The following is a 115,343-nucleotide window of genomic DNA, read 5'->3' as shown; positions in this document are numbered from 1 at the left end:
CGGTGGTGGCTGCGGGTGCTGCGGTGGCGGGTGCGGTGACGGCGGGGACGGCGGGTGCTGCGACCGAGGTCAGCGTGCGGGTGGCGGCGGCTGTGGCAGTTACCTGTCCGGCGCCCATGGCAGCGGCAGTGGTCGAGCGGCGGACGGAGGGGGTCTTGCCGTGCGCCTCGGCGCGGATCCGCTGCTTGATGGTCGGCGGGAGCGAACCGCCCCGCATCATCGCCCGCCACGTCCGGCGGGCCGCGACGGCCGGCCGACGGACGGAGGCGGTCGTGGGAACCGTACGGGCGGGGGCCGGGACGGAGGCGGCGGCAGCGGCCGGAGCCACCTTCCCACCGAGGCCGAGGGAGGAGAGGAGGGCGACCAGGGCGGCGAGGACGGAGGTCCAGATCGACGTGAGGATGCTGCGGTGGGCCATGACGAGGTGCCTCGATTCACGATGTTCCGACGGGCGGATCTGAATACATTCGTCATGATGTGGTCGCAACCGCACCGCTCCCACCACGCGCGCCGATCTTCCGACAAACACCACTCGGAAGGCCCAAGACCGGTGATCGGACCCCCGGCTTCCGTGACCACGGGGGTCGGCAGCGGACGCCTGGAGGCCGGGCCAGGCCTGCGTCGCACCCGCCCGCACGCCCCGGGCCGACCCGCAACCCGGGAATCCCTCCACACGCCTTACCCCGACGGAGAACTCCCGGGCGGGGGCGTGCTACTCCGGCGCCGTGGGCACCGGGGCGGGCCAGAGGTGGTCGGGGGTCACGATGGAGGTGACCGCGTTCCCGACGAGCGAGGACAGGTTCTTGCCGTTGTGGTCGACGTCGGAAGTGACGAGCACGACGAGAGAGGCCTCCTCGGCGGGGAGCTGGGCGGCGATGGACTCGTAGCCGGGGATCTCCCCGTTGTGGCCGAGCCAGCCGTTGGTGTTGAGGATGCCGAGGCCGTAGGAGATCTCGGGGAACCCGGTCGGGAGCGTCCGCAATCGCTCGGCCTGCGTCTTCTTGCTCAGCAGCCGGCCGTCGACCAGGGCCGGGGCCCAGGTGCGCAGGTCGTCGAGGTTGGAGATGATCGCGCCGGCGGCCCAGCCCCAGGACGGGTTCCAGTTGGTGGCATCGGTGACGGAGCCGTCGGGCGTGAAGCTGGAGTACCCGTGGGCGTGGGGGTCCGGTACGACGCTGTCCGTCGGCAGGGACGTGCTGTTCAGCTTGAGCGGCGTGAACACGTGCTCCGGGAGGAAGTCGCCGAGGCTCTGCCCGCTGACCTTCTCGACCAGCAGGCCGAGGAGGATGGTGTTGGTGTTGCTGTACTGCCACTTGGCGTCGGGCTTGAAGTTCGGGGGGTGGCTGAAGGCGGGTTCGCACCCTCTCGGTGAGGCGGCGACCACGACGAAGGGGCGCCCCTGGTGTGGGGCGCCCCTTCTGATCAGCGCGTTCGCTGAGCTGGCGGTGGGTGTGGGATTTGAACCCACGGTGACTCGCGCCACGACGGTTTTCAAGACCGTTCCCTTAGGCCGCTCGGGCAACCCACCTGGCCGGTACAGAGTACCGGCCAGGTGGGGGTGGCGGAGGCGAGTATGGGGTCAGGCCGTCTGGGCCTTGTCGTAGGCCGCCTTCGCCTCGTTGCCGAAGTACGGGCCGTACATCCGGTTCGGCAGGAACGTGTAGCCGAAGCTGTTCACCGAGACCTGGGTGCCCAGGCCCGTGGCCTCGTTGAAGTCCTGGAACCAGGGGCCGCCGCTGGAGCCGCCGGTCATGTTGCAGGCCAGGCTGTGGTCCTTGGTCAGCAGGAAGTCCTTGCCGCTGTTGCCGCTGCAGTAGACCAGCTTCGTGCCGTCGTACGGGGCCGCCGCGGGGAAGCCGAAGGAGTACATCCGCTTGTTGTATCCGCCGTTGAAGAGGAGGCCCTGGGCGCCGACGGCCTGGCTGAGGGTCTGCCCGTTCAGCGGGGCGACGACGGCGAGGCCGACGTCCATGTTCATGTCCTCGCTGGCGGCCCACTGGTCGGTGGCGAAGGTCTTGGTGGCCGACCACTGGCCGTAGGGCGCGGAGCCGTTGTTGTAGGCCGGGACGAAGACCCAGTTCGTGTGCCAGGCCCCCTGGTACTTCACGCAGTGGCCGGCCGTCATGACCGTGCTGCCGTTGGCGCTGGTCACCGAGTCGCCTGAGCAGGAGGCGGTCCGGCCGCCCATCGTGAAGAAGACCCGGCCCGAGGTCTTCACGACCGCGCCGCCGCCCGTCCAGGCGCCGCCTGCCTGCGGGAACGCCGTGGGGGCCGCCATGGCAGACACCGCGGGCGTCGGGGCGACGGTGGTGGGGGCCGTGGAGGCGGCGACCGGGGTGCGGGCCGCGCCGGGGACCGCCGTCACGTCGAGCGGGGTGGCGCTCCGCATCCGTTCGGCTGTCCAGAAGCCCTGGGTGTGCTGCTGCCGGAAGGACGCGGGGGCGTCGGCCGCGACCGAGGGCGTGGCCGCCGTCAGGACGCCCGCGACCAGGGCGCCCGCCGAGAGCAGGACGGATAAGGCCGTGCGATGACGATTCACGCATGACTCCTTCTGCCGTGCCCGGTCCGGATGAAGCCGGGCAGGGTGGGGGTGAAGAGCGGTCGGTGCGGATCGGCTGTGCGCGGTGCATGTGCGTGGGCCGTGGGCCGTGGGCCGTGGGCCGTGGTGCGTGGTGCGTGGTGCGTGGGCCGTGGTGCGGATTACCGGGGCAGAGTGGCACGGGCGCGTCGCAATGTCAGCGGGCAGTCAGAACGTTCGGTCGGTTCCGGCCAGGAAATGGCCAACTCCTGGCCGTTGCGCCGTCATACGGTGAGCATCACACCCGCGTACGAGACTCCCGCCACCACCACCCAGGCCCCGAGTCCCAGCGCCGCGGCCCGCCCGCCGGTGCGGGCCAGCGTCGGCAGGTGCACCGCGCTCCCCAGGCCGAACAGGGCCGCCGCCAGCAGTGCCTCCTGTGCGGTGTGCGCCCACTCCAGCGCCACGTCGGGCAACACCCCGGTGGCGCGCAGCGCGGCCGCGGCCAGGAACCCGGCCACGAACAGCGGCACCGGAGCCGGCCGGCGCCCCGAGGCCGTGCGCACCCCGCGCCGCCGGGCCCGTACCGAGAAGGCCACGGCCGCCACCAGCGGGGCGAGCAGCGCGACCCGCATCAGCTTGACGAGCACCGCCTCGCCCAGTGCGTCGGGGCCCGCGGTCTGGGCGGTCGCCACCACCTGGCCGACGTCGTGGACACCTGCGCCGACCCACCGTCCGAAGGCCGGGTCGGAGAGGGCCAACGGGTCCTGGAGGAGGGGGAGTACCGCTATGGCGAGCGTTCCGCACAGGGTGACCAGGGCCACCGAGGCGGCCACGTCCTCCTCGTCGCTGCCGGACACCTGGCTCACCGCACCGATCGCCGAGGCCCCGCAGATCGAGTACCCCGTGGCGATCAACAGCGGCTGATCGCCCGGGAGCCCCAGTCGGCGGCCCAGCCAGAGGGTGCCGAGGAAGGTGGCGGCGACCACTCCGACCACCATGGCCACCGTCGCCCAGCCCAGCCGGAGCACCTGGTCCAGCCCCAGGCCGAGGCCCAGCAGGACGATGCCCATCCGCATCAGCCGTCGGCCGGCCAGGGACAGACCCGGGCGGGCGGAGCCGCGGACGAACGTCCGCAGGCCCGGGAGGTGCGCCGCCGCGATGCCCAGCACCACCGATGCGGTCAGCAGGGGAACGGCGGGCATGAGGCGGTGGATGCACCACGCCGTAAGCGCTCCACCCACGGCCATCGCCAACCCCGGCCAGGGAGTGGATGTTTCACGTGAAACATGCCGGACCGCCGCCGCCCCCTGAGGGCGGTGGAGGAGGGCCATCAGTCGACGGGGAGCGTGTAGACACGACGGATGCTGGTGCCCAGCCGGGACACGTCGGCGCCGTACACGTGCACGGATATCGCCTTCGTGTGACAGGAGTTGCGCACCTTGTGGATGTCACCGGGCGGGGCGAACCCACAGACGGCGCCCTGGGCGTTGACCACGTCCTCGGTGGCCACCAGCCGGGCCGGGCCGGCCCCGGGCGCGAGGCGGAAGCGACGTTCGCTCTCCTCGCCCTGGTGTACGCCGGCCACGCACCACGACACGTGGTCGTGGATGCAGGTCTCCTGTCCGGGCAGCCACACCAGCGCCACCACCGAGAAGCTGCCGTCGGACTCGGCGTGCAGGATGTGCTGCCGGTACCGCTGCGGATCGCCCTCCTGCTGCGCCGGGGTCAGGAGCTCGGGTGCCCCCAGGTGTGGGGCGAGCCGTTCGCCCACCAGGTAGGCGGTGAGGTCGGGAGCCAGCCCCCGCTCCACGACGGTGCGGATCTCACTGACGAGGGCGGCCATCCTCGTGGTGGTTCGGGCCGGCGTGGTGGTGGTCATATCGGCAGCGTGCGGCCACCGTTCCATCACGTCCAACGACAGTTGTCATCTGAAATCCCAAGCACCGCTTATGGGTTGGGTTCGGCAGTGGACCTGGCCGGCAGCCGACCCGGTCAGCAGCCGACCCTGTTCGCCGCCACCCGCTTGAGTGCGTCGAGCACCACGGCCGTCGCCGGGATCCGCAGGTGGTCCTGGTAGACGTAGGCGGCGATGTGCCGGCGCGCAGCCGGCTGGAGCGCCCGCCCGCAGACCCGGTTCAGCGAGAGGGAGGGCAGCACCAGCGCGGGCATCATCGCCACGCCCAGCCCCTGGCCGACCAGGCTCTGCACCACCAGGTTGTCGTCGGTGGCGAACCGGATGTCGGGGACGAAGCCCAGCTCCGCGCACTCGTGCAGCAGGTTCGCCCGGCAGCGCGGGCAGCCGGCGATCCACCGTTCCTCGGCGAGGTCGGCCAGGTGCACGGCGCGGCGCCGGGCCAGCGGATGCCCGGTCGGGAGCAGCACCGTCAGCTGGTCCTCCAGCAGCCTGACCTCGGTGACCTCCTCCGGTACCTCCTCGTGCAGGCCGGGATAGGTGAAGGCCAGGGTGATGTCGCACTCCCCGCGCTCCAGCCGGCGCAGCGACTCCGGGGGCTCCCCCTCCAGCAGCTCCACCTGGATGCCCGGATGGTCCTTGGCCAGGCTGCTCAGGGCCTCCGGGACGAGGGTGACGTTGGCGCTGGGGAAACCGCACAGCCTGACCCGCCCGGTGCGCAGGCGTGCGTACGCCCTCAGCTGGGCCTCGGCGGCGGAGAGGTTGCCGAGGATGGTCTCGGCGTGCCGGGAGAGGGATTCCCCGGCCTCGGTGAGCTGCATCTTGCGGCCCACGCGGGTGAACAGCGGGGTGCCGACGGCGCGTTCGAGCGCCTTCATCTGCTGGGTGATGGCGGGCTGGGTGTACCCCAGTACGCGGGCGGCGGCCGAGTACGACCCGGAGGCGACCACCGCGTGAAACGTCCGTATGTGCCGAGAATCGAACACCACCGAAGCATAAGCGGACGTTGGAGGGGCCGTAGGCGCAATCCCGCCTACGGCCCCTCGCCGTCACGCCACCGCCGCGGCCGGTGGCTCTGCTTCTCGCCCTGCTTCTCGACCTACTTGTCGCCCTACTTGTCGCCGATCCGCGAGCCGAGCGTGATGTCGACCGTGGTCGGCTTGCCGCCGCGCAGGTAGGTCAGCTTGACCGTGTCGCCGGGCTTGTACGTCCAGATCATGCTGATCAGCGTCGGGCCGCTGTCGACCGGCTTGCCGCCGAACTCGGTGATGATGTCGCCCGGCTTGAGGCCCGCCTTGCCGGCCGGACCGTTGGGGTCGACCAGCTCGCTGGCGGCCGCGCCCTGCTCGGAGATCTTGGCGCCCTCGGCCTTGGCCTGGAGGTCCACGGAGACCGAGATCACCGGGTAGACCGGCTTGCCCGTCTTGATCAGCGATTCGGCGACGTTCTTCGCCTGGTTGATCGGGATGGCGAAGCCGAGGCCGATGGAGCCGGCCTGGCCGCCGCCGAAGCCGCCGTTGCCGGCCGACTGGATCGCGGAGTTGATGCCGATGACCGCGCCGCGTCCGTCGAGCAGCGGACCGCCGGAGTTGCCCGGGTTGATCGAGGCGTCCGTCTGGAGCGCGCTCATGTACGAGTTCTTGGCTCCTGTGCCGTCTCCGGAGGCGACCGGGCGGTTCTTGGCGCTGACGATGCCGGTGGTGACCGTGTTGGACAGGCCGAAGGGGGCGCCGATCGCGATGGTCGAGTCGCCGACCGCGACCTTGTCGGAGTCACCGAGCGGCAGCGGCTTGAGGCCGGCCGGCGGGGTCTTCAGCTTGAGGACGGCGACGTCGTAGCCCTGGGCGCGGCCCACCACCTCAGCGTCGTACTTCTTGCCGTCGGAGAAGATCGCGAAGAGCTTGCCGCCGTTCGCGGCGGAGGCCACCACGTGGTTGTTGGTGAGGATGTGGCCCTGCTGGTCGTAGACGAACCCGGTGCCGGTACCGCCCTCGCCGTCGCCGGCCGAGGCCTCGATGGTGACCACGCTGGGCAGCGCGCCCGCGGCCAGGCCGGCGATCGAGCCGGCCTCGCGCTTGAGGTCCTTCGGGGTGGCGGCGCTGATCGTGGTCGAGCCGGTGCCGTTGTTGCTGCGTTCGGCGGCCCAGTAGCCCACGCCGCCGCCGATGCCGCCCGCGAGGAGGGCCGCCACCAGGACGCCCGCGATCAGGCCGCCCTTGCCCTTCGGCTTGGGCGCGGGGGCGCCGTCGGCCGTCAGCGGAGCACCCCAGACCGGGCCTCCGTGTCCGCCGCCCGCCTCGTACGCGGGCACGGTGGGCGGCGGGGGCGGCCAGCCCTCGGCTCCGTGCGCGGCCGGGGCGGGAGCCTGCCCGTACGCGGGAGCCTGGCCGTACGCCGGGGCCTGGCCGTACGCGGGGGCCTCAGGCGCCGGGGTGGGCGGGAACTGCTGGGTCTGCTCGGTGCCGGGAGTGGGCGTCGGCGGCAGCTGCTGGGTCACCGGCTCGGCGGCGGGCGCGAACGCCGGAGCGGCCGGCGGTGCGACCGGAGCAGGGCCGGGAGCCGCGGGCGGCGCCGGAGCCCCGGCCGGCGGTGCGTCGGCCGGCTGCGGAGCAGACGCCGGTACCCCGGCCTGCGTCTCGGAGGCCGGAGCAGGGGGTACGGACGGGGCCGCGGGGGGTGTGGGGGCCGCGGTGCCCTCGTTCTCGGTGCTCACAGCGCTCTCTCCTCGTCACACACGGCTTCAATAATTCTCTGGCGATCGGTCCGACTGAACGTTCGACGTGCCGCACAAGTTCCTGGGCAAAGCCTTTCCCATGACCCGTCAGAGCACTGTAAGCCGGACCTGTGTATCTCCCCCATTCTTTACATCCGACATTATGGACACATCCGCGCGGCCGGACCTCGACGTACAGTGCCCACTCGGTGGCACCATGACCCGGTGACCCACGCCATGCCGCGCAGCATCCAGGTCGTCGCCCACCGCGGCGCCTCGGAGGATGCCCCCGAGCACACCCTGGCCGCCTACCGAAAGGCCATCGAGGACGGCGCCGACGCCCTCGAATGTGATGTCCGGCTCACCGCGGACGGCCATCTGGTCCTGGTCCACGACCGCCGGGTGAACCGCACCTCGAACGGCCGCGGAGCCGTCTCCGCCCTGGAGCTGGCCGATCTCGCGGCCCTGGACTTCGGCTCCTGGAAGGACCGCGAGGAGTCCCCCGACTGGGACGCGGACCCCGCGCTCACCTCCGTCCTCACCCTGGAGCGCCTGCTGGAGTTGGTCTCCGACGCCGGGCGGCCGGTGCAGCTCGCGATCGAGACGAAGCACCCGACCCGCTGGGCCGGACAGGTGGAGGAGCGCCTCCTCTTCCTCCTCAAGCGCTTCGGCCTGGACGCCCCGCCCGTCGAGGGCCCACGCCCCGTACGGGTCATGAGCTTCTCCGCGCGCTCCCTGCACCGGGTGCGGGCGGCGGCTCCGGCGATCCCGACCGTGTACCTGATGCAGTTCATCTCGCCCCGGATGCGGGACGGGCGGCTGCCGGCCGGGGTGTCGATCGCCGGTCCCGGGATGCGGATCGTGCGCAACCACCCCGGCTTCGTCCGCAAGCTTCAAGCCGCGGGCCACTCCGTGCACGTATGGACAGTGAACGAGCCGGAAGACGTTCAGCTCTGCGCTGATCTGGGTGTGGAAGCAATCATCACGAACAGACCCCGTCAGGTTCTGTCCCAACTCGGGCGCTGACGTCCCCTTTTGCGCACCCGTCACTTTCGACCCTCGCGTAACAGGGTGTGCTCCGGCGCATCCGCTCCGCATTCGTTCGGCATGAATGCGTCAGAGCGGTCCGCTTCGGCGGTTTCCGGTCCAGGCCATTGGGGCATCCAGACCATGCGTGGGGCTAAGGAGGTTCCGGGGGTGGCGTTGGTGGTGGCACAGGAAGTGCCCACGTCGTCGTGCATGGACGTACGCCATGGTCCTGCGGGCGTGGGCGAGGCGAGACAGCGGATGCGCGAACAACTGCGTATCAGCGGTGTGCCCGAATCGGTCGTGGACGATGCCGTACTGATCCTTTCCGAACTGCTCAGCAACGCCTGCCGACACGGCAGGCCCCTGGGCAGACGGGAAGTCGGGGACGGGGAGATACGCGCCGCATGGCGCATCGACAGAGCGGGGCGGCTGACGGTCGAGGTAACGGACGGGGGCGGGCCCACCCGCCCTGTTCCTGCCACGCCCTCGGTCACCGCGCGCGGCGGCCGGGGGCTGAACATCATCAGCGCCCTTGCCCAGGACTGGGGTGTCCGGGACGGAGCGGCGGGTGAGGTCACCGTGTGGGTGATCGTTGCCTGTGGGCCCCGGCACGACGATTTCGCTACGCGCGTTGCGCCCCCGGCGATCGACTTCAGCACGGCGTTCGACGATCTGGATCCCTGACCCGGGATCCCTGACAGAACAGCCTCAGGGCAGTACCGCAGAACAGTCCGCACAGCGGTACCGCAGCAGCACCGCAGCACCGCAGCACCGCAGCACCGCACAAACTCACCACAACAGCACAGCAGTACCGGTCATCCGCACAGGCGGCCGTCCGGGAGCGCACGCCGACCGTGCTCCCGGCCGCACCCCACCGGTTCCGGCGGTACGAACGGCTAGGCTCGCGCCCAGACACGACGCCGTACCGCCGCAACCGGGAGACACCCACGATGGCCAAGAAGCGCCCCGCAGCCAAGACCGCAAAGCCGCAGCTCACCAACGGTGAAATCCCCGTTGTGGGCGCCCGCGAGCCCTGCCCCTGCGGATCCGGGCGCCGCTACAAAGCCTGCCACGGCGCAGCCGCCGCGCACGCCGTCACCGAACACGTGCAGCGCCCCTTCGAGGGCCTGCCGGGCGAGTGCGACTGGGTCGCGCTGCGCGAGCTGGTGCCCGCGGCCACCGTCCCGCTGTCCCTCAAGGGCGGGCTGCCCGAGGGCGTCCCCTCGGTCACGCTGGTGACCGTACTTCCCATGGCCTGGCCGGCGCTGCGCCGCGAGGACGGGTCCGTCCTGCTCGGCCTGCAGAACGACTCGTCCACCGGGGACCTCGGCCGCGACATGGCCGACACCCTGGAGCGTGCGCTCGTAGCGGACCCGGGTACGCCGGTTGCCGCGCGCCGGGTTCCCGCCGAGGGGCCGCGACTTCAGGATCTCCTGGGCCTCGACGGCGGTTTCGAGCCGGTTGTGCACAGCGGCTTCGAATTCTGGATTCCGGAATCCGAGAGCGCCCAGAGCTCCTCCCCGGAGATCGCCGCCTCGCTGGAGCGCGCCAACGCGGCCGCCATTCCCACCGTCAAGCTGACCGGCGTCGACGCCGCCTACTGGTGCGAGACCCCGGACAAGAACCACCTGCGCTGGGTCATGCCGCACCCCGAGGAGAAGCTGCTCGACGCCCTCGCGCGGCTGCACGCGGCCGGCACGTCCTCGCTCGGCGAGGGCACGAAGCTCGTCGGATCCTTCCGCGCCCACGGCCTGATGGTCCCCGTCTGGGACCTGCCCACTGGGGTCACGGCCGACGACGTCGAGAAGCCCGCGGCGGAGTTCGCCGAGCGGCTGGCCGGGGCCCTGGCCACGGACGCCCCGCTGACCACGGAGGAGCGCCGGGCACGCGGCGGGCTCACCAACCGCCAGGTGACCCTCAGCTGACCGTGCGCACGCGCGGAGCCGGTGACCGGAGTCACAACTCCCGCTAATCGTCTGCAAATCGGTGTCTGAATATCAGAGATCGAATTTGCGAACAGGCGATCTCTTGTTACCGTTCTTGTAGCCCGGTCGCTGGTGCATCCCCCGTCGCCAGCGACCGGGCCCTTCCATTTTCGGCGGTACTCAACCGTCACCCGGTGCCGGTGAGTTGCTCCCGGACCGCAAGAGCAGCGCGCCTTCATCATCCGGAACTGCAAATTCCGCTACGGCCGAGTAACTGTCCGGCTCCCCGGCTGAAGCCTCCTTCGGCGTCTCGCACAGACCAGGCTCGTCGCCCGCGCCGACCGCGCACCGGATCTGGACGGTGCGCCCGGCCGGACCCATCACCGCCAACACGGCATCGAGCGCGCGGCCGCTGGTGTTCCTGTAGTAACTCCGGCCCCACGTATGGCCTTCGGACACCAGCACGCAGGTCTGCGCCTCCACCCCGTGCGGCGAGGACAGTTCGGGGCCGCAGCGGGAATCCGTACGGGGCTGCTCGGCCTGGCCCGGCCGCTCGGGCCCGGACGCCACCTCCGAGTGCCCGGGCGACGCCGGAGCGGTGCGGGAGGAGTCCGAAAGCCCGAGGGTCGAGAACAGGCCGCCACCCTTTCCGTCGTCCTGACCGGCGAAATCCGGCCCGGCGATCGCTCCGGCAAGCGGGAGCGACAAGATGATCAACACACCGGCGCCGATACCGATCAGGCGGAGATTCATTCGCCGAAGATAGCGATGCGGGAATGGGGCACGGAGATCCCCGCGCCCAATTCCCGTGGAAACCGGTCCCGCTGGCACCCGTACGAGTGATCCCCGGGGCCCTGCAGGTCAGTACGCGAGCCGGCTGCCGCCGCCGGGTGCGCCGCTGCTCGCCTCGACCAGCGCGTCCACGACCGCTTCGACCTCGGGCAGCCAGAGGTTCCCGGCAGCGTGCGGACGCAGCTTGGGCGACCGTGCCTGCGGCGGCGCGCCCGGCTCCCGTTCCCAGCGCACCTGGCCGCCACTGGACGCGGCGGAAGGCGGCAGCAGCAGGTAGCCGCCCTCACCATGGAAGCGCAGCGAGGAGGGCACGTGGTCCTTCGCGTAGAGGAGTTCGCCGAGCCGCTCCAGCGAATACGGCGCCACCAGCAGCGACCAGCGCGTGGGCGTGGCCACGATCGGCCCGAGCCGCAGGCCCTGCGCGTCCAGTCGTACGAGGGCCTGCGCGGCCGCGGCGGCAGGCAGGCTCACCGCGCACGGGGCGGTCCCGCCGGTGGCCATCAGGACGGGTGCGGTGGGCCGGTTGGTCCACCACCAGGCCACCATCCGGGGGTCGGTGGTGGCGGCGAGCAGCCCCGGGTCGAAGGGGTGTGCGCCGGGGACGACGCAGTCGGGGTCGGGGCAGGCGCAGCGCGAGCCGTCGGTGCCGGACCGGCCGACGCCGGGCAGGACGGGCCACTGCCATCTGGTGGCGCAGGTGAGCGCCGCGTCGAGGAGAGCGGACGCGGTGCCGCTCTGTCCCGGGTCGGGGCGCAGGGATTGAAAGCGATCGCGGAGCCGCTGGAGACGCCTTCCGAGGATCTCGCGCATGAGCGCTCGTTCCTTTCCGTTGAACGCCGAGGGCCACATCACACCATGTAACCGGTGTCTCACCACACGTACAGGTTTCGCGTCACTGTCCGCCAGAAGCAGGTTCACACGGTTCGTGCAGTTTTCTTACGGGTCCATCAAACGTCCGGCGGGGGCGGAGCGCGACCCGCGCCGACTGCCGAGAGCGGCTGCCGCCGCTAAGGACGGCGGCCCGTCCCGGGTGGTTCCCGGCGGCGCCAACTGGCCGCGGACACCAACGAGTAGCTACCCGACCGCCCTGTGGAGCCCGTCCAGTCGACCGCAAAAACCGACTGCTTCCAGCTTTTTCCGGCCAAGTTCTAGCCTTGGCTCGACAGTGAGTTGCCGTCTCACGGACACCAGGATTCCCACCTGGGCAATGCTGGACATGCATCCACGTGTGCGTGTAGATGTGGATTCCTTGATGGCGGCGCAGCACGATCTGGGGGTTTGCGATGCTATTTAGCGAATCGCACCAGGTGGAAAGGCGGACGCCATGAGCGCCCCGCATCTGCCGAAAGTGGCTGGAATCGATCCGGCAGTTACCGCGTCACCGCACACTGCGGCGCCCACGCCCGCCCGGACCACCCCCGCACCGGCCCCTCCGACCGGCCCGGGCAGTCTCATCCAGGACCGGCTGGCGGGCATGGTCTCGGACCTCACCACCCTGCACGAGCTCACCGAGCGGCTGGCCCGCGCCGGCGACCTCGACACCTCCCTCCACGAGTTCCTGCGCGCCGGGGCCTCACTCGTCGGTGCCCGCCGCGGACTGATCGTCCTGGAGCCCTCCGACGGACTCGGCCCCGGCAGCACGATCGGCCTGGGCCTCGGCCATGCCGAACTCGGCCACATCGAGACCGTGCCGCGCAGCGCCACCTCCTACGGGCGGATCCTCGACGGTCTGCCCGACGCCCAGGGCGGCTCCGAGATCCTGCCCGAACCGGGCGCACCCCCCGGGACCGGTGGCTTCGCCGCCCCCGTCGACCCCCGGCACCGCGAGGTCGCCGCGCGCCTCGGCTACGCGGCCAGCTACGCACTCCCGCTGACCGCCGAGGCCACCGGCCGGCTCGGCGCGGCCGTCTGGCTCTACGACGAGCAGGCCGAGCCGAGCGACCGCCAGCGCGACCTCGCCGGGCTGTACGTACGGCACGCTTCCGAGCACCTGGCCCGGATGCTGGAGGTGGAGCGCTCCCGCGCGCGGCTGGCCACCGTCGCCGAGGAGCTGCTGCCCAGCCGGCTCCCCCGGATCCCCGGGGTGCAGCTCGCGGCCCGCCACCACACGGGGCCGCTCGGCGGGGGCGACTGGTACGACGCCCTGCCGCTGCCCGAGGGCGCCCTGGGGCTGGCCGTCGGCTCCGTCACCGGATCCGGGCCGAGCGCCGTCGCCGCCATGGGGCGGCTGCGCGCGTCGCTGCGGGCCTACGCCGTCATGGAGGGCGAGGACCCCGTGGCGGTCCTGTCCGACCTGGAGCTTCTGCTGCGCCTGACCGAGCCCGCCCGCTCGGCCACCGCGCTCTTCGCCTACTGCGAGACCGCCGGGGGCCCGCACGGCGACGGCCAGGGCAGCAAGATCATCCTGGCGGGCGCCGGTCACACCCCGCCGCTCCTCATCGGCGAGCACCGCACCGAGTACGTGGAGACCTCGCTCTCCGCTCCCCTCGGCATGCTGTCCTGCTGGGAGGCGCCGAGCGTGGAGATCGAGCCCGCATCCGGAGAAACGGTGCTGCTGTACACCGACGGGCTGCTGCACCACACCGGCGACCCGATGGACCGCGCCTACGCCCGGCTGCACGCGGCGGCCGCGGGGGCGCCCCGGAGCGTCCGGGACGATCCGGGGGCCCTGTGCGAGCACATCCTGCGGACCGTGCTGCCCGACGGGGAGCCGACCGACGCCCCGGAGGACATCGTGCTGCTCGCCGCCCGGTTCGAATGAGCCGCGGGGCATGTTCCGAATCGTGACGGACGGCACGATTCGGACCACGCTCACTCCGTACACGCATACGATGGATGCGGTCCACACCCAGGTCCGTACCGTCGTAGCTGAGGAGATGACGTGGCTGACGAGCTCACCCCGGAGACCCCGGAAGAAGAGCAGCCCAAGAAGACGCACAAGCAGCGCAAGAACGGTCTGTACCCGGGCGTCAGCGACGAACTCGCCGAGAGCATGCGCACCGGCTGGGCCGACACGGAGCTGCACGGACTGGAGCCGATCGCCCAGGCCGAGCACACCGCCGCCCGCCGCGCCGCGCTGTCCGCGCGCTTCCCGGGCGAGCGCCTGGTCGTCCCCGCGGGCCGTCTGAAGACCCGCTCGAACGACACCGAGTACCCGTTCCGCGCCTCGACCGAGTACGCGTACCTCACGGGCGACCAGACCGAGAACGGCGTGCTGGTCCTGGAGCCCACCGGGCCGACCGGCCACACCGCCACCGTCTATCTGCTGCCGCGTTCCGACCGGGAGAACGGCGAGTTCTGGCTGTCCGGCCAGGGCGAGCTGTGGGTGGGCCGCCGCCACTCCCTCACGGAGGCCGAGCAGCTCCTGGGCATCCCCGCCCAGGACGTCCGCAAGCTCGCCGAGGCCCTCACCGAGGCCGAGGGCCCGGTCCGCAACGTGCGCGGCCACGACGCGCTGATCGAGTCCGCCCTCACCGACAAGGTGACCAAGGAGCGCGACGAGGAACTGCGCGTCTACCTCTCCGAGGCCCGCGCCGTGAAGGACGCGTTCGAGATCGGCGAGCTGCAGAAGGCCGTCGACTCCACCGTCCGCGGCTTCGAGGACGTCGTGAAGGTCCTGGACAAGGCCGAGGCCACGTCCGAGCGCTACATCGAGGGCACCTTCTTCCTGCGCGCCCGCGTCGAGGGCAACGACGTCGGCTACGGCTCCATCTGCGCCGCCGGCCCGCACGCGTGCACCCTCCACTGGGTCCGCAACGACGGCGACGTCCGCTCCGGCGACCTCCTGCTGCTCGACGCCGGCGTGGAGACCCACTCCCTCTACACCGCCGACGTCACGCGCACGCTGCCGATCAACGGCGCGTACACCGACATCCAGCGCAAGATCTACGACGCGGTCTACGCGTCCCAGGAAGCCGGGATCGCCGCGGTGAAGCCGGGTGCGAAGTTCCGCGACTTCCACGACGCCTCCCAGCACGTGCTGGCCGAGAAGCTCGTCGAGTGGGGTCTGCTGGACGGCCCGGTCGAGCGCGTCCTGGAGCTCGGCCTGCAGCGCCGCTGGACCCTGCACGGCACCGGCCACATGCTCGGCATGGACGTCCACGACTGCGCCGCCGCGCGCACCGAGGCGTACGTCGACGGCACGCTGGAGCCGGGCATGTGCCTCACCGTCGAGCCCGGCCTGTACTTCCAGGCCGACGACCTGACCGTGCCCGAGGAGTACCGCGGCATCGGCGTCCGGATCGAGGACGACATCCTCGTCACCGAGGACGGCAACCGGAACCTGTCCGCCGGGCTGCCCCGCACCTCGACCGAGGTCGAGGCCTGGATGGCGCGCCTGAAGGGCTGACGCCTCCGCGATGCGTGGCGGTGGGCGGGATCCCGTACGGGGTCCCGCCCACCGGCGTTTCTACGAGACCTTCAGCAGGGCGCCGTCGCGCCACTTCAGCGTCTTGTCGAAGCTCACCACCGCGCCGCGGCCCGGCCGGTTGCGGAAGCGGACGTGGTCGGCGAGCTCGGCGATCAGGTCCAGGCCCCGGCCGTGTTCGGCCAGGGCGGGTCTGCGGCGGGCCACCGTGGCGGGTGGGAACCCAGGACCGGAATCGGTCACCTCGATGCGGCAGCAGTCCCCGTCCAGATAGGCCGTGACGTGGTACGCCTCGGTCTCGTCCGGGATCGCGCCGTCCCCGCCGTGCTCCACGGCGTTCGCACACGCTTCGCTCAGCGCCACCGAGAGATCGAAGGAGATGTCCGGGTCCACCCCCGCGGTCTCCATCGTCCCCAGCAGCAGTCGCCTGGCGAGCGGCACGCTCGCGGCTTCGCGCCTCAAGTGGAGAGACCACCAGATGCTCATACGGTTACGTATTGCCGCCCGCGAGGGGCCGTAAGCGCCCTGCGGCCGTCCGGGACCTCATTACGCCCGTCCGGCCGATGCGGCTCTCCCGGGATGCGGTGTATGCGGCGGTGCACGTCACCTGGGCACGACCGGCCGCAGCGGGTCCGACCGCCTTCGCAGAACCGGCCGCAGCGGGTGCGACCGCCTTCGCAGAGGGGACTCATACGGACCTTCCGGACCTGCCGTATGGAGGGCCTAAGCGCAGTGCGATGATGGCCCGGCCATGTCTGACCCCCACGCGACGCACGCCGGAGCCGGCCTCCGGCTGATCCGGGCCGCGGTGTTCACCGCGGTCTGCGTCGTGCTGTCCGCGGCCGGACACGCCCTGGCGTCCTGCGCCACCGTGCCCTGGTGGGCCCTCTGCATCGGCTTCCTCGCCGTCTTCGCGGTCGCGGCCCCGCTCGCGGGTCGCCGGCGGACACTGCCCGGGATCGCCGCCGGGCTCACCGCCGGACAACTCGCCCTGCACGCGCTGTTCGGCCTCGGCCAGCACAGCACCGCGGCCGCGCAGGCACCGGCCGGCGCCGCCGACCGGTCGCTCGCGGAGCTCGCGGCCCGGCTGGTCTGCGGGGGCAACTCCGTACCGCTCAGCCCGGCCGACGCCCGGCGGATCGTGGAGGCCGCGGGCCTGGACCCGGCCGCCTTGGCCCAGCAGGCCGGACAGGTCGCACAGGCCGGACAGGTCGCGGCGCAGGGGCACAGCACCCACGCGCACGTGGCCCAGGCCGCCGCCACGGCGCCCACGACCGAACTGTTCAGCCCGGCCATGCTGATCGGCCACCTGCTGGCCGCACTCGCCGCCGGCTGGCTGCTCAGCCGTGGCGACGCCGCACTCTTCCGGCTCGTCGAACTGTCCCGGCTCTCCGCCGAGGCCGCCCCGACGCGCCCGCTGCGCGCCGCACTGGCCTTCGTACGCGCCCTCGGCGCCGGCCTCGTGGGCACGCCCGCCCGGCCTGCGCAGACCCTGCGGACCGGGTCCGACTCCACGGCCTCCACCGGCCGCGAAGCACTCCAGCACACCGTGATCAGGCGCGGGCCCCCCGTGGCGCTCGCCCTCGCAGCCTGACGCGGCACCCTCCTCCCCGGGACACACAGCGGGAGCGCCGGGGCCGCGAACTCCGTGCGCGCCCGTGCGCGGAGCCACCACTGCTTCCGTGGAGTGTTTCCGCCATGAAGACCTCTCGCGTCTCTTTCGCCGCCGCCCTCGCCGCCGGCACCGTCCTCGTCCTGTCCGGCACCGCCTTCGCGCACGTCGGCGTGCAGCCCGTCGGAGAGGCCGCCAAGGGCGGCTACGCGACGCTCAACTTCAAGGTCCCCAACGAGCGCGACAACGCTTCGACCACCCAGCTGGAGGTCAACTTCCCGATCGACCAGCCGCTCACCTCCGTCATGCCGCAGGACGTTCCCGGCTGGACCGTGACGGTCGAGAAGAGCAAGCTCGACAAGCCGCTCACCGTGCACGGCAAGCAGATCAACGAGGCCGTCACCAAGGTGACCTGGACCGGCGGCAAGATCGAGGCCGGGAAGTTCCAGCAGTTCCCGGTGTCCGTCGGCAAACTGCCCGAGAACGCCGACCAGATGGTCTTCAAGTCCATCCAGACGTACGACAACGGCGAGGTCGTCCGCTGGATCGAGGAGGCCAAGGAAGGCGCCGCGGAGCCGCAGAACCCCGCGCCCGTCCTGAAGCTGACCGCCCCCAAGGGCGACGACCACCACGGCAGCGGCGCCAAGGCCGACGAGGCGAAGAACGCCGAGAACGAAAGCGGGAACGGCCACGACAAGGCCGCCGCCGAACACGGCTCCGACACCACCGCGCGCGCCCTCGGCATCGCCGGCATCGTCATCGGACTCGGCGGTGTCGCCTTCGGCGTCGCCTCGCGTCGCCGCTCCGCCTGACCCTGCCGCGCCCGTGGGCGCCGTCGCTCCGAACGTCCGTAACATCCCCGATCCCAGGGACAACTCTCCATGCGCACCACACGTGTGACGCTCGCCGCCCTGCTCGCGGCGGCCGCACTCACCCTCACCGCCTGCGGCGGTGAGCCCGCCAAGACCGGCTCGGTCACCCAGATCTCCGGCGGCCAGAGCAACACCAAGGCCGCGACCGTGCTGGACCGCCCCTTCGGCAAGCCGGAGCTCGTCCTCACGGACACCACCGGCAAGCCGTGGAACCTGCGTGAGCAGACCAAGGGCAAGCCGACGCTCATCTACTTCGGCTACACCAGCTGCCCCGACGTCTGCCCGCTGACGATGAGCAACATCGCCGTGGCCCGGAAGGCACTCCCCAAGGCCGACCAGGACAACCTCCAGGTCGTCTTCGTCACCACCGACCCCGAACGGGACACCCCCGAGTCCCTCGGCTCGTGGCTCAGGGCGCAGGACCCGTCCTTCACCGGACTCACCGGGGACTTCGCCACCATCCAGGCCGCCGCGCGCACCCTCGGCATCGGCATCGAGGCCGCCAAGAAGGACGCCAACGGCGACGTCATCTCCATGCACGGCGCCCAGGTCATCGCGTTCTCGCCCAAGACCGACGAGGGCTACGTCCTCTACGGCGAGGGCACCACCGTCGACGACTACACGAAGGACCTGCCGAAGCTCGTCAAGGGGGAGAACCCGTGAACGCCCGCACCACCCGCACCCTCGCCGCCGCCCTCTCCCTGACGGCAGCGCTCGCCATATCCGGCTGCTCGGGCGACGACAAGCCCGAGATGACCGTCAGCGGCGCCTTCATGCCCCAGCCCGTGAACGGCAAGGCGGCCGGCGGCTTCATGGTCATCAAGAACGCCTCCGGGACCGCGGACAAGCTCACCGGCGCCACGTCCCCGCTCTCCGACGATCTTGAGATCCACGAGACCAAGGACCAGAAGATGCAGCAGGTCCAGTCGATGGACGTGCCGGCGAACGGCGAGCTCAAGCTGGAGCGCGGCGGGAACCACATCATGTTCATGGGTCTCAAGAGCGCTCCGCAGGTCGGCGACAAGGTCACCGTCGAGCTCCGCTTCGAGAAGGCCGGCTCCGTCAAGGTCGAGCTGGACGTGAAGGACCGGACGTACAGCGCACAGGCTCCGACGTCCACGGCCGGCCACGCCCACTGACGGATCGAGGAACTGACACGCCATGACGGCCACCGCCCCCGCCCCCTCCATGGCCCGCGCCCGTGCCACGGCATTCCTGCCACGGCTCGCGCTGGTCCTCGCAGCCCTGCTGGCAACCCTGTTCACCGCGGCCTCCCCGGCCACGGCGCACGCCGCCCTCACCGCGAGCGACCCCACGGACGGGGCGGTGGTCGCCACGGCTCCCGCCCAGGTCACGCTCTCCTTCTCGGAGCAGGTCGCGATGGGAGACGACTCCATCCGCGTCCTCGACCCCCAGGGCAAACGCGTGGACACCGGCGAGCTGCGCGACATGTGCAGCGGGAACACCATCCGCTACGGCACCGCCCTGCACGCCGGCCTTCCCAACGGCACCTACACCGTCGCCTGGCAGGCCGTCTCGGCCGACAGCCACCCGATCTCCGGCGCCTTCACCTTCTCCATCGGTGCGCCCTCCGCCACCGATGTCACCCTCCCCGCCGCGCAGGCGGGCGGCGGGCCGGTCGGCATCGCGTACGGGATCGCCCGCTACGCCTCCTACGCCGGCTTCGCCGTCCTCGTGGGCGGCGCCGCCTTCATCCTGCTGTGCTGGCGCCGTGGCGCCGCCGAACGGCCGCTCCAGAAGCTCGTCGTGCGCGCCTGGGTCACGCTGACCGCCGCCACCCTGGTGATGCTGGTGCTCCGGGCCCCGTACACGGGCTCCGGGAACTTCGCCGACGCGTTCGACCTCGACGGACTCAGGGCCGTTCTGGAGACCAAGACCGGTGCCTCGCTGGTCTCCCGGCTGCTCCTGCTGGGCGCGGCCGCCCTCTTCGTCGCGGTCCTGTTCGGCGTCTACGCACGCCGTGTGCAGGGCGCCGGAACCGAGGAGGACGCCAAGGACACCAGCGACCTCACCTTCGGCCTGGCCATGGGCGGCGCCGTCGTGTCGGGCGGGATCGCCGCCACCTGGGCGCTCTCCGAGCACGCCTCCACCGGTATCCAGCCCGGCATCGCCATGCCCGTCGACATCCTGCACCTGATGGCCGTCGCCACCTGGCTCGGTGGGCTCGCGGCGCTGCTCGTCGCCCTGCACCAGGTCCCCGGGATCGAGCGCGCGGCCGTCCGGCGCTTCTCCAGGGTCGCCTACGTCAGCGTCCTGGTGCTCGCCGCCACCGGTGTCTACCAGTCCTGGCGCCAGGTCGGCAGCTGGTCCGCCCTCACCGGCACCGACTACGGGCAGCTGCTGCTCCTGAAGGTGGGTCTGGTCGCCGTCCTCCTCGCCGTCGCCTTCGTGTCCCGGAGGTGGACCGGACGGCTCGCTGAAGCCCCTGCGTCGGACGATGTTTCACGTGAAACCGGCGCCGATGTTTCACGTGAAACAGAGCCCGTCCGTGAAACAGGGCGCGTTGAAGCAGAGCCCGTTCCCGTCCCCGCGGACCCCGTCCCCGCGGACCCCGAGCGCGCCGCCCAGCTCGCCCGGCAGCGTGCCGCCCGCGAGAACGCGCGTGAGAAGCGGGTCCGCGACGCCGACCCGGACCGCGCCGGCCTGCGCCGTTCCGTCCTCGCCGAGGCGGGCATCGCCGTGATCCTGCTGGCCGTCACCACGGTCCTCACCAGCACCGAGCCGGGGCGCACCGTGGAGCAGGAGTCGGGCAGCCGCGGCTCGACCGCCACCGCCGTCCCCGACCGCGCCGTCAAGATCTCCCTGCCCTTCGACACCGGCGGCCCGAACGGCAAGGGGACGATCCGGCTCGAACTCGACCCGGGTCGCGTGGGTGCCAACACCCTCCACCTCTGGTCCGAATCCGGCGACGGCAAGCCCTTCGACCTCCCCGAGGTCAAGGTCGCCTTCACCCTCCCCGCCAAGGACATCGGCCCCTTGCCGCTCGTCCCCGACCAGGCCGCCCCCGGGCACTGGACCGCATCGGGCGTCCAGCTGCCGCTCGCCGGCGAATGGCGCATCGACGTGACCGTCCGTACCTCCGACATCGACCAGACCACCGTCCAGAAGACCGTGAAGATCGGCTGACCAGCGTGACCGAGAGCAACCCCGACATCGAGATCTCCCGGCGCCGGCTGCTGGGCACCGTCGGCGCCGCAGGCGCCGCCGGGCTCGCGCTGGGCGGTGCGGGCGGCGCCCTCGCGCATTCCGCGTTCGCCGACGCCGGGAGCGGCTCCGCCTCGGGCGCGGCCGGAAGCCTGACCTCCCTCGGGGCCACCCAGGTGGCCTTCCACGGAGACCACCAGGCCGGGATCACCACGCCCCTCCAGGCCAAGGGGCACCTCGTCGCCTTCGATCTCGCCGCCGGGGCGGGCCGTAGGGAGGCCGCAGCGCTGCTGCGACGCTGGTCCGACACGGCCCGGCGGCTCATGGCGGGTGAGACCGCCCCGACCGCGGACAGCGGCATCGCCCTCGACGCCGGTCCGTCCTCCCTCACCGTCACCTTCGGCTTCGGCCACTCCTTCTTCGACCGCACGGGGCTCACCGCCCGCCGCCCCGCCGCTCTCGATCCGCTGCCGGACTTCTCCTCCGACCGGCTCGACGCCCAGCGCAGCAACGGTGACCTGTGGGTCCAGATCGGCGCGAACGACGGCCTCGTCGCCTTCCACGCCCTGCGCGCCCTGCAGAAGGACGCCGGGGACGCCGCCCGCGTCCGCTGGCAGATGAACGGCTTCAACCGGTCCCCCGGTGCCACCGGCGCCCCGATGACGGCCCGCAACCTCATGGGCCAGATCGACGGCACCGGCAATCCGAAACCCTCGGAGTCCGACTTCGACAAGCGGATCTTCGTACCCGGCGCGGGTCCGGGGCTCGCCGAGCACGCCTGGATGGGCGGGGGCTCGTACGCCGTCGTCCGGCGCATCCGCATGCTGCTCGACGACTGGGACAAGCAGTCCCTCGTGCAGCAGGAGCAGGTCATCGGCCGCACCAAGGCCACCGGCGCCCCCCTGACCGGGGGCAGCGAGACCACCGAGATGGCCCTGGACAAGCTCGGCGCCGACGGCAAGCCCGTCATCCCGTCCAACGCGCACGCCCGGATCTCCGCCCCCGAGCAGAACGGCGGGGCCGCCATGCTGCGGCGCCCCTTCTCCTTCCACGACGGGGTCGCCGCCGACGGGGCTCCCGACGCCGGGCTCCTCTTCGTCTGCTGGCAGGCCGATCCGCTGCGCGGGTTCGTACCCGTACAGCGCAAGCTCGACCGCGGCGACGCGCTGTCGGATTTCATCCGGCACGAGTCCAGCGGCCTGTACGCGGTTCCGCCCGGCCCCCGCAGCGGCGAGTACGTGGGTCAGCGGCTGCTCGAAGGATGAACAGCAACCCGGGGGGCGCCGGCCCGGCATTAGGCTGATCGCATGTCAGCCACCCGCTTCACGTATCTCGGTCCCGAGGGCACCTTCACGGAGGCCGCCCTGCGCACCCTGCCGGAAGCCGCGACCCGGGAGCTCGTCCCGATGGTGTCGGTCCCGGCCGCCCTGGACGCCGTGCGCAACGGCGAGGCGGCCGCCGCACTCGTCCCGATCGAGAACTCGGTGGAGGGCGGGGTCACCGCCACCCTGGACGAGCTGGCCTCGGGCGAGCCGCTGATGATCTACCGCGAGGTGCTGCTGCCCATCGCCTTCGCGCTGCTCGTACGGCCGGGGACCGCCCTGTCGGACGTGAAGACCGTCACCGGGCACCCCGTCGCCCAGCCGCAGGTGCGCAACTGGCTGCGGGCGAACCTGCCCGACGCGGTGTGGGAGTCGGCCGCCTCGAACGCCGACGGCGCCCGGCTGGTCCAGGAGGGCCGCTTCGACGCCGCCTTCGCGGGAGAGTTCGCCGCCACCACCTACGGGCTCGTTCCGCTGGTCACCGAGATCCACGACGCGGAGAACGCCGAGACCCGGTTCGTCCTCGTGGGACGCCCGGCGCGGCCGGCCGCGCCGACGGGCGCCGACAAGACCTCCGTCGTGCTGTGGCTCGGCGACGACCACCCCGGTGCCCTGCTGGAGCTCCTCCAGGAATTCGCGGTCCGCGGGGTCAACCTGATGCTGATCCAGTCCCGTCCGACCGGGCAGGGCATCGGCAACTACTGCTTCGCCGTCGACGCCGAGGGCCACATCTCCGACCGGCGGGTCGGCGAGGCGCTCATGGGCCTCAAGCGGACCTGCCCCCAGGTCCGCTTCCTCGGTTCCTACCCGCGCGCCGGTGTCGCTCAGAGTGATGTCCGGGCACCTCGGGCCGGAACCTCCGACGGCGACTTCACGGCCGCCTCCGACTGGCTGGGTCGCTGCATGGACGGCCGGGCGTAGGGTCGTCGTCCACTGTCCACAGAGTTATCCACAGGACCGGATGCAGACCTGGGGACAAGTCGACAGAGCGGCACGACAAGGTCGACAAATCGGTCGGGTGGCCCGGGTTTCGCGCTGGAGAGCGGGAGGTGAACGGTGTCACCCCCGCATCACCGATCAACTCTTTGGGGCGAGTCATTCCCACCCGAATGAGTGTGTGAGGGTGGTTTGAACCCTGATTCACCCCGACCATCCACCGGTCAGGAATGATCTATTCCTGTGTCCACAGAGTCAGCACACAGCCTGTGGATAAGCTGCGGCCCACGACAATTCCTGTGGACAAGAACCACCTCCGGCCCTGCTCAGGGCCGGACCGGCGGTCGGCATTCTGCCCCTTTTCGGGGAATGGGACCGCATTTATTGACGGTCCGAGAGGGACCAGTTCCGGTCAGCCCTCAAGACTTATCCATTCGTTGCAATTAGGACATAGCGACACGCAGCGTGATATCGGTGTGATCCCAGGAACCCCAGCCCGGTAGCCTGGAGGGGTGATTGACCTCCGGCTGCTCCGTGAAGACCCTGACCGTGTCCGCGCCTCGCAGCGCGCCCGTGGAGAGGACGTCGAACTCGTCGACGCACTGCTCTCCGCCGACGAGCGCCGCAGGTCCTCAGGCATGCGCTTCGACGAACTCCGCAATGAGCAGAAGTCCCTCGGCAAGCTCATCCCGAAGGCCTCCCCGGAGGAGCGGGCGGAACTGCTGAAGAAGGCCGAGCAGCTCAAGCAGGACGTCAAGGCCGCCGAGGCCGAGCAGAACGAGGCCGACGACGCCGCCAAGCAGCTCCTCCTGCAGCTCGGCAACATCGTCCACGAGGACGTGCCGGTCGGCGGTGAGGAAGACTTCACCGTTCTGGAGACGCACGGCACCATCCGCGACTTCGCCGCCGAGGGCTTCGAGCCCAAGGACCACCTGGAGCTCGGCGAATCGCTGGGCGCCATCGACGTCGAGCGCGGTGCCAAGGTCTCGGGATCGCGCTTCTACTACCTGACCGGTGTGGGCGCCCTGCTGGAGCTGGCGCTGGTCAACGCGGCCATCGCCCAGGCCACCGAGGCCGGCTTCATCCCGATGCTGACCCCCGCGCTGGTGCGCCCGCGCGCCATGGAGGGCACCGGCTTCCTCGGCCAGGCCGCGGAGAACGTCTACCACCTGGAGAAGGACGACTACTACCTGGTCGGCACCTCCGAGGTCCCGCTCGCCGCGTACCACATGGACGAGATCATCGAGGCCGACAAGCTGCCGCTGCGGTACGCCGGCTTCTCCCCGTGCTTCCGCCGCGAGGCCGGCACGTACGGCAAGGACACCCGCGGCATCTTCCGCGTCCACCAGTTCGACAAGGTCGAGATGTTCTCGTACGTCGCGCCGGAGGAGGCCGAGGCCGAGCACCAGCGTCTCCTGGAGTGGGAGAAGCAGTGGCTGACCAGCCTGGAGCTGCCGTTCCAGGTGATCGACGTCGCCACCGGTGACCTGGGCGCCTCCGCCTCGCGCAAGTTCGACTGCGAGGCCTGGATCCCGACGCAGGGCAAGTACCGCGAGCTGACCTCCGCCTCGAACTGCAACAGCTTCCAGGCCCGCCGCCTGTCGATCCGCTACCGCGACGGCAAGAAGACCCAGCCGCTGTCCACGCTGAACGGCACGCTGTGCGCCGTACCGCGCACCATCGTGGCGATCCTCGAGAACCACCAGCAGGCCGACGGTTCGGTGCGGGTGCCCCAGGCGCTCCGTCCCTACCTCGGCGGCCGCGAGGTGCTGGAGCCGATCACCAAGTGAGCCCGGCCCCGTTCCCGTACAAGCTCGTCGCGACCGATCTCGACGGCACGCTGCTGCGCGGCGACGGCACCGTCTCGGAACGCACGCGTGAGGCGCTCGTCGCGGCCACCGCGGCGGGCGCGGTGCACATCGTCGTCACCGGCCGCGCCGTGCCCTGGACCCGGCACGTACTGGACGATCTCGGCTACAAGGGGATCGCCGTCTGCGGCCAGGGCGCGCAGGTCTACGACGCGGGTGCGCACCGGCTGCTGACCTCGGTGACGCTCGACCGGCAGCTGGCCGGCCTGGCGCTGTCGAAGCTGGAGGCCGAGGTCGGTCCGCTGGCCCTGGCGGCCAGCCGGGACGGGGTGGACGGCGAGGTCCTGTTCGGGCCCGGTTACCAGGTGCAGGAGGGCCTCCCGGCCCTCTACCTGGAGGACACCGCCGCGGTCTGGACGGCTCCGCTCAACAAGCTCTACATCCAGCACCCCGAGCTGGACGACGACGCGCTCGTCAAGGTGGCCCGGGAGTCCGTGGGCAGCCTGGTCGACATCGTCATGGCGGGTCCCGGCATAGTGGAGATCCTGCCGCTGGGGCTGACCAAGGCCACCGGCCTGTCGCTGGCCGCGCGCCGGCTGAAGGTGAAGGCGGCGGAGACGATCGCCTTCGGCGACATGCCCAACGACATCCCGATGTTCGGCTGGGCCGCGCACGGGGTGGCGATGGCCAACGCCCATGCGGAGCTCAAGGCGGTGGCCGACGAGGTGACGACCTCCAACGACGAGGACGGCATCGCGGTGGTGCTGGAGCGTCTGCTGGGCGCCGCGTAACCGGTACGGACGTACGAGAGGTCCGGGACAGCCCGCGCCGCGAGGCGCGCTCGAAGTGGCTGTCCCGGACCTTTTGTTGCTCCCCGCACGACTCACTCTGCCCCGGGCCGAGGCCCCGTACCAGCGATTTTCCGCGCATCAGCCGTGCATCCGGCGGCGCCGCCAGTAGGCGACGGTGAGGATGCCCAGCAGCGGACCCCAGAGCAGCAGGGGCACGTAGGACAGGTTGAAGACCCACAGGGCCGGCCCGGTGGGCGCGTCGGGATTCGCGGCGTTGACCTCGTTCCAGGTCGAGGCGCCGAGGACCGTGATGCCGGTGAGCACGATCGCGCCCAGCGCCGCGGGAACCACCGCCACCAGAGGGTGGAACCGGCGTCCACCCACCCACGGGATCCAGCCGGGCAGCTCCTCGCCCCAGCGCTGGACCAGCCCGAGGCTCAGCAGGCCCAGGCACTCCTGCAAGACGCTGACGAAGATCAGTACCAGGGATTCCCGGCCCGGGTAGTACGCGTGGTACAGATCGCTGCCCGGGCCCCAGCCCATGGGCACTCCCGCCGCGACCACGAGCCGCCACACGCAGCTGGGGAGCACCGTCAGCGAGGCGAGCCCGGCGAGCCGACGAACCTGGGGGGAAACTCCGGGCACGGTGTCCGAGGCGTGCGCGAGGGTGTTGGCGGTCATCGTCCACGTCCTGTCCGGGAGGGGCTGGTTGATGACTCAAGCGTCCTCGGCCGAGGTCTTCGCGACCATCGGCCGATCAGCAGGTCGGCGTGCGCCGCCGGTCGGTGGGCCTCTGCCGATCGGCGGATGGCCGGACGGCGGCGTGCGCTCGTAGGGTCGGCCCATGACCGTCAACCTTCGTGCCGCGTACGCCCCGTTGCTGACCGCGGCCGCGCTGGTCGGCATCGCCGCCGCCGTCCTGCGGCTGCCCCCGTCATGGCTGCTGCTCTGGTCGGGGCCTCTGCTCCTCCTGTTGGCTCTGGTGGCCCGCTGGTCTCCGGTGCGCTCCGCGACCCTCGCGGGCGCGCTCGGCGTGGCGGCCGTCGCGCTGTGGCCCGTCCCCCTGGTGTGGGAGAGCGGATCGTGGCTGGAGGCCTGCGGGGCTGCGGCGTTCTGGGCGCTGCCCGCCCTCGGGGCGGTGCTGGTCGGCGGCTACCTGCGCCGTCAGGCGGACCGGACGCGGCAGGCGGTACGGGATGCGCGGCGCGACCAGCAGCTGGAACTGGCCCGGGATCTGCACGACTTCGTGGCGCACGACGTGAGCGCCATCGTGGTGCAGGCCCAGGCGGCCCGGTTCGTGGCCGCGCAGGATCCCGGCCAGGCGGTCCGCGCGCTGGAGCGGATCGAGACGGCGGGGCTGAGCGCGCTGGCCTCGATGGACCGCACGGTGCACGCGCTGCGGGAGGCCTCGGACGGACCGACGGCCCCGGTTCCGGGCCTGGCCCAACTGCCGGAGCTGGTGGAGCGGTTCGAGTGCGGGACGCTGGACGCCGACCCGCAGGCGGTACGGGAGCTGTCGCGGGAGGCGGACACCACGGCGTACCGGGTGGCCGTCGAGGCGCTGACGAACGTACGCCGGCACGCGCCCGGGGCGGCCGTGGTGCAGGTCGCCGTACGCCGGGCCGGGGCGGGCATAGAGCTCAGCGTGGTCAATTGCGCAGCGCCCCGGGGCGCGGGCGGGCTGCTGGGGCGGAAGCGCCGGGGCGGGACCGGGCTGGCGGGTCTGCGCGGGCGGGTGGAGGCAGCGGGCGGGACGCTGCGGGCCGGGCCGGCCGAGGACGGCGGATGGCGAGTTCGCGCCGTCTTCCCTGCGGAGGACCAGGCCCTCGGGTGATCATGGCGGCGTGACCACACGCATCCTGATAGCCGACGACCAAGAGGACATCCGCAGCGGATTCCGGCTGATCCTCGATTCGCAGCCGGACATGACCGTCGTGGGGGAGGCGGCGGACGGGGAGCGCGCGGTGGCGCTGGCCCGGGAGCTGCGGCCCGACGTGGTGCTCGCGGACATCCGGATGCCGAGGGTCGACGGGCTGGAGGTGACCCGGCTGCTGGCCCCCGAGACACGGGTCGTGGTGGTGACCACCTTCGACCTGGACGAGTACGTGCACACCGCGCTGCGCAACGGTGCCTGCGGCTTCCTGCTGAAGCGGTCCGGACCGGCGCTGCTCATCGAGGGGGTGCGGGCGGCGATGGCCGGGGACACGCTGATCAGTCCGCAGATCACGGTGCGACTGCTGAGCCGGCTGACGCAGGCGGGTCCCGTCGCCCGGCCCGCGCCGCATCCGCTGACGGACCGGGAGCTGGACATCGTGCGCCTGGTGGCGCGGGGATTCACGAACGCCGAGATCGGCGCGGAGCTGTTCATCAGCGCGGGGACGGCCAAGACCCACATCGCGAACGTCCAGGCCAAGCTGGGGGCCCGGAACCGGGTGGGGATCGCCGCGTGGGCGTGGGAACACGGCGTGGCGAAAGCGGGGGCCGAGGCCGACTAGCCGGAGGCTCGGTCATGTTTCACGTGAAACAAGGTGGTTTCACGTGAGACGGGGTGGTGTTTCACGTGAAACAACGTGGCGGGTGAGGGGCCACGAGAGCAGGCCGACGCAGAGCGCGATGGCGTGGCCGAGGTCGGTGAAGGTGCCGCCGGTGGCGAGGGGGATCCCGAAGAAGGCGACCACTCCGGCCAGGTAGAACCATCTCCAGGGCGCGCGGATCCGGTAGGTCAGGACCCCCGCGGCGGCCGCGAGCCCGTAGCTGACGCCGATGTCGACGACATGGGTCATGCTGCGCGGGGCGCGGTGGTCCTGGATGGCCGTCAGCAGGACCCGCTGGCTGATCAGCGTGGCGACGACATGGGCGCTCGCCACGATCACGAGCCAGCGCAGGGTGCCGAGCCAGCGTTCGACGGGGGCGTGGAACAGCTCGAAGAGCACGGCGTAGAAGGCGAGCGAGGCCGGGTTCTCGATCCAGAAGGCGCTGCTGAGGAGCGCCCGGACGGGATGCTGGACGAGCTGGTGGATGTTGCTGCTGTTGCGGTGGAGCAGCACCCGGTCGACCTGGTCGGGCGCGATCGCGACGACGATGCTGGTGACGGCGATGATCAGCAGCCAGATATGCGTTCCGGGCGCCGAGCGTATCCAGGACCGCAGCGGCCTGGACGGCTCCGGCTCGGTGTGCTCGACCATGCACCGATGATGACGGGCAAAGCTGTGCCCCGCCTGGCCGGTGGGCCGGGCGGGGCACGGCTTCCCCTGTGCTGCGGGGGACTTACTCCTCGCCGGCGAGGGTGAGGCGGCGCAGCTTCTGGCCCGCGTAGACGGTGGCGCCGACGGTGACCGCGCAGAGCAGGATCACCGCGGTGGGCAGGCCGACGGTTGCGTCGACATACCCGTTCCCGGCGACCTTCTCGGCGAGGGCCAGGGCCCACTGCTGGACGCTGAGGGTCTTGGCGCCGGAGACCAGGCTGCCGAAGAGCGACTCCCAGATCAGGGCGTAGACCAGGCCGAAGACGACCGCGTGCCGGCTGACGGTTCCGAGCAGCAGGAACAGCGCGCTGTAGGCGATCGAGGCCACGAGGGCGGCGATCGTGTACGCGACGGCGATCTGCTGGCCGTTGCCGTTGAGGATGAATCCGGCGATCAGGGTGGGGATCGCCGAGAAGACCATCGTGACGGCGATCGCCACGGTCAGCTTGGTCATGATGATCGTCGGACGCTTCACCGGCTTGGCGAGCAGGTAGACGATGGAGCCGTCGTCGATCTCGGGTCCGATGGCTCCGGTGCCCGCGATGACACCGATCAGCGGAACCATGGTGGCGAGGGCGAAGCCCCCGAGGAGGTCGGCCGCCACCTTGTCGTCCACTCCGACGAAGGCACGGACGACGAGGGCGATGACGATCAGCAGGGCGGGCAGCGCGAAGAGGATCAGCGCGCGGCGCCGGCCGAGCAGGGCCCGGTAGGTGAGCCGGGCAACGGTGGGTTCGTACATGGGTGCCAGCTCCTTTCAGGCCGCGACGAGGTAGGAGAAGACCGACTCGAGGGACTCGTCGGAGGGCGAGACCGTCAGCAGCCGGATGCCGTGTGCCCGGGCCACGCGGGGCAGCAGCTCGGTGAAGCGGCCGAAGTCGACGGCCTGGATGCGCAGCGCGCCTTCCTTGAGGTCGACCTCGATGCCGGCGGTGGAGGGGTCGGCGATCAGGGCCGCGGCGAGGGCCCGGTCGTCGGAGGAGCGGATGAGGTAGCGGTGCGGGCGGTCCGTCATCAGGCGGCGGATCTTGCGGAAGTCGCCGGAGGCGGCGTGCCGGCCGGCCACGACCACCTCGATGTGCGAGGCGAGCTGCTCGACCTCCTCCAGGATGTGGGAGGAGAACAGGACGGTGCGTCCCTCGTCGCCCATGCGTCGCAGCAGGTCCATCAGCTGCATGCGCTGGCGCGGGTCCATGCCGTTGAACGGCTCGTCGAGGAGCAGCACGGACGGATCGTGGACGAGGGCCGAGGCCATCTTCACGCGCTGGCGCATGCCCTTGGAGTACGTGGAGATCTTGCGGTCCTGGGCGTACTCCATCTCGACGGTGGCGAGCGCCCGCCGGGCGGCCACGTCGTCGAGGCCGTGGAGTTCGGCGTTGGCGACGACGAACTCCCGGCCCGTGAGGAAGTCGTACATGGCCTCGCGCTCGGGCACGACGCCGATCTGCTTGTAGACCTGCTCGTTCTGCCAGATCGGCGCGCCGTCGAGGGTGACGGTGCCCGTGGAGGGGGCGAGGAAGCCGCCCATCATGTTGATGAGCGTGGACTTGCCCGCGCCGTTGGGGCCCAGCAGTCCGGTGACGCCGGGGCCGATGCGCATGGTCACGTCGTTGACGGCGACGACGTTCCCGAACCAGCGGGAGGTGTGGTCGATGTCGATGGTGGTCACAGCCCGGCCTTCCGGTAGCGGGCCATCAGGGCGGCGTAGGAGCCGGCGATGAGGCCGAGGATGACGAGCAGGTAGACGAAGCCGATGCCCGCCGAGGGGCCCTCGCCACCGGGGAAGGCGGAGGTCGCGTTGAGGAACGCCGTCTGCATGCCGTCGATCAGGGTGATCGGGGAGAACAGGCCCATCCATTCGATGGCTCCGGTGTTCCCGGTGCTGTAGGTGATCCCCTGGACGGCGGTCACCGCGCCGTAGGGGATCAGGAGGACCGCGATGATCGCGGCGACGCCGAACCCACGGCGCGGGGTGAGCGCGGCCATCACCAGGCCGAGGCCGGAGAAGAGCAGCGACAGCAGCAGAACCGACACGAGTCCCTGCCCGAATCCCTCGGTCTGGTCGGCGAAGTCGAACTTCGCCAGGAGCGAGCCGATCCACATGATCAGCAGTGGGGTCGCGGTCAGGATGAAGAGGGCCGAGGCCATGGCCGCGTACTTGGCCATCACGTAGTCGACGCGTTCGATGGGCCGCGAGAAGTAGAGCGGCACCGTCTTGAAGCGCAGGTCCCGCGAGACGGACTGCGGTGCCTGGGAGGCGAGGAAGAGGCCGATGACCACCTGCGTGGTCAGGGCGTACGTCGTGTACTTGATCGGCAGGTCGGTGGAGCCGGGCACCGCGATGGCGACCGCCACGATGATCACTGCGGGGACGCACATCACCGCGAAGAGGATCATCGGGAGGACCTTGGACTTGGCGGAGCGGCCCAGTCCGTAGGCGCCGCGCAGCGACTGCGAGAACAGCGACTTGCGGGCGTAGGCGCGGCCGAGCCGGGGTCCGTCGTAGGACCGGTAGCCGATGTTGTGGATCTGGGTCGAGGTGTCAGGCGCCATCGGAACCGGCTCCCTTCTGCTGGACGGGATGCGACGAGGGCTGGTCGTTGTCGCGGAAGACCTCCGCGATGTGGTGCCGGCGCTGCTCCATGCGGACCAGGCCGAGGCCCAGGTCGGCGACGGTGTCGCGGACGGTGTCGTACGTGTCCTCGCCGGTGGCCTCGACGAGGAGGATGTGGCCGGCGCCGGGCAGGCCCTGCTCGCTGCCCACGTGCAGGGCGACGCCCACCTCGGTGAGCGCCTTGCGCAGGGCGGCGGTGCCGTCCGGGTGGGTGTCGGAGTCGGTGACCTCGACCGCGAGGGTCGTGGTGATCTGGGTGAAGTCGCTGGTGGAGCTGGAGCGCAGCAGCTTGCCGCCGTCGACGACCACCACGTGGTCGCAGGTCCGCTCCAGCTCGCCGAGGAGGTGGGAGGTGACCAGGACGGAGATGCCGAAGTCCGTGTAGATGCGGCGGATCAGGCCGAGCATCTCGTCGCGGCCGACCGGGTCCAGGCCGTTGGTCGGCTCGTCGAGGAGGACCAGCTGCGGGTCGTGGACCAGCGCCTGGGCGAGCTTGACGCGTTGCTTCATGCCCGTGGAGTAGCCGCCGATGGGACGGTAGCGCTCCTCGTACAGCCCGACGTGTCGCAGGGTGTCGGCGGTGCGCTCCCGGGCCGCTGTCGGCGGCAGTCCGGACATGCGCGCCATGTGGACGACGAACTCCGTGGCGGAGACGTCGGGTGGCAGGCAGTCGTGCTCGGGCATGTAGCCGACGCGTTCACGGATGGCACTGCCATGCGTATGGACGTCGAGGCCGAGTACGGCGGCGCTGCCCTCGGTGGCGGGGGACAGTCCCAGCAGAATTTTGATCAGCGTGGACTTGCCGGCTCCGTTGGCACCCACGAGGCCGGTCACACCAGGCCCGATGTCAAGGGAGAGCCGGTCGAGGGCGGTCACTCGGGGGTACCGCTTGCTCAGGCTTTCGGTCGCGATGACAGTCACGGGTTCGACGTTAGTGGCGCCGCTCCCGTGAAACGTCAGACCTGGAGCTGGATCCCGTCTCAGCCTTCAGGCGTACATGCCCGTACTGGATGCTGATGTGGACCCGACAACTTTGTCCACAGGTCCGTGCACGACCCTTGACGTGATCTCCGGTCATTGTCACATTCATCAGTGTCAACTTACGTGCGCGTACGGCTACACGGATGGACGGGCTGACATGGCTGGGGACACCAAGCAACGCACCGCGCGACGCTCCGGACGACGCTCCGCCGACCTGAGCGGCTTCAGAGAGGTGCAGCGCCTCTCCTACGAGTGCGCCGAGGCCGTCGCGGCCCAGTTGCGGCCCGGCGTGACCGAGCGCGAGGCCGCGCGGATGCAGCGCGACTGGCTGCGGGAGCGCGGAGTACGGGACTGGTTCCACCTGCCCTTCGCCTGGTTCGGGGACCGCACCGCCTTCGCGAACTTCAGGATCCCGCTGCAGTTCTTCCCGACCAACCGGAAGCTGGAGCCGGGGATGCCGTTCATCCTCGACATGGCGCCGGTCTTCAAGGGCTACGCGGCCGACATCGGCTATTCCGGCAGCCTCGGGCTCAATCCGGTGCAGGACCGGCTCATGTCCGATCTTCAGGCGCACCGCGTGCTGATCCTGGAGCAGGTGCGGGAGGGCCGCTCGCTGCGCGAGATCTACGAGAACGTCGAGCGGCTGATGACCCGGCAGGGATACGCCAACCGGCACCGCGCCTATCCCTTCGGCGTGATCGCGCACAAGATCGACCGGGTCAGGGAGCGCCGCTGGTCGCCGACCGCGTTCGGATTCGGCACCCAGTCCCTCAAGGGGCTGGCCAGTGACGCCCTGCACGGGCACCGCGAGGGCTGGTCCCCGCTGTGGAGTCCGTACCACTTCTCCGACCACCCGCCGCAGCCCGGCCTGTGGGCGGTGGAACCGCACCTGGGATTCCGGGGCACCGGCGCGAAGTTCGAGGAGATCCTGGTCGTCACCGACTCCCGGGACCCCGAGGAGAGCGCGTTCTGGCTGGACGACGACCTGCCGCACGTGCGGCGCTGGGCCGAGGAGAAGGCAGCATGAGCCACATGAGCGACGTGAGCGGAGCGGGAGCGGCGGGGCCGGCGGGTGCGCGCGAGCGCTGGGTGAGCACCGGAGGGGTCGAGCTGTGCGTCGCCGAGCTCGGCGAGGCGGACCGCCCCACCGTGCTGCTGGTGCACGGCTACCCGGACAGCAAGGAGGTCTGGTCGGAGGTCGCCGAGCGGCTTGCGACGCGCTTCCACGTGGTGCTCTACGACGTGCGCGGCCACGGGCGCTCCACCGCGCCGCAGCCGCTGCGCGGCGGCTTCACCCTGGAGAAGCTGACCGACGACTTCCTGGCGGTGGCGGACGCGGTCAGCCCGGACCGGCCCGTGCACCTGGTCGGCCACGACTGGGGCTCCGTACAGGGCTGGGAGTTCGCGACGGTCGCCCGTACCGAGGGACGGATCGCCTCCTTCACCTCGATGTCGGGGCCCTCCCTGGACCACTTCGGGCACTGGATCAAGAAGCGGATGACGCGGCCCACCCCCCGCGCGGCGGCGCAGCTCCTCGGCCAGGGCATGAAGTCCTGGTACGTCTACATGCTGCACACCCCCGTGCTGCCGGAGCTCGCCTGGCGCGGGCCGCTCGGCAAGCGGTGGCCCGCGATGCTCCAGCGCATGGAGCAGGTTCCGGCGGGCTCCTACCCGACGGCCTCGCTGCCCTCCGACGCGGCGCACGGCGCCTGGCTCTACCGCGACAACGTGCGGCCGCGGCTGCGCCGGCCGCGCCCCGACGCGTACGCCCACGTACCGGTGCAGCTCATCACCCCGACCGGGGACGCCTTCCTGTCCGAGCGGCTCTACGACGGCCTGGAGCAGTGGGCCCCGGACCTGCTGCGGCGGACCCTGCCCGCCAAGCACTGGGTGCCCCGGACCCGGCCCGACCAGCTGGCCGCCTGGATCACCGAGTTCGTCACCGACCGGGAGGAGCCGGCCACGCGGGCGCCTGAGCAGAAGGCCCCGGGCAAGTACGCCGACCGCTTCGGCGGCCAGCTGGTCCTGGTCACCGGCGCGGCCAGCGGCATCGGCCGGGCCACCGCCTTCGCCTTCGCCGAGGCCGGGGCGCGGGTGGTGGCCGTCGACCGCGATGCCGAGGGCGCGGCGCGCACGGCCGACATGGCCCGGCTCGTCGGCGCCCCCGAGGCGTGGGCCGAATGCGTGGACGTCAGCGACGAGCAGGCGATGGAGAAGCTCGCGGTGAAGGTCGCCGCCGAGTACGGGATCGTGGACGTCCTGGTCAACAACGCGGGGATCGGCCTGTCCGGCGCCTTCCTCGACACCACTGCCGAGGACTGGAAGAAGGTCCTCGACGTCAATCTGTGGGGCGTCATCCACGGCTGCCGGATATTCGGGAAGCAGATGGCCGATCGGGGCCAGGGCGGGCACATCGTCAACACCGCCTCCGCCGCGGCCTATCTGCCCTCCAGGACCCTGCCCGCCTACAGCACCTCGAAGGCCGCCGTGCTGATGCTGTCGGAGTGCCTGCGCGCGGAGCTGGCCTCGAAGTCGATCGGCGTCTCCGCGATCTGCCCCGGCATCGTCAACACCAACATCACCGCCACCTCACGCTTCGCCGGGGTGGACGAGGCCGAGGAGAAGCGCCGCCAGGAACGCTCCTCGCGCCTGTACGGGCTGCGCAACTTCCCGCCGGAGAAGGTCGCGGACGCGATCCTGCGGGCCGTGGTGCGCAACGAGGCCGTGGTACCGGTGACCCCGGAATCCAAGGGCGCGCTGTGGATGTCCCGCTACGCCCCGAACGCCCTGCGGCGCCTCGCGAGGCTGGAGCCCAGGCTGTGAGCGGGAGCCCGTACCCGATCAGCCGGTACCCGATCAGCCCGCGCCGGGTGGCCTTCCACCGGAAGAGCACCCCGCCGCACCGGATGCCTGCCGCCCACGTGGAGAGAGCTCGCCGCGGCCATACCCCGCTCCTTCCGGCGGTCGTACCATCCCTCGCAGGAAGGCTCGCTGCGCAGGGCGGTCGAGTACCTTGCGGCTTCACCTGCCGCCCGGCCGCGGCGGGCGCGGTCGGCCGAGCCGCGATGTCGTAGGGAGCCGGGATTGTCCGATCAGGCGGTAGCCGAGTACCGGATCGAGGATCTGGCGCACCACAGCGGGGCGACGGTGCGCACGATCCGCGCGTACCAGGACCGAGGTCTGCTGCCGAAGCCGGAGCGGCGGGGCCGCTCCAACGTCTACCGGGACACGCACCTCGCGCGGCTGCGCCAGATCGCGGACCTGCTGGACCGCGGCTACACCCTGGCCTCCATCAAGGAGCTGCTGGAGGCCTGGGACGCGGGGCGCGGGCTGGGCGGCGTGCTGGGGCTGGTCGCCGAGGTGCACGGGCCGTGGACCGACGAGGAAGCGGCCCGGATCAGCCGGGAGGAGCTGAACGAACGGTTCGGCGGCCGGCCGGACGACGACGCGGTGAACGAGGCGTGCGACCTGGGGGTGCTGGAGCGGATCCCGGGGCGCCCGGACCAGTACCTGGTGCCGTCCCCTCAGGAGCTGGCGGTGGCCTCCGAGCTGTACGCGGCCGGGGTGCCGCTGCCGGCGATCACCGGACACCTGCGGGAACTGCGCGGGCAGGTCGAGCACATCGCGTCGCGGTTCCTGGAGTTCACCACCGAGCACGTTTTCGCGCGCTACCTCGGGCAGGTGCCGCCCACGGACGCGGACGCGGCCGAGGCGGCGACGATGGTGCGGCGGCTGCGGCCGCTGGCCCAGCAGACCGTGGACGCGGAGCTGGCGCGGGCGATGCGGCTCTTCGCGACCCGGCACCTGCAGCGGCACCTGGGCACGGCGGGCACACCGCAGCCGGCGGGCCCCTCGCCGGTGGCGCTGCCGGCCGGGACGGTCCGGGCGGTGCAGGAGCTGGTGGGCGCCGACCACGTGGCGGAGTTCGTCCGGGCCGCGACGGAGCGGGAGCTCCAGGCCCGGGCGATGAACGACCTGGCGGGGCGGGGCGATCGATGGCACCCGGGCGACCGGTGACGCCGGGTCGGGCTTAGTCCACAGGTTCCACAGGCCGGATCACGCGTTTGCCGTCAAAACCCACCCAAACGGCTGTGGACAAGTCCCCTTTGCCTGTGGGCAACTGAGGCCGTGTCTCAGCCAATGGTCTCGTACGCCGCCTTGGCGGGGCTCGCGCCGTCCACCGGACCGTTCTCGGACAGGGCCGCCGGGACGGTCGCCTCGACCGGCGCCGACTTCGCGGTCCGGCCGGTCCCGGACCCGGAGTCCGACCCTGAGTCGGACCTGGAGTCGGACCCTGAGTCGGACCCTGAGTCGGACTCGTTCCCGGACCTGTTCCCGGACCCGTTCCGGGACCCGTAGAGGAGCGCGGCGAGCGCCAGGCCGAGCACCCCGCCGATCAGCTGGGCGGCGACGAATCCGGGCAGCGACTCCGGCGCGATGCCGGTGAAGGAATCGCTGAAGCTGCGCCCGATGGTGCCGGCCGGGTTGGCGAAGGAGCCGGAGGAGGTGAACCAGATGGCGGCCGCGATGTACGCCGCGACCGCCGCCGGGACGAGCCGGGGGCGCCCGATGCGCTCGAGTCCCTGGATGACGAGGACGAGACCGGCGGTGGCGACCACCTCACCGAGGAGCAGGTGGCCGCCGTCGCGCACCTGGGTGGCGAAGGCGCCCGGGGTCCGGCCGAACATGGCCTCCGCGAGGAGGGCGCCGCCGACGGCCCCCGCGACCTGGGCCGCGGTGTAGACGAGCGCCTCCCCGCCGCCGAGCCCCTCGCCGCCGCGGCGCCCCGCCCACCAGGAGGTGAGGGTGACCACCGGGTTGAGGTGGGCGCCGGACAGCGGCCCGAAGAGGGTGATGATCAGCCCGAGGCCGATCGCCGAGGCGAACGAGTTGGCGATGAGGGCGACACCGGTGTCCCGGCTGAGCTCGGCGGCCTGGAGTCCGGAGCCGATCACGACCACGAGCAGTCCGGCGGTACCGATCAGCTCGGCCGCCGCACGGCGTGACAGAGAGGTCTGGGCTGTCATGGTTTCTCCCCCTGAACAGAAGTGGCAGCGGAAAATATATTCCGCATCTTGGAAGAGCGATAGAGGGTGTCCACTGGCGGGCTCCCGCGAAATTCCCTGCCGGAGGTCCGCCCGACCGGGCACGCTGGGGGTCATGGATGAAAGACGCACCGTGAAGGTGTCGAAGTACGTCGCAAAACACCTGCGCCACCAGCCGGAACGGATCGGACTGGTGCTCGACCCCCAGGGCTGGGTGGAGATCGACGACCTGCTGCGCGCGGCCGCCGCCCACGGCTTCCCCTTCAGCCGCGCCGAGCTCGACCACGTCGTCGCCGCCAACGACAAGCAGCGCTTCGCCGTCGACGGCACCCGGATCCGGGCCAGCCAGGGCCACACCGTGGCCGTCGACCTGGATCTTCCGGAGGCCGAACCGCCCGCGTACCTCTACCACGGCACCGTCGCCGTCGCCCTGGACTCGATCCGCGCCGAGGGCCTGCGCCCGATGGCCCGCCACCACGTGCACCTGTCCCCCGACCGGGAGACCGCGACCCGGGTCGGCGCGCGGCGCGGCAGGCCCGTCGTGCTCGCCGTGGACGCCGGGGCGATGCGCGCGGCCGGGCACGTCTTCCGGATCAGCGCCAACGGCGTGTGGCTGGTGGACGCCGTTCCCCCGCGGTTCCTGCGCTTCCAGTAGCGCGGTCCGCCCCCGCCTCCCGGGCGCCGGAATTCACGCGGAGATTGTCGGACCATCCCCCTAATGTGTGTCCCACTCCGGGATCCGTGAGGGGGGGACCTCGCGATCACCGAACCATCCCCGTACGCACGCGAGGTGACGCCCTATGACGTCCACACCCCACAGTTTCCAGGTCGATCTGCGCGGCCTGGTGGATCTCCTCTCCCACCACCTCTACTCCAGCCCGCGCGTCTACGTCCGCGAGCTCCTGCAGAACGCCGTGGACGCGGTCACCGCGCGCCGCGCCCTCGACCCGGAGGCGGAGATCCGCATCCGGCTGTCGGCGTCCGGCGGCCGGGTGACCATCGAGGACAGTGGCATCGGCCTGACGGCCGACGAGGCTCACTCCCTCCTCGCCACCATCGGCCGCAGCTCCAAGCGCGGCGCGGCGGACGGCGGCGAGTTCGACAGCCAGGGCCTGGAGGCCACCCGCGGGGAGTTCCTCGGCCAGTTCGGGATCGGCCTGCTCGCGTGCTTCGTCGTGGCCCGCCAGATCCGGGTCGTCACCCGCTCCGCCCGCGACCCCCTCGCGGCCCCCGTCGAATGGCTGGCCACGGACGACGGCTCGTACACCGTCCGCGAACTGCCCCATGAGGCACGCCCGGAGCCCGGCACCACCGTCGTCCTCGAAGCCCGCCCGGGCGCCGCGGAGTGGACCGTCCCGGCCAAGGTCGAGGAACTGGCCCGCGACTACGGCTCCCTGCTGCCCTACGCCATCACCTTCGACGACGGCGAGGGCGGCGCGCCGCGCCCCGTCACCGACCGGCCCGCCGTGTGGGACCGGCCCTTCCCCACCCCCGCCGCCCGCCGCGTCGCGCTCGCCGGGCACTGCGCGCAGCTCTTCGGTTTCACCCCGCTCGACAGCATCGACCTCGACCTGCCGGTCGCCGGTGTCCGCGGAGTGGCGTACGTCCTCCCCGAGCCGACCAGCCCCGCCCACCGGGCCGGACACCGCGTCCACCTCAAGGGCATGCTGCTGACCGACCGGGCGGACAACCTCCTGCCGGACTGGGCGTTCTTCGTCCGCGCCGTCCTCGACACGGACACCCTGCGGCCCACGGCCTCCCGCGAGAACCTGTACGACGACGAGACCCTGGCCGCCGTGCGGGACGCCCTCGGCGCCCGCGTCCGCGGCTGGCTCGCCGAGCTGGCGGCGAGCGAGCCGGACCGCCTGGCCGCCTTCCTCGGCGTCCACCACCTCGGTGTGAAGTCCATGGCCCGGCACGACCCCGAACTGCTCGGGCTGATGCTGCCGTGGCTGCCGTTCGAGACCAGCGACGGCTCGATGAGCCTGCAGGAATTCGCGGCCGCCCACACGGACATCCACTTCACCCGCACCGTCGAGGAGTTCCGCCAGATCGCGCCGATCGCCGCGGCCCACGGCCTCGGCGTCATCAACGCCGGCTACACCTACGACGCGGACCTGCTGGCCCTGCTGCCCGCCGTGCGGCCGGAGCTCAAGGTCACCGAGCTGGACGCCGGGGCCGTCACCGAGCGGCTCGACCCGGTGCCGACCGCCGCCGAACTGGAACTCGCCCCCTTCCTGGCCACCGCACGCACCCGTCTGGAACCCCAGGGCTGCGACGTGGTGCTGCGCGCCTTCCAGCCCGTCGCCGTTCCCGCGCTCTACCTCGACGACCGCCAGGCCCGCCAAGAGCGCGACCGGACCGCCGCGCTGGAGAGCGCCGACTCCCTGTGGAGCGGCATCCTCGGCGCGCTGCGGGGCTCCGCACCCCGCGCCCGCCTGGTCCTCAACCACAACAACCCGCTGATCCGGCGGATCTCCGCCCTCCCCGACGAGGCGCTCACCGGTACCGCCGTCGAATCGCTCTACGGGCAGGCCCTGCTGATGTCCCAGCGGCCGCTGCGCCCCGCCGACTCCACCCTGCTGAACCGGGCCTTCCTCGGACTCCTGGAATGGGCGACGCACTCCACCGACGCCCGCGATGCCCAGGAGGACCAGAAGTGACGATGCTGACGCGCGAGGAGATCGTGCGGGGCCTGGCGGAGAACCGCGAGGCCCCGAACGGCGCCGCCCGCAACGCGCACGCCGAAGCCCTGGCCGGGGCGGCGGAGGCGAACGGCGACCGGGCCCTGTTCCGCGAAGCCCTGGACAACCTGATCAACGCGTACCTCTACAGCTCCGAGTCGTCGAAGATGCTGGTGCCCTTCGCCCGGCTGCTCCAGGAGTACGACAAGGACCCGGGCGCCTTTTCCGAATGGGACGCGCACTCGCTGTTCTGGCAGTTCAAGTGGGTGGCCACGGCCATCTCCGACTCCCCCGGGATCCCGTTGGAGTCCGCCGCCGGCTGGCTGGACGAGATGGAGCGCCGTTACCGGATCGCCGGCTACAGCGAGCGGCCCGTGCGCGAGGCCGAGCTGTGGTTCGCCCATGCCATCGGCGAGGACGAGCGGGCCGAGCGGGCCTTCCGGCGCTGGCTGGCGGCGGAGCGCGACGACATGAGCGACTGCCGGGCCTGCGAACTCAACGGCCAGGGCCAGTACGTCGCCCTGCAGGGCGACGACGCCGAGGCCCTGGAGCTGTGGAGGCCGGTGCTCTCGGGTGAGATGACCTGCGCCGAGGAGCCCCACCGGGTGCTCGCCACCTCGCTGCTGCCGCTGCTGCGGCTCGGCAGGGCCGACGAGGCGCGCTCGAACCACCTGCGCGGCTACCGCATGGCCCGCGGCAACGAGAGCCTGCTGCCGTCGATCGGCAAGCACATCGAGTTCTGCGCGCTCACCGGCAACGCATCGCGCGGCCTGGAGATCCTGGCCGAACACGCCGCGCACGTGGCTCCGCTCGCCAACGTCGACGACCGGCTGGCCTTCCACGGCGGCATCCTCGTCCTGCTGCGCCGGCTGAAGGAGCTGGGGCACGGCCCGCTCCCCGCCGTCCCCTACGAGGGAACCCCCCGTACCGTCTCCGAGCTGTACGAGGTCCTGTACTCGGGCTCCCTCGACATCGCCCGGCAGTTCGACGCGCGCAACGGCACGACCCGGGTCTCGGAGCGGTTCCTGGCGCGGGTCGGCCGGGAGCCGCTGGTCGGCGACCTGCCGCTGGGCGTGCGCAGCGCCCGGCTGCCGCAGACCGGCACCGGCACCGCCTCCGCCGGGCCCGGGCAGATCGTGCCCGGCCCGGTCGTGCCCGGCCCGGTCGTGACGCCCACCGGTTTCAGCGAGCTGGTGGAACGGGCCCGGCGTGCCCGGGACCTGGGGCATCCGGGTGCGGACGCGCTGTGGGCCGAGGTGGCCGTACGGGTGGACGCGCAGCCGGAAGCCGATCCGCTGGTCCGCGCCGACCTCGCGGACCAGCAGGCCCTGGCCGCCGCGCGGCGCGGGGCCGAGGAGGCGCCGGCGCTGCTGACCGCGGTCCGGGACGACTACCGGGCCCTCGGCCGGGCGGAGCGCGCGGCGCTCGCGGAACTGCGGCTGGCCAGCGTGGCCGCGCAGTCCGGAGCCGCGCCCGCGGAGATCCGGGAACGGCTGCGGGCCGCCGTGCGGGCCGCCGAGGGACTGGACGCCGCCGAGCCGCTGCGGGCCCGGCGGATCGCGCTCGCGGAACTGTCGGCGATCCGCGTGGAGTCGTACCTGCGCTCGGTGGAAGCGGCCGGATCGGACGACCACCGGCACGACCACCACCACGACCATCACGACCCGGACCAGGAGCACGGTCACGGCGAGCTCGCCGCCGAGCTGACCGCCTTCATCGCCGCCTACGCGGACACGGCGGCGGACCTGGTGGCGGAGGCCGAGGAGATGCTGGGCCGGGTGGCCCTGGCGCAGGGCGACCCGGAGCGGGCCGTGGCCCTGCTGGCGGCGTCCGCCGAGCGGGCCGTCTCGGCCGGCCGGCCGTGGCAGGCCGTGGACCCGCTGGTGCTGCGGGCGGGGGTGCTGATGTCGCTGGACCGGCCCGAGGAGGCGGAGGAGGCGGCGCGCTCCGGACTGGAGCACGCCGCCGAGCTGACCGACGCCGAGGCACAGGGCGTCGTACGGCTGACCCTCGCGGACATCCTGCTGCGGCGGGGTGCCGCGGCGCAGACCGCTGAGCACGCGCTGGCGGGAGCCCACTGGTTCGACCAGGCCGGTCTCACCGCCGACGGCGGAGCGCAGGCGCGGCTCCTGCTGGCCCGGGCGTACGCGCAGGACGGCAGGGCGGCCGAGGCGGCGGAGGTTTTGCAGTCGGCTCTGCCGGATCTGCTGGAGCACGGCGACCAGCAGGCGGTGTTCGTACGGGAGTTCCTGGGCGATCTGCTGCGCCGGCTGAACGAGCCCCGGCCGGCGGCGGAGCAGTACCTGCTGGCGGCGGAAGCGGCCAAGGGCTGGGAAGACCAGCGCCCGCACGCGGCCCTCGCGCAGTCGGCCGCCGACGCCCTGGCCGACGCGGGGCTCGCCGCGGAGGCGGTCGCCGCCTACGAGCGGGCCCTGGAGCTGCACCGTCTGACGGGCGGGTCCCCCGTCGCCGAGGTGCGGGTCCTGCGTTCCCTGGCCTGGCTGGGGCTGCGCGAGGAGTTCACCGCCGCAGCGGTCGAAGGGGCCCGGGGCCGGATGGACGAGGCCGCCGACGTACTGGAGGCCGCCCTGGCCGCCGATCCCGACGTGCCCGTGCTGCGGTCCGAACTCGCCCAGACCTGGCACCAGCTGGCACAGGTGCTCGACCGGTACGTCAGCACGAACGTGAACACGGACGACGTGGACGTGGACGAGGACCTGGACGAGGACCTGGACCAGGACCAGGACCTGGACGACGCCCCGGGCGCAGCCGGCGACGGCCCCGTCCCGGCGAAGCCGCTGAGCGATGCCGAGATCGAGGCCCTTCGCGTGGAGCAGATCGAGCTGTGGGACCGGGCCTCCGGTGTCTACGCGACGCTCGGCCCGGATCACCTGCACGACCGGTTCCAGTGCCTGAACAACGCTGCGTGGACGGAGCAGGAGCGGGGCCGCGCGGAGGCGGGCGCCGGCCGCGTCTCCGCGCTGATCGAAGAGGTCCGGGCGCTGCCCGAGGACGCCGTGCCCGACTGGCTCCTGCCTGCCGCCGAGAACCTGGTCGCACAGCTGACGGCCTGAGCCCGCCGCCGACGGTGGTCGCCGCTCCTGCGGGGAGCGGCGACCAACGACCGGTTCAGCTGCCCAGCTGGGCCAGGGCCTCGGTGGCGATCTTTTCGAAGACGGCCTCGTCGGCGGCGAAATCGGAGTCCGGGATCGGCGCGTGGATCACCAGCTCGGTGAAGCCCAGCTCGCGGTGCCGGCCCGCGAAGTCGACGAACGCGTCCAGGGACTCCAGCACGGTGTTGGCCTCGGGCGTGAAGCCGGTCAGCAGGACCTTCTCCACGGACCCGGGGTCCCGCCCGATCTCGTCGAAGGCCTTGCCGAGCTTTTCGAGCTGCCCGCGCAGGGCCTCCAGCGACTGCTCGGGCGTGCCCTCCTCGAAGAGCTTCGGGTCACCCGTGGTCACCCAGGCCTGACCGTGCCGGGCGGCGAGCCGCAGGCCGCGCGGTCCGGTGGCGGCGACCGCGAACGGCAGCCGGGGCCGCTGCACGCAGCCGGGGATGTTGCGGGCCTCTTCGGCCGAGTAGAAGGTGCCCTCGTGGCTCACGGAGCCCTCAGTCAGCAGCTGGTCGAGCAGCGGCACGAACTCGGCGAAGCGGTCGGCACGCTCGCGCGGGGACCATGCCTCCTGGCCCAGCGCGGTGGCGTCGAAGCCGTTGCCGCCGGCGCCGATGCCCAGGGTGATCCGTCCGCCGGAGATGTCGTCCAGGCTGATGAGTTCCTTCGCGAGGGTCACCGGGTGACGGAAGTTCGGCGAGGTGACGAGCGTGCCCAGGCGCAGCCGCTGGGTGGCGGTGGCCGCCGCGGTCAGGGTGGGCAGCGCGCCGAACCACGGGCCGTCACGGAAGGTCCGCCAGGACAGGTGGTCGTAGGTGTAGGCCGTGTGGAAGCCGAGCTGCTCAGCCCGGAGCCATTGGTCGCGGCCTCCCTCGTGCCATCGACGTACCGGAAGGATCACCGTGCTCAGACGAAGACTCATGCGTCGAGCCTACGGCGACCCGTTGTTTCACGTGAAACACCGCCTGGCGCGATGTTTCACGTGAAACATCGCGCCAGGAGCAGGAGACCGCCGTTTCCGACCTTGGTCCGGACGCCCCCGGCCATGGGCGAAGATGGAGCCGTGACCTCGGCTCCCCAGTGCCCGGACGGGCCAACCCCCACGCCCCGGCTCATCGCCACCGACCTCGACGGCACCCTGCTGCGTGACGACAAGTCCGTCTCGCCGCGCACCGTCGCCGCGCTCGCCGCCGCCGAGGAGGCCGGGATCGAGGTCTTCTTCGTCACCGGCCGCCCGGCCCGCTGGATGGACGTGGTCGCCGACCATGTCCACGGCCACGGGCTCGCGATCTGCGCGAACGGGGCGGCGGTCGTCGATCTGCACGCCGGACGGGAGTTCGTGAAGGTCAGGGCCCTGCCGCGGGCCGCCGCGCTGGCCGTCGTCGATGTCCTGCGGACTGCGGTACCCGGTACGTCCTTCGCGGTCGAGCTGACCACCGGAATCAACTACGAGCCGGAGTACCCGCCGTTCTTCAAGGACCCGGGTGCCCGGGTCGCCACTGCCGAGAAGCTGCTGCACGAGGACACGGACGAAAGCGCCGCCCCGGTGCTCAAGCTGCTGGCGCACCACGCCGAGCTCGCCCCGGACGAGTTCCTGGCGCTCGCCCGGTCCGCCGCCGGCGAGTACGCGTCGATCACCCGCTCCAGTCCCACCTCCCTGCTGGAGATCAGCGGGCACGGCGTCTCCAAGGCGAGCACGCTGGCGCTGTGCTGCGCCGAGCGGGGCATCACCCCCGCGGAAGTCGTCGCCTTCGGGGACATGCCGAACGACGTGGAGATGCTCAGCTGGGCGGGTACCTCGTACGCGATGGGCAACGCCCACCCGGACGTGATCGCGGCCGCGTCCGGCCGTACGGTCGCCAACAACGAGGACGGGGTCGCCCTCGTCATCGAGCACATCCTGGCCGAACGGCTCGCACAGCGGCAGCACTCCTGACACGGCTCTAAAGCGGGGCCTCCCACACCACGGTGGTCCCGCCGCCGTCCTCGCCGATGCCCGGACCGTACGAGCTGGCGCCTCCCAGCGACTCGGCCCGTCGGCGCAGATTGCGCAGCCCGCTGCGCCGGCCGCCCTCGGGGATGCCCACGCCGTCGTCGGCGACCTCCAGCCGGACCCCGGGCCGCCCGTCCGCGAGCATGACGGTGCAGTCCAGGAGCACCTCGATCCGGGACGCCTCGGCATGCCGGAAGGCATTGGACAGGGCCTCACGCAGCGCGGCGATCAGGTTCTTGCCCGTCAGCTCGCCGACGACCGCGTCGATCGGGCCGAGGAACCGGTGCGCGGGCTTGAAGCCCAAGGGCACGGCGGCCATGTTGATCTCCCGCAACACTCGGGTGCGCAGCCCGGACGGGGCTTCCGCCGGGCCCTGCTGGAGGGCGAAGATCGCCGTGCGGATCTCCTGGATCGTCACGTCCAGTTCGTCCACGGCCTTGCCCACGCCGTCACGGACCTCGGGGACGATGGACCGGCGCTGGGCGCCCTCCAGCATCATCCCGGTGGCGAACAGCCGCTGGATGACCAGGTCGTGCAGGTCGCGGGCGATCCGGTCACGGTCCTCGAACACGGCGAGCCGCTCACGGTCGCGCTGGGCCTCGGCCATCATCAGGGCGAGCGCCGCCTGGGAGGCGAACTGTGTGGCCAGCGTCCGCTCGGCCTCGGTGAAGGGCCGTCCGCCGCGGGCCCGGGGGGTGACCAGCGCGCCCAGGACCCGCCCGCCGCTCTGCAGGGGCAGCATCATGCAGGGGCCGTACTGGCTGGTCAGCTTGCTGACCATGCGGGGGTCGGACGAGGCGTCGTCCACGAAGACCGGCTCGCCTCGCAGCAGTCGGTCGACGACCGGGCTCTCGGCCGGAATCACCACGCCGAGCGAGGTGGCCGGGTTCTCGGCCGAGACGGCGACGATCTCCATCCCGCCCTCCTCGGCCGGCAGCATGACGATCCCGGCGGAGGAGTCGGCCAGGCGGCGGGCCTGTTCGGCCACCACCGCGAGGGCGTCGTCGGCGTCCCCTCCGGACAGGAGGGCGGTGGTGACGGCCACCGAGCCGTCGATCCAGCGCTCGCGCTGGGTGGCGGCCTCGTACAGCCGCGCGTTGCCGATGGCGATGCCCGCCTCGGTGGCCAGCACCCGGACCATGTGGACGTCGTAGCCGTTGAACTCGCCGCCGCCGTTCTTCTCGGCGAGGTACAGATTGCCGAAGATCTCTCCCTGAACCCGGATCGGGACACCGAGGAAGGTCGTCATGGGCGGGTGGTGCGCCGGGAACCCCTCCGCGCGCGGGTCCTTCGTCAGATCGGCGAGCCGCACCGTGTCGGGGTGCCAGATCAACGCTCCGAGCAGGCCCCTCTTCCCGTCCGGGCGGTGTCCGATCTTCCGGGCCAGTTCGGGGCTGATGCCGTGGGTGACGAAGTCCGAGAGCCCGCGGCCCTCCGTGTCGACGACGCCGATCGCCGCGTACCGGGCGTCCGCGAGCTCGGCCGCGGTCTCGCAGATGCGGTCCAGCGTGTTGTGCAGTTCCAGGCCGGTCCCGACCGACCTCATGGCCTCCAGCAGTTGCGGTACGCGCGCCGTGAGCTCGGTGGACAGGCCGTGCAGGCTCCTGGTGGCCTGGGTCGCGGCCACCAGCGGGTCCAGTGCGCCCGACGCCCCAGGCGCTCCCGGCATCACCGGCGTCACCGGGACGACCGGCGCTACCGGATTCCCCGGCCGTCCCTGCTGCCCCGGCTGTCCCGGCGATGGATCCGATGACGGATCCGGCGACTCCTGCGACTCCTGCGCTGACATGCCCTTGAGCCTAGTTAGTCCCTATTAGAGGGGAAAGCCGGCCAAAGACCCGTCCGATTCCCTCTCACGCTCCAGCAGCCGCCTCAGCGGCCCCTCGACGGCGGCCAGCTCCGCGTACGCGCCGCGCTGCACGACCTCGCCGCCGTCCAGTACGAGCACCTCGTCGACCGCCTCCAGGCCTGCCATCCGGTGTGTGATCAGCACGGTGGTCCGGCCCTCGGTCGCGGCCAGCAGGTCCGCCGTCAGGGCGTCCGCCGTGGCCAGGTCCAGGTGCTCGGCCGGCTCGTCCAGGACCAGTACGGGGAAGTCCGCGAGCAGTGCCCGGGCGAGGGCCAGGCGCTGGCGCTGGCCTCCCGAGATCCGCTCGCCGTGCTCGCCCACCAGCGTGTCCAGCCCGTCCGGAAGACCGTCCGCCCACTCGAGCAGTCGGGCCGCGGCCAGCGCGTCCCGCAGCTGCTCCTCGCTCGCCCCGGTCCGGGCGAGTCGCAGGTTCTCCCGGACCGAGCTGTCGAAGATGTGCGCGTCCTGGGCGCAGAGGCCCACGAGGGCGCGTACGTCGTCGCCGTCGAGGGTGCGTGCGTCGGTCCCGCCCAGGGTGTACGCGCCCTCGTCCGGATCCAGGAACCGGAGCAGGACGTGCGCCAGCGTGGTCTTCCCGGAACCCGAGGGGCCGACGACGGCGATGCGCCGGCCGGCCTCCAGGGTCAGGTCCAGCCCGCGCAGCGCGTCACGGTCCTGGCCGGGGTGGCGGGCGCGGAGCCCCGTCAGCCGCAGCGGGAAGGGCGAGGCCGGGGCCACGGCGGGCTGCTCCGGCTCGGCCACCGGGACCGGCGCGTCGATGACCTCGTAGACCCGCTCGGCGCTGCGGCGCACGCGCTGGCGGTACTGGACGGCGAGCGGGAGTCCGCTCACCGCCTCGAAGGCGGCAAGGGGCGTCAGGACCGCGACGGCCATGGCCACCCCGGACAGCCGGCCGTCGTGCACCGCGGTCGCGGCGACGGCTGCGGCGGCCACGACGGTGAGCCCGCACACGAGGGCGGACAGTCCGCTGCCCAGGCCGCTCGCGGCGGCGCCCCGCGCGGCGATGCGCGTCAGGATGCCGTCGCTCTCGCGCGCCCGGCCCTTGCGGTCGTCCAGCGCCCCGGCCACGGTCAGCTCCGCGGTACCGGTGAGCAGGTCGGCCACCCGGGTGGCGAGTTCGCCCCGCGCGGGTGCGAGCCTCCGCTCCGCGCGGCGGGCGCAGACCCCGCTGACCAGCGGTACGCCGATGCCCGCGGCGAGCAGTCCGACGGCGAGCGCGGCTCCGGCCTCGGGCAGCAGCCAGGTGGTGAAGGCGACCGAGCCGGTTCCGACGAGCACCGCGGTGCCGACCGGCAGCAGCCAGCGCAGCCAGTAGTCCTGCAGGGCGTCGGCGTCGGCCACCAGCCGGGCCAGCAGGTCTCCGCGCCGGTGCTCGCGCAGCCCGGCGGGCGCGATGCGCTCCAGCCGCCGGTACACGGACACCCGCAGGTCGGCGAGCATCCGCAGCACGGCGTCGTGCGAGACGAGCCGCTCGGCGTACCGCAGGACGGCCCGGCCCATCCCGAAGGCCCGCGTGGCGGTGACGGCCACCATCAGATAGAGCACGGGCGGCTGTTCGGAGGCCCGCGAGATCAGCCAGCCCGACACGGCCATCAGGCCGACGCTGCATCCGACGGCCAGCGCTCCGAGCAGCAGCCCGAGCCTGAACCTCCCTCGCCACGCCTTGGCGGTGGCCCGTACCCGGGCGAGGGGGTCGCCCCCCGGCCCTTCCCGTCCCGGAACCGGACGCTTCGCCGCCGCCGGCACCCCTGCCAAGGTCCGCCCGTCGTCCGCCACGTCGTCCGCCACGTCGTCGGGGTGCGGGGCGGAGCCTTGGTGGGGATACCGGGGAAGAAGCCCCGGGACCTGGACAAGCGGCCGGGCGGGGGACGGCTCCGCAGCGCGTACCTCGACCACCCGGTCCGCGACGGCGAGCAGCGCCGGCCGGTGCACGACCAGGAGCACGGTCCGGCCCGCGGAGAGCCGCCGGACCGCGTCCACGACCGCCGCCTCGGTCTCGCCGTCCAGCGCCGCCGTCGGCTCGTCCAGCAGCAGCACGGGCCGGTCCGCCAGGAAGGCCCGTGCCAGGGCCAGCCGCTGCCGCTGTCCGGCGGACAGTCCGACGCCGCCCTCGCCCAGCAGGGTCTGCGCCCCGCGCGGCAGCGCGGCCACGAACTCCCGGGCCCCGGCGTCCTTCAAGGCCGCGTCCACCTCGGTGTCGGAGGCTCCGGGACGGGCCAGGCGCACGTTCTCGGCGATCGTCCCGGCGAACAGGTGCGGCCGCTGCGGCACCCACGCGATCCGCTCCTGCCAGTGCGCCGGCGACAGCTCGGCCAGGTCCACGCCCGCGATCCGTACCCGCCCCGCGGTCGGGGGCACGAACCCCAGCAGCACCTGGAGCAGTGTGGACTTGCCCGCGCCGCTCGGGCCGGTGAGGGCCACGCACTCCCCGGGCCCGACCGTCAGCGAGACCGGCCGCGGCGAGTCCTCGCCCCGGCCCTCGTAACGGACGGCGACCCCGTCGATCTCGATCCGCAGGGGAGTGCCGGCGGGCAGCTCGGCCGTGCCGGCCGGACCCGCGGCGGGGATCTCCAGGATCTCGAAGATCTCCTCGGCGGCCGCCAGCCCTTCCGCGGCCGCGTGGTACTGGGCCCCCACCTGCCGCAACGGCAGGTACGCCTCCGGCGCCAGGATCAGGATGACCAGCCCGGTGTAGAGGTCGAGTTCACCGTGGACCAGTCGCATGCCGATGGTCACGGCCACCAGCGCCACCGACAGGGTCGCCAGCAGCTCCAGCGCGAAGGAGGAGAGGAAGGCGATGCGCAGGGTCCGCATCGTCGCGCGCCGGTAATCGTCGGTGATCTTGCGGATCGACTCGGCCTGCGCCTTGGCCCGGCCGAAGACCTTCAGCGTGGGAAGCCCTGCCACCACGTCGAGGAAGTGTCCCGACAGCCGCGACAGCAGCCGCCACTGGCGGTCCATCCGGGACTGGGTGGCCATGCCGATGAGGACCATGAACAGGGGGATCAGGGGCAGGGTGACCACGATGATGGCCGCCGACACCCAGTCCTCGGTGACGATCCGGGCGAGCACCGCCACCGGCACGACCACCGCGAGCCCCAGCTGGGGCAGGTAGCGCGAGAAGTAGTCGTCGAGCGCGTCCACGCCCCGGGTGGCCAGCGACACCAGCGAACCGGTCTTCTGTCCGGTCAGCCCGGTGGGACCGAGCTCGGCGGCCCGGTCCAGCAGCCTGACCCGCAGCTCCGACTTGACCGCCGCGCCGGCGCGGTGCGCGGCCAGCTCCGTCAGCCAGGCGATCAAGGCGCGCCCGAGCGCCACCGCCGCGAGCAGCAGCAGCGGCGTCCGGAGCGCTTCGCCGCCGAGCCCCTTCTCGAAGGCACCCACCACGATCTCGGCGATCAGCATGGCCTGACCGACGACCAGCCCCGCCCCGGCAAGCCCCAGGGCCACCACCGCCCCCAGGAAGAGGCGGGTCGAACGTGCGTACCGGAGCAGGCGCGGGTCGATCGGTTTCACGTGAAACATCCCCCTGGGGAGGGTCGGTCGGACAGGCCGGTCGGGTCTTGCGGGACCTCAGTGCACATCGACGATGTGCTGCGTCCCGATCCGCTTGCGGAACACCCAGTACGTCCAGCCCTGGTAGAGCAGGACGAGCGGCGTGGCCACTCCCGCGAGCCAGGTCATGATCTTCAGGGTGTACGGGCTGGACGAGGCGTTGGTGACCGTGAGGTTCCAGGCGGCGTCCATCGAGGACGGCATCACGTTCGGGAAGAGCGTCAGGAAGAGCATCGCGACGGCCGCCGCGATGGTGACCCCGGACAGGGCGAACGCCCAGCCCTCGCGGCCCGCCCGGTTGAAGCCGAGTGCCCCGGCCAGCGCCAGCACCGCGATCACCATCGCGACCAGGCTCTTCCCGTCGCCCCGCGAGACCTGGGTCCAGATCAGGAAGACGAGCGCCAGGACGGCGGTGACGACGCCCAGCCGCGCCGCGAGCTTCCGCGAGCGGTCCCGGATGTCACCCACGGTCTTGAGCGAGGCGAAGACCGCGCCGTGGAAGGTGAACAGGGTGAGGGTGACCAGTCCGCCGAGGACCGAGTAGACGTTGATCAGGTCGAGGAGGCTGCCGACGTACTCCTTGTCCTGGTCGATCTTCACACCGCGCACGATGTTGGCGAAGGCCACGCCCCACAGGAACGCGGGGATCAGCGAGGTCCAGAAGATCGCGTGTTCCCAGTTGCTCTGCCAGCGGTCCTCGGGGCGCTTGTGCCGGTACTCGAAGGCGACACCGCGGATGATCAGGCAGACCAGGATGAGCAGCAGCGGCAGGTAGAAGCCCGAGAAGAGGGTGGCGTACCAGTCGGGGAAGGCGGCGAAGGTCGCGCCGCCCGCCGTGAGCAGCCAGACCTCGTTGCCGTCCCACACGGGCCCGATCGTGTTGATCAGGACCCGCTTCTCCGTGCGGTCGCGGGCGAGCAGCTTGGTCAGTACGCCGATCCCGAAGTCGAAGCCCTCCAGGAAGAAGTAGCCGATCCACAGGACGGCGATGAGCACGAACCAGACGTCGTGGAGTTGCATGGTGTGGTCTCCTCCCAGCCTCAGTACGAGAAGGCCATCGGCCGGTCGGGGTTCTTGTCGTCCCCGCCGATCCTGACGGGCGGGTTGAGGTCGGCCTCGGTGAGCTCGGGCGGTCCGGCCTTGACGTACTTGACCATGAGCTTGACCTCGATGACGGCGAGTACGGCGTAGAGCAGTGTGAAGCCGATCATCGAGGTGAGCACCTCGGCCTGGGAGACGTGCGGCGAGACCGCGTCCCGGGTGCGCAGGACCCCGTAGACCACCCACGGCTGGCGGCCCATCTCGGTGAAGATCCAGCCCCAGGAGTTGGCGATGAGCGGGAAGAGCATCGTCCAGAGCGCGACGACCCAGTACAGGTTGGCGAACCGCGGGCTCAGCGCCCTCCTGAAGAGCACCAGGTGCGGGACCTCGTCCTCCCCGGTCCGCAGCCCCGCCGGCAGCAGGAACCGCTTGCGGGTCAGCCACAGGCCGAGCGCCCCGACGGCGACGGAGGCCATGCCGAAGCCGATCATCCAGCGGAAGCCCCAGTAGGCGACGGCGATGTTGGGCCGGTAGTCGCCGGGACCGAACTCCTCCTGCGCCGCCTTGTTGACGTCGTTGATGCCCGGGACGAAGGAGGTGAAGTCGCCGTTGGCCAGGAAGGACAGCACGCCCGGGATCTCGATGGCCACCTTGTTGTGGCCCTTGTCGACGTCTCCGTAGGAGAAGACGGAGAAGGGCGCGGGCGCCTCGCCGTCCCACAGCGCCTCGGCGGCCGCCATCTTCATGGGCTGCTGCTTGTACATCACCTTGCCGAGCAGGTCACCACTGATCGCCGTGCCCATACCGGCGATGATCATGACGACCAGGCCGAGGCGCAGCGAGCTCCGCATCACGGGGACGTGCTTCTTGCGCGCCAGGTGGTACGCGGCGATCCCCGCCATGAACGCGCCGCCGACCAGGAAGGCGGCCGTGATCGTGTGGAAGAACTGGGTCAGCGCGGTGTTCTGGGTGAGCACGAGCCAGAAGTCGGTGAGCTCGGCCCGGCCCCGCTCCTCGTTGATGCGGTACCCGACCGGGTGCTGCATCCAGGAATTGGCCGCCAGGATGAAATAGGCGGACAGGACGGTGCCCATGGACACCATCCATATGCACGCCAGGTGGATCTTCTTCGGCAGCTTGTCCCAGCCGAAGATCCACAGGCCGATGAAGGTGGACTCGAAGAAGAAGGCGATCAGCGCTTCGAAGGCCAGCGGGGCCCCGAAGACGTCGCCGACGAATCGCGAGTAGTCGGACCAGTTCATGCCGAACTGGAACTCCTGGACGATGCCGGTGACGACACCCATCGCGATATTGATCAAGAAGAGCTTTCCCCAGAACTTTGTGGCTCTGAGGTACTTCTCCTTCTCGGTCCGCACCCAGGCGGTCTGCAGGCCGGCCGTGAGCGCGGCGAGCGAGATCGTCAGGGGTACGAAGAGGAAGTGATAGACGGTGGTGATGCCGAACTGCCATCGCGCCAGAGTCTCCGGCGCCAAAGCTAGGTCCACGTCCTCGTCTCCTTCGCGTCGCCGGGTCACCGCGGCGGTCTGCCTGTTGTGCCCCACTCAATACGGGAGAAAGCAGGACACGCTTGTGAACGCGTTCACATTCACAAGCATTATGTCGTACCACTCTCGAGAGCCTTCAGGCGGGGTACCCCTCTAGCCAATCCATTCAACAGATTGTTGAATGCGGCTCATGCAGATACGAATCTCCTGGCCTGCGGGCCAGCTCACCGCAACCCTGGACGACACCCCGACCAGCAAGGCGCTGGCCGAGGCCCTTCCGATCTCCGCCTCCGCCAACACCTGGGGCGAGGAGGTCTACTTCGACACCGGCGTCTCCGTGGCCCTGGAGCACGACGCCCGGCAGGTCGTCGAGCCCGGCACGGTCGCGTTCTGGACCGAGGGCGACGCTCTCGCGCTGCCCTACGGCCCCACACCCATCTCGCGCGGAGGCGAGAGCCGCCTGGCGAGCCCGTGCAACGTGCTCGGCTCGTTCGACGGCGACCCCCGCCTGCTGTCCACCGTCCGCGACGGCGATCCCGTCCGCGTGGAACTCGCCTGAACCAGGGCTAGAGCTCCTTGAAGAACGCCTCCGCCGTGTGCAGGAAGAGGTCGTTCGCCTCGGTCTCACCGATCGTGACCCGCAGGCCCTCGCCCGCGAAGGGCCGGACCACCACACCGGCCTTCTCGCAGGCCGCCGCGAACTCGGCGGTCCGCTGCCCCAGCCGCATCCACACGAAGTTCGCCTGCGTGTCCGGCACGGTCCAGCCCTGCGCGAGCAGCGTCTCGTGGACCCGCTTGCGCTCGCACACCAGCGCGCCGACACGGCCCATCAGCTCGTCCTCGGCGCGCAGCGAGGCCACCGCCGCGTCCTGGGCGAGCTGGCTGACGCCGAAGGGCACCGCCGTCTTGCGCAGCGCCGCGGCCACCGGCTCGTGCGCCACGGCGAAGCCGACCCGCAGGCCGGCGAGCCCGTACGCCTTGGAGAACGTACGCAGCACGGCGACGTTCGGGCGGTCGCGGTACAGCTCGATGCCGTCCGGTACGTCCGTGTCGCGCACGAACTCGCGGTAGGCCTCGTCCAGCACCACCAGGATGTCCGAGGGCACCCGGTCCAGGAACCGCTCCAGCTCGGCGCGGCGCACGGCGGTGCCGGTGGGGTTGTTCGGGTTGCAGACGAAGATCAGCCGGGTCCGGTCGGTGATCGCCGCGGCCATCGCGTCCAGGTCGTGCACGTCGCCGTCGGTCAGCGGGACCTTCACGGAGGTGGCACCCGAGATCTGCGTGATGATCGGGTACGCCTCGAAGGAGCGCCAGGCGTACATGACCTCGTCGCCCGGGCCGGCCGTCGACTGGATCAGGGACTGGGCCACACCCACCGAGCCGGTGCCCGTGGCCACGTGCTCGACCGGCACGCCGAACCGCTCCGCGATCTCGTTCACCAGGCCGGTGCAGGCCATGTCGGGGTACCGGTTGAAGGCCCCGGCCGCGGTGACCGCGCTCTCCAGCACGCCCGCCAGCGGCGGGTACGGGTTCTCGTTCGACGACAGCTTGTACGCGACGGGCCCTCCCGCGGCAGCCGGCTTGCCGGGCTTGTATGTCGGAATGCCGTCCAGCTCGGCGCGCAGCTTCGGGCTCTTCTCGCTCACCGCAGGTCCTCCTCGACCGTCCCGTACGACGTCGCCGTCGACTCAATACTGCTCACCTTATGAGGATTCCACCCTTCCGAGAATGGGGGCGCCTGGAATGCGGGGGAGCGCACGCATATATGCGTGCGCCGGTGGCCTGCGCCGTGGCGCGCGTCCCTCGTGCAGGTGAGTTGAGACCGGCCCGAGACCCCACCGTTTTGGCATGCCCGGACCCGCCGACAAGCCCCACCCTCGCCCTCCGTGACCAAACGCCTTCATTTCCAAGGTCATTGGGGGTGGCGAACCATGCAGAATCGTGCCTGTCAACGCGTGCATATGCACCCGGACCACCCACCCCACCGAGCCCTACTATCGGCTCGCCATGACAGCAGCAGGGAAGCATCAGGTGAGCCGGACCGAGACCACCCGGCGGGCCGCCGGCCGACAGGGCCGGGCCGGCATCAGGGACGTGGCCGCCGCGGCGGGCGTCTCCATCACAACCGTCTCCGACGCGCTCAATGGCAAGGGACGGCTGCCCGACGCCACCCGCCGCCACGTTCGCGAAGTGGCCGACCGACTGGGCTACCGCCCGTCGGCCGCCGCCCGCACCCTCCGTACCGGCAAGTCGGGCCTCATCGGCCTGACCGTGACGACGTACGGGGATGAACCTTTCACCTTCACCGAATTCGCCTACTTCGCCGAGATGGCCAGGGCCGCTACATCCGCCGCGCTCGCCCGCGGCTACGCCCTCGTCATCCTCCCCGCCACCTCCCGCCACGACGTGTGGTCCAACGTCGCCCTCGACGGCACCGTCGTCATCGACCCCTCCGACCATGATCCCGTCGTCACCGAACTGGTCCGCCAGGGCCTGCCCGTGGTCTCCGACGGCCGCCCCGCAGGCTCCCTCCCCGTCACCGCCTGGGTCGACAACGACCACGAGGCCGCCGTACTCGGCCTGCTCGACCACCTCGCCGCCGCCGGCGCCCGCCGGATCGGGCTGCTGACCGGCACCACCACCGACACCTACACCCGGCTCTCGACCACCGCCTACCTCAACTGGTGCGAGCGCGTCGGACAGGACCCCGTCTACGAGTCCTACCCCGCCCACGACCCGTGCGCGGGAGCCGTCGCAGCCGACCGGCTCCTCGCCCGCCCCGACCGCCCCGACGCCGTCTACGGGCTCTTCGACCCCAACGGCACCGACCTGCTCGCCGCCGCCCGCCGCTACGGCCTGCGCGTCCCCGAGGACCTGCTGCTCGTGTGCTGCAGCGAGTCCACCGTCTACGCCAACACCGAACCGCCCATCACGACCCTCTCCCTCAAACCGCGCCGCATCGGCACCGCCGTGGTGCAGCTGCTCATCGACGCGATCGAGGGAGTGAACACCGGGCGTCCCGTCGAACAGGTCGTCCCGACCGAGCTCATCATCCGCACCTCGTCGCAGCGCAGGCAGCCCCGTACGACCGTCAGTCCACCCCGTTCGCCGGCCCAGGATTGACCGCCAGACCGTCCGGTCGGCCTGGCCGATGGCCCGGCCAAGGATTTCAGCAACACCGATATCGGAAGAAATCGGCAGGAATGATCGGCTCCGCACAGGATTCACCACCCCTGGTGCGTCACAGAGCGCGAGCCGCATTCCTATGATGGGCGCACGACATCACGGACCCTCCTCCCCGGAGGTCAGGAGGGTCCGCAGGTGTACGGCAGCGCGACGGTGGTGGAGGGGTCGATGACTCAGGGGGCCGGTCAGGGACCCGCGATGCGGACGGAGACGCTGCGGGACTTCCGGGTTCCAGTCACCGAACCCGCCCCGTACGCCGTATCCACCGGGCTTCCCGGCGAAGCTCCCGTGTACGGCGAGGCACCCGTGTACGGCGAGGCCCCCGTCTACGGGGAGTACCCGGCGTACTACGACGACAGCACGCCTACCGTGCCCCTGCAGCCCGGCTACGCGCCGCAGCCGGCCACACCCCCGGCGCCGGCCACGCACCACCCCGACGCGCACCTGCACGTCCGTCCCCCGGCGCACCTCGACGCCCGTCATGACGCCCGTCACGACGCCGAACCCGTGCACGCGATGAGCCAGGACCCCGACGAGGACGAGCCCGAGGGCTACACCCCGACCTACCGCGACCTCCCCGTCATCGGCCGCGCCCCCCTCGGAGGCCCCGGCGACACCGTCCAGGTCCAGTACGTCCCGCAGGACGCGGCCGCCGGTCCCGGGCCCCTCTACGTCGTCGGCGACGTCCACGGCTACCTCGACGAGCTCGTCACCGAGCTCCAGGCCCAGGGCCTGATCGACTCCGAACGCCGCTGGTCCGCCGGCAACGCCCGGCTCTGGTTCCTCGGAGACTTCACCGACCGCGGCCCCGACGGCATCGGCGTCATCGACCTCGTCATGCGCCTGTCCGCCGAGGCCGCCGCCGCCGGCGGCTACTGCAAGGCCCTGATGGGCAACCACGAACTGCTGCTCATCGGCGCCAAGCGGTTCGGCGACACCCCGGTCGTCTCCGGCGCCGGCACCGCGACCTTCCAGGCCGCGTGGCTCCTCAACGGCGGCCAGCGCACCGACATGGAACGGCTGCAGGACGTCCACCTGCAGTGGATGTCGCGCCTGGACGCGGCCGTGCTGGAGGAGGACCACCTGCTCCTGCACTCCGACACCACGGCCTACCTCGACTACGGCGACTCCATCGAGGACGTCAACGACACCATCCACGAGCTCCTCAACCGCGGCGACGCCGACATCACCTGGGACCTCTTCCGGAAGTTCACCAAGCGCTTCGCCTTCCGCGACGAGGGCACCGGCCCGGCGGCCGTACGTGAACTCCTCGACACCTACGGCGGCAGCCACGTCGTGCACGGGCACAGCCCCATCCCGTACCTGCTCGGCGAGGTGGGCACGGAGGACGGTGACGAGGCACGCGGCCCCGAGGCCGTCGACGGCCCTCACGTGTACGCGGAAGGGCTCGCCATCGCCATGGACGGCGGGGTGACGATGGCAGGAAAACTTCTTGTCGTACGACTCCCGCTGAGCGACTGAGAGCTTACGCAGAGGGGTATTTCCGGAAAGCCCCTGTCACGGCGTGCTGTGGGCGCTCTACCATCGCTCTATCCGTAGCAGGCTCTCCTCCGTTTGTGCCGGCGCCCGGGTCTACGCGGGCATACCGGCTTCCACGGAGCATCGGGGGATGCACATGACCAGCGCTCCGCACCTGCTGACCGAAGACCGGCCGGAGTTCGATCGGCTCATCGACGAGGCGCTGCGCGCCGCGCACGAGCGGCCCGAACTCGCCACCCTGGGCGAACGGCTGAACGCCGAACAGCTGCGCACCATGGCCCAGGGGGCCAGCGCGCTGCTCGCCGCCGCGGCCGCCGCCGAGTACGGGCACTACGTGAAGGTCCGCGAGGAACGACGCGACGAGGTGCTGTCCACGCCCGGCAGGACGGGGGACGAGGACGGCGGACAGGACAACGGCGGCGGCGCGGGCATCAGCGCCGTGGTCGCGGTCCTCGCACCGGTCCTGGCCGGCACCGCCATGCTGATCTTCCTGCTCGTCGGCTACAGCCTGAAGATGATCGAGCCCGAACCGGCCTTCGCCAAGACCATGCTGACGGCGGGTTGGCTCTTCGGAGCGCTCACCGTGGCCGCCCTGCTCTTCGCCGTGATCGGGCTGCTGGTGACGGCCGTCCGCAACAGCGCGACCGAGGTGGTGGCGGACGAGACCGAGGCGATACCCGACGAGGTGGCACGGGCCCGGGAGGCCTGGCGGCACGCCCTGCTGGAGCGCGGCATCGTGCCGTTCCTGCGGGACGCGCTGGCCGATCCGAGTGCGGGACCGGGCTTCCCGACCCCCCGCACGCCAGGGGCCGGGCGCATCCCCAACCTGGGATACACCCGGCCCGATTTCACCAGCCCGGGATCCCCTTCACAGGGACCCCGTCCCGGCTACACGCCTCCGGACTTCACGAGTCCGGACTTCGGCGGCCCGGAACACCGGCCGGAGTAGATCCGGTCGCGCGCCCTACTTCAGCTGCTTCAGCTGCTTCGGCAGGTGGTTGGGGTCCATCGGGCGGACCGGCGCCGTGGCGGCGGCTCGGCGCAGGTTCGGGTCGCCCTCCTCGGGCTGTGAGGTGAGGGGCGACCACACGCCATCACAGGTGAGCGTGCCGTCACCCGGGTTGACGTCGCAGGAGGTCTCCCAGATGACACCCTCCGTCGTCACCACGTCGATCGCCAGCACGTTGGCCTGGTGGCCGATGGAGATGCTGCAGGCGCCATCCGGGAACTGGCCCGCGTCATTGGTCGTGAGGTCGTACCAGAGCCACGTTCCCGCGTTCGGACCCGTGAGCCGGCGGATACCCGCGTACGCGTTGGTGTCGCCCGGGAGCGCCGCCCTGAACTCGCGGGCGTTGTTGTCCCACACGGCGTCGATGTCCACGCATTCGGACACCCCAGTGGCTCCGGTCGCGCCCGTCGCACCATCGGCACCCGGAGCACCCGTCGCGCCCGTCGCACCGTCGACACCCGGAGCACCCGTCGCGCCCGTCGCACCATCGGCACCCGGGGCACCGGTGGCTCCAGTCGCACCGTCGGCACCGTCGATGCCGTCCTCGCCCGGCTTGCCCTTCGGACCCCGGGGGCCCGTCGGGCCCCGCTTGCCCTCGCATTCGTCACCGCCGCCGCCCTGCGGGCCGGCCGCGCTGCGCTCCTCTCTCGGATCGTGCTTGGGCTTCTTGTGCGGCTTGCACTTGTCCCCGCCGCCCGTGGGACTCGCCGCCGTGACCGTCTCGGCCGCCTGAATGCTCTCGGCCGCAGCGAATGCGGGACTGGAGATGCCCACCATCACCAGGGCCAGCGAGGCGAGGGTGCCGCCGGCCAGCCAGCTGCTGCGCCTGGGCAGCGGACCAAGAGTGGACTTGGTCCTGTTCTCGGGGCTCATATACGCCGCTCCTTCTCGAAACCGGATCGAACGATGTGCGATGGGGCCGGACTGGCCACCTCGGCCATCGTGGGGATCGTGGTCGCGGGCAGCCGGTCGCCGCGCGCGTAAGTCCACTTATCGGACCAGCGAGTGAGCCCCCGTTGGCGGAACCTGCAGTAACGGACGCGGCCCGGCCTCTGCCTTTGCGGTCGAGCTTCCTTGCACGGCATTACCCGGATCCCTACCGTCGTTTTCACGGTCATCTTCATCACCACAGTGGATGGGACCCTTGAAAGCAAAAGTCTGCCTGAACATGATCGTCAAGAACGAGGCTCCGGTGATCCGGCGCTGCCTCGAATCGGTGCGGCCTTTGATCGACACGTGGGTGATCGTGGACACGGGCTCCACGGACGGCACCCAGGACATCATCCGGGAATTCTTCGGCGATCTGCCCGGTGTTCTGCACGAACGACCCTGGAAGGGATTCGACGGCAGCCGCAGCGAAGCGATCGACCTCGCCCGCTCCACCGCGGACTACCTGCTCTTCCTCGACGCCGACGACGTGATGGAGGTGGATCCCGGGTTTCGCATGCCGGAGCTCACTCACGACGCGTACAGCGTGGCGGTGCACCACGCACCCGTCATCCACTGGCGGCCCGCCCTGGTCTCCACCCGATTGCCCTGGAAATACGTCGGCGTGCTCCACGAGTACCTCGATTGCGAAACCCGCTTCAGCCGCGGAGTGCTCGAAGGCGCCCATATCCTCATCGTCGGCGGGGGAGCCCGCCACCGTGACGGCAGCGAACGGGAAAAGTACCTGCGCGACGCGGGGATTCTCGAACAAGGGCTGCTGAAGGAACCCGACAATGCCCGCTACGCGTTTTATCTGGCGCAGAGCTGGCGCGACGCGGGAGAACCGGAGAAGTCCCTCGCCGCCTACGACGTCCGGGCGGGCATGGGCGGATTCGCCGAGGAGGCCTTCTGCTCCCAGCTCTACGCGGCACGGATCGCGTCGCGCCTGAAGAAGCCGGCGGCCGAGGTGATGGACCGCTACCTCCGCGCACACGAGAGCCGTCCCTCGCGGGCCGAATCGCTCGGTGACCTCGCCCGCCTCTGCCGGACCGAGGGGCGCTGGCCGCTGGCGTACATGTTCGCGCGCCAGGCGGTGCGGATCCCGCGGCCGGACGACATCCTGTTCGTCGAGTTCGACTGGTACGAGTGGCGCGCGCTCGACGAACTCGCGGTGGCCGCCTACTGGGTCGGCGAGTACCAGGAGTCGCTGGACTGCTGCGAGCGGCTGCTGCGGGAGGGCGCGCTTCCCGAGAGCCAGCGCGAGCGGGTCGGCGAGAACCTCGCCTTCGCCCGGCGCAAGCTGGATCCGCAGTACCAGGTGGTCGCCTGACCGCCGCTCCCCCGCACGCGACGGAGGGCGCCGCCCCGGCCGACAGGCCGTGGAGCGGCGCCCTCCGTTCGTTACGCCGGGCCGACGCGTCCGTCGGCCGGAGCCGGGCGGATCCCCAACCGGTGATCCGCCCGGACCGACGTCACGATCCCGGATTTCGGCGTGCCGGCACGCCGTCCAGAGCGGGCTTCCCTAGGGGATGAGGTTGCGCATGGCTCCGCGCATCAGGTCTCCCTTGAACTCCTTGCCCCGGAGAGCCGGGGGAGTCGGGGCGGGGAGCAGTTCGATCCACTCCTCGTCCCAGACGAAGTTGTTCAGGAGGGTGTCGCCGTGGGTCTGGTAGGTCCTGCCGTCCGTGGTCACGACCTGGACGTAGGAGTTCGGGCCCTGCTCGATGATCGTGATGCCGCAGGCCAGGCCGAAGGGGAAGCCCGGGTTGTCATCGTCCGTGATGTTCTGCCAGACAGGCACACCTCCGGCCGTGGTCGCGCGGCCGACGTAGGCGATGCCGTTCGTCAGAGCGGCACTGAACGACTCGGTGATCGAAGGCGCGAAGCTGTCGATGTCGTCGCAGGGCCCAGTGCCCGTCGCGCCGGTGGCACCGGTGGCACCGGTAGCGCCCGTCGCGCCGGTGGCACCGTCCGCACCATCCGTACCCGGCGCGCCCGTCGCGCCGGTGGCACCGTCCGCACCATCCGTACCCGGCGCGCCCGTCGCGCCGGTGGCACCGTCCGCACCATCCGTACCCGGCGCGCCCGTCGCGCCGGTGGCACCGTCCGCACCATCCGTACCCGGCGCGCCCGTCGCGCCGGTGGCACCGTCCGCGCCGTCCGTACCCGGCGCGCCGGTGGCACCCGTGGCACCGTCCGCGCCGTCCGTACCCGTCGCGCCCGTCGCACCGTCAGCACCGTCGGCACCCGTGGCACCGGTCGCACCGTCGGCACCCGTGGCACCCGTAGCACCGTCGGCGCCGTCGGCACCTGTCGCGCCCGTAGCGCCATCTGCGCCGTCCGTACCGGTGGCGCCCGTCGCGCCGTCGGCACCCGTGGCACCGGTCGCGCCGTCGGCACCCGTGGCACCTGTGGCGCCGTCAGCACCCGTCGCACCGTCGGCGCCGTCCGTACCCGTGGCACCGGTGGCGCCGGTCGCACCGTCAGCCCCGTCGAGGCCGTCAGCACCCGTGGCGCCGGTAGCGCCGGTGGCACCCGTCGGTCCTGTCGGGCCCGGCCTGCCCTCCTCACACCTGTCGAGACCGGTGGGCCCGGCCTCGATGCCCGCGACCCTCGGGCCGTCGTCCGGACCATGGTCCGGGTTGAAGTTCGGGTCATGGTCCGGGTTGAAGTCCGGACCCTGGTCCGGGTTGTGGTCCGGACGGTGATGCTGCCCAGGCTTGCACGGGTTCTCAGCCGTGAGGCTCGCCGCGTGCACGCGCTCGGCCGCCTGAACGTTCTGGGCCACGGCGATGGCGGGGCTGGCGACTCCCATCATCACCAGGGCGAGCGACGCGAGCGTGCCACCCTTGCGCCAACCGCTCCTCGGCAGCGGGCCAAGGGTTGACCTGGTCCTGTTCTCGGGGCGCATTCCACTCCTTCTCGAATCTGATCGAACGATGGTGTGGGCCTCTTTGGCCACATCGGACAGCCTGGGAACCGTTGCCGAAAGTGGCGGGACACCTCGCGGGAAAGTCCACTTATCGGACTATCGATGCGACACCAATGGCCGTCGTGACGAACGTCAAGAGCACGAGTCATCAGGACGGGGTGGCGGCCAGCAGGTGGTGGCGAGTGGAAGCACTCCGGGCCAGCAAAAACGGGACGGACCCGCGACTCCCCCCATGGGTCGCGGGTCCGCCCCGTAGCTCCTGTCGAACGGCTCAGTCGGCCAGCGGCAGGTAGACACGGCTGCCCGAAGCCGCGAACTCGGCGGACTTCTCCGCCATGCCCGCCTGGATCTCCTCGGCCTTCAGGTCACCGCCGTGCTCCCGGCGGATGTCCTGCGAGATCTTCATCGAGCAGAACTTCGGGCCGCACATGGAGCAGAAGTGCGCGGTCTTGGCCGGCTCCGCGGGCAGGGTCTCGTCGTGGAACTCACGGGCCGTGTCCGGGTCGAGGGCCAGGTTGAACTGGTCCTCCCAGCGGAACTCGAAGCGCGCGTCCGACAGGGCGTCGTCCCACTCCTGGGCGCCCGGGTGGCCCTTGGCCAGGTCCGCGGCGTGCGCTGCGATCTTGTACGTGATGACGCCGGTCTTGACGTCGTCGCGGTTGGGCAGGCCCAGGTGCTCCTTGGGCGTGACGTAGCAGAGCATCGCGGTGCCCCACCAGGCGATCATCGCGGCGCCGATGCCCGAGGTGATGTGGTCGTACGCCGGGGCGACGTCCGTGGTCAGCGGGCCGAGCGTGTAGAACGGCGCCTCCTCGCAGATCTCCTGCTGGAGGTCGATGTTCTCCTTGATCTTGTGCATCGGGACGTGGCCCGGGCCCTCGATCATCGTCTGCACGTTGTGCCGCTTGGCGATCGTGTTCAGCTCGCCCAGCGTCTTCAGCTCGGCGAACTGGGCCGCGTCGTTGGCGTCCGCGATGGAGCCGGGGCGCAGGCCGTCACCCAGCGAGTACGTGACGTCGTACGTCGCGAGGATGTCGCAGAGCTCCTCGAAGTTCGTGTAGAGGAAGTTCTCCTTGTGGTGCGCCAGGCACCACGCGGCCATGATCGACCCGCCGCGCGACACGATGCCGGTCTTGCGCCGGGCGGTCAGCGGCACGTACGGCAGCAGCACGCCGGCGTGGACCGTCATGTAGTCGACGCCCTGCTCGGCCTGCTCGATGACCGTGTCCTTGTAGATCTCCCAGGTCAGGTCCTCGGCGCGGCCGTCGACCTTCTCCAGCGCCTGGTAGAGCGGCACGGTGCCGATCGGGACGGGGGAGTTGCGCAGCACCCACTCACGGGTGGTGTGGATGTTGCGGCCCGTCGAGAGGTCCATGACCGTGTCGGCGCCCCACTTGGTCGCCCAGGTCATCTTGTCGACCTCCTCCTCGATGGAGGAGGTGACGGCGGAGTTGCCGATGTTGGCGTTGACCTTCACCAGGAAGCGCTTGCCGATGATCATCGGCTCGATCTCGGGGTGGTTCACGTTGACCGGAAGCACCGCGCGACCTGCGGCGATCTCCTCACGGACGACCTCGGGGGAGACGTTCTCGCGGATCGCGACGTACTCCATCTCCGGGGTGATCTCACCGCGGCGGGCGTACGCGAGCTGCGTGACGGCGGCGCCGCCACGGCCCCGGCGGGGCTGGCGGGGGCGGCCCGGGAAGACCGCGTCGAGGTTCTTGAGGCCACCGCGCGGAGAGGTGTGCTTGATGCCGTCGTCCTCGGGGCGCACGGGACGGCCCGCGTACTCCTCGGTGTCGCCGCGGCCGATGATCCAGTTCTCGCGCAGCGGCGCGAGGCCCCGGCGGACGTCGGTCTCGATCTGCGGGTCGGTGTACGGACCTGACGTGTCGTAGAGCGTCACGTCCTTGCCGTTGGTGAGGTGGACCTGGCGGACCGGCACCCGGATGTCGGGGCGGGAGCCCGCCAGGTATCCCTTGTGCCAGCCGGGCTGGCGCTCGTTCTGGCCGTCGGCGTCCTGGCTGACGGCAGGCGTGCGTGCGTCCTGAATGGTCATGAGACCTGATCTCCCTACGCCGGCATTACCCGGTAACAGGTTCGGCGGTCGGCGCAGCCTCTTCCCGTACGCATCAGTGATCGCGTACGGTGATCAGCGCCCTCTCAGCCCGGTGCTCCGAGCTCCCGCGTTGTGCAAAGGTGCCCCCACGCTAGCGTCATCCATGGCGTGCTGAACAGTGGGCCCCCTCATCTCTTGCGATGATCTGCTGGTGACGCCCTCGCCGCAGCCCCCCATCGAGCCCTCAGAGCCCACAGAGCCCCATGACCACTCCGGCCACGCGAACCACGGCCCCGGGCACTCCTCCGGCCCTGCCCCCAGCCACGGTCACGGTCACGGTCACGGTCACGGTCACGGTCACGGCCATGGTCACGGCCCGGCGGCTCCCGTCTCGAAGCACCTGCGCAAGGTCATCGCAGCCATCCTGATCCCCTTCGCCACCGCCGTCTTCATCGGCATGGTGGTGCTCTGGCCAGGCGGCGCCCCCGCCCACGAGCGGACCGGGGTGGGCTTCGACCGGCAGACCCAGCAGGGCAAGGTCGTCTCGATCGAACAGGTCGACTGCAAATCCGTGAACGCCGCACAGGTGCCGACGACCGGCGACCCCACCACCCCCGCGGGCCGCGAGGCGCAGGCCGCGCAGACCGGCGAGTGCAAGAAGGCCACCGTCGAGGTCGGCACCGGCCCGGACAAGGGCCGCACCTTCGTGGAGATCGTCCAGCCGGGCGCACCGCGGCAGTTGGAGGACGGCCAGGGGGTGGTGGTGGCGTACGCGCCGGACGCCCCCCGCGACCTCCAGTACTCGGTGATCGACGTGAACCGCAAGCTCCCCATGGCGGTGCTGGCCGGCATCTTCGCGCTCGCGGTCGTGCTCGTCGGGCGGATGCGCGGACTGTTCGCACTGATCGCACTGGTCATCAGCTTCGGCGTGCTGACCCTCTTCATCCTCCCGGCCATCCTGCAGGGCTCGAACCCGCTGGTCGTCGCGGTGGTCGGGGCGAGCGCCATCATGCTGATCTCGCTCTTCATGTGCCACGGCCTGACGGCCCGTACCGCGGTCGCCGTCCTCGGCACGCTCGTCTCGCTGCTGCTGATCGGGGTGCTGGGCTCGGTATTGATCGACTGGGCGTTCCTCAGCGGCAACACCGACGACAACACCGGGCTGATCCACGGGCTCTACCCGGACATCGACATGAGCGGTTTGCTGCTCGCAGGTGTGATCATCGGATCACTGGGCGTGCTCGACGATGTGACGGTCACCCAGACCTCGGCGGTCTGGGAACTCCACCAGGCCGACTCCTCGATGAGCTCGCGCGCGCTGTACAAGGCGGCCATCCGGATCGGCCGCGACCACATCGCATCCGTGGTCAACACCCTGGTGCTGGCGTACGCGGGCGCCGCGCTGCCGCTTCTCCTGCTGTTCTCGATCGCGAACAGCAGCATGGGTTCGGTGGCCAACAGCGAGCTGGTCGCGGTGGAGATCGTACGGACGCTCGTGGGCTCGATCGGGCTGGTGGCCTCGGTCCCCGTGACCACGGCGCTGGCCGCGCTGGTCGTTTCCGCAGACCGGCCGGGATCCCCGGCCGTCGCGCCGGCCTCGGGGCCGGTCCGCGGCGGCCGGGGCCGGCGGCGCAAGCGCTGAAAGGTGCGTCCGGAGGAAGGCGCCGGGAGGGCGCGGCTGGTCGGTCGGCCAGCCGGTCAGTCGGTGAGGCGTTGAGTGGTTGAGGCGTTGAGCTGCTGAGGAGTTGAGCTGCTGAGGAGTTGAGTCGCCGAGGCGTTGAGTCGGGTCGCCCGTCGGTCATCGGACGCCCCGCGTGCGGTCTTCAGCCTGCGGTCTGCGGTCGTGCGTCAGCCGGCGTTCTGCTCGTTCTGCCTCGAGTCGGCCAGGATCTTGACGAGCGCCTCGTCGAGGTTCTCCTCGAAGTCGCCCAGGTTGCGCTCCTGCCCGAGCGGAACGATCCGGTCGGTGCGGTCGAGGAACGCGACGAGCGGCGCCGCGCTGGCACGGAACAGGGCCCGGTCGCCGCCGACCTGGAGCCGGATGTGGACATCGGACAGGTCCTCGGGGTCGGTGGGGGCGATGTGCACATCGCCGTCACCACACGGCTTGTTGATGCCGTCGAGGAGGAGTTCCCGGCCGAACGCCCAGGTCACGGGCGCGTCTCCGGGAAGGTGGAAGGTCAGGCGGACTGCGTAGGGATCACGAGCGTCGTACCGGAGTTCCACCGGAATCCGGAACGAGAGCTCCTCGGAAACGAGGAAACTCATCATGACCTCTGCCTGTACCGACTCGCGCATTGACTACCCCGCTGTAGTGGAAGTGGCCAGGAATGATCCCCCAGGGCCCTCTTGACAAGAGTGGTGGAAGCGCTAGCAGATCACAAGGAGTGAGTTTTCAGATACTGATAGAGAACGAGAGGGTGCTCAACAGCGCGCCTACTTCACTCCGTAGTCGATTGACTACATAGAGCAATCGATCTGCCTGCTGTAGGGGGAGAGAAATAGCCATGGTTGCGGCGGTATCGCCCGCTGTGATGGGGATGGCGGCGCAGACCGTGCCGAGGGCATATTCCTGACGTTCGGTTACTGGCTGCATTCGCCCGAGGGCCCCGATCCGTTGTTCCAGGGAGCGCAGATCCCGCACGGTATAAGGGGTGATGGCCTCGACCGGATGACGGTCGTAATGATCTTTGCGCGCCTTCTCGTCGAGCTGGCCGAGCAGGCACTGCCCGATGGCGTGCGCGTGGCCGGTCGCCCGGAAGTCGGCCCACTCCTCGCAGGCCGGGCTGGCCGGGGTGTCCGAGACACCCACGAGCTCGATCTCACCCTCGCGGTAGACCGCGAAGTAGACGGGGGCCCCGACCGCGTCGCGGAAGTGCGCGAGGGAGTCGACGATCATGCTGCGACGTTTCTGCTGGAGTGCCCCACCGGCGAGCCGACCCGCGGCGGCGCCCAGGACGAAGACACCGCTCTCCCTGCGCAGGTAGCCCTCGTGGGTCAGGGTGCGCAGCAGGTGGTACGCGGTGGGAAGCGGGAGCCCGGCCTCGCGCGCCAGCTGTTTCGCCGGGGCTCCCTCGCTATGGGAGCCCGCTGCTTCGAGCAGCCTCAACGCCCTCTGCACCGAGCCGATCAGAGTCGGCACACCGGCATTGTGAACCGGAGACAAAGCTCACCCCCAGGCGTGGCGGCGGGCCTTGGGGGAGGCCCGCCCTGCGGGGGCCGCCCCCGCGCATGCCGTGGCTCCTGGGGGTCGTGCTCGGCGGCTCGTTCACATCACCGCAGGTCAGTGCGGCATTACCGGCTTTCGGTGCCCAGGGAACGGCACAGATTGCCACTCTATCCACCGTTTCCGGGGGTGTGAGCGGTTTAGTGCGTCACGTTCCCTCACCTGGCTTAATCCCGGAACCGCCCGGACCGCCCTCTTTTACCACTCACCGGAGGAGGACTTCGAACCGCCGCCACTGAACTTCTTCACGACGAAGATCAGGCCGGCGACGAGTCCGACGAAGAGCAGCAGCTTGAAGACGAACCCGATCAGCGCGCCCAGGATGCTGGTGATCACGCCGCCGAAGACGAAGAGCGCCAGCAGCGGAACGGCGACCCACTTCACCCACCAGGGCATGCCTGCGAATATCCCTCGGATCCCGTCCATGTTCTCGTCCTCTTCCTCATACCTCGTCCGTGACTTCCTGCTCTCGATGCTAGGAGTCCACGGCGTCGCATGGGGGGCCGTGAGCCCTCGGAGTCCCCTGATCCGCCCCTTAGGGGGATCAGGGGCGCGACCCTCATCCGCCCGGTCCGCTCAGCTCAGGTCAGATCCGTTCAGATCCGTTCAGCTCCGCTCAGCTCAGATCCGCTCAGCTCTCCGGCGGGGAGAACACCACCATCACCTTCAGGTCCTCGGTGATGTGGTGGAACTTGTGCGGGACGCCCGCGGGGACATACACCACGCTGCCGCGCGCCACGGTGGTCGTCTCCTCCCCGACCGTGATCGAGGCGCGCCCGCTGACGACGAAGTACACCTCGTCTTGGCGGTGCGGCTGTTGCGGATCGATCTGCCCGGCATCGAGCGCGTACAGCCCGACCGACATGTTCCGCTCGCGCAGGAACTGCAGATAGGCGCCGTCATTGGCGGCCCGCTCCGCTTCGAGCTCGTCAAGCCGGAAGGCTTTCATCGTCGTTGTGCCCCTTGTACTCGCTCGTGCCCTTGCATCCGCTCATCTGCGGATGTTCCAGCGGGATCATCTCTGCCACGATCAGACACATGACGAATTTCGTAGTCAAGACGCTCGCCAACGCGGCGGCCCTGGCCGTCGCCATCTGGCTGCTTGCCGGCATCACCCTCGACGACGGCACCAGTCTGGGCCGCCGCACGCTCACATTGATCCTGGTCGCGCTGGTCTTCGGGCTGGTCAACCTGATCGTCAAGCCGGTGGTGAAGCTGCTCTCGCTGCCGCTGTTCGTCCTCACCCTCGGTCTGTTCACCCTCGTCGTGAACGCCCTGATGCTGCTCCTGACCTCCTGGCTGGCCACGCAGCTCGACCTCAGCTTCCACGTCGACGGCTTCCTGACCGCGCTGCTCGGCGGCCTGATCATCTCCATCGTCTCCTGGGCCGTGAACATGGTCCTGCCCGACAAGAACTGAACGGGCCGCCCATGTACCGCGTGTGCTTCGTCTGCACGGGCAACATATGCCGCTCCCCCATGGCCGAGTCGGTCTTCCGCGCCCACGTGGCGCAGGCCGGACTCGACACCCTGATCGAGGTGGACAGCGCCGGAACCGGAGGCTGGCACGAGGGCGACGGCGCCGACCCGCGCACCGTCTCCGTCCTGGAGGGCGCCGGCTACGAGCAGGATCACCGGGCCCGGCAGTTCCGCTCCTCCTGGTTCGCCCGCCTGGACCTCGTCATCGCGCTCGACGCCGGGCACCTGCGGGACCTGCGCGCACTCGCCCCCACCCCGCAGGACGCCGCCAAGGTCCGGCTGCTGCGGTCCTACGATCCGGCGGCCACGGCCGCGGAGACCGACGTACCGGATCCCTACTACGGTTCCCTCGACGGGTTCGAGGAGTGCCTGGAGCTGGTGGAGGCGGCGAGCCCCGGTCTGCTGGACGCCGTACGCGAGGCCGTGAAGGAGCACACCGCGTGAACGAGTACGCCCCCGAAGAGTCCGTCCCCGGAGACGGCGCGGCCGATGCCCCTGCCGGCGACGCGGCCCGGTTCGGCGACGGCACCCGTGCCGTCCGCGCCGGACTGCCCGAGCCCGTCAAGAACGAGCCGCCGCTGCCCGGGCCGGTCTTCGCCGCCCACTTCCACCTCCCCGGCGACGTCGAAGGCCCGTACACCTACGGCCGCGACACCAACCCCACCTGGACCCTGCTGGAACGGGCGATCGGGGAACTGGAGGCCCCCGGCCAGGACGTGCACACCGTCGTCTTCGCCTCCGGCATGGCCGCGGTCTCCGCCGTCGCCCTCTCCCAGGCGCGCACCGGCGACACCGTCGTCCTGCCCGACGACGGGTACCAGGCACTGCCCCTGCTGCGCGAGCAGCTGGAGGCGTACGGGATCCACGTGCGCACCGCCCCGACCGGCGACGACGCCCAGCTCGCGGTCCTCGACGGGGCCCGGCTGCTGTGGATCGAGACTCCGTCCAATCCCGGGCTCGACGTCTGCGACGTACGGCGCCTCGCGGACGCCGCGCACGCCGGCGGGACCCTGGTCGCCGTCGACAACACCCTCGCCACCCCGCTCGGGCAGCGGCCGCTGGAACTCGGGGCGGACTTCTCCGTGGCGAGCGGCACCAAGGGCCTCACCGGCCACGGCGACCTGCTGCTCGGGTACGTCGTGTGCCGCGACCCGGAGCTCGCCGCCCGTGTCCGGAAGTGGCGCAAGATCGTCGGCGCGATCCCCGGACCCATGGAGGCCTGGCTCGCCCACCGCTCCCTGGCCACGATCCAGTTGCGCGCGCAGCGCCAGTGGGCCAACGCGCTGGCCGTGGCCGAGGCCCTGGCCGGCCGCTCCGACGTGACCGGGCTGCGCTACCCGGGCCTGGCCACGGACCCCTCCCACAAGACGGCCGCCCGCCAGATGCGGGGCTTCGGATCGGTGGTCTCCTTCACGCTGCCCGACCGCGCCCACGCGGAACGGTTCATGGCCGCCCTGCACCTGGTCGAGGACGCCACGAGTTTCGGCGGCGTACGGTCCACCGCCGAGCGGCGCCGACGGTGGGGCGGCGACGCGGTGTCGGAGGGATTCATCCGCTTCTCCGCCGGGGCCGAGGACACCGAGGACCTGGTCGCGGACGTGCTGCGGGCCCTCGATTCCGCGGGCCGCACGAGCTGAACGAGACGTGAAACGCGGTCCGAGCCTCCCCCCAAGTGGCTCGGACCGCTCCGGGTTCCGCGCGCGAAGAACCACGCGACAAGGCTAGTTGACTCTGCGTCAGAGTCCAATCACGGTAACGACAGGGGCCTATCTGCATATTTATAGTTGAAGGCCCCCACCGAGAGGTGCCGCGATGGACCTGGCCCTGCTGCGCACCTTCGTCGCCGTCCACCGGGCCGGCTCGTTCACGCGCGCCGCCGCCCTGCTCGGGCTGTCCCAGCCCGCCGTGACCTCACAGATCCGCACCCTCGAACGCCAGCTGGGGCGCCCGCTCTTCCACCGCCGGGCCCGCGGCGTCACCCCCACCGCCGTCGGCGACGAACTCGCCCACAAGGCCGCCCCGCACCTCGACGCCCTGCTGCGGATCACCGAGACCGAGCGGGAGGCCGCCGGCGAGGTGCGCACCCTCCACGTCGCCGGACCCCCCGAGTTCCTGTGCCTGCGCGTGCTCCCCGCCCTCGCCCCCCTCGTCGGTCAGGGCCACACCCTGCGCGCCTCCCTGCAGACGGGCGCAGAGGCGACCCTCGACGGGCTCGCCGCCGGCCACCACGACCTCGTCGTCACCACCGCCCAACCCCGCGGCGGCCTCTTCACCGCCACCGCCCTGTGCGACGAGGAGCACGTGCTCGTCGCCGCGCCCTACTGGGCCGCCCTCGTCGACACGGACCGGCTGCACGACGAGGGTCCCGCGGCCCTCGACGGCATTCCGGTCGTGGAGGTCCACGAGAGCCTGCCGCTCGTCACCCGCTACTGGGCGGCCGTCTTCGACGCCCTTCCCGACGCCAGGTCCCTGGCCGCCGCCACGGTGGTCGCGCCCGACCTGCGGGCCGTACTCGAATGCGTCCGGGCCGGCGCCGGGCTCGCCGTCCTGCCCCGCTACCTGGTGCGGGACGCCCTCGACAGCGGTGGGATCGTCGCCCTGGCCGAGCCTGCCGTACCGCCGCTGCGCACCTGGTTCCTGGCCGTACGGACCGGGAGCCTCGCCCTCGCCCACCTCGCGCGGGCGCACGACCGGCTGCTGGAAGCCGCCGTGCACTGGTGAGCCCCCCTTTTCCGGCCCGTGGCGCGTTTCAGAAGGGGAGTGGTGGGCCACTCTTCTCCCATGACCGAACGTCCCGTGGTCAAACGCACCGCCCGCGCGATCCTGCTCGACGGTGACGACCTGATCCTCATCAAGCGCACCAAGCCCGGCATCGATCCCTACTGGCTCACCCCCGGCGGCGGAGTGGAGTCCTCGGACGCCACCGTCGTCGACGCCCTCCACCGGGAGGTCCACGAAGAACTCGGCGCGAAGATCACCGATGTGGTGCCCTGCTTCGTCGACACCGTCGAGCACATCGCCGACAAGGGGGTGACCGGCGTGAAGGTGCAGCACTTCTTCGTCTGCCGCCTCGAATCGATGGACCCGAGTCTTCGCCACGGCCCCGAAATCGACGAGCCCGAGGGCGAGTACGAGATCGTCCGCGTGCCCTTCAGCCGGGTGGGCATCGCCGCCGTCCACCTCGTCCCGCTGTCCTTGCGGCACTACCTCGACGGCAACATCGAGGGTGTGCGCGCCATGCACGCTCCCGACCTGGGCTGAGCCCGGGCCGACTCACACGTGAGACCGGCGGGCTGCCCGCCGGTCTCAGCCGGCGATCCCCGCCAGCTCCTCCACAGCGTCGTACCGGATCCGCTCGCCGGGGATGCCGATGCGCAGGAGCTCGTCCACACCGCTTCGGATCATCGCGGGCGGGCCCGAGATGAACGCGTCGTACGAACGCCACGGCCCGTGCTCACCCACGGCCTGCGGCAGCTGACCGGCCAGCCCGTCGCCCACCACCGGGCGCACCGACAGCCACGGATGCGAGCGCTGCAGCCCCAGCAGGGTGTCCTTGTCGTACAGGTCGCTGTCGCTGCGGGCTCCGAAGAACACCTCCACCGGCCGCCGTTCGCCGTGCTCGGCCACGTCCTCGATCAGCGCCTTGATCGGGGCGATGCCGGTTCCCCCGCCCAGGCACAGCATCCCGTTGTCGGTGGTGTGGTCCACCACCATCGACCCGGCCGGCGGTCCGAGGCGCAGAACGTCCCCGGGGCGGGCGTGCCGTACCAGCGCGTTGGAGACCCAGCCCGCGGGGACGGCCTTGACGTGGAAGGACAGCAGTCCGTCGGCGCGCGGCGCCGAGGCGAAGGAGTAGTGCCGCCAGACCCGCGGCCACCACGGCGTCTCCAGGCTCGTGTACTGGCCGGCCAGGAAGGCGTACGGCTGGTCGGGGCGGACCGTCAGCACGGCGATGTCGGGAGTGCGCAGATCGTGGGAGACCACCTCCGCGTGCCACCACGCCGGCGCCTTCACCCCGTCCTCGGCCGCCGCGTCGATCATGATCTGGGAGATCGCGGTGTACGCCCGCACCCACGCGGCTTGGGTCTCCGGTCCCCAGCTCGCCACCGCGTACCGGGCCAGCGCTCCGACGAGGGCCTCGCCGACCACCGGATAGTGGCCGGCCATGGTGCCGTACTTGCGGTGGCCCGTGCCCAGTCGGCGCAGGTAGGGGACGAGGACCTCGGGATCGTCGATGTGCTCGGCGGCGGTCAGCAGCGCCTTCAGCAGCCGGTCGCGCTGCCCGTCCATGGCTGCGGGGAACATCCCCCGCACTTCCGGGTGCCCGGTGAACACCAGAGCGTAGAAGTACGAGGTCACCTTGTCGGCTATGGGGGCGATCTCCGCGAGGGTCCGGCGGATGAGGACGGCATCCGGTGAGGGCTCGGCCGTACCGCCACCGCCCTCGGCGGGTATCCGGGCCGTATCGCGTCTGGCCGATCTGGTGGGCGGAGCGTCCATGCGGTGCCTCGCTTCGAGCATCTCGGTCGGTCTGCACACGCCACGGCCTGTGAATCCGTGGTTCCGGGTTTCACAGCGTGCCAGCCGACTCAGAGGCCTGCGGGGAAACGCGGAAAATCCGCGTTTCGAACCCACTTTCCTCCTAAGATGCGTCAACTCCCGGGCGCGCCATCCCCACGAGCTGGTATGCCTCCCGCAAGTCCCGGCCCTCGTAGACATGGGTCGCGCGCTCCGCCAGATAGGGCCGGGCGTTGACCGCCACCGAGATCGGCACCACCTCGAAGAGCATCGAGTCGGTCACCGAGTCCCCGTACGCGACGCAGTCGCCGCGGCTCACACCGAACCGCTCGCACAGCCGGTCCGCCACCGTGACCTTGCCCTGGGGCGTCAGAATCCCGGCCGTATCGACGGGCCGGGTGAAGGGCACCTCCGGAAAGACCGAACCGTGCGCGGCGTGCGCGCCCCACTCCAGCAGCAGTTCCACGAAGAAGGACGGCGACAGGGAGATCACCGCGCAGTAGTCCCCGCCTTCCCGGATCTCCCGCCACACGTCCCGGATTCCCGCGAGCCAGGGGGACCCGTCGAACGCCGCCCGGACATGCGCGGGCGTGAGGTCGGCCCACAGAGCGTGGACGGCCATCGAGAACTGATGCGGCTCCATCTTCTGTGCGCCGAAGGCCCGTTCCAGCGCGGCGATCTCGGCGCTCAGCCCGAGCTGGCGGGAGATCTGGACCGGCGCCGAGGAGCCGTACATCAGCGTTCCGTCGAGGTCGAAGAGGTGCAGGGTGGTCATGGCCCATGAGGCTAGTGGGTTCGTTTCACGTGAAACACCGTGTTTCACGTGAAACATCGTCGCGTCGCCGGCGCGGCATGACGGGCTCGCGGATGCGGCGCTGCACCCGGGAAGGTACCCGGTGTTTCACGTGAAACATCCATGCCCAAATCCGCTGGACGGCTCCCGGTGCATGATCCAGTCTGAACTGGTGACACCACCACACATCACCGATCTGCCGATCCGGGCGCTGACCGTGGACGATCTCCACCGCTGCGCCGACCTGTCCGAAGATCGCGGCTGGCTCCGCGAGGAGCACAGGTGGGGGTTGCTCCTCGCCGCCGGGGACGGCTACGGAGTCGATGCGCCGGACGGCCGGGGACTCGCGGCCGCCTGTGTCGTCACCCGGTACGGCGCCGCCCACGCCGGACCGGAGATCGCCGCCATCGGGATGGTCCTCGTGGCAGACCGCTACGCCCGCCGGGGCCTGGGCCGCCGCCTGATGACACACATCTGCGACGACGTGCTCAAGGGTGTCCCCCTGACCCTGCACGCCACTCCGTACGGACGCCCCCTCTACGAGGAGCTCGGCTTCGAGACCACGGGCCGCGCCGAGATGCTGGCGGGCCCCTTCCGTCCCGACGGCGCCCCGGATTCGGACGGCACCACCCGGGTCCGGCCGGCGACCGCCTCGGACCTCCCGCGCATCCTGCGTCTGGACGCCGAGGTGTTCGGCGCCGACCGCACACACATGATCACCCGGCTGCCCGCCTTCGCCGACCAGCTGGTCGTCGCCGAGGACCGCACCGGAGACGGCACGCTCACGGGATACGCCGCGGCCTGGCCCAACGCGCACACCCATGTCATCGGCCCGCTGATCGCCCACGACATCGCCACCGCCCAGTCCCTGATCACCACGATCGCCCTGGGCACGGACCGGCCGTTGCGCACCGATGTCGACGTTCGCCACGAGGAGCTCGTCGCCTGGCTCAAGGACCGGGGCCTCGGCTCGGTGGCCTTCAACGCCGTCATGATCCGCGACGTCCCCGGCCTGCCCGGCGACTGGACCCGCCGGTGGGCTCCGCTCACCCTGGCCACGGGCTGAGAGGGGAACAGCGTCGTGTCCGACACCCCCGGCCTGGCCATCCGGCCCGCCACCGAGGCCGATCTGCCGGCCATCGTCGCCATGCTGGCCGACGATCCGCTCGGCGCCACCCGCGAGTCCCCGCAGGACCTGGCGCCGTACCGCGCGGCTCTGGCGCGCCTGACCGGCGATCCGAACCAGCACCTGGTCGTCGCCGTCCGCGCGGACCGCGTCGTGGGCACCCTCCAGCTGACCATCGTCCCGGGCCTCTCCCGCAAGGGAGCCACCCGCTCGATCATCGAGGGCGTGCGCGTCCACGCGGACGAGCGTGGCAGCGGCCTGGGCACCCGGTTCATCGAATGGGCGGTGGAGAAGTCCCGCGCCGAGGAGTGCTCACTGGTCCAGCTGACCTCGGACGTGACCCGGACCGACGCCCACCGCTTCTACGAGCGGCTCGGGTTCACCGCCTCCCACGTCGGGTTCAAGCTGCAGCTCTGACCGGCCGCTCCGGCAGGCCGGGTCCCCGTGTCGGCGGCCCGGCCTACGATCGGGAGGATGAACCCCAGCCTCCCGCTCGTCAGCACCGAGGAGCGCCGCCACCGGCTCGGCCGGCGCCACCGCCTGGCTCCCTCGGCACGCGCCGCGACGGTTGTGGAGGCGGCGGACTCCGTCGTCGCCCTGCACGCCACCGACGCCGCGACCGTCTTCCTGTCGGCCCGTGCCCGGCTCGGCGAGGGCGGCCCGAGCGCGGTCGAGGAGGCGCTCTACGAGGACGTCAGCCTGGTGCGGCTGCTCAGCATGCGCAACACGCTCTTCGCGGTCTCCGCGGAACTCGCCCCGTACGTCGACTCCTCGACGGCCCGGGCCATCGCCGCCAAGGAGCGCCGCACCCTCCTCAAGCACCTCGACGAGGACGGACAGGGACTCGACGCCGGCTGGCTGGCCGCGGCGGAGACCGCCGCGCTCGACGCGCTCGACGCCCACGGCCCCACCACCGGCAGCCAGTTGTCCGCCGCCGTGCCGGCCCTGCGCCAGAAGATCACCATCGGCCGGGGCAAGAAGTACGAGGCGCAGACCGGTGTAGCCACCCGTGTCATCCGCCTGCTGGCCGCCGACGGCAGGATCCGCCGCGACCGGCCGCGCGGGTCCTGGACCTCCAGCCAGTACCGCTGGGTCCACACCGCGCCCTGGCCCGCCGTACCCGCCGCCGAGGCCCGCGCGGAGATCGCCCGCCGCTGGCTGCACGCCTACGGCCCGGCCACGGAGGCGGACCTCAAGTGGTGGACCGGCTGGACCCTCACGGACGTCCGCAAGGCCCTGGCCGCCGTGGGCCCCGACCAGGTCCGCCTCGATGACGGCAGCACCGCCCTCGTCGGCCCCGGGGACACCGGTCCCGAGCCGGCCCCGGAGCCCTGGGCGGCGCTGCTGCCCGGACTCGACCCCACCGCCATGGGCTGGGCCGACCGCGGATTCCACCTCGACCCCGCCCACCGGCCCGCCCTCTTCGACTACGCCGGCAACATCGGCCCCACCGTGTGGTGGAACGGCGAGATCGTCGGCGGCTGGGCACAGCGCCCCGACGGCGAGATCGTCTGGCGGCTGCTGGCCGGCCCCGGCGACGCCGCCGAGGAGGCGATCGCCGCCGAGGCAGCCCGGCTCGCCTCGTGGGTGGGCGACGCCCGCATCACCCCGCGGTTCCGCACCCCGCTCGAACGTGAGCTCGTCGCCTGAGCAGGAGCCGGGCTCTTGGGCTCGGGGCTTGGAGCTTGGGGTTTGGGCCTCGGGGCTCGGGGCTTGGGCCGTCAGCCGATGCCCCGCCAGCCCTGCGGGTCCACCCCGCCGGGCACCGGGGCCTGGGCGTCGTACGGCTCCCGCGTGAACACGAAGGACGCCAGGTCGAGGTGGCTCACCGAGCCGTCGGCGCGGCGCACCGCCCGCAGCGTCTCCCCCGCGTAGTACCCGGTCAGACCCGTCCAGGTGCCGTCCGGCTCCGCTCGGAAGCGCGCGGCACGCCCCGTCGCGCCGACCGGACCCAGCTCCAGCGATCCGTCCGCCGTGAGCCGCACCGCCTGTGCCGAAGTCCCCCAGTACCAGGGCCCGCACACCTCCAACGGCACCTGGTCGGCCTCCGTGAACGGCCGCCACGGCCGCGGGAAGCGCGGCTCGGCCTGCGCGACGAGCGCCACCAGGTCCGCGGCCACCGTCGAGGCCGGCAGTCCCGAGGTGCAGTTCGCCAGCACCACCGCCGCCACGTCGTCCGCCTCGCTCAGCCACAGCCCCGCGACGAACCCGGGCAGCGATCCGCTGTGCCCCGCCAACCGGCGCTCGCCCTGGGCCATCAGCTGCATCCCGAGCCCGTAGCCGCATTCGGCGAAGCCCGGCTCCGGGGGCGCTGCCGACGTGCGCATCTCCCGTACGGAGTCCGCGCCCAGCACCCGCTCGTCCCCACGCATCAGGAAGTCCGCGAACCGCGCCAAGTCCCTTGTCGTGGACCACAGCTGACCGGCCGGAGCCATCAGCCCCAGGTCCTCCAGCGGCTCGGGCATCATCACGTCCGCCCACGGATGCACCGCCCAGCCGCCGGCATGCGGGGCCTTCGGCCGTCCGCTCGTACGCTCCAGCCCCAGCGGCTCCAGTACCTCGGCCTCCAGCACCTCTTCCCACGACTTCCCGCGCAGCGCCTCAACCAGCGAACCCAGCAGCGTGTAACCGGGGTTGGAGTAGTGGTGCCTGCTCCCCGGCGCGTGCCGCAGCGGCTCGTCCCCCAGCACGTCGACGAGCTCGGGCCGCAGCCCACCGGGGGTGCGCTCCCACCACTCGCCGGGCGTTTCCGCCGCCAGCCCGGCGGTGTGGGCCAGCAGTTGAGCGATGGTCACCTCGCCGACACCGGTCCCCGGCAGGTGCTTCTCCAGCGGATCCGCGAGCCCGAGCAGCCCCTCGTCCCGCAGGCGCATCACCAGGACGGCGGTGAAGGTCTTGCTGATCGACCCGATCCGGTACTGGACGTCCCCGTCCGGACCGTGCCCCTCGACGGAGGTCCGGGAGCCCTCCCAGACCACCTCCCCGCCCCGCAGGACGGCGGCCACCACGGAGGGCGCCCGCCCTTCGCTCTGCGCGACGGCGATCCGGTGCCTCAGCGCACGCCGGGTGGCCGGGAGAAGTTCCAGGTCCTCAGAAAGCTCATCCATGATCGGATGCTACGTGTTGGCCATGTCCACGAAGCGCGAATAGTGACCCTGGAAGGCCACCGTGATCGTGGCCGTGGGGCCGTTACGGTGCTTGGCCACGATCAGGTCGGCCTCACCCGCGCGGGGGGACTCCTTCTCGTACGCGTCCTCGCGGTGCAGCAGGATCACCATGTCCGCGTCCTGCTCGATCGAGCCCGACTCACGCAGGTCGGAGACCATCGGCTTCTTGTCGGTGCGCTGCTCGGGACCACGGTTCAGCTGGGAGAGCGCGATCACGGGGACCTCGAGCTCCTTCGCCAGCAGCTTGAGGTTTCGGGACATGTCCGAGACCTCCTGCTGGCGGCTCTCGGGACGGCGCGAGCCGCCCGACTGCATCAGCTGGAGGTAGTCGATGACCACGAGCGAGAGGTCGTTGCGCTGCTTGAGCCGGCGGCACTTGGCCCGGATCTCCATCATCGACAGGTTGGGGGAGTCGTCGATGTAGAGCGGGGCGGCGGAGACGTCCGGCATCCGGCGGGCCAGCCGGGTCCAGTCGTCGTCCGTCATCGTGCCCGAGCGCATGTGGTGCAGCGCCACGCGGGCCTCCGCCGAGAGCAGGCGCATGGCGATCTCGTTGCGCCCCATTTCGAGGGAGAAGATCACGCTCGGCAGGTTGCTCTTGATGGAGCAGGCCCGGGCGAAGTCCAGCGCGAGCGTGGACTTGCCCATCGCGGGACGGGCCGCGATGACGATCATCTGGCCGGGGTGCAGGCCGTTGGTCAGCGAGTCCAGGTCCGTGAAACCGGTGGGAACGCCCGACATCTGGCCGCTGCGCGAACCGATCGCCTCGATCTCGTCGAGGGCGCCCTCCATGATGTCGCCGAGCGGCAGGTAGTCCTCGGAGGTCCGCTGCTCGGTGACGGCGTAGATCTCGGCCTGGGCGCTGTTGACGATCTCGTCGACGTCGCCGTCGGCCGCGTAGCCCATCTGTGTGATCTTCGTACCGGCGGCGACCAGGCGGCGCAGGACGGCCCTCTCGTGGACGATCTCCGCGTAGTACTCGGCGTTCGCCGCCGTCGGCACGGACTGGACCAGCGTGTGCAGGTACGAGGCCCCGCCCACCTTGCTGATCTCGCCGCGCCGGGTCAGCTCGGCGCCGACGGTGATGGGGTCGGCCGGCTCGCCCTTGGCGTACAGGTCGAGGATGGCCTGGTAGATCGTCTCGTGCGAGGGCCGGTAGAAGTCGTGGCCCTTGAGGACCTCGACGACGTCGGCGATGGCGTCCTTCGAGAGCAGCATGCCGCCGAGCACCGACTGCTCGGCGTCGAGGTCCTGCGGGGGGACGCGCTCGAAGCCGCCGCCACCGCCGTCCCAGGAGCCGCCCTCGCGGCCCCGGTCGTGCTGTTCGTCCCCGCGGCCGCGGCCTTCACTGTTACGGCGCGAACGGGCGGGCAGACGGTCACCTGGACCGCTGTCGGCCCAAGGGTCGTCCATGGGCTCGGGCATGCTCACCGGGCCGCCTCCTCCCGTCCGCAACGCGGACCTCGCCGTGTCACTCTTTCTACGACACGGCTCTGACATATGGGGCACCCGATTCCGCCGTCGGCGAGTCGGGCAACGCACCACGGTAGAGCCGACAGCGGCGTCAGCCAATCTTGTTATCCACAGGCTGTGTGGATGAGTTGTGGACGACGGCGCCAATGCTGTGGGTAAGTCGCCGGAAGCTGTGCACGGACCGGGGGACGACGCTGTGGACAAAATCACCTGCAGCACCCCGTTACCCCATCCGACCTGCAACTTCCCTGCGCGGCGGCGGTGGGGAGGAAAATTCTTGGCCACTGTCTCAAGATCGCCTCCAATGAGGTGTGAGGAACGTCCAAGTCAGCGCCACGGTAAGGATCCAATTGCCCTTGCATCCATTACCTGTGGAAGATTAGATTGAGCGCATGACACAGGCTCTGGCAGGACCCAAGACGGGGCCGAGACGACACGACCGAGAGATATTCGCGCTCGCCGTCCCCGCCTTCGGCGCCCTCGTCGCCGAGCCCCTCTTCGTGATGACCGACAGCGCCATCGTGGGTCACCTCGGCACGCCCCAGCTGGCCGGCCTCGGCATCGCGGCCGCTCTGCTCACCACCGCGGTCAGCGTCTTCGTCTTCCTCGCCTACGCCACCACCGCGGCCGTCTCCCGCCGGGTCGGTGCGGGCGACCTGCCGGCGGCCATCCGGCAGGGCATGGACGGCATCTGGCTCGCCCTCCTGCTCGGCGTGGCCGTCGTCGCCGTGGTGCTGCCCACGGCGCCCTGGCTGATCTCCCTCTTCGGGGCCTCCGAGACCGTCGCGCCGTACGCGATCACCTATCTCCGGATCTCCTCCCTCGGCATCCCGGCCATGCTCATGGTCCTGGCCGCCACCGGGGTCATCCGCGGCCTCCAGGACACCCGCACCCCGCTCTACGTCGCCGTCGGCGGCTTCGCCCTCAACGCGGGCCTGAACGTTGCCCTCGTCTACGGTGCGGACCTCGGCATCGCCGGCTCCGCCTGGGGCACGGTCGTCGCCCAGGGCGCCATGGCCGCCGCCTACCTGGTCGTGGTCGTCCGCGGAGCCCGCCGGCACGGCGCCTCCCTGCGCCCCGACACCGCGGGAATCCGGGCCTGCGCCCAGGCCGGCGCGCCCCTGCTGGTCCGCACCCTGTCCCTGCGCGCCATCCTGATCATCGCGACCGCCGTGGCCGCCCGGCTCGGCGACGCCGACATCGCCGCCCACCAGATCCTGCTCGCCCTGTGGAGCCTGCTCGCCTTCGCCCTGGACGCCCTCGCGATCGCCGGGCAGGCGATCATCGGCCGCTACCTGGGCGCGGGTGACACCGAGGGCGCCAAGGCAGTCTGCCGCCGCATGGTGCAGTGGGGCATCGTGTCGGGCATCGTGCTCGGGCTGCTGGTCATCCTGGCCCGCCCGGTGTTCATTCCGCTGTTCACCAGCGATCCGGCGGTCGAGGCGGTCATGCTGCCCGCCCTGCTGGTCGTGGCCCTCTCCCAGCCCGTCTCCGGCATCGTCTTCGTGCTCGACGGGGTCCTCATGGGCGCGGGCGACGGCCGCTACCTGGCCCGGGCGATGCTCCTGACGCTCGCCGCGTTCATCCCGGCCGCTCTCCTCGTACCGGTCGTCGGCGGCGGCCTGACGGCACTCTGGTGGGCCATGACGCTGATGATGCTGGTCCGGATGGTCACCCTCCAGCTGCGTGCCCGCTCGGGCCGGTGGGTGATCACGGGAGCCACCCGCTGAAGCGGCGATGTTCCACGTGAAACATCGCCGGGTCCGCGCCGCCGGCGGTGGTCGTTGTTTCACGTGAAACAACGACCACCGCCGTCAGTCTCCGGCTCAGGTCTCCGGGAACGACGAAGGGCCGCACCCCGGAGGGTGCGGCCCTTCGTGTTGCTGCCCTTAGGCGGCGATGACCTCGACGCCCACGTTCGCGGCCACGTCAGCGTGCAGACGCACGGAGACCTGGTACGAACCGAGGGTCTTGATCGGGGAGCCCAGCTCGACGCGGCGCTTGTCGACCTTCGGGCCACCGGAAGCCTCGATCGCCGTGGCGATGTCGGCCGGGGTCACGGAGCCGAAGAGACGACCGGCGTCACCCGCACGGGTGGCCAGACGAACCTTCACGCCCTCGAGCTTGGCCTTGACCTCGTTGGCCTGCTCGATGGTCGCGATCTCGTGGATCTTGCGGGCGCGGCGGATCTGCGCCACGTCCTTCTCGCCACCCTTGGTCCAGCGGATCGCGAAACCACGCGGGACCAGGTAGTTGCGAGCGTAACCGTCCTTCACGTCGACGACATCGCCGGCGGTGCCGAGGCCAGAGACCTCGTGGGTCAGGATGATCTTCATTAGTCGGTCACCCTTTCCTTATCGCGCGGTGGACGTGTAGGGCAGCAGCGCCATCTCACGGCTGTTCTTCACTGCCGTGGCGACGTCACGCTGGTGCTGCGTGCAGTTGCCGGTAACGCGGCGGGCACGGATCTTGCCGCGGTCGGAAATGAACTTCCGCAGCATGTTCGTGTCCTTGTAGTCCACGTACACGGTCTTGTCCTTGCAGAACGCGCAGACCTTCTTCTTAGGCTTGCGCACAGGCGGCTTCGCCATTGTGTCTCTCCTGTGTGATCAAGAAGTGGGGATGCGAGCCGGCCCTAGAAGGGCGGCTCGTCCGAGTAGCCACCGCCGGAGCCGCCGGAGCTTCCGCCCCAACCGCCCCCGCCGCCGCCCTGCTGCTGCTGGCCACCGGCCGGCGCGCTGGACGCCCACGGGTCGTCGGAGGGAGCTCCGCCGCCCTGCGGGGCACCGGTGCTGGGGGCTCCGCCCCAGTTACCGCCGCCGCCACCCTGCTGCTGACCGCCGCCGCCGTATCCACCCTGGCCACCGCGACCCGTGGTCTTGGCGACCTTGGCCGTGGCGTTCTTCAGGCTGGGGCCGACTTCCTCGACGTCCAGCTCGTAGACCGTGCGCTTGACACCCTCACGGTCCTCGTACGACCGCTGCCTCAGCCGGCCCTGCACGATGACGCGCATGCCTCGCTGGAGGGACTCGGCGACGTTCTCAGCCGCCTGCCGCCACACCGAGCAGGTCAGGAACAGGCTCTCGCCGTCCTTCCACTCATTGGTCTGGCGGTCGAAGGTGCGGGGGGTGGACGCGACACGGAACTTCGCGACCGCCGCACCCGAGGGGGTGAAGCGCAGCTCGGGGTCGTCGACGAGATTGCCGACGACCGTGATGACGGTCTCGCCTGCCATGGATGAACCTCTCGGCGGGGATTGCTGCTGGGCTGCTGTGCTACTCGGTCCCGATTACCGCTGAACCGAAGTTCAGTGGGTCTCGGGGCGAAGGACCTTGGTCCGGAGAACCGACTCGTTCAGGTTCATCTGTCGGTCAAGCTCCTTGACGACCGCAGGCTCGGCCTGAAGGTCGATGACCGAGTAGATGCCCTCGGGCTTCTTCTTGATCTCGTAAGCGAGACGACGACGGCCCCAGGTGTCGACCTTCTCGACCTTTCCGTTGCCCTCACGGACGACAGAAAGGAAGTTCTCGATCAGCGGGGAGACAGCGCGCTCCTCGAGATCGGGGTCGAGGATGACCATCACTTCGTAGTGACGCATGTGGAACCCACCTCCTTTGGACTCAGCGGCCACGGTCGTTCCGTGGCAGGAGGGTCGTGATGCGTGCGCACGGTGTCCGGCGAGCAGACACCGCGCAGCTGTACAGACTACCTGCTCGCGTCCTTCCGGTTGAAATCCGCTGGGAGAGGGCCACAATCTGTATCCATCGGGTGTGCTCGGTGCTATGCCCCCGGCCCCTTGCCGGAGGAAGCCCGCAGCACCGCCAGCTTCAGCCAGGAGGTGCCTTTCCGATGGCACAGGCAATGCGGCCCCCTCAGATCTCCCTCCTCTCCACCGACGGCAAGCCCCACCCGCTGCAGGACACCCTGATGGCGGTCACCCTGACCCTCGGTGCCGTGGCGTTCGTCACGGCCTTCTTCCACAACCTGCACCTGCTCAGCTCGTGGGCCGGGCTGATCGGAATCCTGACCGGCGCGTACGGACAGTTCGTCTCCGTCACGACACGCGAGCGCTTCGCGCTGATCATCGGCCTTGGCGCGTCTGCCATCGGCTTCTACCTCGGCATGTTCCACGGCGGCCTCTTCGGGGGCTGACCGGGCTGCCCGGGGCACCTCCGCGGCAGGGCGCCGGCCACGCACCGGCCCGGGCCCATGGCCCGTCCCCCAGAAGGGTGGCGCCCCTGTCGCAGTAGGCTTCGCGCCATAGCCAGCGAAGCCGCCGGAGGAGACGCCCCGCATGAGCCTGTCCCTGAGGACCATCAGCCGAGAGCAGCATCTGGGTTACCTCCAGAGCCTGCCCTCGGCGAGCCACTGCCAGGTCCCGGCGTGGGCCGACGTGAAGAACGAGTGGCGTTCCGAGAACCTCGGATGGTTCAACGAGTCCGATGAACTCGTCGGCGCGGCCCTCGTGCTGTACCGGCAGCTGCCCAAGGTCAAGCGGTACCTCGCTTACCTCCCCGAGGGCCCGGTCATCAACTGGTACGCCCCGAACCTGGACGAGTGGCTCCAGCCGATGCTGGCGCACCTCAAGCAGCAGGGCGCCTTCACCGTGAAGATGGGTCCGCCCGTCGTCATCCGCCGCTGGAACTCGACCGCCATCAAGGCCGGCATCCAGGACCCGAACGTGAAGCGCCTGCGCGACGTGGAGGCCTCGGTCATCGAGCCCCGCGCCTTCGAGGTGTCCGACAAGCTGCGCCGCATGGGCTGGCAGCAGGCCGAGGACGGCGGCGCCGGCTTCGGCGACGTCCAGCCCCGCTACGTCTTCCAGGTGCCGCTGGCCAACCGCTCGCTGGACGACGTCCTCAAGGGCTTCAACCAGCTGTGGCGCCGCAACATCAAGAAGGCCGAGAAGGCCGGCGTCGAGGTCGTCCAGGGCGGCTACGACGACCTGCCGACGTGGCAGCACCTGTACGAGATCACGGCTGAGCGCGACAAGTTCCGCCCGCGCCCGCTCAGCTACTTCCAGCGCCAGTGGACGGCCCTCAACTCCGAGGACCCCAACCGGATGCGCCTCTACATCGCCACGCACGAGGGGGAGCCGCTGGCCGCCGCCACGATGCTCACCGTCGGCCAGCACGTCTGGTACTCCTACGGCGCCTCCGCCAACCACAAGCGCGAGGTGCGGCCCTCGAACGCGATGCAGTGGCGCATGCTGCGCGACTCGTACGCACTCGGCGCCAGCGTCTACGACCTGCGCGGCATCTCTGACACGCTGGACGAGAACGACCACCTGTTCGGGCTCATCCAGTTCAAGGTCGGCACGGGCGGCGAGGCCGTGGAGTACGTCGGCGAGTGGGACTTCCCGCTCAACAAGGTGCTCCACAAGGCGCTCGACATCTACATGTCGCGCCGCTGACCCAGGTCTCCACCCCGCCCCATCCACACACACAGCACCGCTGCACCAGGCAGCTTCTCAGGAGAGGTTCCGGACGGGCATGGCGCTCACGCTCTACGTCGACACCGCGCGCTGGCGTGCGCACCAGAAGCAGATCCAGGACCAGTTCCCCGGAATGATCCCGGTCTGCAAGGGCAACGGTTACGGCTTCGGCCACGAGCGGCTGTGCGAGGAGGCGACCCGGCTGGGCGCCGACGTGCTCGCCGTCGGGACGACGTACGAGGCCGCGAGCATCAAGGACTGGTTCGGCGGCGACCTGCTCGTCCTGACCCCGTTCCGGCGGGGCGAGGAGCCGGTGCCGCTGCCCGACCGGGTCATCCGCTCGGTGTCCTCCCTGGACGGGGTCCGCAGCCTGGTCGGCGCCCGCGTGGTCATCGAGTGCATGAGCTCGATGCGCCGCCACGGGATCTCCGAGCAGGACCTGGGCCAGCTGCACGGCGCCATCGAGGACGTCCGGCTGGAGGGCTTCGCCCTGCACCTGCCGCTGGACCGCCCGGACGGCTCGGACGCCGTCGAGGAGGTCATCGGCTGGATGGACCGGCTGCGCGCGGCCCGGCTGCCGCTGCACACGATGTTCGTCAGCCACCTGCGGGCGCAGGAACTGGCGCGGCTCCAGCAGCAGTTCCCGCAGACCCGTTTCCGGGCCCGCATCGGCACCCGGCTGTGGCTGGGCGACCACGAGGCGACCGAGTACCGCGGCGCGGTCCTCGACGTCACGCGCGTGGCCAAGGGCGACCGCTTCGGCTACCGCCAGCAGAAGGCCGCCTCCGACGGCTGGCTGGTCGTGGTCGCCGGCGGTACCTCGCACGGGGTGGGCCTGGAGGCCCCCAAGGCGCTCCACGGTGTGATGCCGCGCGCCAAGGGCGTCGCCCGGGCGGGCCTGGCCACGGTCAACCGGAACCTGTCGCCGTTCGTGTGGGCGGGCAAGCAGCGCTGGTTCGCGGAGCCGCCGCACATGCAGGTGTCGATCCTGTTCGTGCCCTCGGACGCGACCGAGCCGAAGGTCGGCGACGAGCTCGTGGCGCACCTGCGTCACACCACCACGCAGTTCGACCGGGTGCTCGACGCCTGATCCGCCCGGTCAGTCCTTGGGGCCCGTGCCCCAGTCGACCCGCTGTCCATCCGAGGGCGCCGCGTACCGCGGCGCCCTCGCCGCGTCCGAGAGCACGAACACGTCCTCGGCCCCGTCCAGGACGCCGCCGGAAGGGTCGTCCGAGCCGTCCCGCCGTACGACGTCGCGCTCGGGCATCAGGATGTCGCGGACGATGACCGCGCACAGGTACAGGGTGGCCAGCAGGTGGGCGACGATCGCCAGCTGGTAGCCCTCCACGGGCAGGCCCTGGTGCTTGTCCCCGCTGGTCGTGTAGGCGAGGTAGAACCAGATCCCGAGGAAGTAGACGACCTCGCCCGCCTGCCAGATCAGGAAGTCGCGCCAGCGCGGCCGGGCCAGCGCGGCGAGCGGGATGAGCCACAGCACGTACTGCGGCGAGTAGACCTTGTTGCACAGGATGAAGGCGGCGACGACCAGGAAGGCCAGCTGCGCGAAACGGGGGCGCCGGGGGGCGGTCAGGGTGAGCAGCCCGATGGCCCCGCACAGCAGGAGCGTCAGCCCGGTCGCGTACGTGTTGGCGCCGTCCAGGGGGTTGCCCGAGCGCTGGGAGATCAGCAGCCACACGGAGCCGAAGTCGATCGGCCGCTCCTGGCTGAAGGTGTAGAACTTCGTCCAGCCTTCCCAGGCGAAGAGCATGACGGGCAGGTTCACCGTCAGCCAGGCCAGGACCGTGCCGAGGGCGGCCAGCCCGAACTCGCGCCACTTCCCGGCCCGCCAGCAGAGCACGAACAGCACCCCGAGCAGCAGCACGGGATAGAGCTTGGCGGCGGTGGCCAGGCCGATGAGGACCCCGAAGAGGACCGCCCGCCCGCGGGACCACATGAGCATCGCGGCGGCCGTCAGGGCGATGGCCAGCAGGTCCCAGTTGATCGTGGCCGTGAGGGCGAAGGCGGGCGCGAGGGCGAAGAGCAGGGCGTCCCAGGGCCGCCGGCGGTGGGTGCGGGCGACACACACGGCGATGACCGCCGCGCAGGCCATCAGCATGCCCGCGTTGACCATCCAGTACATCTGTTCGCGGTGCTGCATGGAGCCGCTGCCGGGGGTCAGCCAGGAGGCGATCTCCATGAAGAGCCCGGTGAGCACCGGGTACTCCAGGTACTCCATGTCCCCGGGGAGCCGGTCGAAGTAGGGCGTGAGGTTGTCGGCGAAGCCGCGTACCGCGTACAGATGCGGGATGTCGGAGTAGCAGGCGTGGGTGTACTGCGAGCCCGCTCCCCGGAACCACGCCCAGTCGTAGCAGGGCAGCTTCTGCACCATGCCGAGCGCGAACATGCCGATGGCGAGGAGGGCCACGATGCGGACCGGCCCCAGCCAGTGCCCGCCGAGGCTGGCGTAGCGGCCGAGCGGGCCGCCGATGAACTCACTGCCCGCTGCGGCGACCTCGTCCTGCTGTGTGGGCAGTACGGGGCGGTCCTCGTGCACCTTCGTCATGGGGCTCATCCTGCCGTACGGGCCCGGACACGGGGGAAGGCCGTCACACGGCGGGTGTGACGGCCTTCCTCGGCTCACCGGGCGGTGGTGCGGATCACTCGGTCTCGAAGCCGTCGAACGAGCCCGTCGTGCCGCCCGAGCGGCCGGGTCTGCCGGTGCCCGAAGGGGACGGCGATCCGCTGGATCCGCCGGTGGTGCCGGCGATGACCCCCGAGTTGGTGCCTCCGTCGGTACCTCCGTCGGTGCCTCCGTTGGTGGTCCCGCCCGTGCTGTCCGGGTCGCAGTACAGCTCCCACGGCTTGCAGGACGGCCTGCCGCCCTTGGACGGGGTCGGCGACGGCGCCGGGGAGCTCGGCGGGATCGTCGACGGGGACGGGGACGGCGGGACGACGACCGAGGGGGTCGGGGAGGGGGCACCGGCGGAATCGGCGACGACGCCGATGTCCTCGGGCTCCGGGAAGTCCTTGACCGGGGCACCCTGGAGCGCTTCGCGCATGTACTCGGTCCAGATCTGGGCCGGGATGTCGCCACCGTGGATGGACGGGATGTCACCCACGCCCTTCATGGAGATCAGCTTCCGGTCCGCCGAGTTGGGGTCGGTGCGGAAGAGTGCCACCGAGGTGGACAGCTCCGGGGTGTAGCCGACGAACCACGCCGACTTGTTCTCGTCCGTGGTGCCGGTCTTGCCGGCGGCCGGCCTGCCCAGCTTCTTGACCTTGGTCGCGGTGCCGTTCTGGACCACGTTCTGCAGGACCTTGGTGATGTTGTCCGCGATGGCGTTGTCCATGGCCCGCTGGTCCTTCGGCGCCTCGAGGGGCAGCTTCACGCCGTCCTTCACGACCTCCATCACGGAGTAGGGCTCGCGGTGGGTGCCGGAGGCGGCGAAGGTCGCGTACGAGTCGGCCATCCGGATGGCGCTGGGGGTCGAGGTGCCCAGGGCGAAGGAGGCGTCGTTGTTCGGGTTCAGCGACTCCTCGAGGAGGCCGGTGGACTTCGCCACCTCCCGGACCTTGTTGTGGCCGACGTCGAAGACGAGCTGGGCGAACGGGACGTTGATGGACTTCTCCATCGCCTCGTTGAGGGTCACGTACCCGAAGGGGGTGGGGCTCTCGTTCTTCTGCTTGAACGGGTTGCCGGAACCGTCGCGCAGCGGCCTGCCCTCACGGTTGTTGATCACCGTGAGGTCGTTGGCCTGGTACTTGCTGTCGGCCGAGATGCCCTTGCCGTTGGAGTTCTGGGTGCCGTACTCCATCGCCGCCGCCAGCACGTACGGCTTCCAGGTCGAGCCGACCGGGACACCGCTGGTGTTGGCGTTGTTGCTGAAGTGCTTCCGGTCCCAGCCCGGACCGCCGTACAGGGCCACGAGCGCCCCGCTCTTCACGTCCACGGAGGCCGCGCCGAACTGCACGAAGGTGTCGGTGTCGGGGCGCTTCTTCTCGTCGATGAACCCGTCGCGGGTTTCCTCGACCGCCTTGGTCAGAGCGTCCACCTTCGACTTCTCGAACGTGGTCTTGATCTTGTAGCCGCCCAGGGCCATCTGCTCGACGGAGACGCCCTGGGTCTTCATCACGTACGCCTTGGCCGTGTCGACCAGGTAGCCGATCTGGCCGGTCATGCCGCGGGCCTGTTCCGACTCGACGCGCGGGGGGAACTGCGCGTCCGTGTACTTCGCCCGCTCGGTCTTGTCCATCCGGCCGACCTCGACCTGGCGGTCCAGCACCCAGGCCCAGCGCTCCCTGGCCCGCTGGTCGTTGAGCTCGGGGGTGGCCGCGGCACCGATGCCGCCGTCCGGGTTGTAGAGGTTGGGGCCCTTCAGCACGGAGGCCAGGAAGGCGCACTCGGCGGGGTTCAGGTCCTGGCTGTCCTTGCCGAAGTAGGCGCGGGCCGCGGCCTGGATCCCGTAGGCGTCCCGACCGTAGTAGGCGGTGTTGAGGTAGCCCGCGAGGACCTCGTCCTTCTCCTCGGAGACGCCCAGCTTCAGCGCGATGAACAGCTCGGTGACCTTGCGCTTGAGCGTCTGGTCGGTGTCGAGGTAGTTGTTCTTCACGTACTGCTGGGTGATGGTCGAGCCGCCCTGGGTGGAGCCGCCCGTGGCCATGTTCCACACGGCGCGGGCGATGCCCATCGGGTCCACGCCCTTGTCCGTCTCGAAGGACTCGTTCTCCGCCGCGATCACGGCGTCCCTCATGGACCGGGGGATGCTCGAGATCTGCACGATCTGCCGGTTCATGGAACCGCCCGTCGCCACCATCTGGCTGCCGTCGGACCAGTAGAAGACGTTGTTCTGCGCCTTGGCGGCCTTGTTCGGGTCCGGCGTGCCCACCATGGCGATGCCGATGCCGGTGCCGGCGACGAGGACCGCGAAGAAGCCCAGGGCCGTGCCGGAGACCAGCTTCCAGGACGGCACGAAGCGCTTCCAGCCGTCCCTGTCGGACCGCGGGTAATTGATGAACCGCGTGTCCGGGCGGCCGCCGCGCGTGGCGGTTCCGGTTCCTCTCCCGCGGCCCGCGGAAGATCCTCTCTGGGCGGCCCGGCGGGCCTCTGCGCGGCTGACCCCGGGCTCCGGGGCGTACGGCCCACTGGGCGACGCCGTGGGGACGTCACGTCCGGCCGGGGCGCCCCTGCCGGGGCGCTGCTGGGCGGCGCGGCGGGTGGAGGCGCGCCCACCACCCTGGGGCTGCGGCGGTTTGCGGCGGTGCTCGCTCATCGAACGACTACTCCTCGGGCAGGCGAGTGGCCTGGAAGCGGCAGATGATTCCGGTTCCCCCGGTGTACTGGCCCACAGACTACGCACGCGCAAAACCAGCCCAGTGCCGAAGTTCACCCCAAATCAGGCAACCCGCCTCCTGCGAATTGGTGATGTGATGCCGGTCACCACGTCCCCACTTGTCGATCAGGGCGGCCCGTTCTATCGTCTGGATGTATCGAGTCGATACATCAGCTCGGTATAAAGACTCAGGGGCGGAGGAGAGGCGGGCGGATGAGCAGACGCTCAGGCATCCTCGAGTTCGCCGTCCTCGGCCTGCTGCGCGAATCCCCCATGCACGGCTACGAGCTGCGCAAGCGGCTCAACACCTCACTGGGGGTGTTCAGGGCCTTCAGCTACGGGACGCTCTACCCCTGCCTCAAGACGCTGGTCGCCAACGGCTGGTTGATCGAAGAACCGGGCAACGCTCCGGAGGACGCTCTCGCCGCTTCACTCGCAGGGCGCCGCGCCAAGATCGTCTACCGGTTGACGGCCGCGGGTAAGGAGCACTTCGAGGAGCTCCTCTCCCACACGGGCCCCGACACCTGGGAGGACGAGTCCTTCGCCGCCCGCTTCGCCTTCTTCGGCCAGACCGAACGAGACGTGCGCATGCGGGTACTGGAGGGCCGCCGCAGCCGGCTGGAGGAGCGCCTGGAGAAGATGCGCGCCTCACTCGCCCGGACACGGGAGCGCCTCGACGACTACACGCTTGAGCTGCAGCGGCACGGCATGGAGTCCGTGGAGCGCGAAGTGCGCTGGCTGAACGAGCTCATCGAGAGTGAGCGGGCGGGACGGGATCGGAGACGATCCGGTCCGTCCGACGAAACTGAAAAATGAGGCCTGCATCTCGCAGACCTCGTCCGAGAACAAACAGGGAGCAACCGGAATGGGTTCGGTTCGCGTAGCCATCGTCGGCGTAGGCAACTGCGCCGCCTCGCTGGTGCAGGGCGTCGAGTACTACAAGGACGCCGACCCGGCGGCCAAGGTCCCCGGTCTGATGCACGTCCAGTTCGGCGACTACCACGTGCGTGACATCGAGTTCGTCGCCGCGTTCGACGTCGACGCGAAGAAGGTCGGCCTCGACCTTTCGGACGCCATCGGCGCCAGCGAGAACAACACCATCAAGATCTGCGACGTCCCGAACACCGGGGTGACCGTCCAGCGCGGCCACACCCTGGACGGTCTGGGCAAGTACTACCGCATGACGATCGAGGAGTCCGCCGAGACTCCGGTCGACATCGTCCAGGTCCTCAAGGACCGCGAGGTCGATGTTCTGATCTGCTACCTCCCCGTCGGTTCCGAGGCAGCGGCGAAGTTCTACGCCCAGTGCGCCATCGACGCCAAGGTCGCCTTCGTCAACGCCCTCCCGGTCTTCATCGCCGGCACCAAGGAGTGGGCGGACAAGTTCACCGAGGCCGGTGTCCCGATCGTCGGCGACGACATCAAGTCGCAGGTCGGCGCCACCATCACGCACCGCGTGATGGCGAAGCTGTTCGAGGACCGCGGTGTCCGTCTTGAGCGCACCATGCAGCTCAACGTCGGCGGCAACATGGACTTCAAGAACATGCTCGAGCGCGACCGCCTCGAGTCGAAGAAGATCTCCAAGACGCAGGCCGTCACCTCGCAGATCCCCGACCGTGAGCTCGGCGAGAAGAACGTCCACATCGGCCCGTCCGACTACGTCGCGTGGCTCGACGACCGCAAGTGGGCCTACGTCCGCCTCGAGGGTCGCGCCTTCGGCGATGTCCCGCTGAACCTCGAGTACAAGCTCGAGGTGTGGGACTCCCCGAACTCCGCCGGTGTCATCATCGACGCCCTGCGCGCCGCGAAGATCGCCAAGGACCGCGGTATCGGCGGCCCGATCCTGTCGGCGTCGAGCTACTTCATGAAGTCCCCGCCGGTGCAGTACTTCGACGACGAGGCCTACGCCAACGTCGAGAAGTTCATCAAGGGTGAGGTCGAGCGCTAGTCGAACCCCCAAGGGTCCTGTGGACACCTGGACTTCGACTGTTCTTCCGCGGAGGGTCCCCGGGCAATGTGCCCGGGGACCCTCCGCGTATGTGACCCTTTCCCTCATGCCTGTCGTACGTGATCTGCGCGTACTCCTGCGCCTGAGGGACTTCCGCAACCTGCTCGCCGTACGGCTGCTCTCCCAGGCGGCGGACGGTGTGTACCAGGTCGCACTCGCCACCTACGTCATCTTCTCCCCGGAGAAACAGACCTCGCCGGCGGCGATCGCGTCCGCCATGGCGGTTCTGCTCCTGCCCTACTCGGCCATCGGCCCCTTCGCCGGCGTACTGCTCGACCGCTGGCGCCGGCGTCAGGTCTTCCTCTACGGCAACCTGCTGCGGGCCTTCCTCGCCTGTGTCACCGGGATGCTGATCGTCGCGCAGGTCCCCGACTGGCTGTTCTACGCATCAGCCCTGTCCGTGACCGCCGTCAACCGCTTCGTGCTGGCCGGGCTCGCCGCCTCGCTGCCCCACGTCGTCGGACCCGATCAGCTCGTCACCGCGAACGCGCTCTCCCCCACCGCCGGAACCCTCGCGGCGGTCGCCGGGGGCGGGCTGGCCTTCCTCGTCCGGCTGCTGGCCTCCGGCTCCAACGCCCTCGTCGTCCTGCTCGGGGCCGGGCTGTACCTCTGTGCGGCCCTCGTCTCCCTGCGCCTGGCCATCGGGCTCCTCGGGCCCGATCACCCCGCCGGCAGGGCCCACCCCTCGCTCGCGGAAGGAGTCGCGCTCACGGTGCGGGGCATGGCCGAAGGGCTCAGACACCTCGCCCACCGGCGCGAGGCGGCCCGGGCGCTCACCGCGATGACCATGATGCGGTTCTGCTACGGGGCCCTGTTCGTCATGCTGCTGATGCTCTGCCGCTACTCCTGGTCGGACAACGAGGCCGACGGGCTGGCCCTGCTGGGCGTGGCGGTCGGCGCCTCCGGGGCCGGCTTCTTCGCGGCCGCCGTCGTGACCCCCTGGCTCGTGGGCCGGCTGGGCACCCTCGGCTGGATCACCGCCTGCTCCGCAGGGGCCGCGGTCCTGGTCCCCGCCCTCGGCCTGCCCTTCACCCCCGGACCGATGCTGGTCGCCGCGTTCGTACTCGGCCTCGCCACCCAGGGCGCCAAGATCGCCACCGATACCGAAGTGCAGTTCCGGGTGGACGACGACTACCGCGGCCGCGTCTTCTCCGTCTACGACGTGCTCTTCAACGTGGCCTTCGTCGGCGCCGCGGCGGTCGCCTCCCTCATGCTCCCCGCCGACGGGCAGTCCGTGATCCTCGTCGTCGGTGTGGCCGCCCTCTACGCCGCGACAGCGGTCCTGCTGTCGCGGCACGGGCGGGCGATGTTTCACGTGAAACATCGCCCGTGATCGCATGCGGGGTCGATGTTTCACGTGAAACATCGACCCCGCATGCGTACGTCAGGCCTGCGAGGCCCACCACTCTTTGAGCGCGGCGACGGCGGCGTCACGCCCCATCGGGCCGTTCTCCAGCCGCATCTCCAGCAGGAAGGCGTAGGCCTTGCCGATCACCGGACCCGGACCGACGTCCAGCACCTGCATGATCTCGTTGCCGTCCAGGTCGGGCCGGATCGCGTCCAGCTCCTCCTGCTGCTGCAGCTGCCCGATGCGCTCCTCGAGCCCGTCGTAGGTACGGGAGAGGGCATTGGCCTTGCGCTTGTTGCGCGTGGTGCAGTCGGACCGGGTCAGCTTGTGCAGGCGCTCCAGCAGCGGACCGGCGTCACGGACGTAGCGCCGCACCGCGGAGTCCGTCCACTCCCCGTCGCCGTATCCGTGGAAGCGCAGATGCAGCTCCACCAGCCGGGACACGTCCTTGATCATGTCGTTGGAGTACTTCAAAGCGGTGAGCCGCTTCTTGGTCATCTTCGCGCCCACCACCTCGTGGTGGTGGAAGGAGACCCGGCCGTCGCTCTCGAAGCGGCGGGTGCGGGGCTTGCCGATGTCGTGCAGCAGGGCCGCGAGCCGCAGCACCAGGTCCGGGCCGTCCTCTTCCAGCGCGATCGCCTGCTCCAGCACGATCAGCGAGTGGTCGTAGACGTCCTTGTGCCGGTGGTGTTCGTCACTCTCCAGCCGCAGCGCGGGCAGCTCCGGGAGCACCTGGTCGGCCAGCCCGGTGTCCACCAGCAGTCCCAGACCCTGGCGCGGGTTGGCGGAAAGGATCAGCTTGTTCAGTTCCCCCTGGATCCGTTCCGCCGAAACGATCTCGATGCGGTCGGACATCGCCTTCATGGCCGCCACGACCTCCGGGGCGACCTCGAAGTCCAGCTGCGCGGCGAACCGCGCCGCGCGCAGCATGCGCAGCGGATCGTCGGAGAAGGAGTCCTCCGGGGTTCCGGGAGTGCGCAGTACGCCGGCGGCCAGGTCCTCCAGGCCGCCGTGGGGGTCGATGAACTCCTGCTCGGGCAGGGCCAGGGCCATCGCGTTGACCGTGAAGTCGCGCCGGACCAGGTCCTCGTCGATCGAGTCGCCGTAGGAGACCTCGGGCTTGCGCGACGTGCGGTCGTACGCCTCCGAGCGGTACGTCGTCACCTCGATCTGGAAGTTCCGTACCGCGTCGCCGACGCGGGCGCTCTTCTGCGCCCCGACGGTGCCGAAGGCGATGCCGACGTCCCACACCGAGTCGGCCCACGGCCGGACGATCTTCAGAACGTCCTCGGGTCGTGCGTCGGTGGTGAAGTCGAGGTCGTTTCCGAGACGCCCCAGCAGCGCGTCGCGGACGGACCCGCCGACCAGGGCGAGGCGGAAGCCCGCCTCCTGGAATCGGCGGCCGAGTTCGTCGGCGACAGGAGCGACCCGCAGCAGTTCACTGACCGCGCGGAGCTGCACCTGACTCAGGGCACTGGGGTTGTCTTCGGTTGCGTTCGACACAACTGAAAAGGGTACGTGCCCCGCCCGCCGGGGACCGACCCGTTTTGCGGCGGCCCCGTTGGCCGTCCGCACCGGCTCTGAGCCGATCATGTGGAGCAAGGCGCGGCACTCGCACACAGCGGGCCTCGTTACCATGCGTGGACGCACAAAAGACGACCACTGACACTTCGAGGGACGGGCTAGCGCGTGGCCGAGGCGGCAGACATCCAGGGGGCGTCCCCCGCTCCTGTCCGGCGCCGCTGGCTGCGGCGCGCGATCGTGCTGCTCGCCGGGACGCCCGTGCTCGCCGGGCTGATCTACTCTCCCGCCACGAAGGCCGAGGCCACGCAGGCCTCCTCCGTCGACGTCCAGCTGGTCTCCCTGGCGCCCACTGCCCCGGTCAAGGGCGACACCCTCACCATCCAGGGCACCGTGGTCAACACCGGCCCCGAGACGATCACCGAGGCGCACGTCGGCCTGCGGGTCGGGCCCGCACTCGTGGACCGGGCCTCCATCGACGAGGCGGCGGAGCGCAACGGCTTCCGCGCCGGCACCGACCCGGGCGAGATCGACCCGGCCCATGCGGTCAAGATCGCTTCCCTGCCGTCGAAGGTCAGCCAGCCCTTCACGCTCACGATCCCGGTGAACAAGCTCGAACTGGACAAGGACGGCGTCTACCAGCTCGGCGTCTCCCTGTCCGGGGTGACCGAGAGCCGCCCGTCGGAACAGGTCCTGGGCATCGAGCGGACCTTCCTGCCGTGGCAGCCGGAGGCGGCCGCCAAGCGCTCCCAGCTCACCTACGCCTGGCCGCTGATCTCCACCACGCGCGTCACGGCGGAGACGGGCTCCGACGAGCTCCAGACCCCCGTCTTCCTCGACGATTCCCTCGCCGAGGAGCTCGGGCCGGGCGGTCGCCTGGAGCAGATGGTCACGCTCGGCAAGGACCTGCCGGTCACCTGGGTCATCGACCCCGACCTGCTCTACACGGTCGACGCGATGACCAAGGGCTACCGGGTCCGCACCCCGGGCGGAAAGTCCGTCCAGGGGAAGAAGAAGGCCGTCGCCGAGCAGTGGCTGAGTTCACTGGAAGCCGCCGTGCAGGGCAAGAAGGTCGTCGCCCTGCCCTTCGCCGACCCCGATCTCGCCTCTCTCGCCCACCACGGCAAGGACGTCTCGGGCACCCTGGGCCAGCTGCGTCCCGCCACCGACAAGGCGAAGCAGGCCGTCGAGACGGTCCTGCACGTCCCCGCGTCCACCGACTTCTCCTGGCCCGTGAACGGCGCCATCGATCCCTCGATCGTCAACGTCGCCACCTCGGCCGGCGCCCACAACGTCCTCACCCGCAGCGACAGCCTCATGGAGAGCGGAGCGCTCGGCTACACGCCCTCGGCCGCCCGGCCCATCGGCGCGGGCACCACCGCCGTCGTGGCGGACGCAGAGCTGTCCACCGCCTTCGAGGGCGACATGCTGAACGCCGGCAACTCCACCCTCGCCGTGCAGCGGTTCCTCGCCCACAGCCTCGCCCTGAACCTGCAGAAGACCGACGAGCAGCGCAGCTTCGTCGTCACCCCGCAGCGGATGCCCACCACCAGCCAGGTGCAGACCATGGCCGCCGCCGTACGCGGGCTCCAGGCGGGCCGCTGGACGCAGCCCGCGGACCTCGAGGCCGCGGCCGCCGCCAAGCCCGACCCCCGGGCCGCCACGCAGGTGCCCGGGGCCGGCCAGTACCCCGAGGACCTGCGCAAGCAGGAGCTTCCGGTGTCGGCCTTCGAGAAGATCCGCACCACGCAGAACACCCTCGACCACTTCAAGGTCATCCTCGCCGCGCCCGAGCGCGTGGAGATCCCCTTCGGCAACACCATCAACCGGGAGATGTCCACGTCCTGGCGCGGACGCCCCGATGAGGCCCGCCTCTACCGGGACCAGGTGCAGGACTACCTGATCGGTCTGACCGAGAAGGTCAAGGTCGTCCCCAAGTCCGACGCCACCCTGTCCGGACACAGCGCCACCATCCCGGTCAGCGTCCAGAACAGCCTCGTCCAGGACGTCCACGACCTCGTCCTGCGGGTGAAGTCCGCCAACCCGACCCGCCTGATGTTCGGCAAGAGCGGCCAGGCCGAACAGCAGGTCACCGTCCAGGGCGACCACACCCAGACGGTCAAGTTCACCGCCAACGCCACCGCGAGCGGCCCCGTCGAGGTCACCGCGCAGCTCTTCACCAAGGACGGCGTCCCCTACGGCAAGGCCCGCACCTTCACCGTCGAGGCCACCGAGATCACCCCCACCGTCATGCTCGTCATCGCAGGCGGTGTGCTCCTCCTGGTCCTGGCGGGCATCAAGATGTACGCCAGCCGCAAGCGCGTCGCGGCCCGCGCGGCCGCCGAGGAGAGCACGCAGCAGAGTGACGAGTCCCCGGACACCGGAGTGCAAAGCACCGACGGGTCCGGCACGAGTGAGACAGTGGACCGTTGAGCGATGCCGTGGCCGGTCGGCCTGGGGACGATGAGGTGGGGTTTCGATGAACGCGCCGTACGACGGTGACCGCGCGCAGGGCACTGGTGGGCCTGCGCCCTCCCAGGGCACTGCCCCGGGCACCCCGGTGCCCGGGCAGGGTCCCGTGCCTGCGCCCGCGCCGGACCGCGACCCGTATGTCCAGGATGCCTACGACTACGACCCGTACCGGTCCCAGGACCTGTCCGCCCAGGACCCCGTCGCCGAGGTCCTCTACGACCGGGCCTCACACCCCCCGCCGCCGCCCGGCACCTACCAGGAGCCCGGCCCGCTCTACGCGGCGCCGACCGCGCCCTCGTACTCCCCCGACCCGCGCGTCTGGGCCCAGACCCCGCCGCCCGAGCCGGACGGCCCGTCCCGCCACCTGCCGTACGGCGACCACGCCACCACCACCCAGTTCGTCGGCGTGGACTCCCTCGTCACGCAGGCATCGGACGACCAGGCCGAACCCGACGCCTTCGCGCACCTCTACCGGGACCAGGAGGCGGCGCCCCGCACCCCGGCCGAGGAGGCCCCGGTCGCCGCCCCGGCACCGAGCAAGCCCGCCGGACGCGCCGCCGGTCTCCTCAAGTCCAGCGCGCTCATGGCCGCCGGCACGATCGTCTCCCGCATCACCGGCTTCCTGCGGACCCTGGTCATCGCCGGTGCCATCGGCGTCGGCACCTTCAACGACACGTACCAGATCGCCAACACCCTGCCCACGATGATCTACGTGCTGGTCGGCGGCGGCGCCCTCAACGCCGTCTTCATCCCGCAGCTGGTCCGGGCCATGAAGAACGACAGCGACGGGGGAGAGGCGTACGCCAACCGGCTGCTGACCCTCGTCGTGGTCCTGCTGGCCGGCATCACCACCATCTGTGTCCTGGCCGCACCGGTCTTCATCACGATGATGTCGCCGAAGATCGCCTCCGATCCCCAGCAGATGGACGTCGCGGTCGCCTTCGCCCGCTACTGCCTGCCCACGATGTTCTTCATGGGCATCCACGTGGTCCTCGGTCAGATCCTCAACGCCCGCGGCCGCTTCGGGGCGATGATGTGGACCCCGGTCCTCAACAACATCGTCGTCATCGCCACCTTCGGCGCCTTCATCTGGGCCTTCGGCGGCTTCACCACCTCCGGCGTCAACGCCGCCACCGTCACCGCCGACGGCGTGCGCCTGCTGGGCCTGGGCACCCTGCTCGGCCTCACCGTCCAGGCCCTCGCGATGCTGCCCTACCTGCGCGACGCGGGCTTCAAGCCGCGCCTGCGCTTCGACTGGAAGGGCCACGGCCTCGGCAAGGCCGCCCGCCTGGCCAAGTGGACGTTCTTCTTCGTCCTCGCCAACCAGGTCGGCCTGGTCGTCGTCACCCAGCTCGCGACCTGGGCCGGATCCGTCGCCGAGAAGCAGGGCCACCCCGGTACCGGCATCACCGCCTACAACTACGCGCTGCTGCTGTGGCAGATGCCGCAGGCGATCATCACCGTGTCCGTCATGACGGCGGTCCTGCCCCGCATCTCCCGCTCCGCCCACGACGGGGACGCCGCCGCGGTCCGCGACGACATCTCCTACGGACTGCGTACCTCGGCCGTCGCGATCGTGCCCTGCGCCTTCGCGTTCCTCGCGCTCGGCGTCCCCATGGCCACCCTGCTGTACGCCGGTTCGGGCGCCGGCGCCCAGAACATCGGCTACGTCCTGATGGCCTTCGGCCTGGGACTGATCCCGTACTCCGTCCAGTACGTCGTCCTGCGCGGCTTCTACGCCTACGAGGACACCCGGACGCCGTTCTACAACACCGTCATTGTCGCGGCCGTCAACGCCGCGGGCTCAGCGGCCTCCTTCTTCCTGCTCCCCGCCCGGTGGGCGGTGGTCGGCATGGCGGCCGCCTACGGCCTCGGCTACGCGGTGGGCGTGGGCATCGCCTGGCGCCGCCTGCGCACCCGCCTCGGCGGCGACCTGGACGGCGCCCACGTGATGCGCACCTACGCCCGCCTCACCGGCGCCTGTGTCCCGGCCGCCGCGGTGGCCGGCGCCGCCGCCTACGGGGTTACGCAGTGGCTGGGCAGCGGAGTTCTCGGCTCCGCCACCGCCCTCCTCGCCGGCGGCATCGCGCTGGCGGCGGTGTTCCTCATCGCCGCCAAGCGCATGCGGATCGAAGAGCTCAACGCGATGGTCGGAATGGTCCGCGGACGTTTGGGGCGCTGATGCGCACAACCGTCGCCCCCTTTCGTGTGTCGTGCATAGCGTCGGACTGTGGGCACAATTGGCATGGCTTCGCAGACTGGCCTACAGCGCGCAACGGATGGGGAGGCAGGAACGACGGTGGCGGAACGTAGCACGGCTGCCGTCGACGTGGCCGACAACAGCGGCGATGAGCCGCTGGCCGCTCAGGCGGCACAGGCCACGTCCGACGGGGTGGACACCCAGAACGGACGAGCCGCGGACGGACCCATGCCCGACAAGGACGGCGAACGCACGAACCCGGCCCCCACGGCCGCACCCGAACTCCACAGCGGCCACAAGCTCGCCAGACGCTACCGGCTGGAAGAGTGCGTCACCCGTGTGGACGGATTCAGCAGCTGGCGCGCCATGGACGAGAAGCTGCGCCGGGCCGTGGGAGTCCACTTGATGCCCGCCGACCACGCGCGGGCACGCTCCGTGCTGGCCGCCGCGCGCTCCTCGGCCCTCCTCGGCGACCCCCGGTTCGTCCAGGTGCTCGACGCCGTGGAGGAGAACGACCTCGTCTACGTCGTCCACGAGTGGCTGCCCGACGCCACCGAGCTCACCGCACTCCTCGCCGCGGGACCCCTGGAGGCCCACGAGGCCTACCAGCTCGTCACCCAGATCTCCCAGGCGATGGCCGCCGCCCACCGCGAAGGCCTCTCCCATCTGCGTCTGACACCCAGCGCGATACTGCGCACCTCCACGGGCCAGTACCGCATCCGCGGCCTCGCCGTGAACGCCGCCCTGCGCGGCATCACCACCGAGACCCCGCAGCGCGCCGACACCGAGGCCATCGGCGCCCTCCTGTATGCCGCGCTCACCCAGCGCTGGCCGTACGAGAACGACGCGTACGGTCTCACCGGCCTGCCCAAGGGCGTGGGCCTGATCGCCCCCGACCAGGTCCGCGCCGGCGTCCACCGGGGCCTGGGCGAACTCGCCATGCGCGCACTCGCCAACGACGGGGCCACCGCCTCCCGTCAGGAACCCGCTTTCACCACCCCCGACGAGCTGGCCAAGGCCGTGGCCGCGATGCCCCGCATCCGGCCCCCGGAGCCCGCCTTCACGGCCCCGCCGGAGTACCAGCACACCACCTACCAGCAGGGCACCTACGGTCGTCCGGGGCACTCGGGCGTGACCTCCGTCCAGAGCATGCCGATCGCGCCTCCGCCGGCCCCGCTGCAGAGCCGAACCGGCAAGGTCCTCAAGTGGGGCGTGGCCGCCCTCCTGATCGCGGCTCTCGGCCTGGGCAGCTGGCAGCTCGCCGACACCCTCCTCGACCACCGCAAGGGCGGATCGGGCACCAGCGGCAGCAACTCACAGACGACCGACTCCGACGACGCCCCGAAGACACCCGAGCCGGGCAAGCCCCTGAAGATCCGAGACGTCTCCGTCCTCGGGAACTCGGTCAAGCCCGAGCTGGCGCACAAGACCATCGACGGCAAGGCCGACACCGCCTGGTACACCCCCCGGTACGTGAACTACGCCAAGTTCGGAAACCTGGAGCAGGACAACGACGGCAGCGGGATCATCGTCGACCTGGGCACGGTGCAGGACGTGTCCGAGATCGACATAGACATGCACGTGCCCGGGCAGACCGCCGAGGTCCGGGCGGCGGCCCCGGAGGCCTCTTCCCCCGGCTCCATCCCCGACTTCACTCAGGTGATCACCAAGCTGGAGCGCACCGGACACAAGGTTCAGCGCACGCTCGACGCCCCCATCCGCACCCGCTATCTGCTCATCCACATCAGCGAGCTTCCGGAGGACGGCACGGGCGGCTACCGGGGTGGAATCAACGAAATCAACGTGCTCGGCACGCAGTCCTGAGCACGCCCGCCCCGGCTGCGCGCCACCCGCTCTGCGGCCGGGCCGCGTGATTCTTTACGCGCCCGGCCGACGCACCTAGTCTCCATCCGGGGAGGAAGCAGGGTGTGATGCGAGAAGAAACCACGGAAGGCGACAGCGACCGGCAACTGCTGGCGCTGCACGTGGCCGGTGACCCCGAGGCGTTCGGGGAGATCGTGCGGCGGCACCGGGATCGACTGTGGGCCGTGGCGTTGCGGACGCTCGGCGACCGCGAGGAGGCCGCCGACGCCGTGCAGGACGCCCTGGTCTCCGCCTACCGGGCCGCCCACACCTTCCGCGGGGAATCCGCCGTCACCACCTGGCTGCACCGCATCACCGTCAACGCCTGCCTCGACCGTGCCCGCAAGGCGGCCTCCCGCAGGACCGCGCCCCTCGACGACACGGACCGCCTGGAGCGGCTCCTGGAGCCCCACGAGTCCGCCGAGGCCCCCGCGGAGCGCCAGGACCTCCACCGCCAGCTCCTGGCCGCTCTCAGCACCCTCCCGGTCGACCAGCGGGCCGCCCTCGTCCTCGTCGACATGCAGGGATACCCCGTCGCCGAGGCCGCCCGCCTCCTCGACGTCCCCACCGGCACCGTGAAGAGCCGCTGCGCACGCGGCCGGGCGAAACTCGTCCCGCTCCTCACTCATCTGCGCACGAATGCCGGGGATAACAGCGCCACCGAGCGGGGAAGGAACCGGACGCCGGGGACACCCGTCCCACCAGCGGCAGAACCCACGCACTCAGACCCAGACGCTGTGAAGGGCGGAGGTGGACGACCATGAGCCCGGCGACTGGCAGGCCCGGTACGACCGGCACGATCCGGCACCCGGACGTCTCGGAGATCTCCGACCTGACCGAAGGACTCCTCTCTCCGTCCCGCACCGCCGAAGTCCGGCGCCACCTCGGCGACTGCGCCCTGTGCGCCGACGTCCGCGCCTCCCTGGAGGAGATCCGCTCCCTCCTCGGCACCCTGCCGGGGCCGGCCCGGATGCCCGGCGACATCGCCGGCCGCATCGACGCGGCCCTCGCCGCCGAGGCCCTGCTCGACGCCACCCAGCCCCGGGCCGAGGCAGCCACGCCCTCCCGGCCGCGCCCGGCCGACCGCGATGTTTCACGTGAAACATCGCCCGCCGGTCACCCGAGTGGCCCAACCGGACCCGGGCGGCGCCGCGCCCGCCGCCGGATCGCCGTCCTCGGCGGCCTGGCCGGAGCCGCCGCCTGCGCCCTCGGTCTCTTCCTCTTCGGCGACTTCTCCGGCACCACGGCCCGGGACACCGCCACCAGCGGCGAGGCCTCGGACTCCGCGGCCCAGCCGCCCATCGGCACCGCCGGAGGCGCCCAGTACACCGCTCAGGGCCTCCAGAACAGCGTCCGGCAGCTCATCGCCACCGGCGCGGCAGCCAACACCGCCCCGGGGGAGCAGAACACCACCTACGGGGTGGAGAACACCGCCCCCGGCTCCGGGGTCGCCCCCGGCGACAAGCGGGCGGCGCCGACCGTCCCCGCCTGCGTCCAGGAGGCCACCGGCCGCCCCGACACCCCGCTCGCCTCCGAGCGCGGCAGCTACCAGGGCACTGCCGTGTACCTGCTCGTCCTGCCGCACCCGGGCGACTCCTCGCGTGTGGACGCCTACCTCGTCGACACCACGTGCGAGAGCACCGGATCGGCCACCCCCGGAAAGGTCCTGCTGACGCACACCTATCCCCGAAGCTGAGACGTTCCGCCCCGCACGGGGCGGAAGGGGAATGCATGCGCCGTAGGATCCGTTGGGTGGGGTGAGAGTCCGCACCGGCCCCCGGTAGGCAGCACGCAGTCCGCAGAGACGAGGAAGAAACCCGTGAGCGACGTCCGAAACGTGATCATCATCGGATCCGGGCCGGCCGGCTACACCGCCGCCCTGTACACCGCACGCGCTTCGCTCAAGCCGCTGGTCTTCGAAGGTGCCGTCACCGCGGGTGGCGCCCTGATGAACACCACCGAGGTGGAGAACTTCCCGGGGTTCCAGGACGGCATCATGGGCCCGGACCTCATGGACCAGATGCGTGGCCAGGCCGAGCGTTTCGGCGCCGAGTTGGTCCCGGACGACATCGTGTCCGTGGACCTGACCGGTGAGATCAAGACCGTCACCGACACCGCCGGCACCGTGCACCGTGCGAAGGCCGTCATCGTCACCACCGGCTCGCAGCACCGCAAGCTCGGCCTGCCCAACGAGGACGCGCTCTCCGGCCGCGGTGTCTCCTGGTGCGCCACCTGCGACGGGTTCTTCTTCAAGGACCACGACATCGCCGTCATCGGCGGCGGCGACACCGCGATCGAGGAGGCCACCTTCCTCTCCCGGTTCGCCAAGTCCGTCACGATCGTCCACCGCCGTGACAGCCTGCGCGCCTCCAAGGCGATGCAGAACCGCGCCTTCGCCGACCCGAAGATCAGCTTCGCCTGGGACAGCGAGGTCGCCGAGATCCACGGCGAGCAGAAGCTCTCCGGCCTCACCCTGCGCAACACCAAGACCGGCGAGACCTCGCCGCTGCCCGTGACCGGCCTGTTCATCGCCGTCGGCCACGACCCGCGCACCGAGCTGTTCAAGGACCAGCTGGACCTCGACGAAGAGGGTTACCTCAAGGTCGAGGCCCCCACCACCCGGACCAGCGTCACCGGCGTGTTCGGCGCCGGCGACGTGGTGGACCACACGTACCGTCAGGCCATCACGGCCGCGGGCACCGGTTGCTCCGCCGCCCTGGACGCCGAGCGCTTCCTCTCCGCCCTCGCGGACGCCGAGAAGGCCCACGCGACGGTCTGACCGGTCCGACCCCCGCACCCGTCCCCACCCCACACCCCGCAGGAAGAAGAAGGAGGCCGTTGTGGCCGGCACCCTCAAGAATGTGACCGACGCTGATTTCGACGCCGAGGTCCTCAGCAGCGACAAGCCCGTACTGGTGGACTTCTGGGCCGCCTGGTGCGGACCGTGCCGCCAGATCGCGCCGTCCCTCGAGGCGATCGCCGCCGAGTACGGCGACCAGATCGAGATCGTCAAGCTGAACATCGACGAGAACCCGGCCACTGCCGCCAAGTACGGCGTCATGTCCATCCCGACCCTGAACGTGTACCAGGGCGGCGAGGTCGCCAAGACCATCGTCGGTGCGAAGCCGAAGGCCGCCATCCTGCGCGACCTCTCCGACTTCGTCCAGGTCAAGACCGCCTGACGGCAACCGCCGTTTCACGTGAAACGGGGCCGTCCCCTCCCCGGGGGCGGCCCCGTTTCGCGCATCCGCTCACAGCGGACGCAACACCGGCTCCTTGCGCGCCGCGCCCAGCAGGCGGTCCAGCGCCAGCTCCACGTCTTCCTTCCAGGACAGCGTCGACCTGAGCTCCAGCCGCAACCGCGGATGCGCCGGATGCGGCCGTACGGTCTTGAAGCCCACCGCCAAGAGATGGTCCGCCGGCAGCAGGCACGCCGGGCCGTCCCAGCGCGCATCCCCGAATGCCTCGATCGCCCGGAACCCGCGCCGCAGCAGATCCTTCGCCACCGTCTGGACCATGACCCGCCCCAGGCCCTGCCCCTGATATCCCGGCATGATCCACGCGGTGATCAGCTGCACCGCGTCCGGCGAGACCGGACTGGTCGGAAACGACGTGGCCCGCGGAACGTACGCCGGCGGCGCGTACAGGACGAACCCCACCGGGACCTCGTCCACATAGACCACCCGGCCGCAGGATCCCCACTCCAGCAGCACAGCGGAAATCCACGCCTCTTTCTCCAGTGCCGCGTTGCCCGCCTTCACGGCGGCCTCGCCACTGACCGGATCCAGTTCCCAGAACACACAGGACCGGCAACGACGGGGCAAGTCCTGGAGGTTGTCCAGCGTGAGCGGTACCAGCCGACGACCCATGTCCGCATCGTATCCACTGGTCGATCGTTCTTCGACAGCAAAGCGAAGGGGCGGACCGCACCGGTTCGCACCAGTACGATCCGCCCCTCGGCGGCCCGGGGATCACTCCCCGGAAAGACCCTGTTCCAGCACCCGGCCCTCGCCCGGCGCCAGCGTCCCCAGAATGCGCTCCAGGTCCTCCATCGAGGCGAATTCAACGGTGATCTTGCCCTTCTTCTGGCCCAGATCCACCTTCACCCGCGTCTCGAAGCGGTCCGACAGCCGCGTCGCCAGCTCACTCAGCGCCGGGGCCACCCGGGTGCCCGCGCGGGGACCCTTCGGCTTGACCGCGCTCGAGGGCTCCGAGGCCATCAGCGTCACGATCTCCTCGACCGCACGCACCGACAGCCCCTCGGCCACGATCCGATGTGCCAGCCGGTCCTGCTCCTCGGAGTCGTCCACCGAGAGCAGCGCCCGCGCGTGGCCCGCCGACAGCACGCCTGCGGCCACCCGGCGCTGCACCGACGGCGACAGCTTCAGCAGACGCAGCGTGTTCGACACCTGGGGACGCGAACGCCCGATCCGGTCGGCCAGCTGGTCGTGCGTGCAGTTGAAGTCCTGCAGCAGCTGGTCGTAGGCCGCGGCCTCTTCCAGCGGGTTCAGCTGGGCCCGGTGCAGGTTCTCCAGCAGCGCGTCCAGGAGAAGCTTCTCGTCGTCCGTCGCCCGGATGATCGCCGGAATGGCCGCGAGCCCGGCTTCCCGGCAGGCACGCCAGCGGCGCTCACCCATGATCAGCTCATAGCGGCCGGGGGCCGACTGGCGCACGACCACCGGCTGGAGCAGACCCACCTCCTGGATGGAGGTGACCAGCTCGGCGAGCGCGTCCTCGTCGAACACCTCACGCGGCTGCCGCGGGTTCGGCGTGATCGCGTCCATGGGAAGCTCCGCGAACGTCGCTCCCGTCACTCCATTGGCCTCGACCGCCGCCGGTTCCGCCTCGTCCACCGGGACGACCGCGAGCGATGTTTCACGTGAAACATCGGCCTGCGTCAGCGAAGCCAGCTTCGCCGCCGCGACCCCGCGCTCGGACGTCATGACCGGCACGACCGACGGAGACGTCGAACCGGCATTGATCACCGGCGGCGTCTTCTCCTGCGGAGCCGCGGGGATCAGCGCACCGAGCCCCCGCCCCAGGCCTCTACGTCGCTCACTCACTGGATCCCCTCCGCCACATTCTGCGTGCTGTTCATGCCCGGCCCCAGATGGGCGTGCCGGGCCTCGTACTGCATTCCGACCCCCCGAAACGCGATCTCTCGCGCCGCCTCCAGATAGGAGAGGGAACCACTGGAACCCGGGTCATACGTGAGCACCGTCTGCCCGTAGCTCGGCGCCTCGGAGATGCGCACCGAACGGGGGATGCTCGTGCGCAGCACCTCCTTGCCGAAGTGGCTGCGCACCTCCTCCGCCACCTGCGACGCCAGCCGGGTCCTGCCGTCGTACATCGTCAGCAGGATGGTCGACACATGAAGCGTCGGGTTGAGGTGGGCTCGCACCAGATCGACATTGCGCAGCAGCTGACCCAGGCCCTCCAGCGCGTAGTACTCGCACTGGATCGGGATCAGCACCTCCGCGCCGGCGACCAGCGCGTTCACCGTCAGCAGCCCGAGCGAGGGAGGACAGTCGATCAGAATGTAGTCGAGAGGCTGGTCGTACGCCTGGATCGCCCGCTGCAGGCGGCTCTCCCGCGCCACGAGCGACACCAGCTCGATCTCCGCACCCGCCAGGTCGATCGTGGCCGGAGCGCAGAAGAGCCCCTCCACGTCCACCACCGGCTGGACAACCTCCAGCAGCGGCCGGCTGTCCACGAGCACGTCGTAGATGGACGGCACATCGGCGTGGTGGTCGATGCCCAGAGCCGTGGACGCGTTGCCCTGCGGGTCGAGGTCGACCACCAGGACCCGTGCCCCGTGCAGCGCCAGCGAGGCCGCCAGGTTCACGGTCGTCGTGGTCTTGCCCACGCCGCCCTTCTGGTTGGCGACCACCATGATCCGGGTCTGCTGCGGCCGGGGCAGCCTCTCACCGGCGCGCCCCAGCGCCTCGACCGCCAGCTGGGCGGCTCGGCCGATGGGGGTGTCGTCGTTGTCTACAAGGGGCGGAGGAAATGTTTCACGTGAAACATCCTCACCCGCCGATTCAGAGCGGGGACCGGGGACCGGATCGGCCATCGGCCCCGCGAGGTTGGCGTCGGACCGCACGGTGTCACTCTCCTCGACATCAGGCTCGCGATGAACAGAGCCTGCCATGTCACCCGGGTCGCGAACCAGCGGGGCCCGTACTCCTGTGGATGAATCCACCGATGTGGACAACTCCGTCCCCCTTGCGTCCTTGCGGTGGAGGGGGGACGCAGCCGCACGACCGCGGCTGATGATTCCGTGCAGCAGAGAGCGACGTTTCACGTGAAACACGATGCCCGGACGGAGTCTTCAGGCCGCTACGACACTCCGAAATCCATACCTATAGGGCCCAACGCAGACGAAATCTCCACGCGAAGCCCATGCTTCAGAAGATCAACGGCGCCGACGGGTGCGACTCACCCGGGCCGCCTTAGCCCGCTTGGCCGCGAACCTCACCCCACCGGGGCTCTCTCCGACTTCGACCCGAACCACCGTCGACAACGGGTCCACCAGACCCTCGCCCACCTGCAGCACCGAGGTCTTCACCACACCCAGCTTCGCCAGCGCCGTCTTCGCCGACACCAGCTCCTCTTCGGCGGTGTCGCCCTTGAGCGCCAGCATCTCGCCGTACGGACGCAGCAGGGGCACGCCCCAGCCGGCCAGCCGGTCCAGCGGAGCCACCGCGCGCGCCGTCACCACGTGCACCGGCTGCAGCTTGCCGAGGACCTCCTCGGCCCGCCCGCGCATCACCGTGACGTGGTCCAGGCCCAGCAGCTCCACGGCCTCCTGAAGGAAGGTCGTCCGCCGCAGCAGCGGTTCAAGCAGCGTGATCTTGAGATCCCGTCGCACCAGAGCCAGCGGAATGCCGGGCAGACCCGCACCCGAACCCACGTCGCACACGGTGACGCCCTGGGGCACCACTTCCGACAGCACAGCGCAGTTCAGCAGGTGCCGCTCCCACAGGCGCGGCACCTCACGCGGCCCGATCAGGCCCCGCTTGACTCCCGCGTCCGCCAGCAGCTCCGCATACCGCACAGCTTCCGGGAAAAACTCACCGAACACCGCGCGCGCCTCTTCAGGCGCCGGGGGAAGCTCAGCTGCCTCCGTCACGGGGACCGTCCTTCCGTACAGCATGGTTCTGAAAACCACGTCTCGAAGATGCCGCGTCGTTCACATGCCAGGCTGACAAACATCGGCCCCGTCTGCGATACAGACGGGGCCGCGTAGGCGTGCCGGCGGTCAGGCCGGGAGCACGACGACGAAGCGCTGCGGCTCCTCGCCCTCGGACTCGCTCCGCAGACCGGCGGCCGCCACGGCGTCGTGGACGACCTTCCGCTCGAACGGGGTCATCGGAGCCAGCTTCATCGGCTCGCCGGACGCCTTGACGTCCGCCGCGGCCTGGGCGCCGAGCGCCGCCAGCTCCTCGCGCTTCTTCGCGCGGAACCCGGCGATGTCCAGCATCAGCCGGCTGCGGTCCCCGGTCTCCCGGTGCACGGCGAGGCGGGTCAGCTCCTGCAGAGCCTCCAGAACCTCACCGTCGCGGCCCACGAGCTTCTGCAGGTCGCGGCCGGCGGAGTCACTGACGATCGACACCGCGGCCCGGTCGGCCTCGACGTCCATGTCGATGTCGCCGTCCAGGTCGGCGATGTCCAGCAGACCCTCGAGGTAGTCGGCCGCGATCTCACCCTCCTGCTCGAGGCGGGTCAGGGTGTCGCCACTCTCAGCGGCGGCGGTGGTGGTGCCTTCCGTCACGGGAGGGACTCCTTCTTACTTCTTGGGAGAGGGCTTGCTGGGCGTCTGACGCTGCGACTTCGACTGCCGCTTCGGCTGCTGCCGCTTCGCGGCACCGCCGCTCGCCGCATCCGAGTCTGCCGTGGCCTCGGGACTCTTGATCACGGAGCCGTCCGGCTGGGCGGCCATGCCCTGCTTCGTCAGCGCCGTGATGAACTTGCGCTCGTTGTCGTTGCGGTCCGGCCCCTTGGCGACGATCGCCGCGACGACCTTCTTCTTGCCCCGGCCCTTGAGCTCACCGTGCGAGCCGACGTGCTTCAGCAGGCGGGACAGGTACTGGTCCTGCGCCTTGCTGCCCGGCGTCGGGTTCTGGTTGATCACGTACATCTGCTGACCCATGGTCCAGACGTTGGTGGTCAGCCAGTAGACGAGGACACCGACGGGGAAGTTGATACCCATGACCGCGAAGATCACCGGGAAGATGTACATCAGCATCTTCTGCTGCTGCATGAAGGGCGTCTTGACCGACAGGTCGACGTTCTTCTGCATCAGCTGACGCTGGGTGTAGAACTGCGACAGCGACATCATGATGATCATGACCGCGGTCACGATCCGGACGTCGGTCAGCGTGGCCCCCAGGGCCGCGACCTTCTCCGAGCTGTCCATGAACTTGGCGGCGATCGGCGCACCGAAGATCTTGGCCTCACGGGCGCTGTCGACCAGCTGCTGGTCCATCACGCCGATGGTCTTGCCATCGGCGATGTTCGCCAGCACGTGGTACAGCGCGAAGAAGAACGGTGACTGCGCCAAGATGGGAAGGCACGAGGAGAGCGGGTTGGTGCCCGTCTCCTTGTAGAGCTTCATCATCTCTTCGGACTGGCGCTGCTTGTCGTTCTTGTAGCGCTCCTGGATCGCCTTCATCTTCGGCTGGAGCGCCTGCATGCCCCGCGTCGCCTTGATCTGCTTCACGAAGAGCGGGATCAGGCAGATACGGATCAAGATCACCAGGGACACGATGGACAGGCCCCAGGCCCACCCGCTGTCCGCCCCGAAGAGCGCACCGTACAGCGAGTGGAACTGGACGATGATCCACGAGACGGGTGTGGTGATAAAGCTGAACAGACCGGCGATCGTGTCCACTAATCAGGCTCCTTGAGCATTGCGAGATCTACGCAACGCACTGCGCAGCTGCTCGTGCCAACGCGGGCGTTTACGGGGTGGGACGTGGTCCACGCCACCCGGGGACCACGGATTGCACCGCAGGATCCGCCAGGCGGTCAGGGCCGTCCCCTTCACCGCACCATGCCGGTCGATGGCCGTGTACCCGTAGTGCGAACACGACGGGTAGTAGCGGCACACCGGCCCGAGCAGCGGACTGATCGTCCACTGGTACAGCTTGATCAAAGCGAGCAGCGGGTACTTCATCGAGCGACGCCTCCCAGGAGCCGCACCAGAGCGGCATCCAGGTCCCGGGCCAGTTCGTCGGGGCCGGCATCACCCGCTCCGGGCAACGCACGTACCACCACCAGGCTACCGGCGGGCAGCTGCGAGAGCCGCTCGCGGACCAGATGCCGCAGACGGCGCTTCACCCGGTTACGTATGACGGCGTTGCCGACAGCCTTGCTGACGACGAAACCCGCACGCGTCGAGGGATCGATCTCCCCCGACTCGTGCGGGTCCGTTGCACCGCTTGTACGTAGATGGACGACGAGGAGCGGGCGACCAGCCCGACGACCTCGGCGTACCGCGCTCGCGAAGTCTTCACGCCGCCTCAGCCGATTTTCGGGAGACAGCACAACGTCACGACCTGCGTGTTGTTACGCGGAAAGGGCGGCGCGGCCCTTGCCACGACGGTTCGCGAGGATCGCGCGACCGGCACGGGTACGCATCCGGAGACGGAAGCCGTGGGTCTTGGCACGACGGCGGTTGTTCGGCTGGAAGGTGCGCTTGCTCACTCGGGGGCTCCAGAGAATGAATCGTTGTGGCGGGACATCGCCTGGCTGTCACCGTGCGCCCACGAGGAAACTCGCGTGTTCGCCCGAGTGGCACCGCTAAATGATCACTAAGAGTGACCTTCGCCCATCGGTAGGCAGGCGGCAGCAGCCATCGACAACTCGACCTCGTTACGGTACGCGCGGCTACGCCATCCGGTCAAACCGAGTCGACGTGGCCCCACACTGTGCACAGGCTGTGGACAACGACTTGAACCGTACCCGCTGGCCTGACTACCGTTGTCTGACCCTGGATTTTTTGTCCCGACCGTCCCAAAGAACCACACATTCGTGGGACCCCCTGTGAGAGAGCGTGCCCTGTGGCTGACGTACCTGCCGATCTTGCCGCAGTGTGGCCAAGGGTGCTCGAAAAGCTCCTCGGGGAGGGACAGCCGGGGATCGAGCCCAAGGACAAGCAGTGGGTCGAGCGGTGCCAGCCCCTGGCACTCGTCGCCGACACCGCACTGCTGGCCGTCCCGAACGAATGGGGCAAGCGCGTCCTCGAGGGCCGCCTCGCCCCGCTGATCAGCGACGCGCTCAGCCGGGAGTGCGGCCGCCCCATCCGGATCGCCATCACCGTGGACGACTCCGCCGGCGAGCCCGCGTCCCCCTCCCCGTCCGCCCAGCAGCCGGGCGGGTACGAGCCGTACGGCGGCCAGCGCTCCGGCAACGGCCCCTCCGACGACCAGCTCCCCACCGCCCGCCCCGCCTACCCGGACTACCAGCAGCCGCGCCCCGAGCCCGGCGCCTGGCCGCGCGGCGGCCAGCAGGACGACTACGGCTGGCAGCAGCCGCGCCTCGGCGGCTTCCCCGAGCGCGACCCGTACGCCTCCCCGCAGCCGGGCTACCTCCAGCAGTCCGAGCCCTCCGGCTACGACCAGGGCAACTACGACCAGGGCTCCTACGAGCAGCAGAAGTACGAGCAGTCCCCGTACGAGCCCCAGCAGCACCAGCAACACCAGCAGCAGCACCAGTCGCATCAATACGAGCAGCAGCAGTACGAGCAGCCCGCGCCGCGCCAGGCCCCCGGCAGGCCCGCAGCGGCCCCGGCCCCGTCCGGCGGCTCCACCTCGGGTCCGTTGGAGCCGACCGCCCGGCTGAACCCCAAGTACCTCTTCGACACGTTCGTCATCGGCGCCTCCAACCGGTTCGCGCACGCCGCCGCGGTGGCCGTCGCCGAGGCGCCGGCGAAGGCCTACAACCCCCTGTTCATCTACGGGGAGTCGGGCCTCGGCAAGACGCACCTGCTGCACGCCATCGGGCACTACGCGCGGAGCCTCTATCCCGGCACCCGCGTGCGGTACGTGAGCTCCGAGGAGTTCACCAACGAGTTCATCAACTCCATCCGCGATGGCAAGGGCGACGCGTTCCGCAAGCGCTACCGCGAGATGGACATCCTGCTCGTCGACGACATCCAGTTCCTCGCGAGCAAGGAGTCGACGCAGGAGGAGTTCTTCCACACCTTCAACACGCTCCACAACGCCAACAAGCAGATCGTCCTCTCCTCCGACCGGCCGCCCAAGCAGCTCGTCACCCTGGAGGACCGGCTCCGCAACCGCTTCGAGTGGGGCCTGATCACCGACGTCCAGCCGCCCGAGCTGGAGACCCGCATCGCGATCCTGCGCAAGAAGGCGGTCCAGGAGCAGCTCAACGCCCCGCCGGAGGTACTGGAGTTCATCGCCTCCCGCATCTCGCGCAACATCCGCGAGCTGGAGGGGGCGCTGATCCGGGTCACGGCCTTCGCGAGCCTGAACCGGCAGCCGGTCGACCTGGGCCTCACCGAGGACGTCCTCAAGAACCTGATCCCGGGCGGCGAGGACAGCGCGCCCGAGATCACCGCCTCCGACATCATGGCGGCCACCGCCGACTACTTCGGCCTGACCGTGGACGACCTGTGCGGCTCCTCGCGCAGCCGGGTCCTGGTCACCGCCCGGCAGATCGCCATGTACCTGTGCCGGGAGCTCACGGACCTGTCGCTGCCCAAGATCGGGGCTCAGTTCGGCGGCCGCGACCACACCACCGTCATGCACGCGGACCGCAAGATCCGCGCCCTGATGGCCGAGCGCCGCTCCATCTACAACCAGGTCACGGAGCTCACCAACCGCATCAAGAACGCCTGAGCGCGGCCCGCCGACAGGCGGGTGGAGGCCGCTCCAGGGCCCCTTCAAACACAGTCAGAGGGCGCTCCCGGTCCACAACGGGGGCGCCCTTCTTCGTTCGCGCGCCCCTGACCTGTTCGAATACGCCCCCGCGGGAGCAACTCATCCACAGATTCGCGGACTTTCTTCCGTCCACACCCTGGGGACGCCCCGCGTCACCCACAATTTGTCCACAGGCATGCGGGGTGAGGCTCCATCAGGCCAGGTCAGAACCCTGTGGAATTGTGCGCAAGCGTCATCCACAGGCTGTGGACAAATATTTCGTCCACAGCTCTGTCCACGACGTTGTCCACCGCCGCCCCACAGGTTCCCGCATCCTGTGCACAGGATCGGCGGCCTTCTCCACAGCCTTGTCCACTGTTCGGCAACACACCACCCCTTCTCACCGCCCGGAGTGAAAGCGGTCACACGGAGGTGGACGTTTGGGTTGTGGAGTACCGGGGGAAAGCTGGGGACACACCTG

General features: G+C 70.7%; 102 protein-coding genes and 1 tRNA gene (1 of these 103 cut by a window edge). 52 read left to right on the top strand and 51 right to left on the bottom strand.

Going from position 1 to position 115,343, the window contains the following annotated elements:
* The 8 genes from OG534_RS18840 to OG534_RS18805 all read right to left on the bottom strand — a co-directional run.
* Positions 1-418, bottom strand: the 5' portion of a protein-coding gene (locus tag OG534_RS18840; RefSeq protein WP_326589220.1) for a DUF6344 domain-containing protein. It extends 35 nt beyond the left edge of the window; 418 of the gene's 453 nt are visible here — the first part of the coding sequence; its start codon is at positions 416-418; its stop codon lies beyond the left edge, outside the window.
* Between the two features lie 294 nt (positions 419-712).
* Positions 713-1,384 carry a serine hydrolase domain-containing protein gene (locus OG534_RS18835; protein WP_326589219.1) on the bottom strand — a complete coding sequence of 224 codons (672 nt, stop codon included), beginning with the start codon at positions 1,382-1,384 and terminating at the stop codon, positions 713-715.
* Positions 1,385-1,440: 56 nt separating this feature from the next.
* Positions 1,441-1,528 (bottom strand) — tRNA-Ser (locus OG534_RS18830).
* 51 nt (positions 1,529-1,579) lie between these two features.
* Entirely contained in the window at positions 1,580-2,539 is a 960-nt protein-coding gene (locus OG534_RS18825) for a trypsin-like serine peptidase (RefSeq protein WP_326589218.1), read from the bottom strand.
* Positions 2,540-2,802: 263 nt separating this feature from the next.
* Positions 2,803-3,852 (bottom strand): YeiH family protein, encoded by a 1,050-nt coding sequence (locus OG534_RS18820; protein ID WP_326589217.1) that lies wholly within the window; start codon positions 3,850-3,852, stop codon positions 2,803-2,805.
* A complete protein-coding gene (locus OG534_RS18815; RefSeq protein ID WP_326589216.1) occupies positions 3,852-4,400 on the bottom strand; it encodes a cysteine dioxygenase family protein in 549 nt (182 codons plus the stop codon). The genes OG534_RS18820 and OG534_RS18815 overlap by 1 nt, the downstream gene beginning before the upstream one ends.
* A 113-nt stretch (positions 4,401-4,513) precedes the next feature.
* The gene (locus OG534_RS18810) at positions 4,514-5,419 is read right to left on the bottom strand and encodes a LysR substrate-binding domain-containing protein (RefSeq protein WP_326589215.1); all 906 of its coding nucleotides are present in this window, start codon (positions 5,417-5,419) and stop codon (positions 4,514-4,516) included.
* A gap of 125 nt (positions 5,420-5,544) precedes the next feature.
* The gene (locus OG534_RS18805) at positions 5,545-7,146 is read right to left on the bottom strand and encodes a S1C family serine protease (protein ID WP_326589214.1); all 1,602 of its coding nucleotides are present in this window, start codon (positions 7,144-7,146) and stop codon (positions 5,545-5,547) included.
* A 237-nt stretch (positions 7,147-7,383) separates the two neighbouring features.
* Between OG534_RS18805 and OG534_RS18800 the strand changes: the two genes are divergently transcribed.
* From OG534_RS18800 to OG534_RS18790, 3 genes are all read left to right on the top strand, one after another.
* Positions 7,384-8,172, top strand: a complete 789-nt coding sequence (locus tag OG534_RS18800; protein ID WP_326593695.1) for a glycerophosphodiester phosphodiesterase — start codon at positions 7,384-7,386, stop codon at positions 8,170-8,172.
* A 171-nt stretch (positions 8,173-8,343) separates the two neighbouring features.
* Positions 8,344-8,859, top strand: coding sequence for an ATP-binding protein (locus OG534_RS18795; RefSeq protein WP_374774767.1), 516 nt, complete (start codon positions 8,344-8,346; stop codon positions 8,857-8,859).
* 266 nt (positions 8,860-9,125) lie between these two features.
* A complete protein-coding gene (locus OG534_RS18790; RefSeq protein WP_326589213.1) occupies positions 9,126-10,100 on the top strand; it encodes a DUF5926 family protein in 975 nt (324 codons plus the stop codon).
* A 180-nt stretch (positions 10,101-10,280) separates the two neighbouring features.
* Here the strand turns inward: OG534_RS18790 and OG534_RS18785 are convergent, their stop codons facing one another.
* Positions 10,281-10,853, bottom strand: a complete 573-nt coding sequence (locus tag OG534_RS18785) for a hypothetical protein (protein ID WP_326589212.1) — start codon at positions 10,851-10,853, stop codon at positions 10,281-10,283.
* A gap of 108 nt (positions 10,854-10,961) precedes the next feature.
* Entirely contained in the window at positions 10,962-11,702 is a 741-nt protein-coding gene (locus tag OG534_RS18780) for a bifunctional DNA primase/polymerase (protein WP_326589211.1), read from the bottom strand.
* A gap of 514 nt (positions 11,703-12,216) precedes the next feature.
* Here OG534_RS18780 and OG534_RS18775 point away from each other — a divergent pair.
* Positions 12,217-13,653, top strand: coding sequence for a PP2C family protein-serine/threonine phosphatase (locus tag OG534_RS18775; RefSeq protein ID WP_326589210.1), 1,437 nt, complete (start codon positions 12,217-12,219; stop codon positions 13,651-13,653).
* Between the two features lie 120 nt (positions 13,654-13,773).
* Complete coding sequence (locus OG534_RS18770; RefSeq protein WP_326589209.1) at positions 13,774-15,240, top strand: aminopeptidase P family protein; 1,467 nt, start codon at positions 13,774-13,776, stop codon at positions 15,238-15,240.
* 60 nt (positions 15,241-15,300) lie between these two features.
* Here OG534_RS18770 and OG534_RS18765 read toward each other — a convergent pair whose 3' ends face one another.
* Positions 15,301-15,744 carry an ATP-binding protein gene (locus OG534_RS18765; RefSeq protein ID WP_326589208.1) on the bottom strand — a complete coding sequence of 148 codons (444 nt, stop codon included), beginning with the start codon at positions 15,742-15,744 and terminating at the stop codon, positions 15,301-15,303.
* Between the two features lie 265 nt (positions 15,745-16,009).
* On the opposite strand from OG534_RS18765, the gene OG534_RS18760 reads away from it, so the two are divergent.
* The 9 genes from OG534_RS18760 (at position 16,010) to OG534_RS18720 (ending at position 25,764) form a co-directional block, all read left to right on the top strand.
* Positions 16,010-16,852, top strand: coding sequence for a hypothetical protein (locus OG534_RS18760; RefSeq protein WP_326589207.1), 843 nt, complete (start codon positions 16,010-16,012; stop codon positions 16,850-16,852).
* Positions 16,853-16,956: 104 nt separating this feature from the next.
* Complete coding sequence (locus OG534_RS18755; protein ID WP_326589206.1) at positions 16,957-17,682, top strand: YcnI family copper-binding membrane protein; 726 nt, start codon at positions 16,957-16,959, stop codon at positions 17,680-17,682.
* A 69-nt stretch (positions 17,683-17,751) separates the two neighbouring features.
* Positions 17,752-18,405: an SCO family protein gene (locus OG534_RS18750; protein ID WP_326589205.1), complete on the top strand. Its 654-nt coding sequence runs from the start codon at positions 17,752-17,754 to the stop codon at positions 18,403-18,405.
* On the top strand, positions 18,402-18,881 hold the full coding sequence (locus OG534_RS18745; RefSeq protein ID WP_326589204.1) for a copper chaperone PCu(A)C: 480 nt from the start codon (positions 18,402-18,404) through the stop codon (positions 18,879-18,881). Before OG534_RS18750 ends, OG534_RS18745 begins: the two co-directional genes overlap by 4 nt.
* Positions 18,882-18,903: 22 nt before the next feature.
* A complete protein-coding gene (locus tag OG534_RS18740) occupies positions 18,904-20,889 on the top strand; it encodes a copper resistance CopC/CopD family protein (protein WP_326589203.1) in 1,986 nt (661 codons plus the stop codon).
* A complete protein-coding gene (gene efeB, locus OG534_RS18735; RefSeq protein ID WP_442807109.1) occupies positions 20,814-22,172 on the top strand; it encodes an iron uptake transporter deferrochelatase/peroxidase subunit in 1,359 nt (452 codons plus the stop codon). The genes OG534_RS18740 and efeB overlap by 76 nt, the downstream gene beginning before the upstream one ends.
* 42 nt (positions 22,173-22,214) lie before the next feature.
* Positions 22,215-23,150, top strand: a complete 936-nt coding sequence (pheA, locus tag OG534_RS18730; protein ID WP_326589201.1) for a prephenate dehydratase — start codon at positions 22,215-22,217, stop codon at positions 23,148-23,150.
* Positions 23,151-23,677: 527 nt separating this feature from the next.
* On the top strand, positions 23,678-24,955 hold the full coding sequence (serS, locus tag OG534_RS18725; protein WP_326589200.1) for a serine--tRNA ligase: 1,278 nt from the start codon (positions 23,678-23,680) through the stop codon (positions 24,953-24,955).
* Complete coding sequence (locus OG534_RS18720; protein WP_326589199.1) at positions 24,952-25,764, top strand: HAD family hydrolase; 813 nt, start codon at positions 24,952-24,954, stop codon at positions 25,762-25,764. The genes serS and OG534_RS18720 overlap by 4 nt, the downstream gene beginning before the upstream one ends.
* A 138-nt stretch (positions 25,765-25,902) precedes the next feature.
* On the opposite strand, the gene OG534_RS18715 is transcribed toward OG534_RS18720, so the two are convergent.
* Positions 25,903-26,445: a hypothetical protein gene (locus OG534_RS18715; RefSeq protein WP_326589198.1), complete on the bottom strand. Its 543-nt coding sequence runs from the start codon at positions 26,443-26,445 to the stop codon at positions 25,903-25,905.
* A gap of 163 nt (positions 26,446-26,608) precedes the next feature.
* Between OG534_RS18715 and OG534_RS18710 the strand changes: the two genes are divergently transcribed.
* Together OG534_RS18710 and OG534_RS18705 are read left to right on the top strand one after the other, a co-directional pair.
* Positions 26,609-27,598: a sensor histidine kinase gene (locus OG534_RS18710; RefSeq protein ID WP_326589197.1), complete on the top strand. Its 990-nt coding sequence runs from the start codon at positions 26,609-26,611 to the stop codon at positions 27,596-27,598.
* Between the two features lie 10 nt (positions 27,599-27,608).
* On the top strand, positions 27,609-28,259 hold the full coding sequence (locus OG534_RS18705) for a response regulator transcription factor (RefSeq protein ID WP_326589196.1): 651 nt from the start codon (positions 27,609-27,611) through the stop codon (positions 28,257-28,259).
* Between the two features lie 39 nt (positions 28,260-28,298).
* On the opposite strand, the gene OG534_RS18700 is transcribed toward OG534_RS18705, so the two are convergent.
* From OG534_RS18700 to OG534_RS18680, 5 genes are all read right to left on the bottom strand, one after another.
* Entirely contained in the window at positions 28,299-28,949 is a 651-nt protein-coding gene (locus OG534_RS18700) for a rhomboid-like protein (RefSeq protein WP_326589195.1), read from the bottom strand.
* Between the two features lie 82 nt (positions 28,950-29,031).
* Positions 29,032-29,751: an ABC transporter permease gene (locus tag OG534_RS18695; protein WP_326589194.1), complete on the bottom strand. Its 720-nt coding sequence runs from the start codon at positions 29,749-29,751 to the stop codon at positions 29,032-29,034.
* Positions 29,752-29,766: 15 nt separating this feature from the next.
* On the bottom strand, positions 29,767-30,678 hold the full coding sequence (locus OG534_RS18690; RefSeq protein ID WP_326589193.1) for an ABC transporter ATP-binding protein: 912 nt from the start codon (positions 30,676-30,678) through the stop codon (positions 29,767-29,769).
* A complete protein-coding gene (locus tag OG534_RS18685) occupies positions 30,675-31,562 on the bottom strand; it encodes an ABC transporter permease (RefSeq protein ID WP_326589192.1) in 888 nt (295 codons plus the stop codon). The genes OG534_RS18690 and OG534_RS18685 overlap by 4 nt, the downstream gene beginning before the upstream one ends.
* Positions 31,552-32,544, bottom strand: a complete 993-nt coding sequence (locus OG534_RS18680) for an ABC transporter ATP-binding protein (protein WP_326589191.1) — start codon at positions 32,542-32,544, stop codon at positions 31,552-31,554. Before OG534_RS18680 ends, OG534_RS18685 begins: the two co-directional genes overlap by 11 nt.
* 217 nt (positions 32,545-32,761) lie before the next feature.
* Between OG534_RS18680 and OG534_RS18675 the strand changes: the two genes are divergently transcribed.
* From OG534_RS18675 to OG534_RS18665, 3 genes are all read left to right on the top strand, one after another.
* Positions 32,762-33,631: a M24 family metallopeptidase gene (locus OG534_RS18675; RefSeq protein WP_326589190.1), complete on the top strand. Its 870-nt coding sequence runs from the start codon at positions 32,762-32,764 to the stop codon at positions 33,629-33,631.
* Entirely contained in the window at positions 33,628-35,427 is a 1,800-nt protein-coding gene (locus OG534_RS18670; RefSeq protein ID WP_326589189.1) for an SDR family oxidoreductase, read from the top strand. Before OG534_RS18675 ends, OG534_RS18670 begins: the two co-directional genes overlap by 4 nt.
* A 261-nt stretch (positions 35,428-35,688) precedes the next feature.
* Positions 35,689-36,621, top strand: coding sequence for a MerR family transcriptional regulator (locus tag OG534_RS18665; protein ID WP_326589188.1), 933 nt, complete (start codon positions 35,689-35,691; stop codon positions 36,619-36,621).
* Between the two features lie 116 nt (positions 36,622-36,737).
* Here the strand turns inward: OG534_RS18665 and OG534_RS18660 are convergent, their stop codons facing one another.
* On the bottom strand, positions 36,738-37,631 hold the full coding sequence (locus OG534_RS18660; RefSeq protein WP_442807108.1) for an aquaporin: 894 nt from the start codon (positions 37,629-37,631) through the stop codon (positions 36,738-36,740).
* Between the two features lie 133 nt (positions 37,632-37,764).
* On the opposite strand from OG534_RS18660, the gene OG534_RS18655 reads away from it, so the two are divergent.
* The 3 genes from OG534_RS18655 (at position 37,765) to OG534_RS18645 (ending at position 43,407) form a co-directional block, all read left to right on the top strand.
* Complete coding sequence (locus tag OG534_RS18655) at positions 37,765-38,304, top strand: RNA 2'-phosphotransferase (RefSeq protein ID WP_326589187.1); 540 nt, start codon at positions 37,765-37,767, stop codon at positions 38,302-38,304.
* Between the two features lie 145 nt (positions 38,305-38,449).
* Complete coding sequence (locus OG534_RS18650) at positions 38,450-40,312, top strand: HSP90 family protein (RefSeq protein ID WP_326589186.1); 1,863 nt, start codon at positions 38,450-38,452, stop codon at positions 40,310-40,312.
* Positions 40,309-43,407 (top strand): tetratricopeptide repeat protein, encoded by a 3,099-nt coding sequence (locus tag OG534_RS18645; RefSeq protein ID WP_326589185.1) that lies wholly within the window; start codon positions 40,309-40,311, stop codon positions 43,405-43,407. Before OG534_RS18650 ends, OG534_RS18645 begins: the two co-directional genes overlap by 4 nt.
* A 55-nt stretch (positions 43,408-43,462) precedes the next feature.
* Here OG534_RS18645 and OG534_RS18640 read toward each other — a convergent pair whose 3' ends face one another.
* Entirely contained in the window at positions 43,463-44,368 is a 906-nt protein-coding gene (locus tag OG534_RS18640) for an LLM class flavin-dependent oxidoreductase (protein WP_326589184.1), read from the bottom strand.
* 123 nt (positions 44,369-44,491) lie between these two features.
* Here OG534_RS18640 and OG534_RS18635 point away from each other — a divergent pair, with 123 nt between their 5' ends.
* On the top strand, positions 44,492-45,382 hold the full coding sequence (locus OG534_RS18635; RefSeq protein ID WP_326589183.1) for a Cof-type HAD-IIB family hydrolase: 891 nt from the start codon (positions 44,492-44,494) through the stop codon (positions 45,380-45,382).
* A gap of 7 nt (positions 45,383-45,389) precedes the next feature.
* Here the strand turns inward: OG534_RS18635 and OG534_RS18630 are convergent, their stop codons facing one another.
* The 4 genes from OG534_RS18630 to OG534_RS18615 all read right to left on the bottom strand — a co-directional run bounded on the left by OG534_RS18630 (position 45,390) and on the right by OG534_RS18615 (position 53,410).
* Positions 45,390-47,108 carry a sensor histidine kinase gene (locus OG534_RS18630; RefSeq protein WP_326589182.1) on the bottom strand — a complete coding sequence of 573 codons (1,719 nt, stop codon included), beginning with the start codon at positions 47,106-47,108 and terminating at the stop codon, positions 45,390-45,392.
* 144 nt (positions 47,109-47,252) lie between these two features.
* On the bottom strand, positions 47,253-50,834 hold the full coding sequence (cydD, locus tag OG534_RS18625) for a thiol reductant ABC exporter subunit CydD (protein ID WP_442807107.1): 3,582 nt from the start codon (positions 50,832-50,834) through the stop codon (positions 47,253-47,255).
* A gap of 48 nt (positions 50,835-50,882) precedes the next feature.
* Positions 50,883-51,884, bottom strand: coding sequence for a cytochrome d ubiquinol oxidase subunit II (cydB, locus tag OG534_RS18620; protein WP_326589180.1), 1,002 nt, complete (start codon positions 51,882-51,884; stop codon positions 50,883-50,885).
* Positions 51,885-51,904: 20 nt separating this feature from the next.
* The gene (locus tag OG534_RS18615) at positions 51,905-53,410 is read right to left on the bottom strand and encodes a cytochrome ubiquinol oxidase subunit I (RefSeq protein ID WP_326589179.1); all 1,506 of its coding nucleotides are present in this window, start codon (positions 53,408-53,410) and stop codon (positions 51,905-51,907) included.
* Positions 53,411-53,600: 190 nt separating this feature from the next.
* On the opposite strand from OG534_RS18615, the gene OG534_RS18610 reads away from it, so the two are divergent.
* On the top strand, positions 53,601-53,969 hold the full coding sequence (locus OG534_RS18610) for a cyclophilin-like fold protein (protein WP_326589178.1): 369 nt from the start codon (positions 53,601-53,603) through the stop codon (positions 53,967-53,969).
* A gap of 7 nt (positions 53,970-53,976) precedes the next feature.
* On the opposite strand, the gene hisC is transcribed toward OG534_RS18610, so the two are convergent.
* Positions 53,977-55,056: a histidinol-phosphate transaminase gene (gene hisC, locus OG534_RS18605; protein WP_326589177.1), complete on the bottom strand. Its 1,080-nt coding sequence runs from the start codon at positions 55,054-55,056 to the stop codon at positions 53,977-53,979.
* Between the two features lie 361 nt (positions 55,057-55,417).
* Between hisC and OG534_RS18600 the strand changes: the two genes are divergently transcribed.
* From OG534_RS18600 to OG534_RS18590, 3 genes are all read left to right on the top strand, one after another.
* Positions 55,418-56,533, top strand: coding sequence for a LacI family DNA-binding transcriptional regulator (locus OG534_RS18600; protein WP_052870581.1), 1,116 nt, complete (start codon positions 55,418-55,420; stop codon positions 56,531-56,533).
* Positions 56,534-56,764: 231 nt separating this feature from the next.
* Positions 56,765-58,078 carry a metallophosphoesterase gene (locus OG534_RS18595; protein ID WP_326589176.1) on the top strand — a complete coding sequence of 438 codons (1,314 nt, stop codon included), beginning with the start codon at positions 56,765-56,767 and terminating at the stop codon, positions 58,076-58,078.
* A gap of 148 nt (positions 58,079-58,226) precedes the next feature.
* Positions 58,227-59,045 carry a hypothetical protein gene (locus tag OG534_RS18590; protein WP_326589175.1) on the top strand — a complete coding sequence of 273 codons (819 nt, stop codon included), beginning with the start codon at positions 58,227-58,229 and terminating at the stop codon, positions 59,043-59,045.
* Positions 59,046-59,060: 15 nt separating this feature from the next.
* On the opposite strand, the gene OG534_RS18585 is transcribed toward OG534_RS18590, so the two are convergent.
* Entirely contained in the window at positions 59,061-59,978 is a 918-nt protein-coding gene (locus tag OG534_RS18585) for a hypothetical protein (protein WP_326589174.1), read from the bottom strand.
* A 271-nt stretch (positions 59,979-60,249) separates the two neighbouring features.
* Here OG534_RS18585 and OG534_RS18580 point away from each other — a divergent pair, with 271 nt between their 5' ends.
* Positions 60,250-61,362, top strand: coding sequence for a tetratricopeptide repeat-containing glycosyltransferase (locus OG534_RS18580; protein ID WP_326589173.1), 1,113 nt, complete (start codon positions 60,250-60,252; stop codon positions 61,360-61,362).
* Positions 61,363-61,554: 192 nt separating this feature from the next.
* Here OG534_RS18580 and OG534_RS18575 read toward each other — a convergent pair whose 3' ends face one another.
* On the bottom strand, positions 61,555-62,943 hold the full coding sequence (locus OG534_RS18575) for a collagen-like triple helix repeat-containing protein (protein ID WP_326589172.1): 1,389 nt from the start codon (positions 62,941-62,943) through the stop codon (positions 61,555-61,557).
* A 292-nt stretch (positions 62,944-63,235) separates the two neighbouring features.
* Complete coding sequence (gene thiC / locus OG534_RS18570) at positions 63,236-65,023, bottom strand: phosphomethylpyrimidine synthase ThiC (protein ID WP_326589171.1); 1,788 nt, start codon at positions 65,021-65,023, stop codon at positions 63,236-63,238.
* 211 nt (positions 65,024-65,234) lie between these two features.
* Here thiC and OG534_RS18565 point away from each other — a divergent pair, with 211 nt between their 5' ends.
* The gene (locus OG534_RS18565) at positions 65,235-66,665 is read left to right on the top strand and encodes a YibE/F family protein (protein WP_326589170.1); all 1,431 of its coding nucleotides are present in this window, start codon (positions 65,235-65,237) and stop codon (positions 66,663-66,665) included.
* Positions 66,666-66,871: 206 nt separating this feature from the next.
* On the opposite strand, the gene OG534_RS18560 is transcribed toward OG534_RS18565, so the two are convergent.
* The 4 genes from OG534_RS18560 to OG534_RS18545 form a co-directional block, all read right to left on the bottom strand.
* Positions 66,872-67,321 (bottom strand): SsgA family sporulation/cell division regulator, encoded by a 450-nt coding sequence (locus OG534_RS18560; RefSeq protein ID WP_326589169.1) that lies wholly within the window; start codon positions 67,319-67,321, stop codon positions 66,872-66,874.
* Positions 67,322-67,418: 97 nt separating this feature from the next.
* On the bottom strand, positions 67,419-68,156 hold the full coding sequence (locus OG534_RS18555) for an IclR family transcriptional regulator (protein WP_398563708.1): 738 nt from the start codon (positions 68,154-68,156) through the stop codon (positions 67,419-67,421).
* 291 nt (positions 68,157-68,447) lie between these two features.
* Positions 68,448-68,675 (bottom strand): DUF5326 family protein, encoded by a 228-nt coding sequence (locus OG534_RS18550; protein ID WP_326589167.1) that lies wholly within the window; start codon positions 68,673-68,675, stop codon positions 68,448-68,450.
* Positions 68,676-68,880: 205 nt separating this feature from the next.
* Complete coding sequence (locus OG534_RS18545; RefSeq protein ID WP_326589166.1) at positions 68,881-69,198, bottom strand: cupin domain-containing protein; 318 nt, start codon at positions 69,196-69,198, stop codon at positions 68,881-68,883.
* Positions 69,199-69,287: 89 nt separating this feature from the next.
* Between OG534_RS18545 and OG534_RS18540 the strand changes: the two genes are divergently transcribed.
* The 5 genes from OG534_RS18540 (at position 69,288) to OG534_RS18520 (ending at position 72,988) form a co-directional block, all read left to right on the top strand.
* Positions 69,288-69,668 (top strand): phage holin family protein, encoded by a 381-nt coding sequence (locus tag OG534_RS18540; RefSeq protein WP_326589165.1) that lies wholly within the window; start codon positions 69,288-69,290, stop codon positions 69,666-69,668.
* 11 nt (positions 69,669-69,679) lie between these two features.
* Positions 69,680-70,171 (top strand): low molecular weight protein-tyrosine-phosphatase, encoded by a 492-nt coding sequence (locus OG534_RS18535; RefSeq protein WP_326589164.1) that lies wholly within the window; start codon positions 69,680-69,682, stop codon positions 70,169-70,171.
* The gene (locus tag OG534_RS18530; protein WP_326589163.1) at positions 70,168-71,364 is read left to right on the top strand and encodes a cystathionine gamma-lyase; all 1,197 of its coding nucleotides are present in this window, start codon (positions 70,168-70,170) and stop codon (positions 71,362-71,364) included. Before OG534_RS18535 ends, OG534_RS18530 begins: the two co-directional genes overlap by 4 nt.
* 175 nt (positions 71,365-71,539) lie before the next feature.
* Positions 71,540-72,448: a LysR family transcriptional regulator gene (locus tag OG534_RS18525; RefSeq protein WP_326589162.1), complete on the top strand. Its 909-nt coding sequence runs from the start codon at positions 71,540-71,542 to the stop codon at positions 72,446-72,448.
* A 60-nt stretch (positions 72,449-72,508) separates the two neighbouring features.
* Positions 72,509-72,988, top strand: a complete 480-nt coding sequence (locus OG534_RS18520; protein ID WP_326589161.1) for an NUDIX hydrolase — start codon at positions 72,509-72,511, stop codon at positions 72,986-72,988.
* A gap of 45 nt (positions 72,989-73,033) precedes the next feature.
* Here OG534_RS18520 and OG534_RS18515 read toward each other — a convergent pair whose 3' ends face one another.
* Together OG534_RS18515 and OG534_RS18510 are read right to left on the bottom strand one after the other, a co-directional pair.
* The gene (locus tag OG534_RS18515) at positions 73,034-74,227 is read right to left on the bottom strand and encodes a globin domain-containing protein (RefSeq protein WP_442807106.1); all 1,194 of its coding nucleotides are present in this window, start codon (positions 74,225-74,227) and stop codon (positions 73,034-73,036) included.
* A 142-nt stretch (positions 74,228-74,369) separates the two neighbouring features.
* Entirely contained in the window at positions 74,370-75,020 is a 651-nt protein-coding gene (locus OG534_RS18510) for an HAD family hydrolase (protein WP_326589159.1), read from the bottom strand.
* Positions 75,021-75,192: 172 nt separating this feature from the next.
* Here OG534_RS18510 and OG534_RS18505 point away from each other — a divergent pair, with 172 nt between their 5' ends.
* Genes OG534_RS18505 through OG534_RS18495 form a run of 3 tightly spaced genes read left to right on the top strand, consistent with a single transcriptional unit; the run spans position 75,193 to position 77,814 of the window.
* Entirely contained in the window at positions 75,193-76,104 is a 912-nt protein-coding gene (locus OG534_RS18505) for a GNAT family N-acetyltransferase (RefSeq protein ID WP_326589158.1), read from the top strand.
* Positions 76,105-76,119: 15 nt separating this feature from the next.
* Entirely contained in the window at positions 76,120-76,581 is a 462-nt protein-coding gene (locus OG534_RS18500) for a GNAT family N-acetyltransferase (RefSeq protein ID WP_326589157.1), read from the top strand.
* Positions 76,582-76,638: 57 nt separating this feature from the next.
* Complete coding sequence (locus OG534_RS18495; RefSeq protein ID WP_326589156.1) at positions 76,639-77,814, top strand: winged helix DNA-binding domain-containing protein; 1,176 nt, start codon at positions 76,639-76,641, stop codon at positions 77,812-77,814.
* A 71-nt stretch (positions 77,815-77,885) separates the two neighbouring features.
* Here OG534_RS18495 and OG534_RS18490 read toward each other — a convergent pair whose 3' ends face one another.
* The gene (locus tag OG534_RS18490; protein ID WP_326589155.1) at positions 77,886-79,271 is read right to left on the bottom strand and encodes a serine hydrolase domain-containing protein; all 1,386 of its coding nucleotides are present in this window, start codon (positions 79,269-79,271) and stop codon (positions 77,886-77,888) included.
* 9 nt (positions 79,272-79,280) lie between these two features.
* Entirely contained in the window at positions 79,281-80,744 is a 1,464-nt protein-coding gene (gene dnaB, locus OG534_RS18485) for a replicative DNA helicase (protein ID WP_326593694.1), read from the bottom strand.
* A 452-nt stretch (positions 80,745-81,196) separates the two neighbouring features.
* On the opposite strand from dnaB, the gene OG534_RS18480 reads away from it, so the two are divergent.
* On the top strand, positions 81,197-82,534 hold the full coding sequence (locus OG534_RS18480; RefSeq protein ID WP_326589154.1) for an MATE family efflux transporter: 1,338 nt from the start codon (positions 81,197-81,199) through the stop codon (positions 82,532-82,534).
* A gap of 159 nt (positions 82,535-82,693) precedes the next feature.
* On the opposite strand, the gene rplI is transcribed toward OG534_RS18480, so the two are convergent.
* The 4 genes from rplI to rpsF form a co-directional block, all read right to left on the bottom strand.
* The gene (gene rplI / locus OG534_RS18475) at positions 82,694-83,140 is read right to left on the bottom strand and encodes a 50S ribosomal protein L9 (protein WP_326589153.1); all 447 of its coding nucleotides are present in this window, start codon (positions 83,138-83,140) and stop codon (positions 82,694-82,696) included.
* A gap of 18 nt (positions 83,141-83,158) precedes the next feature.
* Positions 83,159-83,395 (bottom strand): 30S ribosomal protein S18, encoded by a 237-nt coding sequence (gene rpsR / locus OG534_RS18470; protein WP_003956534.1) that lies wholly within the window; start codon positions 83,393-83,395, stop codon positions 83,159-83,161.
* Positions 83,396-83,439: 44 nt separating this feature from the next.
* Positions 83,440-84,039, bottom strand: coding sequence for a single-stranded DNA-binding protein (locus OG534_RS18465; protein ID WP_326589152.1), 600 nt, complete (start codon positions 84,037-84,039; stop codon positions 83,440-83,442).
* 72 nt (positions 84,040-84,111) lie between these two features.
* Positions 84,112-84,402, bottom strand: coding sequence for a 30S ribosomal protein S6 (gene rpsF / locus OG534_RS18460; protein WP_004950685.1), 291 nt, complete (start codon positions 84,400-84,402; stop codon positions 84,112-84,114).
* Between the two features lie 251 nt (positions 84,403-84,653).
* Here rpsF and OG534_RS18455 point away from each other — a divergent pair, with 251 nt between their 5' ends.
* The 3 genes from OG534_RS18455 (at position 84,654) to OG534_RS18445 (ending at position 87,328) form a co-directional block, all read left to right on the top strand.
* Positions 84,654-84,956, top strand: a complete 303-nt coding sequence (locus OG534_RS18455) for a hypothetical protein (protein ID WP_326589151.1) — start codon at positions 84,654-84,656, stop codon at positions 84,954-84,956.
* 142 nt (positions 84,957-85,098) lie between these two features.
* Complete coding sequence (locus OG534_RS18450; protein WP_326589150.1) at positions 85,099-86,217, top strand: lipid II:glycine glycyltransferase FemX; 1,119 nt, start codon at positions 85,099-85,101, stop codon at positions 86,215-86,217.
* Between the two features lie 79 nt (positions 86,218-86,296).
* Positions 86,297-87,328: an alanine racemase gene (locus OG534_RS18445; RefSeq protein ID WP_326589149.1), complete on the top strand. Its 1,032-nt coding sequence runs from the start codon at positions 86,297-86,299 to the stop codon at positions 87,326-87,328.
* A gap of 9 nt (positions 87,329-87,337) precedes the next feature.
* On the opposite strand, the gene OG534_RS18440 is transcribed toward OG534_RS18445, so the two are convergent.
* Entirely contained in the window at positions 87,338-88,798 is a 1,461-nt protein-coding gene (locus OG534_RS18440) for a glycosyltransferase family 87 protein (RefSeq protein ID WP_326589148.1), read from the bottom strand.
* A gap of 94 nt (positions 88,799-88,892) precedes the next feature.
* The gene (locus tag OG534_RS18435; protein WP_326589147.1) at positions 88,893-91,505 is read right to left on the bottom strand and encodes a transglycosylase domain-containing protein; all 2,613 of its coding nucleotides are present in this window, start codon (positions 91,503-91,505) and stop codon (positions 88,893-88,895) included.
* Between the two features lie 273 nt (positions 91,506-91,778).
* On the opposite strand from OG534_RS18435, the gene OG534_RS18430 reads away from it, so the two are divergent.
* The 3 genes from OG534_RS18430 to OG534_RS18420 all read left to right on the top strand — a co-directional run bounded on the left by OG534_RS18430 (position 91,779) and on the right by OG534_RS18420 (position 94,906).
* On the top strand, positions 91,779-92,381 hold the full coding sequence (locus OG534_RS18430; RefSeq protein WP_326589146.1) for a PadR family transcriptional regulator: 603 nt from the start codon (positions 91,779-91,781) through the stop codon (positions 92,379-92,381).
* A 49-nt stretch (positions 92,382-92,430) separates the two neighbouring features.
* Positions 92,431-93,513: an inositol-3-phosphate synthase gene (locus OG534_RS18425; protein ID WP_326589145.1), complete on the top strand. Its 1,083-nt coding sequence runs from the start codon at positions 92,431-92,433 to the stop codon at positions 93,511-93,513.
* A 106-nt stretch (positions 93,514-93,619) separates the two neighbouring features.
* Entirely contained in the window at positions 93,620-94,906 is a 1,287-nt protein-coding gene (locus tag OG534_RS18420; RefSeq protein ID WP_326589144.1) for an MFS transporter, read from the top strand.
* A 51-nt stretch (positions 94,907-94,957) separates the two neighbouring features.
* On the opposite strand, the gene OG534_RS18415 is transcribed toward OG534_RS18420, so the two are convergent.
* The gene (locus tag OG534_RS18415) at positions 94,958-96,424 is read right to left on the bottom strand and encodes a CCA tRNA nucleotidyltransferase (RefSeq protein ID WP_326589143.1); all 1,467 of its coding nucleotides are present in this window, start codon (positions 96,422-96,424) and stop codon (positions 94,958-94,960) included.
* 186 nt (positions 96,425-96,610) lie between these two features.
* Between OG534_RS18415 and OG534_RS18410 the strand changes: the two genes are divergently transcribed.
* From OG534_RS18410 to trxA, 7 genes are all read left to right on the top strand, one after another.
* Positions 96,611-98,875, top strand: a complete 2,265-nt coding sequence (locus OG534_RS18410; protein ID WP_326589142.1) for a DUF6049 family protein — start codon at positions 96,611-96,613, stop codon at positions 98,873-98,875.
* Between the two features lie 46 nt (positions 98,876-98,921).
* Positions 98,922-101,096, top strand: coding sequence for a murein biosynthesis integral membrane protein MurJ (gene murJ, locus OG534_RS18405; RefSeq protein WP_326589141.1), 2,175 nt, complete (start codon positions 98,922-98,924; stop codon positions 101,094-101,096).
* Positions 101,097-101,213: 117 nt separating this feature from the next.
* The gene (locus OG534_RS18400) at positions 101,214-102,938 is read left to right on the top strand and encodes a protein kinase family protein (protein WP_326589140.1); all 1,725 of its coding nucleotides are present in this window, start codon (positions 101,214-101,216) and stop codon (positions 102,936-102,938) included.
* A gap of 107 nt (positions 102,939-103,045) precedes the next feature.
* Positions 103,046-103,741: an RNA polymerase sigma factor SigM gene (gene sigM, locus OG534_RS18395; protein ID WP_326593693.1), complete on the top strand. Its 696-nt coding sequence runs from the start codon at positions 103,046-103,048 to the stop codon at positions 103,739-103,741.
* Positions 103,738-104,673, top strand: coding sequence for a hypothetical protein (locus OG534_RS18390; protein WP_326589139.1), 936 nt, complete (start codon positions 103,738-103,740; stop codon positions 104,671-104,673). Before sigM ends, OG534_RS18390 begins: the two co-directional genes overlap by 4 nt.
* 123 nt (positions 104,674-104,796) lie before the next feature.
* On the top strand, positions 104,797-105,756 hold the full coding sequence (trxB, locus tag OG534_RS18385) for a thioredoxin-disulfide reductase (RefSeq protein ID WP_326589138.1): 960 nt from the start codon (positions 104,797-104,799) through the stop codon (positions 105,754-105,756).
* 61 nt (positions 105,757-105,817) lie between these two features.
* Positions 105,818-106,159, top strand: a complete 342-nt coding sequence (gene trxA, locus OG534_RS18380) for a thioredoxin (protein ID WP_326589137.1) — start codon at positions 105,818-105,820, stop codon at positions 106,157-106,159.
* Positions 106,160-106,228: 69 nt separating this feature from the next.
* Here trxA and OG534_RS18375 read toward each other — a convergent pair whose 3' ends face one another.
* From OG534_RS18375 to rpmH, 9 genes are all read right to left on the bottom strand, one after another.
* On the bottom strand, positions 106,229-106,846 hold the full coding sequence (locus OG534_RS18375) for a GNAT family N-acetyltransferase (RefSeq protein ID WP_326589136.1): 618 nt from the start codon (positions 106,844-106,846) through the stop codon (positions 106,229-106,231).
* Positions 106,847-106,948: 102 nt separating this feature from the next.
* Positions 106,949-108,040, bottom strand: a complete 1,092-nt coding sequence (locus tag OG534_RS18370; protein WP_326589135.1) for a ParB/RepB/Spo0J family partition protein — start codon at positions 108,038-108,040, stop codon at positions 106,949-106,951.
* Positions 108,037-109,128 (bottom strand): ParA family protein, encoded by a 1,092-nt coding sequence (locus OG534_RS18365; protein ID WP_326589134.1) that lies wholly within the window; start codon positions 109,126-109,128, stop codon positions 108,037-108,039. Before OG534_RS18365 ends, OG534_RS18370 begins: the two co-directional genes overlap by 4 nt.
* A 264-nt stretch (positions 109,129-109,392) precedes the next feature.
* The gene (gene rsmG, locus OG534_RS18360) at positions 109,393-110,133 is read right to left on the bottom strand and encodes a 16S rRNA (guanine(527)-N(7))-methyltransferase RsmG (protein WP_326589133.1); all 741 of its coding nucleotides are present in this window, start codon (positions 110,131-110,133) and stop codon (positions 109,393-109,395) included.
* Between the two features lie 105 nt (positions 110,134-110,238).
* Complete coding sequence (locus OG534_RS18355; protein ID WP_326589132.1) at positions 110,239-110,751, bottom strand: Jag family protein; 513 nt, start codon at positions 110,749-110,751, stop codon at positions 110,239-110,241.
* A gap of 15 nt (positions 110,752-110,766) precedes the next feature.
* The gene (gene yidC, locus OG534_RS18350; protein WP_326589131.1) at positions 110,767-111,870 is read right to left on the bottom strand and encodes a membrane protein insertase YidC; all 1,104 of its coding nucleotides are present in this window, start codon (positions 111,868-111,870) and stop codon (positions 110,767-110,769) included.
* 3 nt (positions 111,871-111,873) lie between these two features.
* Positions 111,874-112,155 (bottom strand): membrane protein insertion efficiency factor YidD, encoded by a 282-nt coding sequence (yidD, locus tag OG534_RS18345; RefSeq protein WP_076043740.1) that lies wholly within the window; start codon positions 112,153-112,155, stop codon positions 111,874-111,876.
* Positions 112,152-112,526 carry a ribonuclease P protein component gene (rnpA, locus tag OG534_RS18340; protein WP_094744568.1) on the bottom strand — a complete coding sequence of 125 codons (375 nt, stop codon included), beginning with the start codon at positions 112,524-112,526 and terminating at the stop codon, positions 112,152-112,154. The genes yidD and rnpA overlap by 4 nt, the downstream gene beginning before the upstream one ends.
* Positions 112,527-112,547: 21 nt before the next feature.
* Positions 112,548-112,685 (bottom strand): 50S ribosomal protein L34, encoded by a 138-nt coding sequence (rpmH, locus tag OG534_RS18335; RefSeq protein WP_008741645.1) that lies wholly within the window; start codon positions 112,683-112,685, stop codon positions 112,548-112,550.
* Between the two features lie 356 nt (positions 112,686-113,041).
* Between rpmH and dnaA the strand changes: the two genes are divergently transcribed.
* Positions 113,042-114,841 (top strand): chromosomal replication initiator protein DnaA, encoded by a 1,800-nt coding sequence (gene dnaA, locus OG534_RS18330; RefSeq protein ID WP_326589130.1) that lies wholly within the window; start codon positions 113,042-113,044, stop codon positions 114,839-114,841.
* The last annotated feature ends 502 nt before the right edge of the window (positions 114,842-115,343 follow it).

The organism is Streptomyces sp. NBC_01294, assembly GCF_035917235.1.
GTDB classification, from domain to species: domain Bacteria; phylum Actinomycetota; class Actinomycetes; order Streptomycetales; family Streptomycetaceae; genus Streptomyces; species Streptomyces caledonius.
Note: the sequence above shows the minus strand (reverse complement) of the source record. Positions and strands in the feature narration are given on the sequence as shown.

Excerpts from the sequence above, each read along its gene's own strand:
- OG534_RS18820 (WP_326589217.1), bottom strand. The coding sequence starts at position 3,852 with ATGGCCCTCCTCCACCGCCCTCAGGGGGCGGCGGCGGTCCGGCATGTT.
- OG534_RS18815 (WP_326589216.1), bottom strand. The coding sequence starts at position 4,400 with ATGACCACCACCACGCCGGCCCGAACCACCACGAGGATGGCCGCCCTC.
- OG534_RS18800 (WP_326593695.1), top strand. The coding sequence starts at position 7,384 with ATGCCGCGCAGCATCCAGGTCGTCGCCCACCGCGGCGCCTCGGAGGAT.
- OG534_RS18790 (WP_326589213.1), top strand. The coding sequence starts at position 9,126 with ATGGCCAAGAAGCGCCCCGCAGCCAAGACCGCAAAGCCGCAGCTCACC.
- OG534_RS18785 (WP_326589212.1), bottom strand. The coding sequence starts at position 10,853 with ATGAATCTCCGCCTGATCGGTATCGGCGCCGGTGTGTTGATCATCTTG.
- OG534_RS18780 (WP_326589211.1), bottom strand. The coding sequence starts at position 11,702 with ATGCGCGAGATCCTCGGAAGGCGTCTCCAGCGGCTCCGCGATCGCTTT.
- OG534_RS18775 (WP_326589210.1), top strand. The coding sequence starts at position 12,217 with ATGAGCGCCCCGCATCTGCCGAAAGTGGCTGGAATCGATCCGGCAGTT.
- OG534_RS18765 (WP_326589208.1), bottom strand. The coding sequence starts at position 15,744 with ATGAGCATCTGGTGGTCTCTCCACTTGAGGCGCGAAGCCGCGAGCGTG.
- OG534_RS18760 (WP_326589207.1), top strand. The coding sequence starts at position 16,010 with ATGTCTGACCCCCACGCGACGCACGCCGGAGCCGGCCTCCGGCTGATC.
- OG534_RS18755 (WP_326589206.1), top strand. The coding sequence starts at position 16,957 with ATGAAGACCTCTCGCGTCTCTTTCGCCGCCGCCCTCGCCGCCGGCACC.
- OG534_RS18750 (WP_326589205.1), top strand. The coding sequence starts at position 17,752 with ATGCGCACCACACGTGTGACGCTCGCCGCCCTGCTCGCGGCGGCCGCA.
- OG534_RS18740 (WP_326589203.1), top strand. The coding sequence starts at position 18,904 with ATGACGGCCACCGCCCCCGCCCCCTCCATGGCCCGCGCCCGTGCCACG.
- efeB (WP_442807109.1), top strand. The coding sequence starts at position 20,814 with ATGGCGCATCGACGTGACCGTCCGTACCTCCGACATCGACCAGACCAC.
- pheA (WP_326589201.1), top strand. The coding sequence starts at position 22,215 with ATGTCAGCCACCCGCTTCACGTATCTCGGTCCCGAGGGCACCTTCACG.
- OG534_RS18715 (WP_326589198.1), bottom strand. The coding sequence starts at position 26,445 with ATGACCGCCAACACCCTCGCGCACGCCTCGGACACCGTGCCCGGAGTT.
- OG534_RS18710 (WP_326589197.1), top strand. The coding sequence starts at position 26,609 with ATGACCGTCAACCTTCGTGCCGCGTACGCCCCGTTGCTGACCGCGGCC.
- OG534_RS18700 (WP_326589195.1), bottom strand. The coding sequence starts at position 28,949 with ATGGTCGAGCACACCGAGCCGGAGCCGTCCAGGCCGCTGCGGTCCTGG.
- OG534_RS18695 (WP_326589194.1), bottom strand. The coding sequence starts at position 29,751 with ATGTACGAACCCACCGTTGCCCGGCTCACCTACCGGGCCCTGCTCGGC.
- OG534_RS18685 (WP_326589192.1), bottom strand. The coding sequence starts at position 31,562 with ATGGCGCCTGACACCTCGACCCAGATCCACAACATCGGCTACCGGTCC.
- OG534_RS18675 (WP_326589190.1), top strand. The coding sequence starts at position 32,762 with ATGGCTGGGGACACCAAGCAACGCACCGCGCGACGCTCCGGACGACGC.
- OG534_RS18670 (WP_326589189.1), top strand. The coding sequence starts at position 33,628 with ATGAGCCACATGAGCGACGTGAGCGGAGCGGGAGCGGCGGGGCCGGCG.
- OG534_RS18660 (WP_442807108.1), bottom strand. The coding sequence starts at position 37,631 with ATGACAGCCCAGACCTCTCTGTCACGCCGTGCGGCGGCCGAGCTGATC.
- OG534_RS18655 (WP_326589187.1), top strand. The coding sequence starts at position 37,765 with ATGGATGAAAGACGCACCGTGAAGGTGTCGAAGTACGTCGCAAAACAC.
- OG534_RS18650 (WP_326589186.1), top strand. The coding sequence starts at position 38,450 with ATGACGTCCACACCCCACAGTTTCCAGGTCGATCTGCGCGGCCTGGTG.
- OG534_RS18640 (WP_326589184.1), bottom strand. The coding sequence starts at position 44,368 with ATGAGTCTTCGTCTGAGCACGGTGATCCTTCCGGTACGTCGATGGCAC.
- OG534_RS18635 (WP_326589183.1), top strand. The coding sequence starts at position 44,492 with ATGGGCGAAGATGGAGCCGTGACCTCGGCTCCCCAGTGCCCGGACGGG.
- OG534_RS18630 (WP_326589182.1), bottom strand. The coding sequence starts at position 47,108 with ATGCCGGGAGCGCCTGGGGCGTCGGGCGCACTGGACCCGCTGGTGGCC.
- cydD (WP_442807107.1), bottom strand. The coding sequence starts at position 50,834 with ATGTTTCACGTGAAACCGATCGACCCGCGCCTGCTCCGGTACGCACGT.
- cydB (WP_326589180.1), bottom strand. The coding sequence starts at position 51,884 with ATGCAACTCCACGACGTCTGGTTCGTGCTCATCGCCGTCCTGTGGATC.
- OG534_RS18610 (WP_326589178.1), top strand. The coding sequence starts at position 53,601 with ATGCAGATACGAATCTCCTGGCCTGCGGGCCAGCTCACCGCAACCCTG.
- OG534_RS18600 (WP_052870581.1), top strand. The coding sequence starts at position 55,418 with ATGACAGCAGCAGGGAAGCATCAGGTGAGCCGGACCGAGACCACCCGG.
- OG534_RS18595 (WP_326589176.1), top strand. The coding sequence starts at position 56,765 with ATGACTCAGGGGGCCGGTCAGGGACCCGCGATGCGGACGGAGACGCTG.
- OG534_RS18590 (WP_326589175.1), top strand. The coding sequence starts at position 58,227 with ATGCACATGACCAGCGCTCCGCACCTGCTGACCGAAGACCGGCCGGAG.
- OG534_RS18585 (WP_326589174.1), bottom strand. The coding sequence starts at position 59,978 with ATGAGCCCCGAGAACAGGACCAAGTCCACTCTTGGTCCGCTGCCCAGG.
- OG534_RS18575 (WP_326589172.1), bottom strand. The coding sequence starts at position 62,943 with ATGCGCCCCGAGAACAGGACCAGGTCAACCCTTGGCCCGCTGCCGAGG.
- thiC (WP_326589171.1), bottom strand. The coding sequence starts at position 65,023 with ATGACCATTCAGGACGCACGCACGCCTGCCGTCAGCCAGGACGCCGAC.
- OG534_RS18560 (WP_326589169.1), bottom strand. The coding sequence starts at position 67,321 with ATGCGCGAGTCGGTACAGGCAGAGGTCATGATGAGTTTCCTCGTTTCC.
- OG534_RS18550 (WP_326589167.1), bottom strand. The coding sequence starts at position 68,675 with ATGGACGGGATCCGAGGGATATTCGCAGGCATGCCCTGGTGGGTGAAG.
- OG534_RS18545 (WP_326589166.1), bottom strand. The coding sequence starts at position 69,198 with ATGAAAGCCTTCCGGCTTGACGAGCTCGAAGCGGAGCGGGCCGCCAAT.
- OG534_RS18540 (WP_326589165.1), top strand. The coding sequence starts at position 69,288 with ATGACGAATTTCGTAGTCAAGACGCTCGCCAACGCGGCGGCCCTGGCC.
- OG534_RS18535 (WP_326589164.1), top strand. The coding sequence starts at position 69,680 with ATGTACCGCGTGTGCTTCGTCTGCACGGGCAACATATGCCGCTCCCCC.
- OG534_RS18525 (WP_326589162.1), top strand. The coding sequence starts at position 71,540 with ATGGACCTGGCCCTGCTGCGCACCTTCGTCGCCGTCCACCGGGCCGGC.
- OG534_RS18520 (WP_326589161.1), top strand. The coding sequence starts at position 72,509 with ATGACCGAACGTCCCGTGGTCAAACGCACCGCCCGCGCGATCCTGCTC.
- OG534_RS18515 (WP_442807106.1), bottom strand. The coding sequence starts at position 74,227 with ATGGACGCTCCGCCCACCAGATCGGCCAGACGCGATACGGCCCGGATA.
- OG534_RS18510 (WP_326589159.1), bottom strand. The coding sequence starts at position 75,020 with ATGACCACCCTGCACCTCTTCGACCTCGACGGAACGCTGATGTACGGC.
- OG534_RS18505 (WP_326589158.1), top strand. The coding sequence starts at position 75,193 with ATGATCCAGTCTGAACTGGTGACACCACCACACATCACCGATCTGCCG.
- OG534_RS18495 (WP_326589156.1), top strand. The coding sequence starts at position 76,639 with ATGAACCCCAGCCTCCCGCTCGTCAGCACCGAGGAGCGCCGCCACCGG.
- OG534_RS18490 (WP_326589155.1), bottom strand. The coding sequence starts at position 79,271 with ATGGATGAGCTTTCTGAGGACCTGGAACTTCTCCCGGCCACCCGGCGT.
- dnaB (WP_326593694.1), bottom strand. The coding sequence starts at position 80,744 with ATGGACGACCCTTGGGCCGACAGCGGTCCAGGTGACCGTCTGCCCGCC.
- OG534_RS18480 (WP_326589154.1), top strand. The coding sequence starts at position 81,197 with ATGACACAGGCTCTGGCAGGACCCAAGACGGGGCCGAGACGACACGAC.
- rplI (WP_326589153.1), bottom strand. The coding sequence starts at position 83,140 with ATGAAGATCATCCTGACCCACGAGGTCTCTGGCCTCGGCACCGCCGGC.
- rpsR (WP_003956534.1), bottom strand. The coding sequence starts at position 83,395 with ATGGCGAAGCCGCCTGTGCGCAAGCCTAAGAAGAAGGTCTGCGCGTTC.
- OG534_RS18465 (WP_326589152.1), bottom strand. The coding sequence starts at position 84,039 with ATGGCAGGCGAGACCGTCATCACGGTCGTCGGCAATCTCGTCGACGAC.
- rpsF (WP_004950685.1), bottom strand. The coding sequence starts at position 84,402 with ATGCGTCACTACGAAGTGATGGTCATCCTCGACCCCGATCTCGAGGAG.
- OG534_RS18455 (WP_326589151.1), top strand. The coding sequence starts at position 84,654 with ATGGCACAGGCAATGCGGCCCCCTCAGATCTCCCTCCTCTCCACCGAC.
- OG534_RS18450 (WP_326589150.1), top strand. The coding sequence starts at position 85,099 with ATGAGCCTGTCCCTGAGGACCATCAGCCGAGAGCAGCATCTGGGTTAC.
- OG534_RS18445 (WP_326589149.1), top strand. The coding sequence starts at position 86,297 with ATGGCGCTCACGCTCTACGTCGACACCGCGCGCTGGCGTGCGCACCAG.
- OG534_RS18440 (WP_326589148.1), bottom strand. The coding sequence starts at position 88,798 with ATGACGAAGGTGCACGAGGACCGCCCCGTACTGCCCACACAGCAGGAC.
- OG534_RS18435 (WP_326589147.1), bottom strand. The coding sequence starts at position 91,505 with ATGAGCGAGCACCGCCGCAAACCGCCGCAGCCCCAGGGTGGTGGGCGC.
- OG534_RS18430 (WP_326589146.1), top strand. The coding sequence starts at position 91,779 with ATGAGCAGACGCTCAGGCATCCTCGAGTTCGCCGTCCTCGGCCTGCTG.
- OG534_RS18425 (WP_326589145.1), top strand. The coding sequence starts at position 92,431 with ATGGGTTCGGTTCGCGTAGCCATCGTCGGCGTAGGCAACTGCGCCGCC.
- OG534_RS18420 (WP_326589144.1), top strand. The coding sequence starts at position 93,620 with ATGCCTGTCGTACGTGATCTGCGCGTACTCCTGCGCCTGAGGGACTTC.
- murJ (WP_326589141.1), top strand. The coding sequence starts at position 98,922 with ATGAACGCGCCGTACGACGGTGACCGCGCGCAGGGCACTGGTGGGCCT.
- sigM (WP_326593693.1), top strand. The coding sequence starts at position 103,046 with ATGCGAGAAGAAACCACGGAAGGCGACAGCGACCGGCAACTGCTGGCG.
- OG534_RS18390 (WP_326589139.1), top strand. The coding sequence starts at position 103,738 with ATGAGCCCGGCGACTGGCAGGCCCGGTACGACCGGCACGATCCGGCAC.
- OG534_RS18375 (WP_326589136.1), bottom strand. The coding sequence starts at position 106,846 with ATGGGTCGTCGGCTGGTACCGCTCACGCTGGACAACCTCCAGGACTTG.
- OG534_RS18365 (WP_326589134.1), bottom strand. The coding sequence starts at position 109,128 with ATGGCAGGCTCTGTTCATCGCGAGCCTGATGTCGAGGAGAGTGACACC.
- rsmG (WP_326589133.1), bottom strand. The coding sequence starts at position 110,133 with ATGCTGTACGGAAGGACGGTCCCCGTGACGGAGGCAGCTGAGCTTCCC.
- yidD (WP_076043740.1), bottom strand. The coding sequence starts at position 112,155 with ATGAAGTACCCGCTGCTCGCTTTGATCAAGCTGTACCAGTGGACGATC.